Origin of the sequence: Bacillus sp. P14.5, from assembly GCF_003316765.1 — a bacterium.
In the GTDB taxonomy this organism is placed as follows: domain Bacteria; phylum Bacillota; class Bacilli; order Bacillales; family Bacillaceae_B; genus Rossellomorea.
Genome location: NZ_NIJF01000015.1, coordinates 1 through 93,100 on the forward strand (window position 1 = coordinate 1; position 93,100 = coordinate 93,100).

The following is a 93,100-nucleotide window of genomic DNA, read 5'->3' on the forward strand; positions in this document are numbered from 1 at the left end:
GGTTTTTTTCTCCTATAGTGGCACTCACTTCTCTCCCGAAGGACACTATATGGCTTTTTTCCTCCTTTTGTGGCACTCACGTCTCGCTTGAAGGACACTATATGGCTTTTTTTCTCCTTATAGTGGCACTCACGACTCTCTCGAAGGACACTATATGGTCTTTTTTCTCCTATAGTGGCACTCCCGACTCTCTCGAAGGACACTATATGTATTTTTTCCTCCTTTAGTGGCACTCACGTATCTCTCGAAGGACACTATATGGCTTTTTTTCTCTTTTTGTGGCACTCAGGATGATAAAATTCACTTGAGTCCTACTATCATTTAATTCTCATCACCGTTAAAAAATCCTAAATGAGCCACTATAGTAAAGTAATGCAAACAAAAACCGCTGCAAGTAGAAAACCTGCGGCGGTCGTTTTATATATATGATTCTGTCAAACTCGCAATTACTTGTTGATGACCCCTTTTAGAACAAATGCCACATTTGCCGGCCTCTCCGCAAGGCGGCGCATGAAGTAGCCGTACCAATCTGTGCCGTAGGGAACATAGACGCGCATTTTAAAGCCTTCCTTAGCGAGCTCCAGCTGACGTTCAACTCTGATTCCATAAAGCATTTGGAATTCAAATTGATCATGAGGGATGTTATACTCTTCAACGATTTTCTTAGTATATTCAATCATCGCATCATCGTGGGTCGCCACGGCCGTGTAGTTGCCGTTCAGCAAATGCATTTTGATGATTTTTTAAAATTGTCATCCACATCTTTTTTATCAGGAAAAGCAACTAAAGGGGATTCCTTATATGCTCCTTTAACGAGACGAAGATTTGGTGAGTATTCATTTAAAACTTCCATATCCTTCTCTGTTCTGAACAGGTAGGCCTGGATGACCGTACCGACATTGTCGTACTCAGATTTGAGCCTTTTGAAAATGTCGATCGTCTTGCCGCATCTGGAGTAATCCTCCATATCGATGGTAACAAATACTCCGAATTCCTGGGCCGCTTCAAGGATTCTTCTCATATTCTTCAGAACGATTTCCTCCGACAGGTCGAGCCCCATGGATGTCATTTTCAATGAAAGCTGTGAATCAATCCGCTCCCTGCCGATTGCCTTGATAGCCTCGATGCATTGATCAGCCATCTCATTTGCTTCCGCTTCATTATCGATGAACTCTCCAAGGTAATCGATCGTTACTGATAGTCCCTGGTTGTTCAGCCCTTTAATTGCTTCAACAGCGAGGTCAATGGATTCACCAGCAACAAATCGAGCTGCGCCAAAGCGCAAACCATATTTCTTCGCTACTTTCGTTAATGGTTTATTCTTGGATAAGAATAAAAAGAAGTTACGCATTACTTGTTCCATGTCATTTACCCCCTGTAACATTTGCTTCACTTTGAAAGCGGTTTCTTTTTTGGTTTGTCTGGATGGCCGCAATCAAGTGGCTGAGGTCGTCAACTAGGACTAATCGGCCCTTAAATCGGTTCCATTATATATATTTTTATATTATCACCTTTAACCGTTTTTGAATATAGTTCAAACATCTAATTGAAAAATTTTATCGTTTTTTGTCATTTGCTGTATATATGATCCTGTAAGAGGAACAATAATCTTGCTAAATCCAAAGGAGGGAACCCTTATGCAACAAGAGCAAGGCAATCAGCAGCAGGGCGTTATGCAGCAGCCCCCGCAAGTCTTAACGACCAAAGATTCTATGTACTTAAATGATATGCTTTCTTGGAACTTACTGGCTATGAAAAAAGCCCATTTTGCTGCAAGTCACTGTCAGGATGCAGAACTCAAAGCGGAAATTGATAAGTGCGGACAGATGCACCAGCGTCATTATGAGCAGATCCTGGCCCACTTGAATCCAGGCAATACAGGACAAGCTCCAACCACAATGTAAAAAGGAAGTGTCTATCATGAATCAAAACCAATCGCAGCAAAAAATCCAAAACCCTCAAACTCAAGTATCAGAAACACCCCAGATGAACGACAGGGATCTGGTAAATGATATGCTTAGCATGGAAAAGTATATGACCGACTCATACTGTACAGCACTGAATGAAGCAAGCCATGATGCCCTGTACAATGACCTGCTGACCATTTTCACTGAAACGCAAAACACCCAGCGCAGCCTGTATAACAGCATGTTCAAGAAAGGCTGGTACAAACTGGAGCAGGCAGATGCCCAAAAGCTTCAGCAGTCTTATCAGCAGCATCAGCAATACGCTTCACAGTTTCCTTATAATAATGTTCATTAATAGGGGAGGCTGGGACAAAACCTTATAAAAAGCTCTTTTCAAAAGAATGTGTCTGAGTATAAAGAAAGGATTTCCGCTCCAGGTGCACGACTCCGCGGGGCGGGCGCTGAGCCTCCTCGGCTTCATAAAAAGCGGAAGCGGCCGTTCAGCACCGTACGGATTGTAGGGCTCCTGCATGAGATAAAGGAATCACGAAGAGCGAAAGCGATTCGATGATGACTTATCGCAAGGAAGGAGACCGAAATCCGCTAGGTGCTGGCCGCTGGAGCTAGATTTGCCTGCGGGGTCTCACCTGTCCCGCTAGTCCCGCAGGAGGTCGCACACCTTCCGCTCCAATCCGCCTTCGATCAGGAACTGGCGGATAACCTAATCTAAAAAATAACATCTTTAAGGTAAGAGCCTAATAACAAAAACGAATCGCATGAGATCAAGTATATAACCTTGATCACATGCGGTTTTATTTTCGATGATTTCTACTTGCATCAATTAGTTTTCTACTTTTGTCCCAGCCTCTTTTTGTTTTCATAATTTTAATGAATTTGATTAGTAAGGTTGAAAATAGGATGTCTCGGTAGACCTCGCTAACTCGTTGTTAGAAACAAATTGCACCTATATAAAATTTTCCACAGCTTGAAATATTTTAAGCCCGCACCCTGCAAGTGCCGACAATCTTTAAGAGATTGCATTACAGACTCGTTGATAGCCCCGGGTAAGTCGTTGATAGATGTGAAAAAGTCGTCGATAGACCTGGCAATTTCGTTGATAGAACCTGAGAAATCGTCGATAGACTCACTAAACTCGGCGATAGATTCTGAACCTTCGTCAATAGCACCTGGTTACTCCATTTCCAGCTTCTTCTTCGCTGGAAATATTAAAAGACCGGCCGCAGCCGGGCAGCCAAACTATAAGAGGTTGAAATTTGGGACTCGTTGATAGATGTGAAAAAGTCGTCGATAGACCTGGCAATTTCGCTGATAAAACCTGAGAAATCGTCGATAGACTCACTAAACTCGTCGATAGATTCTGAACCTTCGTCGATAGACTCTCAAAACCCGTTGATAGAACCACCAAACCATCCAAAAAGCTCGTCTAAAACAAAAACAGCCAACTGATACCAGCCGGCTGCCCTCTATTGATCCTTGTTCGCTCGATGTTCCTCATTCATTTCTTTTATTTCCGCAATGATTCTCTTAATCTCTTCCTTGCCTTCCGGAAATTCGGAGTTCCAATGCTTGGCCAGCGGCGGCATGGATTTCGCGATGTACGTGTAGATGACCCATTTTGTGACCTTATCCTTTAGCTCCGGAGTAACTTCACCCAATAGCAGTTCAGTATATTTATCGATCAATGCGTCAAATTGTCCGTCAAACTTCTCCATTACCTCACTCCTTTTGGCTTTTTCACATTGCAGGTTTGCGGGCATGTGCTGCACCTGAGTGATTCCCCGCCTCTCAGCTTATAAGAGAAGCAGCATGTCTTCCTGACCCGCATCACACTGTTCTGTTCTGCGACATATTGTTTTTTTGAGTGGTACCTGGCCAGGGGATTTTGGTGATAAGAACCAAACAGAGCAGCATTGCTTTCCGCCAGCAGCCAGTGAAAGTCTTCTTCCATCCTTTCCCGGACATGGTCAAGCTCATTTTGTTCGATAAGCACTTCGTAGACCCAGAACAGATAAATGGCGACATTTTCCCAGGTGATCAGATTGGATATCCTGCCAACCTTCTTGGCCGTTTCAATCAGTGGATATAGGTGATCCCTGAAAACCTCTCTTGTCAGCTCTTCCCTCGCCGATTCTCTGTCTGTAAAAGGCTCTGCAGCTTGCTCCTGCAAATAAAATCCGGGCATCCACAGCCCATTTTTTTCGCCATCTACAAGAAATACGTTTTCTGGAGACACATTCAGCTTTTTATTAAAAACGGAAAAAGTATACAGGGAAATCACAGCTAAAAAAGCGTATCTCTTAAGCAGTAATGATGACAGGACTTTTTTATCTTCGCCGCCAATCCTGCCGGAGTACTCATGAAGAAACTTATTTAAACCTTCAGGATTTATCAGCTTTTTTGCAGAGATTAAATCGCTCTCATCCGGTCTTTCAGTCAAAAACCTGAAAGCACGCAGTCTTTCTTGCTCCCCGGCTTTCAGTTCCAATGAACTCATGTCATCTCAACTACTTCTTTAAGGATGCATCTGCCTTTCCCGTAAGGAATGCATAGCGGTGTACCGAACAATGGATCGCTCGTCACCTGGCAGTCCATATCAAATACGTTTTTCACAAGGTTGCAGCTGATGACTTCCTCAGGCTTTCCTTGAGCAAAAATCTTTTGATCGCGGATGGCCACAATATTATGGGCATAACGGCAGGCAAGATTAAGATCATGGAGGACCATGATGATCGTGCGCTCTTCTGTTTCATTCAGTTCAAACAATAAATCCAGAATTTCAATTTGATGAGTCATGTCAAGGTACGTTGTTGGCTCATCCAGCAATATGATGTCGGTGTCCTGGGCAAGTGTCAGGGCAATCCACGCCCGTTGGCGCTGCCCGCCGGAAAGCTCGTCGACTCTTCTATCCTGGAACTCTTCCATCTTGGTTGCTTTAAGTGCTTTAGATACGATTTCTTCATCCTTTTGGGACCATTGCTTCAGCCACGACTGGTGAGGGTATCTTCCCTGCTTGACCAGCTGCAGTACCGTCAATCCCTCTGGCGCAGTCGGTGACTGTGGAAGAATCGCCAGTTTTCTGGCAACGTCCTTAGTGGACAGCTTGGCGATCGCATCACCATCAATCAGCACGGATCCCGTTTGAGGCTTAAGGAGCCTCGCCATTGAACGCAGGAGGGTGGACTTTCCGCAGCCATTCCCTCCTATGAATACCGTGATTTCACCTTTAGGGATTTCAAGGTCCAGTTCATTTATGATAATTCTGTCTCCATAACTTAAAGTAAGCGATTCTGTTTGAAGAGATTGTGTCATCGTCGTGTCATCTCCTTTAGTGTGAACTGCTGGCGTTCCAAAAATCATTCTCATTTGATTCTAAAGTATTTTTATATTAAAAGGTTATGCATTTTTTGTCTTAAATAGTAAATAGATGAAATACGGGGCGCCGATAGCGGCTGTGAAAACACCAGCCGGGACTTCCAAGGGCAAAAATAAAGTCCGGCCAACAAGGTCGGCTATCATCACCAGAGTGCCGCCAAGCAAAGCTGCAACCGGCAGCAGTGCGCCAAAAGAAGATCCAACGAGGCGGCGTGCCATATGCGGCGCCATTAGTCCTACAAACCCTATGCCTCCCGCAAAAGCAACTGCTCCGCCGACTAAACCAGTCGCCAAGGTCAGCAGGATGATCCGCTGCCTCTGGATGTGGCTTCCCACACCGGTTGCAATTTCTTCGCCGAGTTCTTGGATATTAACGGTTCTTGCCAAAATAAAGGCAATCCCAATCAAGATCAGTGTCCATGGAAGCAGAAAATGAACATCCTTCCAGTTTGAAGCATTGACAGTACCTGTAATCCAGATATTCGCCTGGCTTGCCCTGAAAATAGGGCCTAAAATCATCATCATGGTGATGATGGCCTGCATGAGGGCTGAAATTCCGATACCGATCAGCACCAGCCTAACAGGAGATACCCCATTTTTCCAAGCAAGAAAATATACCAGGAAAGCTACAACCGCAGCTCCGGCAAAGGCTGCAAGCGGAAGCCACTGAATGCTCACCGTCAGGGCATTGTTTTCATCACTGAAAAAGGCTAAAAACCCAACTACTGCAGCACCCGCTCCACCGGTGATCCCGATAATATCCGGAGACGCCAGCGGATTGCGCACCATTCCTTGAAGCAATGCACCGGCAATGGCCAAGGACATTCCGGCAAGCAGTGCTACGATAATTCTTGGAAGCCTGAAGGATTGGACAACCAGCTGCTCCAGTTCTGTCCCTCCGCCGAAAAATACCATCAGAACCGTCCACGGCTCTATGGTCATATCCCCGAGACCTGTACTCAATATAAAAATGAGGGCAGTCACAGATAAGAGGAGGAAAACCTTCTTTACTGCAGACATATCTATTAAAAAAGATAACTTATCTTTCAAAAAACGTTTGGCAATATATCGTTTCATCCGTTAAAACCCCTTCCTTGCAATGTAAATGAAGAACGGGGCGCCAATAACGGCAGTCATCACACCTACTGGAACTTCCTGCGGCATAATGATATATCTCGCACCTATATCGGCAGCCAGGAGGAGGATTCCACCTGTAAGGCCTGCAAAAGGCAGGAGCCAGCGGTGGTCGACACCAATAATCCTTCTGGCAATATGAGGCACAACAATGCCGACGAAGCCAATCGGACCCGCGATTGCAACAGATCCACCAGCTAGAAGGACCACGATGACTAAGGAAATTAACTTGATCCAGCCGGTTTTTAGTCCCAGCCCTCTCGCTACATCCTCCCCCATTGCCAGGACATTGAGCTTATTCCCAATGACAATGGCAAGAAGCCAGCCAATAAGGAGATAAGGAAAGACACCATAAAGGATATCAAGACTTCTCCCCTGAACCGATCCTGCAAGCCAGAAAAGAACCTGCTCCAAAGCCGCTTCATTCAATACCAGAAATCCTTGTGTAAAGGAAGAAAATAAGGCTGTTATCGCCGCACCGGCAAGTGTCAGCTTCATTGGAGTCAAGCCCTCCCTCCCCGCAGAGCCGATGACATAGACCGCAATTGCAGCTATGCCTGCCCCCAGAAAGGAAAGCCAGGTGAAGCTTTGTAAGTTGGATACGTTAAAGAGCGTAACGGCAATCACGACCATGAATCCTGCCCCTGCGTTGATCCCGAATATACCGGGAGAAGCAAGCGGGTTCTTGGTCAACGTCTGCATCAGTACACCGGCGATGGCCAGCGACGCTCCTACCGCAGCCGCAATAAGGGCACGGGGCAGCCTGACAGTCTGGATGACAAGATGTTCTGTAGAGTCATCCCCGTTTGTCAGTGCCTGATAAGCCATTTTCCATGTTGTTTCTGTATAGCCATATACAATGCTCATTCCGATGAACAGCACAAATATCAATAATGCTGTCAATAATAGCAATGCCTGAATACCTGATCTTCTCATATATATAACCCTTCTGTTAAAACATTCATTTAGATTTTAAAAATCGTTTTCTCCACTTCCTATTTTAGAGAATAAAAGATTGTCAGTCAATGACTTTGAAAATCATTATCAATTGATGGTTGACTTTGTAATCGTTATCTTCTAATATAGTTTTTGGAGAAACGTAAATGAAAATCATTATCAATCATTCAGGAGGAATTACATATGCGTCCATTACGTCTTTTAATGTCTTTATTCATTCTTGCTTCTATCCTTGTACTGGCAGCTTGCGGAACAAATAACGGAAACGAAGAAGAATCTGCTGGTACCGGGGAAGATACAAATGAAGAGAATACAAGTTATACTGTGGAACACGCAATGGGAACAACTGAAGTTGAAGGAGACCCTGAACGTGTCATTATTTTGACAAATGAAGGTACTGAAGCCCTTCTGGCAATGGATGTGACACCAGTTGGAGCTGTTCAATCCTGGATCGGCGACCCTTGGTATGATCATATCGCTAATGAGATGGCTGATGTCGAGGTTGTCGGAACTGAAAGTGAATTAAATATGGAAGCTATCGCAAAATTGAAACCTGACTTAATCATTGGAAATAAAATGCGCCAAGAAGATCAATATGACAAGCTGAATGCAATTGCACCTACAATCTTCGCTGAAACATTGCGCGGCAACTGGAAAGAAAATTTCGAGCTTTACTCAAAAGCTCTTAATAAAGAAGAAAAAGGCCAGGAAGTCATTGCAGAGTATGATCAGCGCATCGAGGACCTGAAAACTGAACTTGGCGACAAATTGGAAATGGAAGTTTCAATGGTACGCTTCATGCCGACAGATGTCCGTATTTATCATAAAGATTCATTTTCAGGAGTCATCCTTGATCAAATAGGTTTTGCGCGTCCTGAAAGCCAGGATGTCAATGACTTTGCTGCAAAAGGTGTAACAAAAGAACAAATTCCTGCTATGGATGGAGATATCCTCTTTTATTTCGCTTATGAAACAGGTGACGGCGAAGGAAATAAAGTAGCTGAAGAGTGGGTGAACGACCCATTATTCCAAAAACTTAAAGTTGCGCAGGAAGGCAATGTCCACGAAGTAAGTGACCCAATCTGGAACACTGCCGGCGGAGTTATGGCTGCCAACCTCATGCTTGATGATATCGAGAAATACTTTTTAGAGCAATAATGAAAGGAAAGCCCGTCATCTGGCGGGCTTTTTTCTATGCTGTCTCCCTCCCCTGGTTACTATTCTGGCGGCTTCCAGGTCCTGTATAAAGCAGAACCTGTTCGACTGTATTCTCCTCCACACTTTTCCTCCACCATTTTTTTCATAATTCCCCGCAAACCGGAAACACTACCATAAGAGTCTTATAAAAGTGGTGAATGAGATGTTTTCTTTATTTAAACGAAAAAAGGAACCGATCAGACAAAAAAGAAGCGCACACAGGAATCCTTTGAAAAACTTGCTCGAAAATCAACCGATTACAAAGAGATTTTTTATTACAATCAGCATTCAGGTTTGCGTTTCGGATTGAATTTCTTATCCACCCTGGTGGATGAAGACATCCTGCAGAAGGACTTGCTTCCTTCATTATTAGGGAAAAACTTCACATCCTTAGATGATGTAAAGAAGCTTGCACCCATCATAGATATTCAATTGTCAGATGATGAAAGCAATATAGAGCAAAAGCTGATGAATGGATACGTCCTTCTTAAAACTGAAAATGAGAAAAATCGGTTTGCGTTCATCGCTGCCCAAAAGGAAGTTGTCCGCCAGGTGTCACAGCCTGAGGTGGAATTCAGCGTTGTAGGACCCAAGGAGGCGTTCGTAGAGTCAATCGATCAAAATTTGAATATGCTCCGAAAGCGGATTCCTATAAAAGAACTGATCATTGAAGACTTTAATATTGGGCGAATAACGCATACGAAAACAAGCTTGCTGTACATTGATGGGTTGGCAGACCAGGAAAATGTGCAGACGATGAGACAGCGGTTGAAGGCAATTGACTTCGATCAAATCAATGACAGCTCTTTTGTTGAACAGATGATCGCCGATAATTCCAATTCTCCTTTTCCCCAACTTCTTGATACTGAACGGCCGGACCGTGCAGCCTCTGTGCTGGTGGAAGGAAAAGTAGTTGTACTTGTGAACGGCTCGCCACATGCATTGATTGGTCCTACAACGCTTGTCGAATTTTTCAGTGCATATGAAGACTACTTTTTAAATTATATAGTAGCTTCATTTTTTCGGCTTGTCCGGGTATTTGCTGTTGGCTTTTCGATATTGATCACACCTATATATGTAGCAGCCCTTACCTATCACTATGAATTGATTCCAAAGGATCTGATGGCTACGCTGATTACTTCTCGCCAGGGAATTCCGCTTCCCCCCATACTGGAAGCGTTGTTCCTTGAATTAACCATAGAATTGCTCAGGGAGGCAGGAGCCCGTCTGCCGACCAAGGTTGGCCAGACAATCGGTATCGTGGGAGGAATCGTTATCGGGACGGCATCCGTAGAAGCAGGCCTGACCAGTAATGTATTGCTGATCCTTGTTGCCTTGGCAGCACTCGCATCGTTTACGACACCTGTTTATAAAATGGGCAATACCATCCGGATCCTGCGTTTTCCATTTATGTTATTTGCCCAAATCTGGGGACTGCTGGGTATCGTATTTTGTTTTTGCATTTTAATGACTCACCTCATTAAGCTGACTTCCTTGGGCCGCCCATTTCTTGAGCCGTTATATCCGCCTCGCTTATATGACCTTAAGGATGCGGTCATCCGGTTTCCATTTCACGGACAAAGTAAGCGTCCCGAATTCGTAAGGACAAAAAAATCAAAAAGGTTCAGACCGGAAGAAGGGCGGAAGAAACTCGATATTGATGAATAATTGACGGAGGTATTTATTATGCAGCCTGTTCCTGAAAATAGAAAATTATCTCCTTTTATCGTGTTCTTCCTTATCCATTCCATTCAGGTTGGGGTCGGCATCTTAGGTTATCAAAGGATTATTGCTAAAAGTGCTGGCTATGATGCTTGGATTGCTGTCATAATTGCTGGCCTGCTGACTAATTGTATTCTGTTCTTGATCTTCAAAATAGTTCAGATTGGCGGCGGGGATCTAATAGAAGCCAATAGAACAGCATTTGGAAAGTGGCTCGGAAAAACGATAGACTTAGTCTTCATTCTTTATTTCTGCCTAATTGCTGTAACAGTCTGCCGCACCTATTTGGAAGTTGTGCAGGTATGGATGTATCCGCGTTTAACTTCCTGGTCTTTTGCAATCCCTTTCTTCCTTCTCGTTATATATATTGTGAGTGGGGGACTAAGGACTGTAGCAGGGGTTGCTTTTTTCGGAACCGTACTTCCGGCTTACCTTATTTTAACGTTTGGTTTTACTTTTCCATTTGCGGATTTCAGAAATATGCTCCCTATATGGGACCACTCTTTGCTGGATTTGGCAAAGTCTACACGAGATATGACTTTGAGTTTCCTAGGATATGAAACACTTCTAATTTTTTATCCTTATCTTAAAGACGGCAGGAAGTCAAAAAAATGGGCACATCTTGGCCTCCTTTTCACCACAGGCGTTTTTACACTATTAACTATTATAAGCTTTGCCTTTTTCAGTGAGGGACAGCTCGAAAAAACAGTATGGGCCACTCTTTCTATGTGGAAAATTGTTGAAATGCCTTTTGTTGAACGTTTTGAATATATAGGGATTGCCAACTGGTGTCTAATAATTCTGCCGAATGTATGCATAGCTTTATGGTGCGGCAGCAGGATAGCCAAAAGGGCATTTAAGTTTAACCAAAGAAAAACCCTTATGATTCTTGCGCTTTTGTGTACTATTGCTGTCAGTCTTATACAAGATCGATCTCAAATAAACACTTTAAACAATATTACAAGCCAAGCGGGTTTTTATCTTAACTTTGTGTTCCTTCCATTTCTTCTTTTCATGTTATTCCTGATAAGGAAGGTGAAAAAAACAATGAATAAGTTGATATTGATATTATTATTGTTATTGGTGCCCCCTTTATCCGGGTGTGCCGAGCAGGAAATTCTGGACGACCTCAATATTGAAACCGCAAAGGCATACGATCTGGCTGATGATAATTTAATCAGAGCGACAGCACTTTATCCTAGATATTCTGCTGATAAACAAATTCAAAATGTTACCCTTACCGCGGAAGCTGAAACAACCGGAGAAGTACTTGATTTATTGGAGAAGAAGTCTGAGCTGCCTCTTGTAAGGGGGAGTTTGGAGAACGTAATAATCTCAGAAGAAATGGCAAGAAGAGGTATGCTGCATATAGCGGACTCTTTACAACGGTATGCCAGCGTGGGGTCCAGAGTGACAATACTAGTCAGTGATGGGCAAGCTGGAGATATATTAAAAGGTAATTATGGAAATAAAGGAACATCGGATTACATCAGTACCCTTGTTGAGCACAATATAAAGAGAGGAGATTTGGCCGAATCGAATTTACATTTATTTTTGTTTAACTATTATCAGAAAGGGCAAACCCCTTACTTACCAATGATTGAGGTAGAAGAAGATAACAGCTTGGACCTCAATGGAATAGCCATTTTCAAAAAAGATAAAATGATTGACAAAGTCAGCAAAGAAGATATGTTTTATTTTAAGCTTCTTGCAGACAGGCACAGCCAAGGGAACCAAGTGGTAAAACTCCCTGATGAGGACGGGGATCCCAAAAAAAGTACCGAGGCTTCAATAACGAGCCTGAAATCAACACAAAAGATTCGGATCGACCATCACTCCACCCCCGTGAGTATCAATGTATTGATAGAGATCAAGGGAATCATAAGGGAGTTTACTGGAGATAGACTTACACCAGCCAAAGTGAAAAAAGTTGAGACCCAGATAGAAAAAATATTGTGGACCACTGTCTAAGAATGCTTAGGAATTTCCAAGATAAGAACGTAGATCCAATTGGTTTTGGCCAGTTCCAAAAGCATGGAGTCCGCAAAATGGATTTTAAGAAGTGGGAAGAAGAGCAATATCCGATGGCGGAGATTAGTGTTACGGCAAATGTGGACATCCTTGAATCAGGCACAGTGGAATGAAAAATTCGTCCGCATATTTCAGGAAAGAGGTTGCTCTCTCATCCATTGAATCGCCTCACCAATGCATTTCCGATAAAAATCTGCCTTTTCAGCAGGGAGTTGTTTTACACTTTCCAACATGAAGGAAAGGCCTGTTTGGACAAAGCTGATATCGATTTTTCTGGCAGCCAGAACATTATGGAGCCATTTGACATGATCCGTAAACAGCTCAGGTGCTTGAAGCCGGTAAGCGGTCTGCAGATGATGAAAGTGTTTCTGCAGATCAGAGATAGTCTGCCTGCGTCCATTCTCCCCGTACTTATCGATTATTTCAGGATGCTTCAAAAAAACATTATGGGCTATCTCAGATACCAATTCATTGATGAGCTCCTGCTGGTCCAGAATACGGTTTTGATACATACACATCCTCCTTATTTGTTTTCTACATTTTATCACAAGGCAAAAGTCAAATGTTGATGTGCTGATCAGGGATTTAAATATTTTCGGACATCTATGTTTCTAACCGTCTAAGCGCTATAATGGCTTCTGGTTGTTCTAACCAAATATATTTCCGAAACCTTTTGTGCCTTTCCCTGCTCAATTAGAGCCATTCTTTCTATAAGCAGCAAATTTTACGAAAAGAGCTCTGCTGCAATACAATAAAGATAACTAGAGGAGGTCACATACATGCAATCGATTCAAAATAAAGAGACATTTCAAGAGCTTATCTCCGGGTCTCAACCAATTATCGTCAAGTTCTTCGCGGACTGGTGTCCCGACTGTACACGGTTGAATATGTTCATCGATGAAATTATTGAAGAAAACAGCCAATATAAATGGTATGAACTCAACAAGGATGAACTGCCTGAAATTGCGGACCGCTATGATGTAATGGGAATACCCAGCCTGCTGATCTTTAAAGACGGAGAGAAAACAGCACATCTTCACAGCGCCAACGCCAAAACACCAGATCAAGTAAGAGAATTTCTGCAAAACAATAAATAAGCCAACAGAGCAGCTTCTTAGGGAGGCTGCTCTTCGTTTTGTAAATAAATCCTGAAATATGAATGACATGCAGCTTACTGAAGACGGCTTCACACTAACCGGCATTTTCAATGAAATCGTTCCTCACCAGTACACATCGAGACATCTCTTACCAGCGAATAAACTAACCCTCAAAGAGCACACTATTCTTGAAGGAAAAAATATAAAAGAGGTGCTCACCATGACAAAGAAGTATAACAAGGGAAGCATGAATCAAAGCTCTCCTCGTGCAGGACATAACCAGGCTGAATTCTCCCGCGAAATAACTTCCGGGGATAATAGCAAAGGCAACAAACATAACAAAGACCAAAATGATAAAACGGATAGAGATTAATATGAAAAGAAATATCTATATCGACGAAGAATCAACCAGAGCCAATATGAAGATACAGGATGATTTCTACAAAGATAAAGACAGCATCCAGGAAGAAGTTGTTCCTTCCTATGCTTACAATAACGCGCCGGCCATCAGGATAAGCGGAGATGACGAATAAAGGCACTTCAATGTTTTAAAGCACAAAGAGGGACGGTCCCTGAAAGCACTTTAAAGCACTGAAAAATATGAAAAAGGAGTTTCTCCCCGCAGGGAGAAACTCCTTTAAACATTTATTAAAATGTACATTGAAAGTGTTTAGTAAACAAAAGCAGCTCCAACGATAATCAACAAAATAAATAAAACAACGATTAGCGCGAAACCACCGCCGTAACCGTAACCGCCACCATAGCCGTAGCCGCCGCATCCATATCCGTACATAATCAGACACCTCCAGAATGATTATTGAGCTTTCATCACTCACTAACATCCTATGAAGATTCCCCGAATATGTTTAGGCTGAACCAGCCCAACTTAAAAATTAGTTAACCTGTCAATACATCTTCTTTCGGATAACTGATTTTGTCTGTACCCGGTTTCGCCAATGAAAATGCAAGTGTCAGCGGTCCGAGTTTGCCGACAATCATGACAAAGATGATGATTCCTTTTCCGAACTCAGTCAATTCTCCTGTAAGGCCCATAGACAACCCGACCGTACCAAAGGCCGACACCACTTCAAAAAGGATTTGGATAAAAGGTGCCCCTTTTTCCGACATGGACAGAAGGAACATTGCCGTGAAGACAACTACGACACTGATCATTGATATGGCGAGAGATTTATAGATATATGTCTCTGCGATTCTCCGGCGGAAAATAAAAATTTCCTTCCTTTGCTTCAAGAAAGCTATGACAGCAAAAGTAATGACCAAGAACGTTGTTAGCTTGATGCCTCCTCCTGTTGAAGCACTCCCTGCCCCTATAAACATCAGGAGAATTGTGAAAATTATCGTTGAATCTTCCATGCTTCCGATATCCAGTGAATTAAATCCCGCCGTTCGAGGCGTCACAGCCTGAAAGTAGGCCCCCAGGATTTTGTCCATTGCCGGCAGGTTCGCAAGCGTTTTAGGATTATTGAATTCCAGAAAGAATATGACTAGTATGGCTGTTACGTTGATGGCCAAAGTACCCAAAAGCATTAACTTAGTATGCAGTGAAAGTTTCTGGAGCTTTTTGGAGTACCATAAATCCGTTAATACAGTGAACCCGATTCCTCCAAGGATAAACAAACCGGAGATGACAAAGTTCACCAAAGGATTTCCCACGTAACCCATGAGACTGTCTGACCATATTGAAAATCCAGCGTTATTAAAGGCTGAAATGGAATGAAATAAACTGAAATAAAGACCATCTTTCCAGCCGTATTCCGGAATCCATTCCGCAGCAAGGAGAATCATAGCGATTCCTTCCACAATAAAAGAAAACACGAATAAATGCTTCACAAGCCTGATGACTCCGCCCACTGAGGTTTGGTTGAGTGCCTGTTGAACAATCAACCGTTCCTTGAAACCGATTTTTTTTCCGAGCATCAGATAAATCAGCATGGCAAAGGACATGATCCCAAGCCCGCCAACTTGAATGAGAGCCATGATGACCACTTGACCAAACGTTGAATAAGCCGTACCTGTATCAACAACCGCCAGACCTGTGACAGTCATAGCTGAAGTGGAAGTGAATAATGCATCCAGCCATGTAATATTTTCCGTTGTCGATAAGGGCAGTTTCAACAACGCTGTCCCAAGCATGATAAAAAATATAAACACTAGTAAAAGCAGCTGCGGCGGACTGAGTTGAATCGATCTTCTCCTTAGTTCAAAGGCCCTTCTCACCACTATTAGATCCCCTCTTTTTCAAACCGGTTAAGGTCGCGATTATCTCCAATCACAATTAATAAATCATCTTTCTGGATCACTTCATCGGCAGCAGGGGATACGATGATATCTTCCCCTCGTTGAATCGCAATGATGTTGCATCCAAAGCGGGCACGAACATCCAAATCGATCAGGGTTTTATCGGATACCTTGTTCGACGCCACAAGTTCCACAATACTATGCTCTTTCGATAACTCGATGTAGTCTATAACTTTTTCCGAAGTAATATGATGGGCAATCCTTCTTGCCATGTCCCTCTCCGGATGAATGACTTTATCTGCCCCTATTTTATCAAGCACCTTCTGATGATATGTGCTGGATGCTTTTACCCATACTTCCTTTACTCCAAGGTCTTTAAGAAGGAGCGTCGTCAGGATGCTTGCCTCGATATTCTCTCCAAAAGAAACGATTACATGATCGAAATTCCTCAGTCCAAGCTCCCTTATGACATTTTCATCCATGGCATTTGCCCGGACAGCATGTTCCGCTACATCACGGTACTTTTCCACGACTTCTTCGTTAATATCAATCGCCAGCACATCCGCGCCCATCTCGCCCAATTCCCGGACAAGATTACCGCCAAATCGACCTAGACCGATTACCGCAAACTGTTTTTTCATGAATGATTCCTCCAATGACCTGATGTTAATTAGAATAACCTCTGCTGTACAATTTCATTAAGTTCTTTGTTTTTTCTTGTCGAAACTTTAAAAGATTCCACAACAAATAGACCACCAGGAAATAAGCCTGTGGTCAAAAACACAAGATATCTCCTTCACAACGCTTACGAGGTTAGCTGACGGATTCGGGTCATGAAAGTTAACCCTACCTTTTAAAACCTAAAAGGACTCACCCCAAAAGAATGGTTCCCCCGTTCAAAATGATTCAGCGATTATTCTATTACGAGAGATATCTTACTCCTCCCTTTTCAAAAAGTAAAGAGCTTTTTTGACATTCGTTTTTTCAGTATAAGCCTTGTCCTAAAAGGGGAGAAATAAGGCTGCAGCAGTCTGCAGATTAACGCAAAAAAACCTTGAGTCACCGACCCAAGGTTTTCGTCCTTCTATATAAAGAGCAGCAGGCTTAAGGCCATCACGGCCATACCGGCAATCAAACCGTATATCGGCAAATGTGTTTCATCATATTTCTTGGCCGCCGGAAGGAGTTCATCGAGAGATATGAATACCATGATTCCCGCTACAGCCGCGAAAATGACACCAAACATAACATCATTCAGGAATGGCATTAAAATCAAGAAAGCGACCACTGCCCCGACTGGTTCTGACAAGCCTGACAAGAAAGACAATTTGAATGCTTTCTTTCTATCCCCGGTGGCAAAGTAAATCGGTACAGCGACAGCAATCCCCTCGGGAATATTATGGATCGCAATCGCAACCGCTATGGCAATTCCTAGCCCTGGATCCTGTAAGGCTGATGTAAAGGTCGCAATCCCCTCTGGAAAGTTATGAATCGCAATCGCCAAAGCTGTAAAGGTTCCCATTTTTAAAAGAGCAGGATCACCGATTGCTTTTCTTGGTCCGCTCATCTCTTCTACTTTTTTCAGTTCATGTGGATTTCCCTGTTTTGGTATGAGTTTGTCAATTAAGGCGATCAAGAGCATACCGGCAAAAAAGCTGATGACGGTAATCCAGTTTCCGAGCTCCCAGCCAAGGGAACCTGTCAACGCATCCTTGGCTTTCACAAAGATCTCGACCATTGACACATATATCATAACCCCTGCCGAGAATCCTAAAGATACCGATAAAAATCGGGTATTAGTTGAAGAAGTAAAGAAAGCCAAAAGACTTCCAATTCCAGTTGCAAGTCCCGCCATCAACGTCAATCCAAAAGCAAGCAGCAGATTTCCATCCATTATCATTTTCCTCTTTTCTGTGTGAATTTCAATGTTGTCAGCTTCCCCATTCAATATAAATTGCTATATTATGTTATTCATTAAATTCTACCAGGTTGATTTCATGTGAAGGAATGCCTGTATGACCTTAAAAAGATACATTAACATGGTTTAAACAACAAAAGTTTCCCTTGGCAAACATATTACTCCACATACAACTTATTAGTCAAATATTTAATCACAGATCCAATAGAAAGTTTCCCTGTGCCAACATTATATAAATCTACTGGGTTGTTTGTTACACAGAAGTCTAAGAAAAAATAAAAAGACTGAACCATTCGATGAATGATTCAGTCTCCACATTAAAGGTTATTCCGTTTTTTTCTTTCTTGGCTTGAAACGATTAGGGTCACGTTCAGGCAGCGGTTCCTTCCGTATCATCTTCAGGAAAGCATACATAATCACGAAGATGATGACAGTGAATGGCAGAGCCGATATCAGCGAGGCTGTCTGCAAAGCATCTAAACCTCCTGCAAGCAGCAATACTGCCGCAATGGCAGCCATCAAAACACCCCAGATGATTTTAACCAGGGTAGAAGGAGTAAGGCTGCCTCCCGTTGTCATACTCGCCAGTATATAGGTGGCAGAGTCTGCTGAAGTGACGAGAAACGTAAAGATGAGCAGGATTGACAGAACCGACAGGATCTCAGTAAACGGCAAGTAGGTGTACGTTTCAAACAACGCCACAGTGACATCATTGTTCACTGCTTCAGCAATAGCTGTCCCATTGTTCAAGTCACTATATAGCGCCGTGCCGCCAAACACTGCAATCCATAGGCAGGCAATCAGAGGCGGGATAATTAATACACCCAGGATAAACTCGCGGATTGTCCTCCCTTTTGAAACACGTGCTACGAATGCACCCACGAAAGGTGACCAAGCAATCGCCCATGCCCAGTAGAAGATTGTCCAATCCCTGACCCAGGTTCCGCCTTTATAAGGTGTAAGCCTCAAACTGTATTCCACGAAATGGTTCAGGTAGTCCCCTAAACCAAGGGTGAACGTATTCAGTATGAATACCGTAGGACCTGCAAAGAAGACAAAGACCAATAGTACAAGGCACAGAGCAAGGTTCAGATTGCTCAGCCATTTGATTCCTTTATTCAGTCCCGTACTGGAAGACAATAGGTACAGCACAAGGAGGATCCCCATGATCAAAAGCTGGATACCGTCAGAGTTCGGCAGGCCGAATACACTCTTCAAGCCTCCGTTCATCTGCAGCACCCCTAAACCAAGGGAGGTCGCGATACCCATAACCGTCGCGATGACAGCAAAGGAATCAATTGTATTCTTGACTACTTTTCTTTTCGAAGTGACAGATTCGACAGCTGTGGAAATCAGGCCGTCCTTTCCTTTTCTAAATTGCAGGAAGCCGATCATAAGGCCGACCAGTGTGAAGACAGACCACTGGCTTATCCCCCAATGGAAGAAAGCATAGCCTGTTGCGACTCTGGCTGTATTTTCCGTCATTGGCTCCATCGATTGAAATGGGGGAGTAAAGAAATGACTCATTGGTTCTGCCACGCCCCAGAATACCAATCCGGCTCCAAAACCAGCAGAAAAAAGCATACCTATCCATGTGAAAAAGGGGTATTCAGGCCTTGAATCCTGAGGACCAAGACGGACCTTACCATATTTACTGATGGCAATGATAATAAGGAAAATTGAAAAAATGAATACGGCTAGGAGGTAGAACCACCCAAAATTAGTGGTGGTGGATAAAAAGAGTTTTTCTGCTGCTTCCCCAAACTTTACCGGGAGAATGGCGCCCAGGATAACCAGGGCAAAAACGGCTACTGAAGAAACGATAAAAACGGGGTTCTTAATAGGACTGAAATTCATAGTTTTAATTCCTTTCTGTGTTACGCTGACTTGATGAAATTGTTGCATTATTCTCACTTATATATAATTATAAACATAAAGCGACATGCATTTCTAACCATTTGCCTTTCTACTCCTTATGATTACCCATTTTCAAATGTGGTATAAAACAAATTGACTGCAATCTTAGGCAAAATCACTATGCTGGGAGGCTGAATCATGGGAACACAAACTAACCGTATCAATCGTAAAGAAGTGCCTGAGGAACAAACATGGGATTTAACCGATATCTTTCAGAGACGGGAAGACTGGGAAAAAGAATTGAAGGCAGTCCAAGATGATGTAGGAGATGTAACTAAGTACAAAGGCCGTCTTAAGGAGGGCAGTGACATCCTTTTGCATACCCTTGAAGCTAAAGAGGAACTTCTTAAGCGCTTTAACCTTGTCGCCGCTTATGCCTCTCTGAAACAAACAGTGGACCACACCGACACAACAAGCCAAAAAGACGCGGCCAGAGTAGAAGAAGCCGGTTCGCGCATCAATGCATCAACCGCTTTTGTGGAAACAGAAATCATCTCGCTTCCAAGAGAAGCATTGACTTCATTTATTGAAGAAGAAACCGGGCTGCAGTCCTTCAAGAAATACCTAAAGGACCTCCAGGATAAAAAGCCTCATACACTTGGAGAGGAAACCGAAGAGACATTAGCGGCCTTGGGATCCGTATTCGCCGCTCCTTACAATATCTATAACCGCGGAAAACTTTCCGACATGCAGTTTGATTCTTTCACTGATAACGAAGGAAACGAATTCCCGCTTTCGTTTGCCCTTTATGAAGGAAAATACAGTTCTTCCCCTTCTGCCACTGTGCGGAGAAACGCCTATGCATCGTTCGTCAAAACACTTCAGCAATATAAAAATGCATTCGCGGCTGCCTATGCCACGCAAGTCAATCAGGAGACCATCACGGCTCGCCTCCGCAAATATGATTCCGTGACCGATATGCTTCTGGCACCGCAGCAGGTTACAAAAGAAATGTACAATAACCAGCTGGATATCATCCAGGAGGAGCTTGCCCCGCATATGAGAAGGTATGCTCAATTGAAAAAGCGGGAACTGGGCCTGGATAAGCTTACATTCGCAGACTTACATGCGCCTCTTGACCCTGATTTCCAAATCGAAACAAGCTATGAAGAGGGGGCAGAAACGGTAAAAGAAGCACTCAAAGTCATGGGAGACGAGTACAACGAAATGATCGACAAGGCCCTGTCCGAAAGATGGATTGACTATGCTGACAATGTCGGAAAATCGACAGGCGCCTTCTGTTCCAGTCCATATGGAGCTCATCCCTATGTACTCATGACTTGGCCTGATACAATGAGGGGCACCTTCACTCTTGCCCACGAACTTGGGCATGCCGGCCACTTCTACTTGTCTGGAAAAAATCAGAGGATGACCAACACCCGTCCTTCCCGTTACTTTATCGAAGCACCATCTACCATGAATGAAATGCTGCTGGGCCATCACTTGTTGTCCAAAGACAACGACAAACGAACCAAGCGCTGGGTTGTCTTACAGCTGCTCGGCACCTATTTCCATAACTTCGTGACACACCTTTTGGAAGGTGAATTACAGCGGAGGGTCTACAACCTGGCCGAAGACGGTGAACCATTGACAGCCAGCGTCCTGTCCGAACAAAAAGCGGACATTCTGAAAAAATTCTGGGGAGAGACCGTCGAAATTGACGAAGGCGCAAGCCTGACATGGATGCGCCAGCCTCACTACTACATGGGATTGTATCCATACACGTATTCAGCAGGATTGACCGTATCCACTCTTGTTTCCAAAAAAATCATAGACGAAGGCCAGCCTGCCGTCGACCGCTGGCTGGACGTCCTGAAAGCCGGCGGAACACTGGAGCCGCTCGAACTCATCAAAAAAGCAGGCATCGACATGTCGGATCCGGACAATATTCGCGAAGCCGTCGCCTATGTCGGTTCGCTTATCGATGAACTGGAAGAGAGCTACGAATAAGTTCGTTAGTTTGCTGCCCCCAGGCCTTGGCCTGGGGGTTTATTTGGGGTGACCCGGGGCTATCAACTGGTTTTGCGGTTCTATCAACCAGTTTTGCCACTCTATCAACTACTTTGACCGTTCTATCAGCCACTTCCGCCGCTCTATCAACTACTTTGACCGTTCTATCAGCCACTTCCCTTTTCAACCCTTATAGTTAGTTTCCCCCGGCTGGGCCGGGGGTTTTAGCTTGTGTGCAGGAAACATGGGGCTTGAAATGGAGTAACCAGGGGCTATCAACTGGTTTTGCGGTTCTATCAACCAGTTTTGCCACTCTATCAACTACTTTGACCGTTCTATCAGCCACTTCCGCCGCTCTATCAACTACTTTGACCGTTCTATCAGCCACTCCTATAAATTAGGTTTCTTCAACCCCTTCAACGAGTAAGCTCGCCACCTCTTTTCACCTTTGAAAGGCAAATTCATTTTTGCTAGCAATTTATTCACCGTTGAACTGGAATCAATTTCTAAAAAGTTTCGAATATCTCCATTCGTAACTTCAGTCCCAAATAATAGTGCATATTCCCTTAAAGTTGCAATATGAGCTTCCTTTGATTCAGCACCGCAATTTCTGCAAATCCACTTACCATAAGCTCTTTTGCAAGGGAAACAACCACATGTTAGACACTTTACTCCCCTGATTAATTCTTTTGGTTTAATTCCATATTTCTTTAGAATATCAACTTCTAGTGGACAATGTTTACGGGCGATTTCATTAGCTAGCTTCAAAGCTTCTTCTTTTTGGAGGATCTTTCGTTTATATTTTTCTTGTAGTGCTGCAATCTGGAATGGAAGCTGCCCATTGTGGATAACTTTTTGGTGAACTGTAGTGGAAGACGATCGAATAATGGTACGGGGATTGCTGATGACGACAAGAGATTCAATTGGAAGATGTGTTGATGTTAAGGTGGACATCCACTTTGATATTTGAGCTTTGTGACGCTTGACTTGCAGTAAGGGGTCCGAAAAGGCGACTTCACCATTTTCATTTCTTCTAATCAGCTGATTGAATTCTGTATCAAAGTACAAAGTTCCAGTCATATTTTTAGTCTCAACTATAAGGATAAATTTGACGGTAATAATGAGGGTGTCTATCTGGAAATAGTGGGTGCCATCAAATAGGCGAACATGATGAAGAATAAGAAATTCTTCTGATGATAAAAAACTAAGCGGATAATTTAGGTTAATTTCTCCTTTATAGCCAGCCATCTGCCGGCCAAGGTCCGCTTTAACAAGTTCTTTCGCGATGTGAGTTTCTGCCAATCTTTCATTGAGAACTTCTAACTGCATAAGCTCTATAGGTACAGTCCGTTCCTTAATAATCATTCCATCACTCCTTCTGAAAACTAGATTCGACTAAAAGCAGCAATTCCCTTCAAAAATTCTACTAAAAAAGACACACAAGCTATGCTCATGTGCCTTGGAAATAGATCATATTTTACATGAGATTCCTACAACTTCACTCTCTGCAGCCTCAACGCATTCAAGACAACAGATACTGAACTGAAGGCCATCGCCGCTCCGGCCAGCCAAGGGGCAAGAAGTCCAATGGCTGCGATCGGAATGCCCAAAGTATTATAGGCAAATGCCCAAAATAGATTTTGTTTGATATTCCTTATCGTTTTTTACTCATGAAGATGGCATCCGCTATACTGTTCAGGTCCCCACGGATAAGGGTAATATCAGCGGCTTCCATAGCGACGTCTGTACCTGTTCCGATTGCCATCCCGATATCAGCAATCGCCAATGCGGGAGCATCGTTGATTCCATCCCCGACCATCGCGACTATCTTGCCTTCTTCCTGAAGCTTTTTCACTTCATCAGCTTTCCCTTCTGGCAGGACTTCAGCAATGACATTCTCGACGCCCGCTTCTTTTGCTATGGCTTCTGCAGTCCGTCGGTTATCCCCTGTCATCATGATGACCTCGAGTCCCATGCTTTTCAATCGTTCGACGGCTGCTTTTGATGTATCTTTGATTGTATCAGCGACGGCAATCAAACCGGCATATTGACCATCAATACTGACAAGCATGGCTGTTTTTCCGCTGCTTTCTAAATCTATTTTTTCCTGAAGAACCGCATCTCCCACTGCAACTGATTCACGGTCAATCAGTTTTTTGTTCCAATCAACACTTTGCGTCCATTGACCAGGGCTGAAACACCATAGCCGGGAATCGCTTCAAAGTCAGTCTTAGCATTAGTTTCTATTCCCTTCTTTTTGATGCCCTCCACGATCGAGACGGCCAAAGGATGCTCGGAAGGACGCTCGGCTGCTGCCGCCAGTTCCAGGAATTCTGTTTCATTTACCCCATCGATCACCTTCACATCCGTCAATACAGGTTTGCCGTTCGTGACGGTTCCTGTTTTGTCCAGTACTACAGTGGTAATCGTGTGCGTGGTTTCCAGATGTTCTCCGCCTTTAAAAAGAATACCGAACTCTGCTGACCGTCCGGACCCTGCCATGATGGAGGTTGGTGTTGCCAGCCCCAGTGCACATGGACAAGCGATAACCAGTACAGCAATCAACTTCTCCAGACTTTCACCAAAGTTGCCTGGCGTAATCCAGACGAACCAGACTAAAAATGTTATGACAGCCAGCCCCACAACTATTGGGACAAATATACCTGATATCCGGTCGGCCATCCTTTGAATCGGTGCCTTTGAGCCCTGAGCTTCTTCCACAACCTTGATGATCTGGGCGAGTGCGGTATCTCTTCCCACTTTTGTTGCTTTTACTTTTAAAAAGCCATTTTTATTGATGGTAGAGCCTATAACCTCATCTCCGGCTGTCTTGTCGACCGGCACGCTTTCTCCCGTAAGCATGGATTCATCGAGAGCGGAACGGCCCTCCAATACTTCTCCATCCACAGGCACCTTTTCACCCGGCTTTACAAGTACGATCTCCCCGGCTGCTACTTCCTCCAGAGGAATTTCAGTCTCTTCACCATTTCGCAGGACAGTGGCGGTCTTTGCCTGGAGTCCCATCAGCTTTTTGATTGCTTCCGATGACCTGCCTTTCGCCCGCGCTTCAAACAGCTTGCCCAGAATGATCAATGTGATTAAGATGGCACTTGTTTCAAAATAGAGTTCTGTCATTCCTTCATTCGTTCCTAGTGATTCAAGCGATAAATATACACTGTAAAAATAAGCAGCGGAAGTACCTAATGCCACCAGGACATCCATATTCGCACTTTTATTCTTCAATGCTTTATAAGCACCAACATAAAATTGCTTTCCGACATAAAATTGCACCGGGGTTGCCAATGCGAACTGAACCCATGGATTCATCAGAAACTCTGGGAGATAAATGAATGAGGTGAATTCAAAATGGCTGACCATTGCCCAGAGAAGCGGCAGGGAGAGAATTAAGGAAAGAATGAATTTCCGCTGCTGCTTCTGGATTTCTTTCTCCCTATAATCTGCTTTTCCTTCAGGGTTTTCATCAGCTGCTTCTCTCGCACCATACCCCAGCTTTTCAACTCTTTTCACCAGGTCGTCAGGTGACAGGAGAGTCGGATTATATTCAACCGTTGCTTTTTCCAGTGCCAGGTTTACATTTGCATTAGAGACACCTGCTGTTTTATTCAGCCCCTTTTCAATTCGTGCAGAACAGGCAGCGCAGGTCATTCCGGTAATGTCAAACTCAACTTTTTCTGTAATAACATCATACCCAAGGTCCTCTATCTTCCTTTGCAGGTCAGCCGGAGCAGTTGAGAAAGGATTGTATTTTACAGAAGCACGTTCTAAAGCAAAATTAACCGCTGCTTCCTCGACGCCCTCCATCTTATTCAATCCCTTTTCAATTCTGGAGGCACAGGCAGCACAGGTCATTCCAGTCACATTATAATTGATTTCCTTTGTGTTATTGCTCATGTTATTACCCCCTCATACCCATATGGGGTATATTATTTTCCAAAAGAAACGCGCCTTGATGGCACGTTCATCTTTTATTGAACATCATATCCTTGATCATCGATGGTCTCTTTAATTGTATCCAAGCTCACTTCATCGGAGTTATAAGTAACATCCACTTTTCCTGAGTCCAGATTTACTTGTACAGACTGGACCCCTTTCAATTCACCGACGTTGCCTTCAACCGCTTTAACACAGTGGCCGCATGACATTCCGCTTACATTCAGAGTGATTTGTTCCATTCTTCACATCTCCTTTATTTCTTCATTAGTTTTTGTATAGTGATTAACACTTCATCCAGGACTTCTGTGTCGCCTTCCTGGATTCTTTCCAGCACACATGTTTTCATATGTCCTTCTAGAAGAAGTTTCGCAACGCTGTTCATCGCAGATTGTATGGCTGATATCTGGGTAATGACATCATCGCAGTACGTGTCATTTTCAATCAATCTTTTTATACCGCGGATTTGCCCTTCAATGCGGTTCAACCTGGTAACCAGATTGCTTTTCACTTTATCTGAATGGTGACTTTTTCTTTCTTCATCTGATGAGCAACATGAATCGATTTCAATCATTTCTTCAGGGTTCGATGCCATTGCGTCACCTCCTTGTCGTCATATTACTATACCCCCCTATAGTATGTAAAGTACATGGATTTCGGCACATCTTATCACCATCTTCTGTAATTCTTTCACAAAATATCTTATATATGTACATGTAATTACCCTTCTGACAAATAATAACCCTAAATGTCAAAGCGTTCAGGAGGACGATATCCATGTCTGACCATTCAACAAAGCTTACATCAGGGGAATTAGCAACTTTATGGACCACGTTTCAAAATGATACTTCTTCCTTATGTATGACTGAATATTTCATAACGAAGTGTGAAGATCCTGAAATCAAGGAGCTTCTTCTACTTACCCAAAACGCATCTAGTGAGCATGTAGATTTTCTGCAAGATCTTTATGTAAAAGAGCAGATTCCAATACCTGCAGGCTTCTCTTTAGAGAATGATGTTAATCCTGACGCCCCAAGAATGTATGAAGACATCTTTTTTTTGATGTTTATGAGGCAGATGGCGAAAGTCGGGATGATAACCTACAGCGGCGCCATGTCTCTGGCCGTCCGGGAAGATATCATGAACTTTTACCAAGGCTGTTTAAGCTTCACTAGTGACTTGTATCAAAAAACAACTGCAACTGCTTTGAAAAAAGGAGTGTTGGTGAGACCGCCCTATATTCCTTATCCAAAAGGAATCGGATTTGTGGAAGAGAAGGATTACTTCAGCGGCAGCTTAAATCCATTCACCGAAAAACGGCCGTTGAATGCGATTGAAATTTCACACTTATTTATGAATACAGAAACCAATTTGCTGGGAAACATGCTGACAACGAGTTTTGCTCAAATGGCGGAAACACCAGAAGTGAAGGATTTCATGGTGAGGGCCCAGCAGATTGCCCAGAAGCATATTAAGATTCTCGGCAAAACCCTCGTTGACAGTGACATGCAGGCACCTATGTCATGGGATACCAATGTACAGGATTCTACCTCTTCTGTTTTCTCTGAAAAATTGATGATGTTCATTGTCTCCCTGGTCATGAGCGCCGGGATAGGCAATTACGGCATTGCCGCTTCTGCAAGCATGAGGCTTGATGTAGCTTCTAACTACCTCCGGATGGCAGTGGAGTCAGGACGGCTTGGAAAAAGCGGCGCCGATATTATGATAAAATACGGCTGGCTGGAGGAGCCGCCTCAATCTCCGGACCGTAAGAAGCTTGTTGAGGGATAGGTCCGGGGAAAGAATTATAATGCGGAATTGTATCTGATTTCATATTCGGGGTCACGGCGATTACTATGGAAACGTACCATTATAATTAATAAGCCGCTCAGTAATGATGCGAATAGACGCATCAATCAAAACCACCATTGTGATTTGATGATTTGCTCTGCGGCTGGATGCCACTTTTACTGGGATCGGTCTATAGGTCTCTAGCAATTTAATGAAAATAAGGGGAGAAATTCCGCTTATTTATGAAATAGCACCAAAAATAGCAAATTTAAGCGGAGAAATTTCCCTTATTTGCTTAAAAGATGTGAAAATGGTTCATTAAACTGCCCATAAGCGGAGAAATTCCGCTTATTTACCCCAAATCAATTTCTATTGGGCATCTTAACCGGAAAATTCCGCTTATTTCAAGCCAGGATTGTACGATTTCCTTCAAAGAGTATACCTCCAGCTAGAATGGCATGCTGTGATAGGGAAACCTGCAAGTTTTTTTATACCACGCTTAAAACTTTGAACCCCAGACCATAACCAGGGGCTTTCAAGCCATTCAATAAAAACATCGGCAGCCTCACAGGTCTGCCGATGCTTTGTGTCCACCCATTATTCAACTTTTATAAAAAACTCTTCTACATAAGGATTTTCAGGAGCCTCCACCACTTCATAAACAGGGTTTGTCAGCACGGGCATCATGTAACCGTTGAAATCCACCTTATCTACAATCCCGCTGACGTTTATCCACGTGTCCGGCTCAAGGGAAGCCAGCTCCTCATCCTCTGTCAGCAGTCCATAAACACCTGCATCAGCTACACAGCAGGTGACCGTGAAGCGGGAAATGACTGCTTGATCCTCTACAAAGCTTTCGTCTTTATAAATAAACCCTGTCAGCTGGATTTCCTTTCCGATATAAGCATCAATGTTTTCATCAATGATGCTCAATGTTTGAATGAATTGTTCGTCCCTAACGAAGATTTTATCTTTCTCTTGGACAATTGCCTTCAACTTTTCAAAATCCTTCTCCACTGGAAATTCCTCATAGTTACCGAGTTGTGATACAGCCGGCGGCGCTTCAGTGTCAGAAGAATCTCCTTCCTCTTCCGTTACAGCCTTTTCTCCAGTAGAAGGAGGAGCAGTATACACCCCGCTGCCAAGGTTCACCCCTCTTTTGGAGGCAATCGTGCTGTCCAGCAGATTATCCGGAAGCATGAATCCTAAAATTACCGGAACGATGAACAGACTGTAGATCAAGGTAGTTTTGAAAAAACCTCTTGGCAGCTCGTGTGCGTCACACCCACAGCTGCTGGTCTGGCTTGCCGAAGACGTACCCCTGATTATTTGGATAGCCCCGAGGAAAATGAACACACCTAAAGCGAAATACATATACCCGTGCATCTTCTCGGCTACAAAGTTCACCATATCAAATGTCAGGAACAGCTTCAGGATCAGCAGGGCATATCCGATTAAGATGATGCCCCGCAGATATGTGTGAAATTGGACCGTTCTCATTCAAAACACCTCCATTTAAAATAAAGTTTGAAACAGCAATGTGCAGACATAAACAACAACCGTCACGACTCCAATAAATAAGAGCACGAAACGTTTTTTGAAATAAGCCAGCATCAATAAGGTATTTTTAAAATCGATCATTGGGCCGTATACCAGGAATGCCAAGAGAGAACCTGAAGTAAAGATACTTCCGAATGAAGAGGCGACGAATGCATCCGCTTCTGAACAAAGCGATACAACGTAAGCAAATATCATCATGACTGCAGGTCCGAAAATATCATTCGAACCAACGGCATTTAATATCTCCCTATCCAGGAAGGTCTGAAATCCTGCCGCTATGAGGGCACCGATAATCAAATATTTTCCCATATCGAAAAATTCATCACTCGCATGGACAATCGTTTCCAAGATTTTATTGGATCCCTGTTGATGTTCGTGATGATGGTGATCATGTCCTTCTTTTTTCTCAACACGCAGAGGATCTCTTTTTCCAAAAAGCTTATAAAGCAGAGCTCCTATCAGCAGGGCCGCGACAGCAGCAATCCCCATACGCCCGAACACAATCGTGAGGTTATTCTGAAACGCATAGTATGTAGAAGCAAGTACTATAGGATTTAGAATGGGGGCGGTCACCATGATTACCATCGCCAAGTGTGCCGGAACTCCTTTTTTAATCAACCGCCTGGCGACTGGAACAATCGCACATTCACAGATCGGCAGCAACGCCCCTACAAAGACCGCCGGAAAGAGGGCAAGATATGGGAACCTCTTTGGGACAAGTTTTTGCAGCATATTTTCTGAAACAAACACCTGGATGATTGCTGAAGCAAAGACTCCGATCAAGATGAACGGTACAGCCTCAAGCAGGATACTTAAGAAAATGGTCACCATATTTGTAAAACTGGAGTTCAACATCACATCTGGTAAGAACGGTGTAAGTCTGTCTCCCGCCAAAAACAGTACAATAAAAAGAATAAAAAGCAAGATACCAAGGAGTTCCTGGCTCCATGTCCGCATAGTATTCATGTAAAATCTCCTTACAATCGTAATGATTTCGCTTTATATTATATACTATGCTTGTCCTCAAAATCTATGATAATTTCAATTTTTCTCTAATCACTTACTTTCAAAATGAAGCACACTAATTGACCTTTCTAATAAAATCCCTTATAATGAATTCCTGTGTCCCAGTAGCTCAGCAGGATAGAGCAACAGCCTCCTAAGCTGTAGGTCGCAAGTTCGACTCTTGCCTGGGACGTTAATGTAAAAGAGCGGAGATTCCTTACTTCAAGGATTCTCCGCTCTTTTCTTTTGTTCCTTCTCAATCGCTCCCATTCCTTCAAGAAGGATTTTGGCATCATTATTTAAAAATTCCAGGGTTTCTGTCTTGAGAAGCAATTCTTTTTTATTCTTCACTGTCATCTTCAATCCTTGAACATCAAACTTGAGAGCATAGGTATTGATGGCGTGAATGGTGGCCATTTCTGTTCGGGTGAGAGGCATTTCTCCATTATTCTTTCTATCTATCAAATAATCCAGCAAATCTCGTGAGTTTCTATTCAAAAGCTGCTTATTCTCATGTAAGAGATCGAGGTTGCTCTCGATATACTTCCTGGTACTGACTAAGTCCAACTTATCACTTTCCTCGTTAATCTTTAAGGCGAGTTCTCTTAGTTTCATTGTGGACCTCCTCATTGTCTTACCTTTTTTATCGGATTAACGAAATGATTATAGAGATGACATAAGCCCTATTTCTTATTAAAAGGCTGTTTTCGCAAAGGTTGTGGCTGGTTAAAAGGAATGGATTTCCGCTCCAGGCGCTGGGCGGGCGCCCGGCCTCCTCGGCTTCATAAGAAGCAGAAGCGGCCGTTCAGCGACGTACAGATTTTAAGGCTATCGCAGAAAGGAATTACTAAGAGCTTAAGTGATTCGATGATGACTTATCTATTTAAAGTGAAAAGGCCCCGCTCAGCGGCGTACCGACTGGATTGACTCCGCATGAGATAAAGGAAACACAACAAACACAGTGAGTTGGATTTGCCAGTTTAAAAAGTGGTAGATCTCCGTTTAATCCGGGCAGACAAACTTTCCCCTATATTGCTCTTTTGGCGTTTGAATTTGAGGGCTTGCTTTAGCTGGATAGCCGGCTAGTCCCGCAGCAGATGCGCATTCCGCTCCAACCCCCTATGTAGAGGTTGAGGAAAAAATAAGAAACTGCCCTTTAGAAAAAGCCATAAAAAAAAGCATGACATCCAGGTTTCCGGGATTGTCACACTCATTTTTCTCTTATGTGTTTTTGAAAAACCACTGCCATTTTCCTTCCGTGTCTAAGGTTTTATCTTCTAACTCGTCCGATTCTCTTCTTGACCGGAATACTGTAACAGTCGTCACAGATGCCCCCGTTGTCAATAAACTCGACTTCATCCCAAATATCCTTCCTGCACTTAGAGCAAATCCATTTTTTCTTAACCTGCTCCATCTCACCACCTCCATATTATGACATTTCGACATTTCTTTATGGATTCCTGCCAGTCTTCCCTTTAATTCGCCGATTCTGCCATACGTCCATTTCTTTTTCATATGAGTGAATTTCCAAAAGAAAAAGATACCTATGACCCTTCAGCTGTAGTATATTTAGAGAAACGAAATATACTACACACTGTGTGAGGTTCTATTATGTGGAAAAATAAAAATGTCTGGATTATTTTAATGGGCGAGTTTGTTGCCGGCTTGGGACTGTGGCTCGGAATCATTGGAAATCTTGAATTTATGCAGGACAAGGTGCCCTCCGACTTTTTGAAAGCCGTCATCTTGGCCATCGGTTTGCTGGCCGGGCTGCTTCTTGGTCCGCTTGCTGGCAGGATTACGGATCAGGTGGATAAAAAGAAAGTCATGCTTTTCTCCGGTTTCGGACGCGCAGTCAGCGTGCTGTTCATGTTTGCCGCCATCTATACCGGATCTGTTCTATGGATGGTTGTTTTCATGATTTTCATCCAGGTTTCAGCTGCTTTCTATTTTCCAGCCTTACAGGCAGCCATCCCTATGGTGGTAAAGGAAAAGGATCTGCTTCAGCTCAATGGAATCCATATGAATGTCGCTACCCTGTCAAGAATATTGGGAACAGCTCTCGCAGGAATCTTCCTTGTCATTATGTCTTTGTCTATGCTGTACTTCCTTTCCATGGTTGCTTATTTGCTTCTCTTCTTCCTAACATTTTTCTTAAAGCTGGAGGAACCGCATGCGGGCGTCATACAGAAAGGGAAAGCCAAAGCAGGCAGCTTCAAGGAAGTGTTTCCAATCATCAAGGGACTTCCGATTGTCATGATGACTTTAATTATGACACTCATTCCCCTGTTATTTATCGGCGGTTTCAATCTAATGGTCATCAATATCAGTGAGCTACAGAACAGTTCTGCCATTAAGGGCTGGATTTATACGGCCGAAGGGATTGCCTTCATGCTTGGCGCATTCTTTGTAAAACAGATCAGCGGCAAACGTTCCCCTTACTCGATATTGTTCCTGTTTTCATTCGTGATCGGTGCTGCGCAAATGCTGCTGTTTTTCGCTGACCAGCCCGTGATTTCCGTGATCGCTTTTGCGATTTTTGGATTTGCAGTCGGCTGCTTCTTTCCCACAGCCGCTACCATTTTCCAAACACGGATTCCGAAAGACTTTCATGGAAGATTCTTTTCATTCCGGAATATGCTGGACAGATTGATTTTCCAGGTGGTCCTCCTGATGACAGGGTTGTTCCTGGATATTATGGGCTTGCAGTATATGACGCTCATGTTTGGCATCCTTTCTCTTGCAGCCACGGCACTCTTTTACTCCAAGTACCGCCAGTTAAAAGAAACAGTTCTGGCTGAGAAGGCAGGCTGACAGCAAAAACCACACTGAAACCCAGTGTGGTTTTTGCTTATTTTACAGGAGTGAACTGCGGGCTGCATATTAGGTCAAAGTATGACACCGGCTTCATTTCTTTATCCAGCAGGTGATTGCACCAAGTTTTTTCGATATAGATCTCCGCTTTCGCCTGCTCCCGCTCACCGCCGGCCGCTGCTTCTTCTAAACTAATCCAGCTTTCATAAATTCTTGTCATAAGAGTACCGATTTTTTTTGCATGATAGGTCTGCACATCTTGGTCCGCGCCGGCTACATACTCTGTCAGTTCCGATAGCTCACTCAAGCCTTGTACTACAATACCTTTTAATCCATCCAAAGAAGCGGGCAGGCCCTTCAGATTATCCATCATTTCTTCTATAAACAATTCATGGGCATTATGCCTGTTCATTAACCGGAGAATTTCAAGCCCGAGGATATTCGCTGTTCCCTCCCAAACGGTCAAAACTTGCGCATCCCGCAGGAGACGGGGAAGAACGAAGTCTTCGATAAAACCGTTTCCCCCATGCATTTCAATTGCCTCGTGAGAAAAGTGGATGGCCTGTTCGGCTGTTTCTTTTTTCAAAAGAGCAATGAGCAGCCTGTTCAGAACCATCTCTTTTTCCGAAACAGGGTGTTCATGCGACATGACTTTCTCAAAGAGGTCGATAAGAGAAAATACAGCACTTGTTTCAATTTCCTGCTTCACTGCCAAATGCGTCAAGGTTTCCTTGATCATCGGATATTCTGCGAGTTTCTTTCCGAATGCCTCTCTATGGAAAGCATAGTTTCTCGCTTCCATATACGCACGCCTCATGATACCTATCGAAGCGATCGCATTGCAGACCCTGGAGAGGTTGAGCGCCTCCATCATATAGTGGATACCTTTAGAAGGCTCCCCGACCAGGTAGCCCTCTGCTTCTTCAAACTCGACCTCAGCGGAAGGAACAGCCCGGACACCCAATTTGTCTTTCAATCTTCTAATTTTGATACCGTTCAGTTTTCTGCTTTCCTTTCTCCATGGCACGGCAAACAGGCTTAACCCCTTTGTCCCAGGCTGTGCGCCTTCCATCCTGGCCAATACCATCGCTACTCCGCACATTCCCGAGTTGGAGGCAAAATATTTCTCTCCGGAAAGGTAGTAGCTATCACCCCTTTGGACTGCTGTTGTTTCGTTCGCGCCTACATCCGATCCTCCCTGCCGCTCAGTCAGGAAGGTCGCTCCTTCATATAACTCTGTTTCTCCGGTAGAAAGCACGTGAGGAAGAAAACGCTCTTTGATTTCATCACTCGCATAGTGTTCCAGGAGATAGGCTGTTGCCATCGTCAGGGTGACAGGACAATAGAAGCCCGGTTCGGACTGTGAAAGCAGATACCCTTGCGCATAGGAATAAACATAATTGCCTTTTCGGCCGAGCTCCGGGATCTGTTTATGGATATAGCCCACAATCCCTTTGTTATACGTATCTTTTACCGTTTTTTTATAGCCTTCATTGACCCAGACCTCCGAGATATCCTCGCCCATCCTGTCATATTTAATGAGCCTCGGCTGGCCTTCCCGGTCTGTGTGTACGGCACGTTCATCGATCTCGCCTGCACACATCCTGCCAAACTCTGTCAGCTCCCTATCCGCCCATTCTCCCATTTCTTTATCGAGGTATCGCTTCAGGACACTTATAAAATGGGGATCCTCTTTGTAAAAGTTTTCGATAGTCTTCATTGTGCAACACCACGCTTATTTTCATCTCTAAGGACCTGTTTCAGAATTTTGCCTGTCGCATTGCGGGGAAGTTCTGTTACTACCTCATATAGTTTCGGAATTTTATAGCCTGCGAGCTTCCCGGATAAAAAAGTCTGGCAGGTTTCTTTTACATCTTCCATTTTTTCCGATGAAACAACAACAGCTTTCACAGTTTCCCCCCATTCTGGATGAGGGACACCGATGACCGCAGCCTCTGATATCGATGGATGAGCCATCAAGGCTTCTTCCACCTCTTTAGGATAAATGTTGACCCCTCCGGAGATGATTAAATCCTTCTTCCGGTCGACAATCCAGACGTATCCTTCTTCATCCCTCCTGGCCAGGTCACCTGTCCGTAACCATTCATTGTGATAGGCTTCATTGGTTTTTTCAGAGTCTTTATAGTAACCTTTCATATTTCCTTCTCCATAGAGCAGTATTTCTCCCACTTCACCTGGAGGAAGTTCGTTTCCTGCGTCATCGGCAATCATGATTTCTGTCCCTAAAGCACCTCTTTTCCCGATACTGCCTTCATTTCCTCCATGCTCAGCAGGAAGCAGCAGCGTTCCGGAAGGTCCTGCTTCTGTCAGTCCATAGACACAGCATAACCGGTCTGTATTGAATTTCTCTTTGATAAGCGCCACTTCTGGCTTTGAGAGCGGTGCCCCGCCATACACCCAGAATTTCATAGAGGAAAGATCAAATGATTCGATCGTTGGCATTATAGCTGTAAAAAGATATGCAACAGGTGCGCCGAAGAAGTGAGTCACCTTTTCACCTTCCACTAATTTCAGGAGGGCTTCCGGAGTAAAAGTCGGTGACAGCACATGGGCCGCTCCCACATAAGTTCCCGCCACCAGAAATAAGTGAAGAGGAGCTGAATGGCTCAAAGGCATCATATGGAGAATCCGGCTCTCCGGTTTCATTTCCATTTCCACGCACATCATAGTCGCGGCACTCAATATATTGCGGTAAGTAAACAGGACACCCTTTGGCTTTCCAGTCGTTCCTGATGTATATAAGATTGTGGCCTCGTCATCCTCAGTGAGGGTGCAGGCGATTGATCCTGTCTCTCCTTCTTGAAGCAATTGCGAGAAGCTCTTCCATGAATCTTCTCCATCGCCAGTTTTAATCAACAGAAGGTTATCACCCTGCACTTCGGAAACGGCATCAAACAGAAGTTCATGGACTATGAATGCCGCCGCATCACTGTGTTCCAGGATATAGCGCACTTCTTCACCCGTCAGCTTGGCATTTATCGGGACAATGACCGCTCCCAGCCGAAGTACGGAAAAATAAGAAATAACAAATTCAAGGGTATTCGGCATGAAAAGGACAACTTTATCTCCAGCGGTTATCCCTTGCAGCCTTAAAGCAGAGGCAAACTTGTTCACTTGCTGATCCAGCTCAAAATAATTCACACGGTGTTCACCTGAGATGACGGCTTCTTGAAACGGGTACTTACGGGCATTTCTCTCCAGCAAATTTGATATATTCATCACTCATCGCTCCCCAATTGTTCAAGTCTTTTGACAAAATCATCACGCAGTTCCTCTAAATCGTGCTTCATATTCTCCAGTTCCCTGATCCGTCCGTTCACCTCCTCAATTCTTTGATTGCCATACTGAATCGTCCTTTCCAGCTGAGCCCTGCCGCTGCGGTCACGGTCAAACAGATGAATCATTTCTTTGATTTCATCTAATGAAAAGCCGAATCGCTTTCCGCGCAGAATCAGCTTCAGGCGGGCATATTCTTTTCTCGAATATACCCTCCTGCCGCCATTATTTCGTGAAGGCTGCAAAAGGTCCAATTCTTCATAGTATCTGATCGTCCTGGTGGTGAGGTTAAATTCTTCTGCTAGGTCAGAAATAGAATAGTTCATGGGGTCTCCTGTGTCTGATTTTTTTGATAATTGTATTTTACCATTGACGTTAACGTTAACTTCAACTTATTTTCAAAAAAAATCCACCAAGGGGCTAATCGCCTGAGGTGGATTCATTTTTGGACACTTTATTTTTCTTTATCTGTATCTTTATTTTTATCTCTATCATGATCAAGAATATGATATTGGCTTTCATCAAAATTCTTCAGGTCCTTTTTAGACTTTCTCATGAATAACAGTACGATGATCAAAGCTGGAATCGCCAATATAACATACCCAAAAACCAGGTTTAAGAACTCAGACATTTTCATCTTCCTTTCATAAGTACTTGTCTTCATTATACCGGTTCATAATCCAATTCAAAAAGAATTGAAACCTGATGATCAAATACTAAATCAGGACTGGCCTCAATGGTACCTGCCCGATCCAACTGTTGAAATTCAGAAACTTTGGGAAAGATCGCCGTTAAAAAGGCCAACTAATGGTACATGGACATTACTATGAAAAGAGGAGCGGCTTATATTCAGCCGCTCCTCTGGATGTTTATCTCTTTCTAAACCGATCCCCGGTATTTACATAAACCACGATATACAGTACAACCGCGAGAAACAACCCAAGCCCGAGTGCGAAAAGCCATTGAGCATCAAGCAGCTCGCTGACTGGCCAAAACAGCATACAAAATGACAATGCAAACATCATCTTCCCCATGAATCTGCATAGTGCCTGTTCATCATACTGTTCTTTTTCCTCTTTGGGCATTGTATTATATCCTGCGATTAAAAAAGCTCCTTTTCCATTCAGAAGGAATAGTCCGAGCACTATAAATAACGCAATGATAATGAATGTAACAATCATGGTCAGTCTCCTCCCTCATTTACCAGAATGATTTTGTAGCAAGGAAACCTGTCATTAGGACAGTGGAGGCACCAATTACCACCAGGATCATCCCTTTTGAATTTTGCTTGGACAGTTCTGCTCCTACGATTACCATCCCCATGCCAAGCAAGGCATATGCCAGCAGCCATGCTGAAGGAAAAGCCAGCGAAACATAAAGAAGCAGTAATCCAATGGTAATAAGAATCATTGGAAGGAGTACGAGAGGTTTCCTTAACTCCCCTTTGACTTGTGCTTTCTCTTCCTCTGAGGATTTCAAGTATTCTTTTCTTACCGATACAGCACCAGACACCAGGATTACTATAAGTCCAATTCCCCAGACAATATCCATTCCTGCTCCTCTATTCTTTTAGGTTTTGATTAATTTTAACATATTTAACCAAATAGTAAGTTAAAAGTTGAGTCCTAGAGAACAAAATTCCTACGCCATAATCACCTAATATTTTCCGGAGTTTTTCAAAACTAATCCTGCCTCTATGCCTTGCTGGAATCATTTTGAAAGGGCTTTTTATATAGAATGCTGATTTCGTAAAACTCCCAAGAGCCGTTTTTCTTGGATACTATGGTGTTTCTGCTCAAATGGGATACGAAGAGAAGAGCCTCTCTCTCTCTCTTTCTTACCAGGTTGCTTCAGTGAATTATGGTGTTCTTTTTCAAAATTCCTTTTTTCTTAGCTGCAAAGTTTACAAAAAGACCCATTAAAAAAAGGATTCCGTTTTTACGGAATCCTTTCTAAGTGTATCATTTCCTAACTTGCTTTCCTTGATCGGTTCTATTCCAAATGACGATTACCAATATGAGAAGGAGTATACACACCCCGGCGAATACAGCAATCAGAATGGAGAGGGAAGAAGAAGCTTGTTCAGCCTCTTCCATGGCGCCAAGCTTAACCGCTCTATCCGACTGGCTGAACAACTTTAAACCTTCAGCTTTGGCTTTAATGGTATTCGTTCCTTTTTCTTCCCCTTGAAATATATTCTGCTTCAATTCCCCTAATGCATTACTTGGTGCACCTTCAAATTGCAGCTTCTTCTGTTCTTCTGGAATCTCTATCTTTTGATTCTTCAAAGACTGATCATGTATCAAATCATTATTTTTTTGAATTTATTTTCTTTATAGTCGTTGGGGACCAAATCATCGATCCCCGTATTGGCTGATAGCGGGGCTGCTGAAATTCCCAACAACACCCCTATAAGAATCTGGATAACAAAGAGCTTAGCCCTCATATGCTTCCGTTTCCTCATCAGACTGTCTGCCAGCCTTTTTATTCAATAGCATCTGGACTGCAACAAGCCCTATTACGATTAACCCTAATACAATTGAAGCTTCACTGAATAAGGATTCCGTTCCGTATTGAATGGACATATAGACAGTGGACATAGGGTCTTTGAAATTGAAGTTAGGCGTCGTCAAAGCAAGCAATGGTGTCACAAACAGAACGATGAGACCTACCGAGACGAACCATCCTAATAGGCGATGAGCCGCGAACGCTACCCTTACCAGCCCTGAACCTGCCAATAAGAGAAGAATGGTAAAGATCGTCCACTCAACCGATCGGGATTCCACCAACGGATAGATATCCAGTCCATACAGGCTTATGATAAATCCTACTATTAAGTTCAGAAGCAGGAAAATCACTCCTTGAATCCAGAGCGGCGCATTATGGAAGTAATAACTTGTATATCCAATAAGCAAGCTCGATAACAGGACGATGAACAAGACAACAACCGGAGGAAGAACACTCGCTTTCTTCTCTTCCGGGACATCTCCCTTCACATTCAGCGGGTTCGTTAAGAAATCATAGACATACCCATTGGATTGTCCGTCTACGAAAGCGTTCCCCAGAACACTGAAGACATCATCATGGATCAATTGTGTAGAGGCTACATTCGCAGCCCACTTATTATTCAGTGTATCAGCATCACTTTGCACATTGGTGATATTCGAGCGAAGTTCTTCTGTATAAGAAACAATAGTATTCTGACTTTCGCTTACAGTATCCAGGAAGGAGTGGATGGTCTTAATTTCACTTCCGATCTGCTGCTGGTTTCCAACTAAGTCAGGACCTGTTAAACCAGAAGCCGGAGTCGGAGCCGCTTGCTCAGGCTGCTGAATCCGATTCAGTACATTCTCTGCCTCCTGATTGATGGCAGTCAGGCTCTCTGAAAGCTGTGTCTGCTGGTCATCAAGAGTTTGATTGTACTCTGCAGCAAAGACAGTGAAGGAATCTTGAAGGGTATTCAACGCATCCTCCGAATCAGGTAATGAGGTATTTAAGAGATCCCACTCAGTTTGCTCAGCCTGTGTCACCTTCAGGATTTCATTTACTTCATTTTTCAACTCTTCATCTTGCAGAACAGCAGCCTTGACGCCATTTTCAGTCAGCATCCCATTCAGGACTGACTCATATCGATCAAGATAAGAGTAATATTTTAGTAGATCCATAAGTTTATAATTATTGATTCCGCGGGCAAAATAACCAGATAAAGTGTTATATCTGTTTTGGGATAGAGCAGCTGAATTCAGGATCGCATTTTCTTTCTCCTCGATAGCCGCGCCAATGTTCCTGATGTTGTCAGAGAACATTTCCAATTCCTTCGTTAATGCCTCATTCGTTTCTTGCAGACTCTCACTATAATCTTCCAACTCCTGAATATAGGTGGTCAGCTTTTCTATATCTTCTGTCAATCCATCTATTGTATTGAGAAGTGTCTGTTTTTCCTCTTGAAGTGTCAGTGTTTTTTCTTCCAACACGGATATTTCTCTAAGCAACTCATCCACAACTGCCTGAAGAGGGTTTTCTCTTGTATCATTTTTTGCTTCCAGCTGCTCCCGGACTTTACTAATTCGTTCATTGATGCCTATAACATCCTTAACAGCTGTGGTTATGGCTTCAGGAGTCAGTTCGGTTAAATTAGTGAGTGTTTCTTTTATAATATTGATGTCCGCAGAAATAGCTTTTAGATCACTTATTTCCTGGTCCAAATTCACTGGTGCCGGCGGTGGATCACTTGGTTCTCCTGGTTCCTCCGTTTCACCGGGCTCGGTTTCAACTTCTTGTGCTGAGATGACGACCGGCTGAGCATCCGTTTCTTCTCCCTCTTCCGGCGGATTAGGAGGATCCGGAACTGGCGGAGGGTCAAAAATCTTTCCGTCTCCTTCAGCCAGCTTATTGTTGAGTTCAAAAATATTTCCTTGAAGATTATTTAACGCGGTGGTGTCCTGCAATTGCTGGTAGAAGGTCAGCACCCGTTCCTGGAAGGAATAAAAATCTTCAACTTGTCTATCAACCTCTTCGAATCTACGTTGCTGTAAATTCGTTAATAGCTCCTGATTACTCTCCATGCTGCTGTTTACCTGGGTCAGGCCTGCTGTTAAAGCCTCACTTTGATCAGTGAACAGTGACTTCGTTTTCAAGTAACGCGGCTGTTGGTTTTGTGTAGACTCGTTGATCATCTGTACAGATTGAGCTTGAATATCGGCCAGTAATGTTTTCTGGTTATCCTGATATTCCCTGTATTGATCGACATATTCAACAAAACTGGAAAGGCTTTGTTGAAAGGATTCCATTGTATTCTCTTGTTCCGGCGTGCGGCTGTCAGCCTGCTGTATCGAATTTTGCAGATTTGCCAGCATGGACGTTTGCTGTTCGATCTGGCCTGCTAGATCTTTTGAGCTTGGTTTGTAGAAAGACAGCATTGTCGTTTGAAAAGCCTGTTCCTTTTGTAAAATCTCATCAAATTCATCCCGGATATTTTCCATATCGGCTGAGACGTAATTCCAATAAAGAGAGGACATTTTCTGATTGACCCTTTTTGTAGCCCTTTCAATCTCCAGCAAAACTTTTTCTTTATTCACAGCATTGAGCTGTGCTTGAACCTTATAGTTTAGGTTGGTTTTTTCAGGTCTTTCTTCATTATAAGTCATTACTTTGCCTGAAAAATCAGAAGGGATGTAAACGACGGCATCGTATTTAGAACTTTGCAGGCCGTTTTCACCTGCACTTCGGCCTACAACCGACCATTCAAAGGAAGATCCATCCTCAAGCAGGGACGCTGCATCCCCTCCAAATGCCAGCTGCTGGCCGTCCACTTCAGTGCCTGCATCTTCATTCACAATGGCAATGGACTGGGTAGCGTTTTCTTTTACTTCCAAGGGGTTTTCCCCTACCGAACGAAAGAAGAGAAGAGGAGTTGCAAGAATCATCATGACGGCTAATAAAAGTTTAAACAGGCTTACTTTCTCTGTCATGCGTGTACTTTCCTTTCTGTTACCATAAGCGGTATTTGAATTTTTGCTTCTTTTCCGTTTTCTACATAATATCCAAAGCCCGGCTGAATTTCCGGCTCTCTTCGGTCATAGCTGAGTGTGAATAGGGTTTGTTCCGATTTTTTCATCAGTACAATAGCTTGACGGATTTGCTTCAACTCCACTGTTAAAGCATCATAACCCTTCGTCAGCTCACTGTTGCTGCCGGATACAACCACACAAAAACCTAGATGGCTGTAATTCTTCATGCACCTGACAATCCTGTCCTGCAATAATGGATCAAGGTTTTGCAGGAACCTGGCATAACCATCGACAAGCAGCATGACTGGTAAGAAAGATGGCAGAGGACTTCCCTTTTGAACAGATAAGTTATATTGTTCTTCCCGGGAACTGAACAGTTCATCCACCCTGTTAAGCCACATGGTTATGTGTTCTTTGTTTTCCATATAAACAACCTTCTCTTCCCTCATCAGATTCGATAATCCTCTGTCAATGGAATCAAAGATGGCTACATGCTCACTTTCCTGAAGGAGAGCTGTATTAGCCAAAACCTTTAAAACATTCGTCTTCCCTTTTTGCGCCTGCCCCAATACCAGGCAGTGCTTTGTCTTTCTGAAGTTTACATGTACAGGGCTGACAGATTCTTCATCCAATCCAATTGGCAGCAAACCTTCCTGTCTTCCCGCACCGGTGTATTGGGTGAAGTTAATCATCGTCAGCTCTGCAGGAAGCATAGGTACCGGCTTTGGTGATGCCGATCCTTTGTACTTATCATTCAGTAACTGAATATCCTCTTTTAATAGATTTAACTGTTCAAAGTCATCCTTTCCTTCTGATGGAAGGAAAACTTGGGAGAAATACGCCGTATCCTTCTTTACAATCGCCCTTCCCGGAATGGCTTCAGGAGTAAAAGGCAATCTTCCAAGCATCGTGTAGGCTTCTGAACTGTCCATTAAATAATGGACGACCTTGGTTTTGAGATTATTCATTAAAGACTGGCGGATAGAATTCACACGTGTTGCTGTAAAGAACATATAAATCCCCAGTGACTGTCCGTCCCGCGCAAACTGATTGATTTCAGTTTCAAGCTCCTGCATTTCCTCTTTGACCAGATCGAAATTATCAATGGTCACAAATAAGAGAGGAAGCTTCTTTTCACTAACAGTATTGTACATTTTGATGGAACTGACTTCCTGCTTTTGGAACAGCTGCTTTCTTCGTGCTATTTCATCATCCAATATTCCGACGAACTTCTCGATTTTCCTCTCCTCGTCAATCATGAAGTAATCAGCTGTATGCGGCAATTGCCTTAATGGCAATAAACCGCCGTTTCCAAAGTCGAGAAGGTAATAATGAATCTCTTCCGGAGTAAACTGCGCAGCCATTCCCATCAATATGGTGATGAGCGTTTGGGTCTTGCCGTAACCTGATGACCCAAAAACACCGACGTTTCCGTCTTCAACCACCTCATAGTGATAAGGGGTCTGGCTCTGCTTCTCCGGTTCATCAACCATGGCCAGCAGGATCTTATTCTCTTCCATCTGAGCATAGCCTTTACGGTATATTCGATTGGACAGAGGAGGCAGCCATGGACTGGACAACCTTTTCAAGTTCAGCTGCTTCTCCAGCGCTTCGATGCGATCAACAACCGCGTCGATTTCACTGACCAATTCTTTTTGACTGCCAGGCTTTGCCGCAACTTCGGATATTGGAATCAATCCCAAATCTGTGACAATCGCGACTTCATCTTCTGCTTCAAACGACTCCTCCTGGTATGGGGCACCGCTCCAGGCAGATTGGAACAAGTCATATACTTCATTGTTTCCAACCTGCAGGTATCCTCTGCCCGTCACTGTAAGAGATGCTGCATCGCCATTTTTGAGGATTTCGCGGCTGTCCTCTGTGTTTTGCACTTTCAATGCGACCCTGAACCTGGCATTACTCCATATTTGGTTATCAATAACGCCTCCAGGCTTCTGGGTTGCTAAAATGAGGTGGACACCCAAGCTTCGTCCTATACGAGCTGCACTGACCAATTCCTTGATGAAATCAGGCTCTTCACTTTTTAACTCCGCAAATTCATCAGAGATTAGGAAGAGGTGCGGAAGAGGCTCTTCTGTTTTCGCTTGTTTATAGAGCCGCGTGTAGTCATTAATATGACTGACTCCATAACGGTCAAACAAGCGCTGCCTCCTTTTCAATTCACTCTTTATGGAGGCAAGTGCCCGTGAACTGAAGTTCTTGCTTCCTTCAATATTGGTGATCGTCCCTAATAAGTGAGGCATATCCTTAAATGGCTGGGCCATTCCCCCGCCCTTGTAATCGATCAGCAGGAATGCTACTTCATGTGGGTGGAAATGGACAGCTAAGGAAAGAATATACGTTTGTAAAAATTCACTCTTACCTGAACCCGTGGTCCCCGCCAGAAGCCCATGGGGACCATGCGCCTTTTCATGCAAGTTCAGTTCGACAAGGTCTTCCTTCCCTTTCAGTCCTACGGGGACAGCCAGCGACTTAGCCGACTCTCTGGACATCCAGTTCTCTTCGATCGGAAGCTGGTCAACATCCTTGACCTTGAGCATTTCCAGAAAGGATACGCTTTCCGGGATAGAGTTCGTCATCCCGACTTGATGATTGAGTGTACGCAGTGTCCTGGCATACTTTTCATTCCCAGCGCTGCTGAACTCATCCATCCGGAAAGGGATCCTGACGGCTTTCTTGTCCTGGATCAGAATATCCCCTTCGCTGTCATTGATATAACGGACCAGGGTATGAACATTATCCGATAAACTTTCTTTTGCTTCTGCTGCAAAGATGACAGACATCCCCAGATGGGCATACTCTCCTTCAAGATACTGCAGGATCACATGTTCAGATATCAATTGATGGTTTGTGATGATAAAAACATAATGAGGAGCGAAACGCACCTTCTCCGAGTCCTCATCAATATCCCGTTCACGAAGGACTTCGTATATGGAAGAAAGGATTTGATCCCTTGTTTTTTCGTTATAGATAAACCCTTTAGCAAATGACTGCGGCAGTTGAAAGTGCGGAAGCCATTTCATCCATTCCCAGTCCTTGTATTCCTCCTCATGGAAAATGAAGATAAACCTTACATCATGATAACTGTGGAAAAAAGCCAATTGGCCGATTAACTGATGAATCTCATTTTTATAAACGGATTCCTTACCAATTAATCCGACAGCCCCTTTGTGGAGATCCGCCGTCACGGGCAGGTGATCGATTTCACGGTAGGCCCTTTCCAATCTCTGCGACTCTTCCATCAACTCATCCATTTCCCGGTTGGATAAGTCGGAAGAATTCACTGAGATACTGTAGCTGGCAGGCAGTGTCCCCCTGCCTAATCGGAACTGAAGGAAATCCGGACTTTCAATCGCTCTTTCCCAAAGCCTGCCGGACAGCTGCTCTGTAAGATACTTCATTCTTTCATAGGAAGGAAAATGAAAGTGCAGGACCTCTGACTGTTTCTCTGCAAGCTCATGAAGTTCATTTCTTTTGCTTTCTAAATATTGAGTATAGATGCGTGTTCTTCTTTCCTTCGATTGTTTTCTATTTCTTTTATCTTTAAAGAACTGCACGGTCGATGTAACCAGCGTCGTTGTAAACATCACCATTGAAATGATGATGAAGATTCCCCTTGGTATTACAAGGGCGACGATTCCCATGACGAGCAGCATCATCAGCGGAGGGAGGATTATCAGCCACAGGCTGCGATTGGAATCACTTGATTCCTGGCTTGGAAAGGACAGCTGGACCTTTTCCTCTGGCAGTTCGTAAACCATTCTGGGTGTCCGCCGGTAATTGGGATACTTTTTCTGCATTTCTGAGGTCGGCCGCACTGACTCCACTAATTCCGTTTGATAGTCTTCTAAGCTATGTATCTCGATTAGGTCGTTTTCTGTAAGGGTAATGGCTATGAAAGGGTAAAATAAGATATCCCCAACCGTAAGCTCCATTTTCCCTTTTGCCAGATGTCCGTTGTGATAGAGTGAAGAGGCACCTTTCGCATCCATCACCCATTTATCCCCATCATTTTTATACAATAAAAAAGAACTCTTCAAAGAATCATTGGTTTTAATATGAATGGCTGCCAGCGGGTCCCCGGAAGAAATACTGATCTCTTCTTTATGGCCGATGTAATAGGTTTTCGGTTCTGCCGGATATGAAGTGAGTATGATATGTAATTCTTTATCACCTGCCAGCAGTGACTGTCTTCGGCCTTGTTCAAGCTCAATCGCTTCTTTTCCATCTTGATACAGCAGGACAGCATCTCCTGCATCTTCTACAAGGATAGATGAGGGTATTGAGAAAATCGTAATGGAATCCTCCAGCCCCGGTCCTATAGTGATTTTTTCATTCTGATTCCCGATCATGATCGATTGATAGTAGTGATCGTGAAATATCCATAGGGCATACATAGGTTAACCCCCTGTTCATTTGTTAGTCCGTTTTCTTCTTATCATCTGCTTCAGGTTGGGAGGCTTCCTCATCTGCAGCTGCAGGTTCTGGCTGCGATGCTTCCTGCTCTTCCGTTTCTGTTTCTTCTATTGTTTCTTCAGGCAGTGATTCATCATCTTCAAGTGCTTCCATTTCTTCTTCATACTCTGCCAGCTCACTTTCAATTTCACCTATTGCCTGCTGGCGTTCTTCACTATCAAGATCACTGTCTGCCTTTACCTGCTCACGGTACTTAAGAAGGCCAAACATAATTAAATCCCGGTCCTCCAAGAACCTGGCGGCTTCCAATGCTTCCTTCGCCTTTCCTCTTCCGATATTGATCCAATATTCATAATAGAGGGGATCAGATTGAAGAGACACGGTGTTTCGTACATTCTCTTTTTGTTCCTCTGTCAAAGATTCATTAATGATATAGGATAATGCAAGCTGATATTGTGTGACTTTCGGGATTTCATCAATCTCGTAAGATTGAAGTTCCGTAACCACATCACTGTACTTATTGAGCAGGAAACTCTCCTGGGCCGCCACTACCCTTTCTTGCTTTGGAAACATGAAGAATAGAGAATAAATAGAATAAACAAGGGCTGGGATTAACAATAAAGATACTGCCAGCATGATATACCGGTTCAGTTTCCACTTTTTCTTGCTCACGGACATAAGAAGGGAATCCGATTGTTTCGCTTCTTTTATAAATTGATTGATTACTTCACCGAGACGGTCAAAGCTGTCAGCCTCCAAAATCTCTTTGGTGATGGCCGGTAATTTTAAAGTCGCATTGTAATTCTTGTATTCTTCAAATGTATACTGCCTATCCACGATAGCAGCCGCTGAAGCTTTGGTCTCCATTAACAAGAGATCAGCTTCTTTTTCATAAGGAGGCAGACTTTCCTTTACCCCATAATGGATAAAGTGGGGGGTCAACCCTTGATCGAATACAATGTTTTCCGGACAGACAATAAGGTGGAGGCGTGACAGCTTATGGCTCTGTACTTTTTGAACCAGTTGATAGGCGCATATTAACCGCTCCTTTTCGTTCACCTTTAATCGGGAAGGAAAAGAAAATGTATCTGGTATGGTATTTTCAATATGTAATTCATCATTTTTCATAAAAATTTCTTTTCGTATTGCCGGTTCTATATTTTTCAGGATGCTGATCTCGCTGATGTCATCCAGTCGTATCTTTTCTTTTTGAAAGATCAATGTCATCTTATCTTTTTCTTTATGAACTACCGCTTCCAGTTTCTCTTGCAGATATGATCCTTTTTTTTGTGACATTTGCCTGGTCTCCTTCATAAAATTTCAATACGGTCTCCAGAACGAATCCCTGCATCCATCAGCCGGATGCTCCCGGGAATCACTTTCCTTTTATTCACCACGCGGATCCAATTACCTTCCCTTGGCTCATATGCCACCTTTTGAGTCTGCCACACAAGGTCAACCATTTTTTTCACAGTATGGTAGTTTGATAACCTGAGATCAAAGCAGCTCCCATCGTAACGTTCAAGGTCAATCGTGAGTTCTATATACATTTCAAGGTTCACCTCATAAGGAAGGAGCGCCCAGAATAACGGGAAGCGCTCCTTCATGTTTAAAATGTGCCGGAATGATATTAACCCCGGATTTGGTTTGCAATTTGAGCATCTGCGTCTTCAAGAGACTTGGCTGTGCTGTTCAATTGCATTGAGATGTCTTCGAGCAGCTGCTGCATTTGCAGGAATGAAGGACGAAGTGTCTGGTATTGTTCAGCGAAAGCACGGCTGGATTCACCTTCCCACATGCCTTCAAGTTCGGATATCATATTATCCAAACGTGAAATCTGCTCTCCTACCTGGCTGCTCTCACTAGTGTAACGATTGGACATACTGATCAATTCTGCTGGGGTAACGCGAATAATTCCTGACATATTAAATCATCTCCCTTTTCACAAATGTTGGTGGTAATCATCTATTTCATATCAGAATACCCAGACAAGAAAAACAGATTCTTAAAACCTATGTAATCCGTTTTCTTCCAAAAATAAAGACAATTGTTTCCATACATTCATTAATATAGTATTACAAACACCTATCCAAACTCAATTTTTCCCTGAAAAAGGAAACTATATGACTACTGTATTTATTAACCGCAGGGTCATTTGGCATAATTACCCTAATAGGGTGATAGGTTGATAGTATGATAATGAACTTGAGGTTTTTTAATGAGGACACACCTTGTCTAAATGACCCATTAGTTACAAGTCCTTACTTTATATCCTTATTTTTACTTCTATAAACCTTTTTTATTGAAAATATAGACTTTTTTAGCAGAGAGGGGTATTGCTGCAACCGAAACTTGGCAGGAGCAGATATTCCATCCTAATGTACAAGCTGGTGATTCTTATTACTTGTTCGAAAGCTCTGGTGATTTCTTGTATTAATACTTCCCCCGCTGCCTGCCGGGCGTCGGTGATTTCACTGACCACACAAGACACCCCCCTGAATTTATCTTCCTAATTTTTATCAGCTTTTGCTCTTTCTTCAGCTTGAAGTCTGTCTATTGTGTATTCAACCGCCTGTATTTCATAATTCAAGCTTTGCATCTTGCTGTTCAACATTGAAAACACTTCACTAAACTGGGTCGTTTCAATATCTGTAAAGTAATGAAGCATTCCTTGAAGCCTTATTTCATCGAATTTATCGGCAAGACTGCCCCGCCAGGTAGAAGCTGAGAGCTCAGGGTTTGTAATTCTTTCCCTATAAACAGAAAATTCCTGCTGGTTTCCTTGCAATTTGCTGCTGCAATCCTGGAGCCTTTGAAGCTGATCACGCTTTTCCCTTAACAATCCATAATAATAAAATAATGACAAGAACCTTCACCTCACTTGATTTAATGATTTCTTGATAAAATTTCCAATCTTTTTAACTATAGCATGGTTGATATAGTGACAATATGATCAAAATTGTTTATTTTTTCCTGAAGCAAGTGGTTGTTTATTCCTATTAATTTGTTTTTTATCCTTAATGAATTTAATAATCTCATTCTTAAGTAGCACAACTTGATGGAAATTAAACCTAAATTAATGAACTTTTTCCATTGATAGGAACTTTTTAAGAGACCTCCCATTTTGCAAATAAATAGACACCCTCATTTTGAAGGTGTCCATTACGTTTTACTATTTTCAGGGGTCCATTGAAATCGTTCCAGATTGATTTTTCCATCTGGTCCGGTTTCGACTCCCTCCATCTCCAAATTCAACCGCTGTTCTTCAAAAGACTCCCCATCAAGGGCAATCCGGCCTTTGGCATTGATGACCCGGTGCCAGGGAAGCTGATGTTTTCTGCTCATGGAATGGAGAATCCTGACGACCTGGCGGGCAGCCCGCGGACTTCCAGCCAAACCCGCAATCTGCCCATAGGTCATGACTTTTCCTGCAGGGATGCTTTTGATGATTCTAATAACAGCTTCTGTAAAAGGTGTCACGAAAACATCCTTTCGCTCATTTTTTATCGGTGGCTCTTCGCTTGCTGGTTCTGATTGATCAGCAGAAGCAATTGAACGAATGCAATGGGAAGAGCAGTCTTTTTGTATGCCAGATACTTAGGCTCCCAATCTGTGGAGAACTTATCTTTAAACTCCCTTAGCCCTCTGAAGTTATAGAGGGAATTGCCATGAAGGTAAGCTAAATGTATAAGTTTTTCAGTCATGAAGGAATGGTGGCAGTTCCCCACATTTGAAAGCGGGGACATCCCTAAACTGCAAGCCTGATAACCATTACTCTTTGCCCAATTGAAGATATGGACAAACAAAGCATCCATCGTGCCATTGGGACTGTCAGCCACTTTTCTCATCAAGTCGATGCTGATGGTGCCTTTGTAGTTGGTCGGCAGCGTCGCAAATGCAATTAACTTACCTTGGGAATCCCTTATCATGGCAACAGGAAAGCGGGAAACGTATTCCTCGCTAAAGGCGGCCACCGAAAAGCCCTTTTCCTTTTGATCACCCAGCCACATGCTTGAAACGGCAGTGATTTCGGAAAGCACTCCCTCCGAAAAAGGGGGCTGGACTACATTAAAGAAATAACCATTCCTGCTTAACTTATTCAAACTTGTCCTTAGCTTGCCATTCTTTTTTCCCTCTGTGGTGAAAAGCCGGAGATTGACAATTCCCTCTTCTCCAAGCTTGACGAACCTGTACCCTGAATCATGGTAATGCTGCATATACTTCGGGCTGATCTGATAAAATACAGGCTTCAAACCTCTATCCCTGCCATGGTCAGAGAATTCTTTGATGGCTTGATGAATATGAGCCTCTTCTCCCACCGGATCACCCAGTACAATCAATTTATTGGCAAAACGTTTATATAAAATAAACACAGTTTGATCTTCGTTCCAAAATACTTCTTTATCTTTTAGGTAGGTTAAATGCGTCAAATGATTTCCGCCTTTTTCCTGCAAAAGGGAAGTCATTCTGGCAATATGACCTTCTAAGTTACATGAAGGGATTTCATTCCTCGTCCTTTTGGCGGTCGTCATTAAGGAATTAAAAAGTTTGATGTACATGTACCGGCCTCCTGATAACAATAATTAAATAATACCATACAGGGGACTGGTTGATTGAAGAATTTTTGGTGAATGTTTTTTAAAATTCAGCCAATAATTGTTGTAATCCTTGTTTGCGGGGCATTGAGGAAGAGTGAGTCACCGGATAGTGGACCGCAAATCCAATTTACGGGCCGTTGAGATCTAAGAAAACCACCGGATGTTGGACTACAAACCCAATTTACGGGCCGTTGAAATCTAGAAAACCACCGGATGTTGGACCGCAATTCCAGTTTACGGGCCATTGAGATCTAAAAACCACCGGATGTTGGACCGCAAATCCAGTTTACGGGCCGTTGAGATCTAAAAAACCATAGGATGTTGGACCGCAATTCCAGTTTACAGGCCGTTGAGATCTAGATAAACATCAGATGTTGGACCGAAAACCTAGTATACGGGCCGTTGGAATCTAGAGAACTAACGTATAATGGACTGCAACTCCAATTCACGGACTGTTGAGAACCGGGAAATCAACGCATGGGGTTCCTTAAATCGCAGGAGAGCGTCTTAGATTGCTTTTTGTCTTGTGCTAATAAAAAAACCATCAACTGCTTACTAAGCAGTTAATGGTTTTTAAAAGATTGATTTTATATGGTAAGTTGAAATTTTGAAAATAAAAACCACCAAATATGTATTTGGTGGAGACGGTGGGACGCGCTGTTCCATGCTTTCGTCATGGCACTGACTATATCTTGAACCTTATGGATAAGGTCCTTTGGCGTATTATGCGAACTGTAATTTTACCTGAACATCAGGCAGGAATCCGCATCCTAGTACTGCCGCTCGGGCAGCCTATGAGTCGATACACGGCTGTTGGATTGCTCCACATACCGCTCGGCATTGCCTTATCACCAAAGTGACTTAGGTTTCACCGATAAAGCCAAATTTTCACTTGTATGTTGCCATACAAGGCGACTAATAATTAATCGAACCCACGTCCAGACATATCGCCACTTAAGCGTCTACGAGCGTAGTCGATACATTCGCGAGTTCGCTGCAACATCTGCCTATCGACGGGCGTCCGTGCAGCTAGTCTGATTAATCTCTTCCTTCATCCTCAGACGGTGGAATCCGGCGTAGCCCACTGAAAGTGAGTCCCTTACCCTACCACATGGGCGATGGAGGGAGGAACCGCTAAGCTAGCTTACGCTGCTAAAGCGAAGTTGTTGTTAGATTTGCCAGTTATTATTGGCGTTGACGTTTTATCGTGGACGATCCCCACGGCTCGCAACTCAAGCTCGAACTATCCCTGTCGAATCCGTAACGTCCCCATGTTAGTTGGTTATTTTCGCGTTAACGAAAAAAACTAAGGGAAGAACGGGCAGAATAAGTTGTGCTCGGTTACTTATTCAGTTGTCCTTGCTGCCGCTTGATTACCTTGCGACAATTCTTATTATAACAAATCTGCGGTATTTTGCAATGAATAGGCTCATGGTAAATTACGTTAATCAGTAATTCCCTTTCTGCCTTTGAGCAAGCTCACGCTGGATGGTGCGATTCGCATCTTTCCTTTTCAGGTCTTCACGCTTATCAAATTTCTTTTTACCTTTAGCGAGACCGATCAAAAGCTTGGCGACTCCGTTCTTAATATAGAGCTTCAACGGTACCAGTGAATATCCCGCTTCTTTTGTTTGTCCGATCAGCTGGGATATCTGCTTTTTGTGAAGCAGCAGCTTTCTCGTCCTGAGCGGTTCGTGATTATAGCGGTTACCCTGCTCGTATGGGCTGATGTGCATATTATGGACAAACACTTCACCCTGCTGGATTCTGGCAAACGAATCTTTCAGGTTCACCCGTCCGGCCCTGATCGCCTTGATTTCAGTTCCTTGCAGGACAAGTCCTGCTTCATATGTTTCTTCAACGGCAAAATCATGTCGCGCTTTTTTATTCTGTGCGATTAACTTTCCTTCACCCTTTGGCATTGGAGCTTCCCCCTCTTTCTCTGGATCGGCCGGAGATTCTCTCTATGGTTACCGGCGTCATTTTACAATAGTATAGACCATTATACTAGCTGAAAGCAAAGGAGAAAAGAAATGCTCTTTTCTCCTCCAGACTGTTGGCAAACGCTCGCTTTCTCCGTGCTCATTACCTTCTAGGTAAATCCGCTCCTCGAAAGTCTCGCGCATTCAATGCGAACATTTTCAATCAGTCTGACACATAATGATGATAATTTAAGGAGAAAAGATAGACTCTTTTCTCCTTAATGACTTATTTGCGTTTCTTCGGCTTCCTTTTGCTTCTTGGTGCATTCTCAAATTTCTTACTGCCTTTTTTCTTCTTGTTCTGCGGAGGCCGCGTTGACCATTCTCCAGAATCCTTCTTCGGCTTTTCGCTGCCATTGCGGTCCTTCTGCCTGGTTCTGACAACGGTCGGACGCTCTTCACGAGGTCTCTGGTTGCTTATCATTCCGACGATTTCAAAATCGATGGCACGTTCATCTTTGTTGACATTCACGACACGGATGGTGATTTCGTCTCCGATACGGAATACATTTGCCGTTCTTTCCCCGATCATCGCCATGGATCTTTCATCAAAGCGATAATAGTCATCTGTCATGTAGCTCACATGGACAAGGCCTTCGATCGTATTGGAAAGCTCGACGAACATACCAAAGTTGGTGACAGAGGAGATAATTCCTTCATATTCTTCTCCAACCTTATCAAGCATGTACTCTGCTTTCTTCAGTTCATCCGTTTCACGTTCCGCGTCAACCGCGCGGCGTTCACGGCTTGAAGTATGATCAGCGATTTCATCCATCAGTGCTGCCCATTTCGCCCTTGTGCTTTCATCCACCTTGCCTTCTATCAGGTAAGTCCTGATCAGACGGTGAACGATTAAGTCCGGATAACGGCGGATCGGCGATGTGAAATGAGTGTAGTACTGTGTTGAAAGCCCAAAATGCCCAAGGCTCTCAGCATAATATTTCGCCTGCTGCATGGAACGAAGCATCATAGTGGACACTACCACTTCCTCCGGCTTCCCTTCCACTGCCTCGACGATTTCCTGAAGGGCACGCGGGTGGACGGAATTGGCTGTTCCTCTGACAAATAATCCAAAGTTCGTGATAAATTCAAAGAATTTTTGCAGCTTTTCTTCTTTTGGATCTTCATGGATACGGTAGATGAAAGGAACATCCATCCAATGGAAATGCTCAGCAACCGTTTCATTCGCCACAAGCATGAATTCCTCGATAAGACGCTCTGCCACCGAACGGGTCCTTAACACAACATCCGTTGGCTTGCCTTCATCATCCACCAGCACCTTTGATTCTTTAAAATCAAAATCGATGGCGCCGCGTGTCATCCGTTTTTCCCTCAGAATCTGTGCAAGGTCTTCCATTTGTTCGAACATCGGGACGATCGGCTCGTAACGTTCACGAACATTTTCATCTTTATCCACAAGGATCTTGTTTACATCGGAATAAGTCATACGCTCTGTCGTTTTGATGACGCTCTGGAAGATTTCGTGCTTGACCACTTCCCCCTGTGCGTTGATTTCCATTTCACAGCCTAGAGTCAAACGATCGACTTTAGGGTTCAAGGAACAGATTCCATTTGAAAGGCGGTGCGGGATCATAGGGATTACCCGGTCCACTAAGTACACACTTGTTCCTCTTTCAAAGGCTTCCTGGTCGATCGGGGAGCCTTCCGTCACATAGTAGCTGACATCCGCGATATATACGCCGAGCTTGTAATTCCCATTGTCCAGCTTTTTCACGGTTACCGCATCGTCAAGGTCCTTCGCATCAGCTCCATCGATGGTGACAATGGTTTCTTCACGAAGATCACGGCGGTTTTCCAGTTCGGATGGATCAATTTCGTCAGGTACATTATTGGCCTGCTCCATCACTTCATCTGGAAATTCAACCGTGATTCCGTGCTTGTGGATAACAGAAAGGATGTCCACACCAGGGTCATTTTTATGGCCCAGTATTTCCGTGACTTCTCCTTCCGCGCTTTTGCGGCCTTCAGGATAGGAAGTCAGTTTGACGACTACCTTATGTCCTTCAACAGCTCCCATGTTGGCTGATTTCGGAATAAAAATATCACTGGAGAACTTCTTGTCATCAGGGATTACAAAACCGAAATGCTTGCTTTCCGTGTAGGTTCCGACGACCTGTGACACGCCTCTTTCCAAAATACGGACAATCGAACCTTCTCGTCTGCTTCCTGAAGTTTCAGAGGATACCCTCGCCAGCACGATATCGCCATTCATGGCATTATTAGTTTCATTTGGCGGAATAAAAATGTCATCTAATCCCGGTTCGTCAGGAAGTACAAAAGCGAACCCTTTCGCATGACCCGATAATTTCCCACGGATAAGATTCATTTTCTCCGGCAAGCCGTAGCGGTTGCTGCGTGTGCGGACAACAAGTCCTTTTTCCTCCATGATGACAAGTGCTTTTACAAAATCTTTAAAATTGGAAGAGCCTTCAATCCCGAAAGCTTCTTCCAGCTCCTGCACCGTCAATGGCTTATAAGCTTCATCTTTCATATAAGAAAGAAGCTTATCTATCTTTCCGCGAATAGAATCATCCATTTTTTAACCCTCCTAAGTCGTCATTTATACAGTCCAGTCGAGCCCTTCGAGAAAAGCATACACATCTTCATGCAGCTGCTCTTTTTCTTTATCGAGCGTAATGACATGGCCGGACTCTTCGTACCATTTAATCTTTTTATTATGAGATTCGACCGCTTCATAAATAATATTTGCCGAATCTGTGTTTATCATGTGGTCATTCCGCGCCTGTATGACAAATGTCGGACTGTAGATCATATCTACATTGCCGCGGACATCCGCAATCAGTTCCTGGAGTGCCTTCAATGTATTCATAGGTGTTTTCTTGAACTCTGTTATTTCTTCTTCAATTTGCGCAGGGTCTTTTCCTTCAAATTTCTTAAATTCCCTTGCGTATTCAACCACACCGTCATACATGACGTCTTCACTCTTTATGTACATAGGCGCACACATTGGTACAATACCCTTTACAGGAACAGTGTAACCTAATTTCAGTGAAAATACCCCTCCAAGCGAGAGGCCGGCCACCGCGATTTCCTCATAGCCTTTGTTCTTCAAATGATTGTACCCGTCCATGACATCCTTCCACCAGTCTTCTGGACCTGTATGGACCAATTCCTCCGGCGGGACTCCATGCCCTTTATAATGCGGCGCATGGGATGAATAGCCTTTTTTCTCCAGAAAGCGGCCCAGCATGCGGACATCAGCTGAATTCCCGGTGAAGCCGTGCAAAAGCAGAACGGCACGCTTTCCTGCCTCAAATGTAAATGGTTTTGGCAAAACTGTTTTCATCGTTGAAACTCCTTTTCTAAAATTGGATCTGTTAAAGAGTAATGTTTTTTAAAAGGGTATGTCGACTTCCGTTCCAGGCGTACGACTCCGCGGGGCGGGCGGTGAGCCTCCTTAGCTTCGCCTGCGGGGTCTCACCTGTCCCGCTAGTCCCGCAGGAGGTCGCACACCTTCCACTCCAGTCAACATTTGCGGAGGGACTGAAAATCCATTATTACCTGGACTTATCAACTTTTCATAATTGAAATGACGCCTTCTCACTGGCACTTGAACCCAAAATATCTTACAAAAAACAATATTAACTAACAAAGCCTTAAAATTATAAATAAATCAATATGCATTACGCTGCTTCTATCTGCCACTCTCCCCTTTCCATTCAACTACGGAGGGGATTTAATGACACGGCATTTTATTAAACAAACGTTTGATTAACCATTAACCTACCCCTTATTTTAAGCAATCAGCGGCAAAACAATCCAGTAATGAAGTCTATATCGTGGAAAATCCTGCTTCAAGACAAATAAAAAAATCCGGCCGTCACGACCGGATTCTCTATGACTTAAAAACCAAAGTATGTTACTGCAAGCGTCAATACGAAAAATAGTACGGAAAGAACGATTGTAACGCGGTGCAGCACTAAATCGAGTCCGCGCGCTTTCTGTTTGCCGAATAGCTGCTCTGCACCACCTGAGATGGCACCTGATAGTCCTGCACTTTTACCAGATTGCAATAATACTACTACGATAAGAGCAATTGAAACAATGATTAGTAAAGTGATCAATAATGTATGCACGAGTCCCACCTCCTGAAACGAACATTAAGCAATATTTTTAATTTTATCACACCTGGCTTATAGTCACAATAAAGTTTTGAAATTATTGGAGGTTATCCGGACATTCCTTCTCCTGAGGCTGCCCAACAGCCGCTTGATCCTTTCAATCGAGAAGTTTCCCTGTTCCATCAGCTCCTGCCCCTACAAGGTTATTTTCCCTCGCCAAGACTGGAGTTTACGTTAAAGGGACAGGAGCATTAAAGGAGTAACTTCCCCCTATTGACTGATTATGTTGCAAACAGCAACCCAATACTTTCCTGAAAACAGGATTATTCTATAATAAATAGGGTAGGTCTTAAGAAGGGTATAAAGTTCACTAGGCGTTAGATCAATCCCATGTTTCCACCTCTTTCTCTTTTAAATGCTCTCCAGCACTCCATTCTGCTATTGGTTAAAAACCACTATTAGAAATAACACCCATACAAAAAACTGCGTGCTTCCCCCATCTTTTTTATCCCGCAGTCAGATGATTCAAGACACCCATGAAGTATTCACAGGTCAGATACTCTGTCCTTTTCCAAGTAGAAAGACTTATAACTTTCAAGTTTTGTATAATCATTGTATAATAATTGTATTGTTAAATAAAAAGAGGTGAGTTTGTGAAAAAGGTGATTGTAGTTGGCTCTGGGCCAGGTGGATTGACAGCCGGAATGCTTCTGGCGAGTCAGGGAATGAATGTAACAGTTGTAGAAAAGCAGCCTTTTATCGGCGGCCGTACTTCATCCATGCAGGTTGGGGAGTATGTGTTTGACAGAGGACCGACTTTTTTGAATATGCCTCATATACTAGAGGAAGCTTTCACTGCTTCGGGCAGGAACCTGAACGATTACATAAACTTAAAAGAAATTGACCCAATGTATGAGCTTCGTTTCGATGGTCTGGCGTTCAATCCGAGCAGGGATCAAGAAGAAACGAAGAAGCAGATTCAGAAGCTTTTTCCAGACGATGTACAAGGTTACGAACGGTTTATGAAGGAAGAAGATGCCAAACTCCAAGCCTTGCTGCCGATTTTGCGGAATAAGCACGACTCCCTCTTTGACTATACGAAATGGCGTTTCATTAAAGCCCTTCCGAAGTTAAGCGTCGGAAAATCACTTTACGAAAGACTTTCAGACTACTTTTCAGATGAACGGTTAAAGCTTGCCTTTACATTTCAGTCTAAATACCTTGGAATGTCGCCATGGGAATGTCCTGGAGCATTCACCATATTGTCCTATATGGAGCATGCCTATGGGGTTCATCATCCAATTGGCGGTGTAAACCAAATTACAAAGGCAATGGCAGCTGTAATAGAGGAATACGGCGGAAAGGTAATCACGAACTCCGGGGTTAAGAAGATCCTCACGGAAGAAAACCAGGCGAAAGGCGTGCTTCTCGAGAACGGTGAAACCCTTTACGGAGACGAAGTCGTCATGAACGCCGATTTCGGCTACGCGATGGAAAACCTGCTGGAAGAAGGAACCACAAAGAAATATACACCACAAAAGCTGGAGAAGAAGAAGTATTCCTGCTCGGCCTTTATGATGTATCTCGGCCTGGATAAGCGTTATGATCTTCCGCACCATACCATCGTCTTTTCAAAGGATTACAGAAAGAATGTAGAGGAAATCACCGGCACCAAGACGATGTCAGAGGATCCTTCCATTTATATTCACAACCCTTCAGTGACAGATGAAACACTGGCACCTCCTGGGAAATCCGCTGTCTACCTGCTGGCGCCTGTCCCCAACAATTTCAGTAAGATTGATTGGGAAAAAATAAAGACAGATTCAGGAAACTGATTTTTCAGCAGCTGGAGGAACGGACCGGCTTCAAAGGAATAGAAAACCACATTGAAGAAGAAGTCGTTTTCACACCTTACAACTGGGAACATGACCTGAATATTTATAAAGGAGCCACCTTCAGCCTTGCCCATAACCTGCCGCAGATGATGTATTTCAGGCCGCATAATAAAGTGAAGGAAATCGACAGGCTCTGGCTGGTCGGAGGCGGCACCCATCCCGGAAGCGGACTGCCGACGATTATTGAATCAGCGCGGATTACGAGCTCGATGATTTTAGAAAAACACGCTGTCCAGGGGGTGTCTGTATGAAGACCGCGATTATCGGCGGCGGAGTCGGCGGCCTGACAGCAGCCCTTCTGCTGAAAAAGAAAGGGCATGACGTCACGATTTATGAAAAAAGCAGCCGCCTCGGAGGCAGGCTTGGATTTATTGAACGGGACGGATTTAAAATCGATAAAGGACCAACCATCGTACTGCTGCCGGATATGCTAAAAGATGTCCTAAATGAAGCAGGAATTCCAGAGGAAGAACTAGAATTAATCCAGGTGGACCCTCTTTATAAACTTCATTATCCTGACGGCAGCCACTTTTATAAATACAGCAATTTAGATAAACAGCTCGAGGAGATACAACGTGTCTTTCCAGGGGAGCAGCAGAATTACCTAAACTATTTAAAAGAGATGAAAGACCGGTTTGAAAAAGGAAAAAAGGCGTTTCTTGATAAAGATTTTGTCAATAAAAGCGATTTCTTTTCCTATCAAAATATGAAAATTCTATTGAACCTCAAAGCATTCCACAGTGTGAGAAAAAGTGCAGAAGCATATTTTACCCATCCGAGGCTGCAGGAGGCATTCTCCTTTCAAACACTTTATATTGGAGGTTCACCGAACACCTCACCCGCTCTTTATTCACTGATTCCCTACAGTGAACATGAACATGGTATCTGGTATCTAAAGGGCGGCTATGGCAGGCTCGTCAGCATTCTAAGCAGGCATATTGAAAATCAGGGAATCTCTGTTCATTTACAATCAGAAGCAACCGGACTTCAGTTTACCGGGAAACGCTGCACCGGACTAGTTACAAATGGGAAAGCGGTGGATTATGATGCGGTGGTGTATAACGGCGACTTCCCAGGGATCCACCAGTTGGTCAACAATGAAAAGCCTCAGAAAAAACGTTACAAAGCGTCTTCAGGCTGTTTGCTTCTTTATTTTGGCTTAAACAAACAGTACAAAGAAGCAGATGTACATCAATTCTTTATGCCCGAACACTTTCAACATCATATGGATTCAGTCTTTACCCGCAGCGGTCTGCCGGAAAATCCTTCGATTTACACCTTTTACCCGTCTAGGATTGACGACACCCTCGCTCCCACGGGAAAAAGCGTGTTATACGCACTTATTCCGGTGCCTTCTGGAGATAAGATCAATTGGAGGGATCAAGAGGGCTTTGTGGAACGCATCCTGGATGAAATTGAATCAAGAGGCTTCCCCGGTCTCAGGGATGCGGTGGAATGGATGGAAATCCGGACACCCCAGGATGATCAGCAGGATGGTTTGTATCAAGGTGGAAGCTTCGGCATTGCTCCAACACTGGGCCAATCCGGAGTGTTCCGCCCGCAAGTAAAGCCGCTTGCCTATGACGGACTCTACAGTGTCGGCGCCTCTGTCCATCCAGGAGGAGGCATCCCAATCGTGATGCAAGGAGCAAAGCTGCTTTCAAATTATATGGAAAGGGTGATGACCAGATGAAGGAAGCTTACCAGGCATGTGAGGAAATAATTAGAAAGCATTCAAAAACGTTTTACAAGGCGTTCTCATTTCTCCCGGAGGAGAACCGGAATGCCGTTTGGGCAATTTATGCCTTTTGCAGAAGAGTCGATGACATTGTGGACGAAGGCGAAAACCCCGAAGTTGAAATAATACAATTCAAAGAAGAGTTTTCCCAGTTTGCCAAAGGTGAGCGTCTTCCAGAATCACCCTATTGGACAGCTTTGCATGACGTATTTCAGCGGTTTCAGATGGAGCTGGCCCCCTTCGAAGACATGATTGAAGGACAGGAAATGGACCTTTCAGGGCGCCGCTATCACTCTATCAATGAACTTGAATCTTACTGCTATCACGTTGCTGGAACAGTCGGTCTCATGCTGCTTCCTGTACTTGCGCCGGGAAAAGAAAGGATTTTAAGAGATGGAGCAATCTCGCTGGGCATCGCCATGCAGTACACCAATATCCTGCGGGATATCGGTGAGGATCTCACACGTAATAGATTGTATCTTCCGAAAGAAACGATGATGCAGCACGGATATTCAGCAGATCTGCTAGAAGAAAATGTAGTGAACAGCTCGTTTGTCTCCTTATGGGAAAGCCTGGCTGAACGAGCGGAAGCTTATTATGAGGAAGCAATGGAAACCATGTCCCACTATCCTTCCTATTCCCAGATCCCAGTGCAGTCAGCGGCCATTTTCTATCGCAGCATCCTGGACAGTGTCCGATCAAACGGTCATAATGTCTTCTCCAAAAGGGCCTATGTTTCCGATATACAAAAGGAGAAACTGCTCGCTGAAAGATTGGGATGATAAAAAAGTAAAGCACTTTTCTAATATATTATTATTTTTGAATAACACTGTCCCCTCCTCAGCCTTTTAAGCCATAATTTTAGCTTATAAGAGCGAAAGATAAAGACCCGGCTATCCTGGTAATACAACAGGACAGCCGGGTCTTTTTTTCATTCTTATCTCGAATTCAAAATGAAGATAACGGCGGATTTTGTGTGGTTACCCGCGCTAATTGCTCATTTATCGGCGGTAGCGGAGAGTTTATCGGCGCTTTCTTCCATTTTATCAGCGGAAAATACTAGATTATAGGAGAAACCCCTTTCCCACCACATACCACTGCGTTCTGTTATGTGTATTTAACTGCTCTTACCCTCCAAAATCTTCTTAGCAACATTTTTCCCGCTGATCACGACCATCGGAGACCCGCCGCCAGGATGTGTCGTTCCCCCGGCAAAGTAAAGATTCTCTATATCCTGAGAGCGGTTGAACGGTCTTAAAAAGGTGTCCTTCTTTGTATTGGAAGCCACACCGTACAACGCTCCGCGGTATGCTCCAAATTGCTTCTGGATATCAGGAGGGGTAACAACTTTCTCTTCTTTTAGATATGGCTTGATAACCACACCGTGATTCTCAAGTTTTTTATAGATTACTTCTTTATACTTATCTACATCGATTGTCATTTCACCGTTCTTTCCTAAAGGAGGAGCATTAACGAGGATGAATAAATTGCTCCCTTCCGGCGAAACATCCCGGTCCGTATAAGAAGAGTTGCTTATGTAAATAGTTGGATCATCCGGCCATTTCCCTTGAAACAGCTCGGAAAACTCTCTTTCATAGTTCTCAGAGAAATACGCTTGATGGTGTATCAATGCTTCATGATGATGATCAAGTGCTGCCATGATGACAAAGGCTGAGATGGAAGGCGACGTTTTAGCAATCTTTTTATCGGTCATTACCCTTCTGTCTTCCTTCCTTAGTAATTTAGGAAGTGCCTGCAGCAGATCACCGTTCAATATCACATCATCGGCAGCAACCACCTCTCCATTTTCAAGCCTCACTCCGGCAGCCCGCTGGTTTTTTGTGACAATCTCGGCCACTTCTGTTTCCCTATGTATTTCAGCTCCATGTTTTTCAGCAAGCTTTGCAAGACTCTCGGCAAGCTTCACAGTACCTCCTTTAACATAAAAAACCCCTTGAACCATTTCCAGATAGCCAATCATCGAAAATGTGGCCGGGCTGGTGTATGGAGAGGAACCGATATACGTTGCATACCGGTTGAACACCTGCAATAGAAATGGATCTTTGAAAAAACGGCGGTGAAAGCGGTCCATTGTTTCCAGTGGTTTCACCTTAGTAAAGGCTGAAAAAAGGCTTGGCGACAAATAATCTTTCCATGATGAAAAAGTCCGGTGAAAGAAAGCTTTCTCTGATAACTCGTAAAGCTTCTCAATTTCAGAAAGGTATGATTCATATTGCTGATAAGCATGGGGATCCAGCGATTGCAGCTGCCGCATTACCTTTTCTTTGCTTGTCGACATCAAGAAACGCTCACCCTCTGCACTCCAGTTAGCGGTATGATCCTCGAGCTTAATCCAGTCATAGTAATGACGAGGGTCTTCCCCAGCTTCGTAAAAGACAGAATCAAATACATGCGGCATCGTGATGGTATTAGGTCCAAAGTCAAACGTATGGCTTCCAAGAGCTTCCGGCTTAAGTTTACCGCCGAGATGCTTATTTTTTTCAAAGAGAACAACAGAACAGCCGCTGCTTGCGAGAGTAGCGGCTGCGGCAAGCCCTCCCAGGCCTCCCCCGATTATGGCGATTTTCTTCATGAATAAGTCCTTCCTTTCCAGCTGTATCCCTTATTTCTCAGTCCGTACAGCATTGAGTTAAAAATTAAAACGATAAATGCTGCACTCGCCACTGGCATCCAGAGTGAAAGGACCAGTCTTTGTTTTATAACGAAGTTCACCCACAGCTTCTGAAGCACAATCAGCAATAAGGGGAAGAAGAGCCATAGATTCCACTGACCAAGGAGGATTCCGCTATAGAGCCCATAAAGCCCCAGCGGAAGCGGGAAGACATAAAATGAAAGGTAAAACAGGCTGATCGCGAGTACAAATAGGACCGACCGATCTAATCCCGGGAAGAGATTTTTTGAAAATCCTTCCCAAACCTCTTTATTGGTGCTATACATTTTGCATGTTACATAATCGGTCACGTTGCATAGAACCACACGCTGTCCTGCCGCTTTCACCTTCCTGGTAAGATGGACATCATCAACGATTGAATCCCGTATGCCTTTATGCCCGCCGGAAGCTTCATAGGCCCCTCTTGAGAAAAATAAGAAAGCTCCGTGAGCAGCGGTAAACTCTTCTCTCGTTGTGTGGTTTGCCGGCCAAATCGGCAGGTGGAACACGACAAAAAACTGCTGCAGGGGCACAAACCATTGTTCCAGAAGCGGTTGAACAGGAAACTTTGGAAAGCCAGTGATCATGCCTGCCTTTTTCGTTTTCAAAAGGTCCAGTCCACGGTCAATGGTGTCAGGGTGCAGCTGGACATCGGCGTCTAAAAACAGAAAGTAATCACCTGCCGCTTTTTCGCTGAGCTGATAGCAGGCATGGACTTTCCCGCTCCACCCTGCCGGAAGGGGCTTGCCGTTGAGGATTCGAAACCGGCTGTCCTCTCCGATGGCCTCCTGAAGCAGTTTTTTTGTATCATCGGTCGAGTTATCATCAAGAAGCAGTACTTCCAACCTGGGATACGCCAATTTTTTCAGATTATGTACAAGTATGGATGCATTTCTTTCTTCGTTGCGCAGCGGAACAAGGATTGAAACTTTTTCATCATGCGTCAGACTTTCATCTTGCTTTCTTGGCAGTGAAGGGAGAAAAAAGCTGTTGATGACTGTCCAAACGAGAAATAAGACCAGTATGGAACTATATAAAATCAGCATCACTTAATCCCCCTTCTCAGCTGTACTTCCATAGTAGACAAAACCGGCTGCCAGGATAAAAACAAGCGCTAAAAAGCTTGCGAGCCATAGTCCGTTCAAAACGCCGAGCAACATGAACATGCCTGACACCAGAACGTAAAGCAGCACGATACGCCTGCTGCGATAACCGCTCATTTCCTCAGGCCATTTATTCTGCAGCCTCAGGACGATATAAATGATCAGGTGAAAGAACAAAGCAAGCAGAAACCAGCCGCTGAAGTTCTGCAGTGGAACGCCATAATAAAAGGAAAGTCCGTCATCCCAGATCCAATACTGCTTGACGTGAAAGGCCACAGGATCGATGATAAGATCCATTCCTACTGTGAATACCGCTCCTGTCAAAATATAAAAAATGCTGTGAACAAAGCGGTTCTTTTTGTAGAATGTCCCGGTCAACTGGACGGCAATCACATGGGAGGTCGAAATGACAAGCAGCCAAGCGAAGCCGATTGCTATCGGAACCCCGAACAGCTGCCAGCCGAAGTCTGATGTGTAATTATAGCTGCCGAACAGAAAGCCAAAATGAACCCCAAGGCCTTCCGCCAGCATGCTTATAATAAAAATGATCCCGGTAAATGCGGCGCCGGTGATCCTGCCGTAAGCCGACAGGAAATACAGGCTTCCAATAAGCCCCGCAAGCATCAAGAAGACCGCGTTCGCCCATTGAAGCGAGGCGGGCAGCAGGTTGAAGGAAAGAAGCACCACACCGCATGCATACCAGAATAAGAAGAAATAGTAGAGAATGTTTTCCCCGGTTAGAGACCTAGCCAATCTTCTGTCCCTTAGCCTCAAGATCTTCCTGAATCAAATCGGCTGTCAGCTGGCCGGATAGTGTCACCATCGGTACTCCGCCTCCAGGATGGGTAGAGCCTCCGGCAAAATACATATTTTCAAGCATTGTGCTTCGTGCCGGGATTTTAAAACCGCCATTTTTCTTCTTGTCCGTGTTCACGCCGTAAATCGATCCTCCATTTGCACCATACAACCCTTGAATGTCATCAGGGATAAACTCATAATCGAACTCAATATGGGAGCGGATATCCTCCATGCCCATTCGTTCAAGCTTATCCAGCACAAGATTGCGGTAATCTTTGCGGTAGGTTTCCCAGCTCTCCCCTTCTTTTAAAGGCGGAACATGAGTCAAAATGAACAGATTTTCTTTTCCTGCAGGTGCCTGGCCGGGATCATTCTTCGCTGATACACCGATATAAACAGTCGGATCATCGGCAGGGCGCCCTTCATCAAAAATCTGCTTGAACTCTTTTTCGGGATCTTTTGAAAAGAAAAATTATGATGCTGAAGCTGATCGTACTGCTTATCCACACCCAAAAGCATCACAAGTCCGGATACAGTCGGTTCAAACTTTTCCAGAGATTCTGTTGTCTTCTTGGTCTGACCATGCTTTTGCAAAAGTTTCTTATAAGCTGGCAGCGCTTCAAGATTTGAGACGACAATATCCGCCTCAGCAATCGTGCCGTCTTCAAGCTGTACGCCCTTTGCTGTGCTGCCTTCCGTCAGGATTTCCACGACCGGGCTGTTCGTTCTGACCTCGACGCCCAGTTCCTCACAAAGCTTCAGCATCGCTTCGGCAATCTTATACATTCCGCCTTGTACATAAAAGATCCCGAGCCCAAGCTGAACATGGATCAATTGTGAGAGCACAGCCGGCGCATGGTAAGGGGAGGAACCGATGTACATGATGAAGAAGTTAAATAACTGTTGGATTCTTTTGTCTTTGAAATGCTTTTTTGTCGCCTGGTCCATGGTTTTAAGGGGATCCATCGACATCAGCTCTTTAAAATTATGTAAGGAGCGGAGATCACCCAGCCCGCTAAGGCTCTTCTTATAAAAGCTCTTTAAATTTAAATCATACATTTTGCCGCAGTAATCAAGGTATTCATAAAAAGCCGATGCATCTTCCGGTGAGAGTGCCCTGATTTGGTCCAGCATCGTCGGAATATCACTCGTCACATCGAGTGCAGTGCCGTCTTCAAAGAATGTTCTCCATTGCGGTTCAACCCGCTGGATGTCAAGATAATCATGGACGTCCCTTCCTGCACGCTCAAACAGGTTTTCAAGCACCCAAGGCATGGTCAAGATTGAAGGTCCCGTATCAAAGGAATAACCTTTTCCTTTTCGGATATTGAGTTTACCTCCTGCACGTTCATTCTTTTCAAAGACTGTCACCTTATGCCCTTTTGATGCCAAAGAAATGGCGGTTGACAGCCCTCCAAGACCGCCGCCGATAACAACTGCGCTTTTACTCATGAAATCTCCTCCTAAAGTTAGTTGTAGAGATGGTGAAAAATCATTCTTTTTAATAAGCAGCTGCTGCTTGGATGCTAATTAATCTCCCTCTCCTTTTACTAAGATGGGAGCGAAAATCCAATTTTAAACAGCCGAGTGTGAAAAGAGCTAAAATAACAGAATAAGACTCTTGCTGAAGGATATGTTTCGACTTTTGCTTAGCCTCATTGTATAGTTGAAATATAACATTTGTAAAGGAATTATACAGTTATGTAGAAAGGAAGGATAGTTTGACTTTCCGCCGTACAGACTTGGAAGATATAGAACTAAAGATGAGCACAGCCCGCAATGCGTCCTTACAATGGCGAAATACCCCTATCTCCACAAGATTAAACCATATGAAGGCACTTCGTAAGCTGATTGTGTCAGAAATGGATGAATGGACAGAACTTCTGGTACACTTTGGCAGCAAGACAAAGAGCGATGCACTGAGCGGGGACCTGTTTCCTGTTCTTGATGCCATTGCGTATTATGAAAAACATGCCGAAAAGATGCTGAAAAAAAGAAGAAGGAAAACTCCTCTCCACCTTTTAGGAAGTAAATCCTTTGTCAGCTATGAACCTCTTGGAGTGATCATGGTCTTTGTGCCTTGGAACTTTCCTCTTCAGCTGGGACTCATTCCGATCATATCGGCACTCATTTCCGGGAACTCTGTCATTATGAAAGGATCGGAGAAACTGGACCCGATCAATGAGAAACTGGAAAGCGCCCTTTCAAAAGCAGGTATGCCTGAAGGTGTTTTCCAGGTGATATACGGAGCCAAGGAAGAAGCACAGCACTCGATTGATCAAAAACCCGATATGATTTTTTTCACAGGAAGTTCTGCAGTTGGGAAAGCCGTCCTGAAGCAGGCGGCACAATACGTGATACCTTGTGATATGGAACTGAGCGGGAAAGACCCGATGATCGTTTTCGAAGACGCGAATCTTCAACGGGCGGCAAGCGCCGCTGTCTGGGGAGGATTCATGAACAGCGGACAGGTTTGTGTCTCTGTTGAAAGATTATATGTCCAGCGGTCGGTGTATGATGACTTTCTAAAGCAAGTCGTCGCGTTCACCAAGGAACTGCAGCAGGGACAGGACAGGGATTTTAATGGAATGGCCACCAGGGAAGGATGGCAGACAGCCCGGAAGCATTTGGAGGATGCGCTGCAAAAAGGAGCAGTGATGCATACAGGCCATCTTCCCGATCAAGGCGATTCTCTTCATTTCCCTCCAGTCGTGCTAACGGAAGTCACAGATAAAATGAAACTGATGCAGGAAGAAACGTTCTGCCCTCTGCTGCCGATTATTCCGTTTGATTCAGAAGATGAAGCGGTCAGACTGGCGAATGACTCCAGCTATGGCTTAAACGCGAGTGTTTTTACCAAAGACTTGAATAAGGCGGAAAGAATAGCGGCACAGCTTCAGACGGGAAATTGCACGATTAATGATGTCATCCGTAACATCAGCAACATGCATCTTCCTTTCGGGGGTGTAAAAGAGAGCGGTTTTGGCCGATATCATGGAAAAGAAGGCTTGCACGCTTTCTGCAATATCAAATCAACCATGATACATAAAGGCAAGCGAAACAAAGAAGTGAACTGGTTTCCTTATAAACAGAACACCGCTGACTGGCTTAAAAAGGGCCTGACTTGGAAATACAAGTAACGAGTAATGAGGTGTCCTAATGAATCTTGAATGGATCTATCTGTTAATCGGCAGCTTGATACTTTGGAAGATTGCGATACCAATGAAACAGAAATCGCATCAGGAAGCCGCGAGACTTTCAATCATCATCCCGGCACGAAATGAAGAGCAGAACCTGCCTGTCCTTTTGTCTTCGCTGCAATCGGAATCAGCCTATGTCCATGAAGTAATCGTCGTGGATGATCATTCTGAAGATGAGACAGCGAGTATTGCGAAAACCTATGGCGCGAATGTCATCGGGACGCCTCCCCTCCCTCCCGGCTGGTTCGGGAAATCGTGGGCCTGCTGGAACGGTGCCAAAGAAGCTTCAGGTGAGCTTTTCATGTTCCTGGATGCCGATACGGCAATTGAACCGGGCGGGTTGCAGAAAATCATTTCCTCACAGCAGGATAAAGGCGGAGCTATGACCATCCAGCCCTATCACAAAATCACCCGCTTGTATGAAAATCTTTCAGGTATGTTTAACTTGATTGCGGTCATGGGCATGGGCAGTTTTCATATTCTATCAAGGTGGATTCCGCCCGCGGGAGCTTTCGGACAATGTTTTATCTGCACGAAACAAGATTATAAGAAAGTCGGCGGCCACAGTGCAATTGCCAATGAAATCCTTGAACATATGAAACTGGGCGAAAGCTTCCTCCGGCATGGAATTCCCTTGCATAATTACATTGGAAAACATGCTGTATCCATGAGGATGTACCCCGAGGGTGTGAAGGAATTAACTCAAGGCTGGAGCAAAAGCTTTGCTTCAGGAGCAGGAGCAACGAACCCTCTGATGCTCATCCTGATTATTCTCTGGATTTCCGGAGGTATATCTGCCTCATTTTCACTGCTGGGGCTGGGCGGATCTTCTGGAATCGAGACGGTGAATATACTCGTTCTCTATGGGCTGTATTGCATCCAAATCTTTTTTATGTTAAAAACAATCGGGAGTTTCAGCTGGGCAGCAGCCCTCTTTTTCCCCTTATTAAGTTTATTTTTCATCACCATATTTGCCCACTCCGTCGTGAGGACGTTTTTCACAAAAAGAGTCGCCTGGAAAGGGCGCAGTATCTCTTTAGAAAAAAGAAAGGACGTTAAAATTATGCTGGTGACACTTCCGTTCTGGTGGACCTTACTTCTAAATATTGTGTTATGGCCAGTGATCCACCTGTCCTTTTCTTACATATGCCTGCACCTGGATTATCGCTATTTCACAAAAGATTCATGGCTTTACCGTGAAAAACGCTGGGAGTCAGCCGGGAAGTTTTATGAAAAAATCGGAATCAAACGCTGGAAAACGATTCTTCCTGACGGCGGCGGTGTCTTTGCCGGCGGCTTTCGAAAGAAAAAACTCGCGGACCGAAACAGCGATTATTTTGAAACATTTATCGTTGAAACAAGACGGGCGGAATTTACCCATCTGATTTTGATTCCTCCCGCACTCCTATTTTTCATTTGGAATACCGCGTTTGTTGGCTGGATCATGGTTGCCTATGCAGTGGTAGCCAACATCCCTTTTGTTATCATTCAGCGGTATAACCGTTTCAGGTTTCAACGGATCCTGCAACAACGCAAACAGAGGAGGAATTTGCTTGATCGACAAGAAAAAGCGCAGTATCACAGAAAAGAGAAAAACAGAGCATATTGATATCTGTTTAACACAAGAAGTGGAATCACATGAGATGACGACCGGCCTTGAAGCATTTCGTTTTCAGCATAACGCTTTGCCTGAAATCGATTTTAGCAACATAGATCTCAGCACCTCTCTATTCAACAAGCGATTGAAATCACCGTTTCTGATCAGTTCCATGACAGGAGGAACGGAAACCGCAGCCAGAATTAACGAGACGCTTGCGAAGATAGCGGAAAAGCGCGGCTGGGCAATGGGTGTCGGCTCGATGAGGACCGCCATCGAAAAGGAACAGACCTCCTATTCTTACGATGTACGCAAACATGCACCGACGATTCCAGTGCTGGCAAACATAGGTGCAGTGCAGTTCAATTACGGATATGGTGTGGAGCAATGCCAGCGTGCTGTCGATCTGATTGAAGCAGATGCCCTTATCCTCCATCTCAACAGCCTCCAGGAAGTTTTTCAGCCTGAAGGAGACACAAACTTTAAAGACTTGCTGCCCAAGATCGAGAAAGTCGCCAAGTCACTTTCCGTTCCTGTCGGTGTAAAAGAAGTCGGGATGGGAATCAGCGGTGAGGCTGCACGCCGTTTGTATGAAGCAGGCGTCTCTTTCATCGACGCAGCAGGTGCTGGTGGAACTTCATGGATCAGGGTTGAAGCCTATCGCTCAAAAGACCCTCTAAGAGCCGAAGCCGCGGCAGCTTTCCAGGACTGGGGAATCCCTACGGCTCAAAGCTTGATGGAGATTACAAGAGAGCTTCCAGAGGTGTCTCTGTATGCGAGCGGCGGGTTAAAAAATGGTGTGGATGCAGCAAAAGCAATCGCATTAGGCGCAGACATTGCCGGTTTCGGCAGAGCGCTCCTTCCCAATGCAGCTGCGTCAGATGAAGAAGCACTGGATGGACAGTTCAAGCGCATCGAATTCGAACTGCGTACAGCCATGTTCGGAATTGGTGCTGCTTCAATCGAGCAGTTGAAGAATACTGATGCATTAAAAAGGATATAAGACGAATTAAGTATGGAGGCTCACTTTACTCTTAAAAACTGTTTTTGAAATGAATGGAGACCGGGATCGGATGATGATTTCGGTCTTTTTTGGTGGAAACAAGGAATGGAGGTAACAGGGGGACTACCTCTGGTGCACGCTTTGTAAGCAAACGGGGGGGGATCGCTTTTTATCATCTTTTAAATAGCGTAACTACGCTCTATCAACCAGTTTGGAGGTTCTATCAACCAAATGTGCCACTCTATCAACGAGATTGACGGTTCTATCAACCACTTTTGCCATTCTATCGACCAGTTGACATTTTCCGACAACCCATCTCCTTTAATTCACTACCAATACAACAAAAAAATCCGCCCACAAGGTGTGGACGGATCCTTCATCAAAATTACTTCTTGATGTTATAGAACGTTTTCGCTCCAAGGTATTGTGCAGTGTGAGCCAATTGGTCTTCGATGCGAAGCAATTGGTTGTATTTCGCTACACGGTCTGTACGTGATGGAGCTCCTGTTTTGATTTGTCCTGCATTTGTCGCTACTGCGATGTCAGCGATTGTGCTGTCTTCTGTTTCACCAGAACGGTGGGAGATAACAGCTGTATAGCCTGCGCGCTTAGCCATTTCGATTGCATCGAATGTTTCAGTCAATGTACCGATTTGGTTTACTTTAATCAGGATGGAGTTACCGATTCCCTGCTCGATTCCTTGAGCAAGCTTAGTTGTGTTTGTAACGAAAAGGTCGTCTCCGACAAGCTGAACTTTGTTTCCGATTCGATCAGTAAGAAGTTTGAAACCATCCCAGTCGTTTTCATCCAAGCCGTCTTCGATAGAAACGATTGGATATTTGTTGCACATTTCTTCGTACCAATCAACCATTTCAGCAGAAGTACGGACAACACCTTCTCCAGAAAGATGGTATTTTCCATCTTCTTTGTTGTAGATTTCAGAAGCGGCAACGTCCATAGCAAGTAGAACTTCTTCGCCAGGCTTGTAGCCAGCTTTTTCGATTGCTTCGATAATAGTAGAAAGTGCCTCTTCATTGGATTTAAGGTTAGGAGCGAATCCGCCTTCGTCACCAACTGCTGTATTGTATCCTTTAGATTTAAGAACGCTCTTCAGGCTGTGGAAGATTTCTGTCCCCATGCGAAGGCCTTCTTTGAATGTTGGAGCACCAACAGGCATTACCATGAATTCCTGGATGTCCACGTTGTTATCAGCATGCTCACCGCCATTGACGATGTTCATCATTGGTACTGGAAGCTGCTTAGCATTGAAGCCTCCAAGGTATTGATAAAGTTCTACGCCGAAGAAGTCAGCTGCAGCGCGGGCAACGGCCATGGATACACCAAGGATTGCGTTAGCGCCCAATTTACCTTTGTTTTCTGTACCGTCAAGCTCCATCATAGCTCTATCAATGGCAACTTGCTCTGTTACATCCATTCCGATAATTTCTTCAGCGATTTCGTTATTTACGTTTTCGACTGCTTTTTGAACACCTTTTCCAAGGTAACGGTCTTTGTCGCCGTCACGAAGTTCTACTGCTTCATATTCACCTGTAGAAGCTCCGCTTGGTACCAATGCGCGTCCGAAAGCACCTGATTGTGTGTAAACTTCTACTTCAATTGTAGGATTTCCGCGGGAATCCAATACTTCGCGTGCATATACGTCTGTAATAAATGGCATATAAATTCTCTCCTTTAAAATTAGGTTTTTTAGACTCTGCAATTAAGATTGTTGACTTCCACTCCAGGCACACGCTTTCCTGGGGGCGAGGGGTGAGCCTCCTCTAAAGGAAGGTTCCGTTCCAGTGGGTACGGAACCCGGGTCTCACCTGTCCCGCTAATTCCCCAGGAGTCGGCGCCTTCCGTTCCAATCAACATACGAGGAAACAACCTCAACATAAGTTATTTCCACTATGAAGGCAACACTTTAATTCAAATCAGCAAGTGAAATGAGCATATTTGGCTGCCTGCTAATTTTGCAAACAATCTTATTTCTTTTTTAATAAAGTTGTGCCTGTCATTTCAACCGGCTTGTTTAGATTTAAAAGGTCAAGCATCGTTGGAGCAAGATCTCCAAGGATTCCGTCTTCACGAAGAGACATCCCCTCTTTTGTCACAATGACTGGTACCGGATTTGTTGTATGGGCTGTCATTGGATTACCTTCCAATGTGACCACTTCATCAGCGTTACCATGGTCGGCAGTGATTATAGCTGTACCGCCTTTTTCTAAAATAAGATCGACAATTTTCCCAAGACATTCGTCAACCGTTTCAATCGCCTGGATGGTCGGCTGCATCATTCCGGAGTGTCCGACCATATCCGGATTGGCAAAGTTAAGAATGATGGCATCCTGCCGGTCATTTTGAACTTCATTCAATAGAGCCTCTGTCACTTCGTAGGCGCTCATTTCAGGTTTAAGGTCATATGTCGCTACTTTTGGAGAATCGATCAGGATTCTCGTTTCACCTGGAAACTCCTCTTCACGGCCGCCGCTCATAAAGAACGTGACGTGAGGATATTTTTCCGTCTCGGCGATACGCAGCTGCTTCAATCCGTTTTGGGAAAGGACTTCACCTACCGTGTTGTCCAGGTTCGTCGGTTTGAATGCGACATAGCCGTCAACTGTTTCACTGAAGTGTGTCAGGCACACAAAGTGAAGGTTTTTCGGATGTTTCGGCCCTCTTTCAAAGGCGCGGAAATCATCATTGGTAAATGTATTCGAAATCTGGATGGCGCGGTCAGGCCTGAAGTTATAGAAAATGACTGCATCTTCTTCTTCAATGGTAGCAACCGGCTCACCATTTTCTCTCTTAATGACTGATGGTAGTACGAACTCATCGAAGATTCCATTGTCGTAGGAATCGACAACCACTTCCAATGGGTTAGAGTATTCAGGGCCTTCGCCATATACCATTGCACGATACGCTTTCTCTACACGGTCCCAGCGCTTGTCGCGGTCCATGGAGTAGTAGCGGCCTGAAATGGTTGCGAATTCCCCTACACCAAGCTCACGCATAACTTCCTCGGTCTGCAGGATGTATGTCTCCGCAGATTTCGGAGCAACGTCACGGCCGTCAAGGAAGCCATGAACATACACCTTTTTCAAACCTTCGGCAGCAGCCATTCTCAACAGAGCAAACAAATGCTCAATATGGCTGTGGACACCCCCGTCAGACAGCAGGCCGAAAATATGAAGTGCTTTGTTTTTGCTCTTTGCGTGTTCGATTGCATCCACGAAAGTTTGATTCTTCTCAAACTCCCCTTCACGGATGGAAACATTCACTCTAGTCAGGCTTTGATACACCACGCGGCCCGCACCGATATTCAGGTGGCCGACTTCCGAGTTGCCCATTTGACCCTGGGGCAGGCCGACAGCTTCACCGCTTGCCTGCAGTGTGCTGTGCGGGAACTTGTTCCAGTAACGGTCGAAATTGGGTTTGTTTGCTTGTGTGACAGCATTTCCTTTGTCCTCTTCACGCAGTGCAAATCCATCTAAGATGATAAGAGCAACAGGAGACTTACTCATTGGAACCTGCCTCCAATAGCTGCAAGAAAGATTGCGGCTCAAGGCTCGCTCCTCCTACAAGCGCTCCATCGATATCTGATTGTGCCATATATTCACCGATGTTGTTCGGCTTAACGCTTCCGCCGTATTGAATACGAAGGGCGTCTGCTGCTTCTTGTGAGAATTGCTGGGCTACCGTCTGGCGGATATGGGAACATACTTCATTGGCATCTTCTGCAGTAGAAGATTTACCTGTTCCGATTGCCCAGATAGGTTCGTATGCAATGACAGTTGTTTTCACTTGATCTTCTGTCAGGCCTTGAAGTGCTTTATTCACTTGGCTTCCGACGATTTGTTTTGTTTCGTTGCCTTCACGCTGCTCTAATGTTTCCCCGACACATACGATTGGAGTCAGGTTGTAGTTGAAAGCAGCCAGCGTTTTTTTATTCACGGACTCATCCGTTTCGCTGAACAATTCACGGCGTTCGGAATGTCCAAGAATTACGTACTTTACACCTAAGTCTTGTAACGCTTTCGGGCTGGTTTCCCCTGTGAATGCACCGCTTTCTTCAAAGTGCATATTTTGGGCGCCGACTTCCACTCCATAGTCAGCTGTGCTTTCTACTAAACGGTCCAGGAACAATGCCGGTGCACAGATCACTGATTCCACTTTATCGGAGGAAGGTACAAGACCATTTACCTCTTCAGCAAAGGCCTTTGCCTCTGACATCGTTTTATTCATTTTCCAGTTTCCTGCAATAATCGGTTTACGCATATTTATCATCCTTTCCTTACTTATCGTTTAGTGCTGATACTCCTGGAAGCTCTTTGCCTTCCATGAATTCAAGAGAAGCACCGCCGCCAGTGGAAATATGGCTCATTTTATCGGCTAGGTCGAATTTTTCAACCGCTGCGGCTGAATCTCCTCCGCCAATGACAGAATATGTATCTGCAGCATCGGCTAAAGCTTGGGCAACGGCCTTCGTGCCATTCGCAAACTTTTCAAGTTCAAATACACCCATTGGTCCATTCCAGATGACTAAGCGGGAATCTTTGATGACACTTGCGTACTGCTCTTGTGTCTTAGGACCGATGTCCAGCGCTTCCCAGTCAGAAGGAATCTCATCAATCGCAACGACTTTCGTGTTCGCGTCGTTAGAGAAATCGTCAGCGACGACGACATCAAGCGGCATATAGAATTTGACGCCTTTTTCTTCTGCTTTTTTCATGAATTGTTTTGCTAAATCAATTTTATCTTCTTCAAGCAGGGACTTTCCAACCTCATGGCCTTGTGCTTTCACGAATGTGTAAGCAAGCCCTCCGCCGATGATCAAGTTGTCCACTTTCTCCAGGAGGTTATCGATAACACCAATTTTATCTTTTACCTTTGCTCCTCCAATAATTGCGGTGAAAGGTCTTTCCGGAGTTGTCAGTGCCTTGCCGAGTACCTCCAGCTCTTTTTCAAGAAGGTATCCAGCTGCTGCCGGAAGATGTTCCGCCACTCCCGCAGTGGAAGCATGTGCTCTGTGAGCCGCTCCGAATGCGTCATTAACATAAACATCCGCAAGTGCTGCGAATTCTTTGGCAAGCTCTGGATCATTTTTCGTTTCGCCTGGATAGAAACGGACGTTTTCAAGAAGCAGGACATCGCCTTCACTCATCTTTTCGATTTGGGCTTTAACGGAATCACCGTAAGCTTCATCGGTTTTTGCCACGTCTTTTCCAAGCAGTTCTGAAAGGCGTTTCGCAACAGGAGTCAATCTTAACTCTTCAACAACCTGGCCTTTTGGACGTCCAAGATGGCTGGCAAGAATCACTTTTGCCCCCTGCTCGGACAAGTATTGGATTGTTGGAAGCGCGGCTTTGATGCGCGTTTCATCCGTCACTTTCCCTTCACTCATCGGTACATTGAAGTCTACACGGCAAAATACACGTTTACCCTTCAAGTCGAGATCCTTGATTGTTTGTTTGTTCATTTCAAAAGGCCTCCTTCTGGATAATCGGGACATTGATCCCGTTTTTATGAAAAAAGAAGAGCGGGGAATCCTCCCCGCTCCCCTTCATCCCATTTCATTATAGATGCTGGGACATAATTTATCCAACAATAGCACAATAAACTATGTCACATTGCATCATTTAGGATATCACATTTATCTTAACTCGTTTTCCTACCAGTTTAAAAGGAGTTAGGTTTTCGCTCCAGTTGCGCGACTCCGCGGGGCGGGCGGTGAGCCTCCTCTAAAGGAAGGTTCCGTTCCAGTGGGTACGGAACCCGGGTCTCACCTGTCCCGCTAGTCCCGCAGGAGGTCGCACAACTTCCGCTACAACCATCCTGATAACTCAGAAATCAGGAAAACAGCCTTTTATTATATCTTACAGACCTTGAGCAGCGATGTAATCAACAAGGTCTACAACACGGTTGGAATATCCGCTTTCGTTGTCATACCAAGAGATAACTTTAACCATGTTGCCTTCCATTACCATTGTAGAAAGGGCATCGATAGTGGAAGAATCAGGGTTGCCATTGTAGTCAGTGGATACAAGCGGCTCTTCGCTGTAACCAAGGATTCCTTTAAGCTTGCCTTCAGAAGCTTCTTTAAGAGCGCTGTTTACTTCGTCAACTGTTACATCCTTGTCTAGTTCAGCAACAAGGTCAACAAGAGAAACGTTTGGAGTCGGTACACGCATTGCTCCACCATTCAGCTTGCCTTCAAGTTCAGGAAGAACAAGAGAAACTGCTTTTGCAGCACCAGTTGTTGTAGGGATGATGTTTTCAGCAGCTGCACGCGCACGACGGTAGTCTTTGTGCGGAAGGTCAAGGATCTGCTGGTCATTTGTGTAAGAGTGAATTGTTGTCATCATACCGCGTTTGATACCGAATTTGTCATTCAATACTTTCGCGAAAGGAGCAAGACAGTTTGTTGTACAAGAAGCGTTTGAGATTACATGGTGGCTTCCAGCATCGTATTTGTCTTCGTTAACACCCATAACGACTGTGATGTCTTCATCTTTAGCCGGAGCAGAGATGATGACTTTTTTAGCGCCTGCATCAAGATGCTTCGCAGCGTCTGCGCGGTTAGTGAAACGTCCGGTAGATTCGATAACGACATCTACACCAAGGTCTCCCCATCCAAGTTGAGCAGGATCGCGCTCAGCCAATACTTTTACTTTCTTGCCGCCGACTACCAGGTAGTCACCGTCTACAGATACTTCTTGATCAAGCTTTCCGTGTACAGTGTCATATTGTAAAAGGTGTGCAAGCATGTTAGCGTCTGTTAAGTCGTTAACTGCTACAACCTCGATGTTGTCATTCTTTAATGCTGCGCGGAATACTACGCGTCCGATACGTCCAAATCCGTTAATTCCAACTTTTACTGTCATGAATAATGTCCTCCTTTAAAATGGTTAAGGAAATTTTTGAATATATATTTCAAAAGGTATTACCCTTTTAAAAGCTCTTTTGCCGCGCCTTCATCCGTGATCAGAATGGTCGAATGAGGGACGCTTTTGAAGTAGGCTCTGATGGCTTTGGCCTTTGAACGGCCGCCGGCCACCGCAATGACATTCTCTTTGTCCTTCAGGTCTTCGAGCTGCAAGCCCACAGTCGTTACTTTATGTACGACTTCGCCCTCTTCGTCGAAGTAATAGCCAAAGGCTTCCCCGACAGCTTTACCTGAAAGAATCTTCTCCAAGACTTCTTCACTGGTTTTTCTACGTTCCGCCATCGTGACGGCATCGCCAATTCCGTGGAGTACGATATGAGCCGACTTAATCAGGCTTAAAACATCCTTAATATCCGGTTCTTTGATAAAAGACTTGTACACTTCTGTACTCACCTGATCAGGGACATAAAGCACCTTATGTTTGGCGCCGGTCCTCTCAGCCATTTTGGCACAGATCGTATTGGCCTGATTTTTGACATCCTCGCCAATCCCGCCTCGTGCCGGCACGAAAAGCACCTGGTCCTTAGAGAATTCAGGCGTCAGCTTTTCAGCCACAGCCGCCATCGTCGACCCTCCGGTAACCGCGATGATATTATCTCCATCCAGAAGATTTTTCATACGCGTTTCAGCAGATCTGCCTAATTCTTCTTTTACCCAAGGGGACTCATCACTATTCCCAGGAACGATAAAAACTTCATGAAGATTGAGTAAAGACTTCAATTTCGTTTCCATAGAATCGATGCCTGTTATCTCTCTCATCATGTCAGCTGTCTTCATTAAAAGCAGCTCACCCTCGGCCGTGATGATCATCCCCGATGACTTAATCTCAATGAGATCCTGGTCTTTGAGGAACTCCACTTCACTTCTCAGGACTCTTTCAGTCATGCCGAGCGAATGAGCAAGGCTCCTTCTTCCAACCGGCTGCATCAATCGCACCGATTTGAGGATCAGATGTCTTTTTTGCATAACCTGGAGCAGGTCTGGTAATAATCGTTTTTGTATATCAATGATTGATTCCATCGAAAAGCTCCCTCTAGTTATTTAGCTGGACCAAATACGTCCATCATAGACATATTATGTCCCGCCTCCTGCAAAAAAAATTCATCCCTGCTTTCAAAGCTAAGTTTAGCAAGGGATGAACGAAATTTCAACTATAAAAACTCAAGATTTCTCATGTAACCGTTTACTAATTGTAAAATAGTCAATTTGCCCATATTGGATGATTTCCCCGTCCATTTCCACCACGGGAATCATCAATCCAAAACGTTCTGTCAGCTCATCACTTTTATCAATGTCATACTCCTTTAAAAAGAAAGGAATATCATCTTTTATGAGATTGAGCATAAGTTTGGCATCCTCACATAAAGGACACTGATTTCTCGTATAAAAAACAACCCGCGGCAAATTCTCTTCATTCATATCTCTTTCTCCTTGTCGATGAGGGGATATTCAACTGGTCCCTGTACTTCGCAACTGTTCTTCTCGAAACGCTCATCCCTTGTTCTTTCAGCTTCACAGCGATCGCCTGGTCTGATAAAGGCTTCTGTTTATCTTCCTTATTGACCAAACTCATGATTTCCGCTTTGATTCCTTGGGATGAAGCGGATTCTTCATCTTTACCTACACCGCTCACAAACAAAGCTTTCATTTCGCAGGTGCCAAAAGGAGTACCGATATACTTGCCTCTGACCGCCCTGCTGATGGTAGATTCATGAACTCCTATTGTCTCTGCAACTTCTCTCAGAGTCAAAGGTTTCAACTTCTTCGGTCCATGCCTGAAAAAATCCTCCTGCCTTTCCACCAGGCATCGCCCTACTTTCAGGAGAGTCGTCCTGCGCTGATCCAGCATTCTCAGGATCCACTGAAATTCCTGCCGTTTTTCCCGAAGGAATTTCATGCCCTCTTCATCCTCTGAAGCAGAAATCAACGAATCATATCCTTTATTATATAGAACTTTCATTACATTTCCATGGAGCAAAGCAATATCCAGGCCATCCCGATTTCGAGTCACAACCATCTCCGGGCGGATATAATGAGGAGTTTCAACCGCAAATCCTGCCCCCGGACGCGGATTGAGAGTCTTTACGTAATCGGCCGCCGCTTGGATGTCAGCCAGGGAAACTCCCAGTTCTATCGCAATGGTCTTCCACGTCTTTTCGCAAAAATCCACAAAATGATGTTCAATAATGGATTGGACATGCTTGGGCACTTCGGTATCCCTCCCGATTTGCAGCAGAAGGCATTCTTTCAGATTCCTCGCACCGATTCCTGCTGGCTCAAGCCCCTGAATCATCTCTATGTATCTTGATAAATCATCAACTTCAAAAATACTTTCCACATTTGAAGGTAAATATCCGTTGTCATCCAAGCTGTCAAACAAAAGAGACAGGATATTTCGGTCTTCATTAGTAAGCGTTTTCAAATCAAGCTGCGAATTTAAATGTTCCCACAGTGTAGACTGCGTCACAGCCACCTCTTCAATCCAATCGATACTCATGCCGCTGCTTTCACGGCTTCTATTCCGTTCCTCAAAAGGAACAGGTTCAAGCTGAAGAAGCGGGTTCTCCAGGGCTTTGCTTTCCAAATAAGCATTCAATTCCTGAGAGGAATACTGCAGCAATTCAATCGCCTGTGTCAGCTGGTGGGTCATATTTAATTTCATAGACTGCCCCTGCCATAATCCGGTATTGAGCTTCATTCCGCATCCCTCCTCCCCTTATTCTACAACAGAAAGCGGGATCAGTGTATGGAAAAAAGTAGGCAGCTGTGCGGCCATTATGGATTCGTTTCATAACGGGGCAGAAAGAGAGCGTAAGAGTTCGATAAACCTTTCGTCCACTGCCTTGGCAGGTTATGAGAGAAATCGGCTGTTACTGTTAAAATGAAAGGCAGAAGACATAAGACACATCTTCCAGCCTTACTTACTGATTTGCATTTCTGCAGCGTTTTAACACCTTATTAAACTTTAATAATCACGCCAGGATATAGGTTCTCCAATAGGGTTCTCTAGCACTTGTCACATAAAGAAGAATGATAAAAAATACACTAGAACACTGGGGATTACTACATTAAGGATGGATTTTTTTATAGAGGTGTCACTTTTAGAAAAGTACCTTCTTATTAACTCAACCACGGTAAAAACTGAAACAATAAAAATTATCCCTTCTCTGAAAATTTGAGTTCACTCCCAACTATTTATTGCTTTACTGTCGGCGTGCTGATATATGGTGAATTTTCAATAAATAAAGTCTATCATACGATTTATCATATTTCGATAACTAAAAATTTTGTGATTCCTTCTATATAATATACGAAAAGCAAGCCTCAATTGGCTTGCTTTTCGCAGGTTTGTTATCTAATTCAGTTGTTTTTCTTTTATGAGTTAAAAGGATATTATTTTTTCGGAATCTCGCAGCCATTTTCATCACAGACAACTCCGTCACTGCTGTCGCTGTTCAATACCGTTATTTGATTTTCTGATATCACCTTTTGCAGCGCTTGAACAAATACCTCAGTTGGCTGGGCACCTGTTAAGGCATATTTTTTATCGATAAGGTAGAAAGGTACACCTGTCACGCCAATTTGCTGAGCAGTCCGCTCATCAGCACGCACTTCATCCGCCATTTCATCGCTGGCAAGCATTTCAGCCACCGCATCACGGTCCAACCCTACTTCTGCCGCCAGTTCTATTAATGTTTCGTGATCCCCGATATGCTTGGATTCAGTAAATAATGCATGTAATATCCGCTCGGTCATCTCTATCATCAGGCCTTTGGTTTTGGCATACATCGTCAAACGGTGAGCATCAAACGTATTGGTCAGTACCATCGTATCCATGTGATAGTCTAAGCCAGCTTCTTTTGCCATATTCACCATGTTTTGAGTATTGGCTTTGGCTGCCTCTATACTCATGCCATACTTTTTAGCCAGTTTTTCATATATATTATCATTTATATCCCGCTCTGCTGTCGGATCCAATTCAAAGCACCTGTAAGTCACTTCAACCGGATGGTCAATCTGCTTAATGGCGTCCTCCAGACGCCTTTTGCCAATATAGCAGAATGGTCAAGCAAAGTCAGTCCACATTTCGATGTGCAACATGTTAATCCCTCCATATCATTATTCTTCTATAGTATAGAATGCAACGTGGATTTTTACACGTGATTTGCTTTTTGAATAGACAGTAAAATGGCCCCCGCGCAAATGCGCAGGAGCCTTGGCAGCGTCCTCGGAGGGAATCCAAACAGGAATTTTACGTGCTATCCGTTCCACCACTTTCGGTTAATTAAGTAGTTGGGCATTAAGAAATCAATGATTATACTTATTTGAGTAGATTTCCATGCGTGTTATACCTATATTTATGATACAAAAAGTTAGTGATAATAATAGATTCCATATATAACCTTATTGTAAAATATATTTAAGCTCTAATAACATCTTTTGAAAGGAGAAACCATGAATATTTTCTTGGATTCAAATGCAATTTATAAAGACCCTTTTATTATAAAAGGATACAATAAAATTTTAAATAAATTAGCCAAGCATGAAGACGTCAAAATATATGTTAGTAAAGTTGTATATGAAGAAGTATATAGAGGTCATAAGGTTTTATTGGAAAACGAAATTGAGGAAGTAAAAAAATCTCAAACTAGGATAAGTCAATATTTAGACGATAAAAAACAAAAGTTCATTTTTGTGGTTGAACTAGAAGAGTTATTGATAAAATTTGAGGATAGTTTTGTTAGTTTAGAAGCAGATGATAAATTAAAAATTGTTGATCATGATAAAGACGTTTTAGATTATATAGTGGAAATAGATATGTATGAAAAAGAGCCATTTGTACAACAAGATAAAAAAGAAATAAGAGATGCAATCATTTGGTATTCTTATGAAATTTTCATTCAAAAAAATAAGTTGACAGATTGCTTCTTCATATCAAATAATACAAAAGAATTTGGTGATGAGGGTGCTAATAAAACTCCAAAAAACAGCCCCTATAACCTACACCCTCAGTTATGTCCAAGCAGTATGCTTGCATATAGAACTGTTCAAGAGTTCCTTTATGACAATGACACTCAAGTAAAAGAGTATTTTAAAGAAATCAACAAGCAGATATTATCTGAGGAGCTTTCTGATAAGGTTTATGAAGAGTTAGAAGAAGGTCTAGCAGAGGAACTAACAACCAAGTATTTTAGAGAACAAATTTCAACAAGCGCTTACGACTATCTTTCAAACATGCAGCCTGAAGATATACACAGGGATTATTTTATGGGTGGATTTGTCATGCCAACTGGCGAAAATGATATCAGCGAAATCAGATTTGTTGAGGTAGATATATACGGTGATGATGTAACAGTTTCTGTAGATGTTGATATAGACCTACCTGTTGAAATACATTTGTATAACCCAGTCTATGACGATAGGGATGACAAATTTCAATATAACTCAACTGATACTGTTAGAGTTGTTCAAAATGTAATACTTAATATACCTGTAAATTTTGAAAAGGACGTAGACGAAGAGCAATTCTCTTTTAAAGAGTATATTGAAGGTCAAGAACCTGAGAATGTTGAAATCAGCATAATTGATTATTCTAATATTGACCATGTTGATATGTTTGATGAAGAAGAGTACGAAGAAGTATTCTAATTCTTATTGAGGGTTAAGGTTTATTACTTTAACCCTCTTTAGCCTATATCATATTCTTTTACCGATCTATATTGTTGCTCTGCTAATCTTAGTTATCTCTTCAATCTCTTTAACAGTCATTTTGTTATCCTCTCGCTTCCGAAACAACTCAAGAGGGATTGAGGAAGCGGAGCAAAGAGGTGTCTACAAAGGAACACCTAAGAAATATACTGAAAAGACATAAGAAATATACTAAAAAAACAAAGGATTAAATTTTAATTTTCTTAGATCATGTCGGCTTCAAATTCAGCAATTCCAGATAAAACAGTAATCATTAACTTCCCATTGCGCGGTATAAACAATTGAAAAGCACCCAAACAAAAAAGACCCTATGCCTGTTGATAAACTCAACAAACATAGAGTCTTCAGTAACGCCCTCGGAGGGAATCGAACCCCCATCTCAAGAACCGGAATCTTACGTGCTATCCGTTGCACCACGAGGGCAAGCTGTACGACAAGCGTACGAAATCTTATTATAGTCCAGAAGCAGTGGAAATGCAATAGGTTTTGAGGTTTGGAAAATTAGATAATATAAAAACTTTCAATTAAGGTTACCTGCACCTGAACTCCAATTATCGCTCAATGAATCCTTATGATGATTAAGGAATTAATCATTTTATATTATATTGTTAGTTCGTGGTCTGCAAGACGAGACTATACTTTGGTGAAGTACGGAATGCAAGCTGGTCGCGGCGCAAATATGATTTTCTCATCACTGCTTATTGTCTTCCTTTAAACAACGGAGATATTAGTATGATTGTAGCGGAAGGTGCACGACCTCCTGCGGGACTAGCGGTCGTCTAGTTCCAGCACCTAGCCCCTCGGGGTCAAATAATCCCAAGAGAATAAAAGGAAAACCGCTTTTTTCTCTTGAGAACATTCGCCTGTCGGGGCTGACCAAGGCGCTTCCACTTTTGATGACAGGTGAGACCAAGGTTACGTACCCACTGGAACGTAACCCCGCCGGCAAAGCCGAGGAGGCTCAACGCCCGCCCCGCGGAGTCGGGTACCTGTAGCGGAAATCATATCGAAAATTATTTGTTAACTGAAACAAACAATAATTTTTTTATAATAATAAGCATAGTTTAAAAAAGGAATGGATGGGTATCATGTAGAAAGGATTGTCGAAGGATTTTATGCCATGAGAGGTTGAATCGTTTGACCTTTATTGACCAACTGGTGTATTATATCAGTACATAAAGTATTTGTATGTTTCAAACATAACATTAATTGATCGAAGGAGGAAATAAGATGAACTTAATTCCGACAGTTATTGAACAAACAAACCGCGGCGAGCGTGCGTATGACATTTATTCCCGCCTGTTGAAAGACCGCGTTATCATGCTGGGAAGCGGCATTGATGATAATGTTGCCAACTCCATCGTTGCACAATTGCTTTTCCTTGAATCAGAAAACCCTGAGAAAGATATCTCCATCTACATCAACAGCCCTGGCGGCAGCATCACTGCTGGTATGGCTATCTACGATACAATCCAATACATCAAGCCTGATGTACAAACAATCTGTATCGGTATGGCTGCTTCCATGGGTGCATTCCTACTTGCTGCAGGTGCAAAAGGCAAGCGTCTTGCCCTTCCAAATGCTGAGGTAATGATCCATCAGCCGCTTGGTGGAGCACAAGGACAGGCGACAGAAATTGAAATCGCTGCAAAACGCATCTTGTTCTTGCGCGAGAAATTAAATCAAATCCTTGCTGACCGCACTGGCCAGTCTATTGAAGTCGTTTCCAGGGATACAGACCGCGACAACTTCATGACAGCTGAAAGAGCGCTTGAGTACGGTTTGATCGACCGCATTATTACAAACAACGATATGAACGAAAATAAGTAATTTAGTTTCAAAGGAGCATCCGTTAACTCGGATGCTCTTTTTTTGTTCATTTGATTCCTATTAGGCTGCGGTTCGTTGATAGAATGTGGTTTTTCGTCGATAGGAGTGCGAATTTCGTTGATAGAACCAAAATTTGGGCGATAGAACAAGCTAGTTCGTTGAAAGGCTATCTATTATCGTCGATAGCCCAATCGGCAAGACTTGCACAACCAGCAATCTTCCCGTAAAAAAAGCACCTCTGCTTTTACATAAAAAGAACCCAGCCTATTAAATGGCCGGGTTCTTCAAATCAGCTTTCTTTCTGCACAAATTGAGTAAGGTGTTTAACCGCTTCTTCTTCGTCTGAACCTTCCGCGATCAAGGTGATTTCAGTCCCGGAACTTACGGCAAGGCTCATCAGGCCCATGATGCTTTTGGCGTTTACTTTCTTGCCATTTCTTTCAAGGAAAACCTCAGATGAAAAGCGGTTGGCTTCCTGCACGAATAAAGCTGCCGGGCGGGCTTGCAAGCCAGTTTTTAATTTCACTTCTACTTTTTGTTCAAACATGCTCCTTCTCCCCTTTGTTTGTAGATATTTAATGTTTTACAATATCACCGGCACGCAGTTTTTCTGCGATATCATCTATTTTGCGGAGTCTATGGTTGATGCCTGACTTGCTGATAGTCCCCCCTGAAACCATTACCCCGAGCTCTTTCAAGGTGACGTCTTGATAGGTGACCCTCAGCTCAGCGATTTCCCTGAGCTTGTCTGGCAGTATCCCCAGTCCCGCTGACTGTTCGATATACCGGATGTTTTCGACCTGCCTGAGTGCTGCACCTATCGTTTTGTTGAGGTTGGCTGTTTCACAGTTTACAAGCCTGTTGACTGAATTCCTCATATCCCTGACAATCCTTACATCCTCAAACCTCAGCAAGGCTCCATGCGCACCTACCACGTTAAGGAATTCGGTGATTTTTTCCGCCTCTTTAAGATATGTGATGAATCCCTTTTTCCGTTCCAAAGTTTTGCTGTTCAATCCAAAACTGTTCATCAGTTGTGAAAGTGCCTCGTTATGCTCCTGGTACATTGAGAAGATTTCCAGGTGATAGGAAGAGGTTTCGGGATTGTTCACCGATCCTCCAGCCAGGAAAGCTCCGCGCAAATAGGAGCGGCGGCAGCATTTTTTATGGACGAGCTTTGCAGAAATATCATGGATGATGGTGAATCCTTCTCCGAGAATATGAAGGTCTTCAAGGATTTCCTTCGTGTCCTCATTGAGGCGCACGATATAAACATTATTCTTTTTCAAACGCATTTTCTTGCGGACCAGAAGTTCAACTGGTGTGTCAAAATTCTTCTTGATCAAAGAGTAAATCCGTCTCGCGATTGCCGCGTTTTCCGTTTGGATGTTGACGATCAAGGACCTGTTGGCAAAGGATAGCGAACCGTTCATCCTGATAAGAGCGGATAATTCTGCCTTCGAGCAGCAATCTTTCAAGTCGAGATTGGTTAATTCTTTTTTTGTCACTGAAGCAAACGACATCTCTTCACCTCCCTATTACAAAAGCGTAAGCGCCCTGCTCAGCCCCGACAGGCAAATGTTCCGAAGAGAAACCTTTTATCCTCTATGGTTATTTGAAACTGAGGGGGTGGGCGTGGGCACAAGTTAAAATATCCACAGAGTTGGAGCTTATATTTTCCTGTACGAGGACAAACGCTTGCACTCTACGCGTAAGCTATGCCGTTCGTTCCCCTTTTAGGTACAGCGGTTATTATTCATTTTATTCGATGAGGCTTGTCGATGAGTGAAAAAATGATTTCTGCCACTTTTCCGGTATCGTGACGAATGACGCCCTCAAAGTAGGAAATGATTTCATCCTCGATGACTTTTAATCCCATTGAAGATAATTTTTCAAAATCAAAGATGACCGGTTTCGCCATTTCTTCTTCGTAACGGGCTTCAATTTCCTGAGGCACCTGTTCATTGTTTACAATGATGGTATCAATGACACCATCGTGAAGATGATCATAGATAGCCTTCACATGGTCGCTGGCCGTAAAGTCGAGCGTTTCTCCTGCTTGTGTCATCAGGTTGCATATATATACTTTTTGAGCCTTTGCCTTGCTGACTTCCTTGCCGATTTCGGGTACAAGCAAGTTAGGAAGGATACTCGTGTATAAGCTCCCCGGACCGATGACAATCAAGTCGGCTTCCCTAATGGCGCGGATGGTTTCCGAAACCGGAATGATTGTTCCCGGCGTCAGGAAGACTCGTTTGATTTTTTTACCGGAGAATGGGATCTTTGATTCTCCTGAAACAATGGTTCCGTCTTCCATTTCCGCATGAAGTACGACGCTCTGGTTGGCGGATGGCAGCACTTTTCCTTTCACGTTCAGGACCCTGCTCATCTCTTGAATGGCATGGACAAAGTCGCCTGTTATGGATGTGAAAGCTGCCAGGATCAGGTTTCCGAGTGAATGGCCGGATAGTTCATTGGACGTTTCAAACCTGTGCTGAAACATCTGCTCGATAAGCGGCTCCACTTCCGATAAAGCTGCAATGACGTTGCGGATGTCGCCTGGTGGAGGAACATTCAGGTCATCGCGCAGGCGCCCTGAACTTCCTCCATCATCGGCAACCGTTACAATGGCCGTTATATCCAAAGGATATGACTTAAGTCCCCTGAGAAGAACAGGCAGTCCTGTTCCGCCGCCGATGATTACTACCTTGGGATCTATGTTTTTTTTCATGCCAAAGGTTCCCGTTTCTTCTGGATGTCCCTGTGCGTGATTTTGGTCGTATACTCATTCTCGAAGTGGTGGCCGAGATATTCAGCCAGCGCGACGGAACGATGCTGGCCGCCCGTACAGCCGATGGCAATGACAAGCTGGCTCTTTCCTTCCCGTTTGTAGTGCGGCAGCATGAAGGTTAGAAGATCAGTCACTTTTTCAAGGAACTTCTGTGTTTCGCTCCACTTCAGGACATATTTGGAAACATCCTCTTCCAAACCTGTTCTCGGACGCATATGCTCAATGTAATGTGGATTCGGCAGGAACCTTACATCGAATACCAAGTCGGCATCAATCGGGATGCCGTGTTTGAAGCCGAAGGAAATGACATTTACGGTAAAAATGGATCGTTTATTCACCGAGAATTCCTTAAGGATCTTTTCCCGCAGTTCTCTTGGCTTCATAGATGAAGTATTGTAAATGTTTTGGGCACGGCCTTTCAATTCTTCCAGAAGCAGCCTTTCCTGCTTGATCCCTTCCATTGGCAAGCCCGATGGAGCCAGTGGATGGGAACGCCGTGTTTCTTTGTAACGTCTGACCAGGGAAGAATCGTCAGCATCCAGATAGAGGATTTGCGCGCTGACCCAGGAGGATTCCGCCAGGTCATCGAGCCCTTGGATTAAATGGTCGAAGAATTCCCGGCCCCTCAAATCCATTCCCAAAGCGACTTTATTCATCTTGGTCCCTGATTCTTTCATTAATTCAAGGAATTTTGGAAGGAGAGTGGGCGGCAGGTTGTCTACACAGAAAAACCCCAAATCTTCAAAGCTTTGAATGGCAACGGTTTTTCCCGCTCCGGACATTCCGGTTATGATCACCAATTGACCATCGTTAGTTGCACCTGTACTCATGTTCTCTTCCTCCTTGGTTAACTTGGATCCAGTTTATAGGCGAGCAATTTGAAATCCGGTGTATATGTAAAGGTTCCATATATCGTCCCTTTGCCATGCACCATATATTCCAATATATGGCGGTCGCCTTCTGCCATTGGCAGGTTTTTAATTTCTTCCAGGTCGTGCCACTCCAGAATGCCTTCTTCACATTCTGTAAGGTTGACTCCATCGGCCTCAGTAGCGAAAAAGGAAAACATCATCCACTCTGAAACAATTTTGTCGCCTTCTTTTATAATAAAAGTGAAAATCCCTTTAACATCAGCGTTGCGCAGGTAAATACCTGTTTCTTCGCGATACTCCCGAATGACAGCATCACGGATCGATTCGCCTTGCTCCATCTTCCCGCCAGGCGCTACCCACCAGTTTCTCCGCGGTTTCTGAAGCAGAAGCACTTTATCTTCTTTCAAATATAAACAATTCGTCACTCGCTGCATTAACTTCACCTCAAGCTTTACTTCTGTTCGGATTACCGTATTTTTGGTTTTGTCATGCTCCTTATTATACTATGATTGTACCTCCCCCACAATGTTCGAACATTTCACATGTGTGACTAAAAAGTGGAAGCGGCCCTTTCAGCTCCGACAGGCAAATGTTCCTCAGCGAAAAAAGGCGCTCTTCCTTTTATTCTCTTGAGGTTATTTGACCCCGAGGAGCTGAGTCCGTTCCAGTGGGTACGGACCCTCGGCCGCTGCAACTGGATCGATAAAAAGTGGAATCGCCCCGAACAGCCCCGACAGGCAAATGTTCCGAAGAGTAAAAAGACACCCTTCTTTTTATTCTCCTAAGGGTATTAATCCAGAGTAACTAAGTTCGTTTCAGAAGGCATGAAACCTCTGCCATTGAATTTCGTTAAATTATAAATCCTTTTGTACATTAAAGCGCGAAAAGGGACTGCCCTTTTTAATACGTTAGTGTGGTAAAGTAAATGAACAAAAAAAGGGGACACAGGCGGTTCCTGTGTCCTAAAGGGATTTATTTCTTAAAAGGGGGTCAATTTCTTATTATCTATATTACCCGGATTGTGTTGCACTAGTGTTACAGTACGTTTAAGACACGATTACGGATTGTTAATTATTTCTAAACAAAGTTCCGTAATTTTAGACAAAGGTTGTCGAATGGGCAGGAGCCTTGTATTTCTAAGGCTCACTTCCTTTTTCTGTATGTCGGTGCGCAGATTATTCGACAAATTTTTCCGGCAGGATTTATTTACTTGCCTTCTAATTTTTCCTGGAGTTCTTCAACATAATGCTGTGCTGCCTGGGCAGCAATGCTTCCGTCACCAGTCGCTGTTACGATTTGGCGAAGCATTTTTTCACGAACGTCTCCGGCAGCGAAAATTCCAGGAATTTTCGTTTCCATTCTGTCGTTGGTTTCAATGTAGCCCATGTCGTTTGTGATTCCTAGATTCCTGAACGGCTTGGTCAATGGCAGCATGCCGATGTAAATGAACACACCATCTGCATCGAATGGTTTTTCTTCACCGTTTTCAGTGGAAACCAATGTTACGCTTCCCACTTTTCCGTCCTTTTCATTGATTTCTTTTACCGTATGGTTCCAGATGAAATCAACTTTATCGTTGTTGAAGGCACGGTCCTGAAGGATTTTCTGGGCACGGAGCTCTTCACGGCGGTGAACGATTGTCACCTTGTTTGCGAAGCGTGTAAGGTATACTCCTTCTTCGACGGCAGAGTCTCCTCCGCCGACAACCACAAGGTCTTTACCTTTGAAAAATGCACCATCACAAACCGCACAGTAGGATACCCCGCGGCCTCCAAGTTCATTTTCGCCCGGCACGCCAATTTTTTTCCACTCAGCACCAGTCGAAATGATTACGGCACGTGCTTTGTACTCCTTGGATCCCGCTTTAATCGTCTTGTATTCTTCACCGTCAACGATTTCTTTGATATCGCCATAAGCATATTCAGCACCGAATGCTTTGGCATGCTCGAACATCTTGTTAGAAAGGTCCGGCCCCAAAATGTGGTCGAATCCAGGGTAGTTTTCCACTTCTTCCGTGTTGGCCATTTGGCCGCCGGGGATACCGCGTTCCAGCATTAAAGTGGAAAGCGCCGCACGGGACGTATATACAGCAGCTGTCATACCGGCCGGACCTGCGCCGACGATTATGACATCATAAATTTTTTCTTCTGACATAATGAACACTCCTTTGATCGAGGTCTTATTTACAGAAGGCCAGCTTGATTTTTTTCCTAAAAAAAAGGCAGAGCAATCTGTCACTCTATCCCAAACCTGCGCTCTTCTCTGTAAACCCTGCTATTCTGTAGTATTTCCTATCTACTCATATCCTATAAAAAGAAGAGCATATTCGTCCACGAATATGCTCATTTCATCATTTTAAGGCAGATAGACTTCTACTGTCTCAAGATATTTATTCAGAGTGGCCGCCGTTATGCCATATTTCCCCGAAATCAGGGTTTTGGTTTTCTTTTCCCCTCTTAATCTGTGCCAGATATATTCCGTTGCCGCTGCACACCCTTTGGCGTTCTTCAACGACTTCTCAGCCTCAAGCAGTTTGCAGGCTATGCTGAACCAAGTCAGGAATAAGCCGGAATCCACGGCGCTGATTGGGTGGTGCAGCTGATAAAGTTCCATTGCGGTTTCATGGATATGCTTGATTTCTTTACTGCTTTTGATTGCCTTCCTGGAATCTGCATTCAGAATTTCACCAAGATACAGTTTTTCAGAAAGAGTAAAGTCATCAACTGCGCCGAAGTCAGTATGAGTCAGGATTTCTTTTTGGTGCCGCGACACCGAAATCAGGAACAGACCGAACATTCTCTCTTCCGCGTAATCGCTTTTCAGCTTTTTCAGGATGGATGAGACATGGTTTTCAAACCCCTCACTTTGGGGATTTTCTTCATTCCATGGTTCCATTCCGGCTTTCTCCGGATTTTCTTCCAGGACCCTTTTCCAAGCCTGCTGCGCAGTCTGCTCATGTCCTGTTTGATAAGCCGAATGTGACAGCCAATAGTAGAAGCTGGCGTCTCCTTGGAAGCCCAGCTTCTGGAGCGACTTCAGCCATTCGTAGGCTTTTTCATTGCGGCCGATCAGTGCGAAGGTCGCGCCAAGCTTATAACGCTGCTCATAATGGATTGGACGGATTTTTTCCAGCCCTTCGACAAGCTCCTGCAGTTCTTCATGTCTCCGCTGGTAAAAATAAAATACAGCCGTGTTGCAGAGAGCATGAAGGTTGCCTGGATTTTTCTCCATTACTTCTTCAAGCGTTGCAGCTGCTTTTTCAGTATCTCCGAGATAAAAATAGGCGAGCGCCAGGTTATTGTAAGCGGACCAGTATTCTGGGAAGTCTGTGATGACTTCCTGCAGCAGGTCGACCGCCTTCTGGAAGTTTCCCGATTCCAGCAGGTTTCTCGCTTTATCCTGATTGGCAATCAGCTCGTCATGTTCATAGAGCGTATCCAAGGCTTCATCTGAATCCAGTTCAAGAATTTCCAGCAATTCTTCAGCATCCTCGCTGAACTCACCGTATTCCTCTTTCTCCAGGTAGTTCGTCACGTGGGTATAAGCTTCTTTGAACAAGCCAAGGTGCGCATAGTTATTTGCCAGGAAGTAGTGGCATTCTGTCATATGCGGGTCCAGGCTGTCGACGATAAGGTGAAGCAGCTGGTTGGATTGCGTATATTCGCCCATCTCCGTGTGTACAATCGAAAGCTGGCAGGCGATCATCGGCTCCAGCGGTTCAAGCTGAAGAGCACGGTTAAGATATTTTTTTGATTTATTTAATTCCCGGCGGTGGTAAGCCTTGATTCCTTTATTGAAATAGTACTCACCAGTAGGGACAAATGATAAAATTTTGCTTTTATCGTTTCTTGCATTTGAACCTTTTCTCATGAAAGTCCTCCGAAACGTATAGATTAACTACAGTAGTATAACACACATATTTCAGTTGCTAAACCACTGCTGAAGGATATTTGCTGGAAATGAATCCTTTAGCCCGTTAAAAGGGACAGTCCCCTATTGCGCATTAACGCGCGAAAGGGGACTGTCCCTCACTAGCCTTGCACGTGTTACAAAATATGGAAGTCTGTGGATAAAAAATAAAAATGCTTCCCTAAACGCAAAAAAAGCCCTAATGTAGAAGATGCAGGACCATACTTGTTCCCAAATCTTCTACAAAAGGAGCTCATCACAATGAGTAAAAGTATAGGTCATGAGACGTTAATTTGTCAATGTTTAAAGTTATTGCCAACCGAGCACCTTAGATGTCCGCTGCTCGACTACAGAAAGAAGCTTAAAACAGAGTCCTTAATCAAAGTTTTTATCGCTGGCCAGTTAGATCAGTGGAATTCCTACAATCGTATGGAAGAGAAGCTATTCGCCCACCCATCTTTACGCGAGGAATTGGATCTCGATATGATCAGCGGCTCGCAATTAAGTC

78 protein-coding genes, 2 tRNA genes, 1 other RNA gene, 5 pseudogenes and 1 riboswitch are annotated in these 93,100 nt (G+C 43.9%); of the genes and pseudogenes, 23 read left to right on the top strand and 63 right to left on the bottom strand.

Annotated features, from left to right (window positions below):
* On the bottom strand, positions 1–233 hold a 233-nt coding region (locus B9Z54_RS25125), incomplete at its 3' end, for a hypothetical protein (protein WP_205207648.1).
* Positions 234–446: 213 nt separating this feature from the next.
* Positions 447–1,363 (bottom strand): annotated as a pseudogene (locus tag B9Z54_RS01640) (proline dehydrogenase family protein).
* A gap of 274 nt (positions 1,364–1,637) precedes the next feature.
* On the opposite strand from B9Z54_RS01640, the gene B9Z54_RS01645 reads away from it, so the two are divergent.
* From B9Z54_RS01645 to B9Z54_RS24575, 3 genes are all read left to right on the top strand, one after another.
* Positions 1,638–1,904, top strand: a complete 267-nt coding sequence (locus B9Z54_RS01645; RefSeq protein WP_113926800.1) for a hypothetical protein — start codon at positions 1,638–1,640, stop codon at positions 1,902–1,904.
* Positions 1,905–1,920: 16 nt separating this feature from the next.
* Entirely contained in the window at positions 1,921–2,262 is a 342-nt protein-coding gene (locus B9Z54_RS01650; protein WP_113926801.1) for a spore coat protein, read from the top strand.
* Positions 2,263–2,958: 696 nt separating this feature from the next.
* Positions 2,959–3,195 (top strand): hypothetical protein, encoded by a 237-nt coding sequence (locus tag B9Z54_RS24575; protein ID WP_162785046.1) that lies wholly within the window; start codon positions 2,959–2,961, stop codon positions 3,193–3,195.
* A 196-nt stretch (positions 3,196–3,391) separates the two neighbouring features.
* Here B9Z54_RS24575 and B9Z54_RS01655 read toward each other — a convergent pair whose 3' ends face one another.
* The 5 genes from B9Z54_RS01655 to B9Z54_RS01675 form a co-directional block, all read right to left on the bottom strand.
* Complete coding sequence (locus tag B9Z54_RS01655; RefSeq protein WP_113926802.1) at positions 3,392–3,640, bottom strand: DUF2573 family protein; 249 nt, start codon at positions 3,638–3,640, stop codon at positions 3,392–3,394.
* Complete coding sequence (gene fhuF / locus B9Z54_RS01660; protein WP_113926803.1) at positions 3,640–4,422, bottom strand: siderophore-iron reductase FhuF; 783 nt, start codon at positions 4,420–4,422, stop codon at positions 3,640–3,642. Before fhuF ends, B9Z54_RS01655 begins: the two co-directional genes overlap by 1 nt.
* Entirely contained in the window at positions 4,419–5,237 is an 819-nt protein-coding gene (locus tag B9Z54_RS01665) for an ABC transporter ATP-binding protein (RefSeq protein WP_113926804.1), read from the bottom strand. The genes fhuF and B9Z54_RS01665 overlap by 4 nt, the downstream gene beginning before the upstream one ends.
* A gap of 84 nt (positions 5,238–5,321) precedes the next feature.
* On the bottom strand, positions 5,322–6,377 hold the full coding sequence (locus B9Z54_RS01670; RefSeq protein ID WP_113926805.1) for a FecCD family ABC transporter permease: 1,056 nt from the start codon (positions 6,375–6,377) through the stop codon (positions 5,322–5,324).
* Between the two features lie 3 nt (positions 6,378–6,380).
* Positions 6,381–7,370 (bottom strand): FecCD family ABC transporter permease, encoded by a 990-nt coding sequence (locus B9Z54_RS01675; protein ID WP_113926806.1) that lies wholly within the window; start codon positions 7,368–7,370, stop codon positions 6,381–6,383.
* A 204-nt stretch (positions 7,371–7,574) separates the two neighbouring features.
* On the opposite strand from B9Z54_RS01675, the gene B9Z54_RS01680 reads away from it, so the two are divergent.
* The 3 genes and pseudogenes from B9Z54_RS01680 to B9Z54_RS26345 all read left to right on the top strand — a co-directional run bounded on the left by B9Z54_RS01680 (position 7,575) and on the right by B9Z54_RS26345 (position 12,454).
* Positions 7,575–8,549 carry an ABC transporter substrate-binding protein gene (locus tag B9Z54_RS01680; RefSeq protein WP_113926807.1) on the top strand — a complete coding sequence of 325 codons (975 nt, stop codon included), beginning with the start codon at positions 7,575–7,577 and terminating at the stop codon, positions 8,547–8,549.
* 333 nt (positions 8,550–8,882) lie between these two features.
* A complete protein-coding gene (locus B9Z54_RS01685) occupies positions 8,883–10,256 on the top strand; it encodes a spore germination protein (RefSeq protein ID WP_240189759.1) in 1,374 nt (457 codons plus the stop codon).
* Between the two features lie 18 nt (positions 10,257–10,274).
* Positions 10,275–12,454, top strand: a pseudogene (locus B9Z54_RS26345) (GerAB/ArcD/ProY family transporter).
* A gap of 18 nt (positions 12,455–12,472) precedes the next feature.
* Here B9Z54_RS26345 and B9Z54_RS01700 read toward each other — a convergent pair.
* Entirely contained in the window at positions 12,473–12,853 is a 381-nt protein-coding gene (locus tag B9Z54_RS01700; protein ID WP_113926811.1) for a hypothetical protein, read from the bottom strand.
* 267 nt (positions 12,854–13,120) lie between these two features.
* On the opposite strand from B9Z54_RS01700, the gene B9Z54_RS01705 reads away from it, so the two are divergent.
* Genes B9Z54_RS01705 through B9Z54_RS24580 form a run of 3 tightly spaced genes read left to right on the top strand, consistent with a single transcriptional unit; the run spans position 13,121 to position 13,971 of the window.
* Positions 13,121–13,438, top strand: a complete 318-nt coding sequence (locus B9Z54_RS01705) for a thioredoxin family protein (RefSeq protein ID WP_113926812.1) — start codon at positions 13,121–13,123, stop codon at positions 13,436–13,438.
* A gap of 58 nt (positions 13,439–13,496) precedes the next feature.
* Positions 13,497–13,811: a hypothetical protein gene (locus B9Z54_RS01710; RefSeq protein ID WP_113926813.1), complete on the top strand. Its 315-nt coding sequence runs from the start codon at positions 13,497–13,499 to the stop codon at positions 13,809–13,811.
* A gap of 1 nt (position 13,812) precedes the next feature.
* Positions 13,813–13,971 carry a hypothetical protein gene (locus tag B9Z54_RS24580; protein WP_162785048.1) on the top strand — a complete coding sequence of 53 codons (159 nt, stop codon included), beginning with the start codon at positions 13,813–13,815 and terminating at the stop codon, positions 13,969–13,971.
* 137 nt (positions 13,972–14,108) lie between these two features.
* Here B9Z54_RS24580 and B9Z54_RS01715 read toward each other — a convergent pair whose 3' ends face one another.
* The 5 genes from B9Z54_RS01715 to B9Z54_RS01735 form a co-directional block, all read right to left on the bottom strand.
* Positions 14,109–14,231, bottom strand: a complete 123-nt coding sequence (locus tag B9Z54_RS01715; RefSeq protein ID WP_113926814.1) for a YjcZ family sporulation protein — start codon at positions 14,229–14,231, stop codon at positions 14,109–14,111.
* A gap of 104 nt (positions 14,232–14,335) precedes the next feature.
* Positions 14,336–15,679 (bottom strand): TrkH family potassium uptake protein, encoded by a 1,344-nt coding sequence (locus tag B9Z54_RS01720; RefSeq protein WP_275887768.1) that lies wholly within the window; start codon positions 15,677–15,679, stop codon positions 14,336–14,338.
* 2 nt (positions 15,680–15,681) lie between these two features.
* Complete coding sequence (locus B9Z54_RS01725; RefSeq protein WP_113926815.1) at positions 15,682–16,338, bottom strand: potassium channel family protein; 657 nt, start codon at positions 16,336–16,338, stop codon at positions 15,682–15,684.
* Positions 16,339–16,484: 146 nt separating this feature from the next.
* A riboswitch (cyclic di-AMP (ydaO/yuaA leader) is annotated at positions 16,485–16,619 on the bottom strand.
* Positions 16,620–16,781: 162 nt separating this feature from the next.
* Positions 16,782–17,591: a zinc transporter ZupT gene (gene zupT / locus B9Z54_RS01730; RefSeq protein ID WP_113926816.1), complete on the bottom strand. Its 810-nt coding sequence runs from the start codon at positions 17,589–17,591 to the stop codon at positions 16,782–16,784.
* Between the two features lie 348 nt (positions 17,592–17,939).
* A complete protein-coding gene (locus tag B9Z54_RS01735) occupies positions 17,940–19,472 on the bottom strand; it encodes a BCCT family transporter (protein ID WP_113926871.1) in 1,533 nt (510 codons plus the stop codon).
* Positions 19,473–19,670: 198 nt separating this feature from the next.
* Here B9Z54_RS01735 and pepF point away from each other — a divergent pair, with 198 nt between their 5' ends.
* Positions 19,671–21,482 (top strand): oligoendopeptidase F, encoded by a 1,812-nt coding sequence (gene pepF, locus B9Z54_RS01740; RefSeq protein ID WP_113926817.1) that lies wholly within the window; start codon positions 19,671–19,673, stop codon positions 21,480–21,482.
* A 390-nt stretch (positions 21,483–21,872) separates the two neighbouring features.
* On the opposite strand, the gene B9Z54_RS01755 is transcribed toward pepF, so the two are convergent.
* The 4 genes and pseudogenes from B9Z54_RS01755 to B9Z54_RS01770 form a co-directional block, all read right to left on the bottom strand.
* The gene (locus tag B9Z54_RS01755) at positions 21,873–22,847 is read right to left on the bottom strand and encodes a nuclease-related domain-containing protein (protein WP_113926820.1); all 975 of its coding nucleotides are present in this window, start codon (positions 22,845–22,847) and stop codon (positions 21,873–21,875) included.
* A gap of 125 nt (positions 22,848–22,972) precedes the next feature.
* Positions 22,973–25,394: pseudogene (locus tag B9Z54_RS01760) on the bottom strand (heavy metal translocating P-type ATPase).
* 74 nt (positions 25,395–25,468) lie between these two features.
* Entirely contained in the window at positions 25,469–25,675 is a 207-nt protein-coding gene (gene copZ / locus B9Z54_RS01765; RefSeq protein WP_113926821.1) for a copper chaperone CopZ, read from the bottom strand.
* A 14-nt stretch (positions 25,676–25,689) separates the two neighbouring features.
* Positions 25,690–26,028, bottom strand: coding sequence for a metal-sensitive transcriptional regulator (locus B9Z54_RS01770; protein ID WP_113926822.1), 339 nt, complete (start codon positions 26,026–26,028; stop codon positions 25,690–25,692).
* Positions 26,029–26,210: 182 nt separating this feature from the next.
* Here B9Z54_RS01770 and B9Z54_RS01775 point away from each other — a divergent pair, with 182 nt between their 5' ends.
* Positions 26,211–27,224 carry a DUF3231 family protein gene (locus B9Z54_RS01775; RefSeq protein WP_113926823.1) on the top strand — a complete coding sequence of 338 codons (1,014 nt, stop codon included), beginning with the start codon at positions 26,211–26,213 and terminating at the stop codon, positions 27,222–27,224.
* A gap of 597 nt (positions 27,225–27,821) precedes the next feature.
* Here B9Z54_RS01775 and B9Z54_RS01780 read toward each other — a convergent pair.
* Positions 27,822–28,724, bottom strand: coding sequence for a TIGR03943 family putative permease subunit (locus B9Z54_RS01780; protein WP_113926824.1), 903 nt, complete (start codon positions 28,722–28,724; stop codon positions 27,822–27,824).
* A 15-nt stretch (positions 28,725–28,739) separates the two neighbouring features.
* Positions 28,740–29,750, bottom strand: coding sequence for a permease (locus tag B9Z54_RS01785; RefSeq protein ID WP_113926825.1), 1,011 nt, complete (start codon positions 29,748–29,750; stop codon positions 28,740–28,742).
* 158 nt (positions 29,751–29,908) lie between these two features.
* Between B9Z54_RS01785 and B9Z54_RS01790 the strand changes: the two genes are divergently transcribed.
* Positions 29,909–29,982, top strand: a tRNA-Arg gene (locus B9Z54_RS01790).
* A 29-nt stretch (positions 29,983–30,011) separates the two neighbouring features.
* On the opposite strand, the gene B9Z54_RS01795 is transcribed toward B9Z54_RS01790, so the two are convergent.
* Both B9Z54_RS01795 and B9Z54_RS01800 read right to left on the bottom strand, forming a co-directional pair.
* Positions 30,012–30,404, bottom strand: a complete 393-nt coding sequence (locus B9Z54_RS01795; RefSeq protein ID WP_113926826.1) for a hypothetical protein — start codon at positions 30,402–30,404, stop codon at positions 30,012–30,014.
* 606 nt (positions 30,405–31,010) lie between these two features.
* Positions 31,011–31,304, bottom strand: coding sequence for a hypothetical protein (locus tag B9Z54_RS01800; protein ID WP_113926827.1), 294 nt, complete (start codon positions 31,302–31,304; stop codon positions 31,011–31,013).
* 96 nt (positions 31,305–31,400) lie between these two features.
* Between B9Z54_RS01800 and B9Z54_RS01805 the strand changes: the two genes are divergently transcribed.
* The gene (locus B9Z54_RS01805) at positions 31,401–32,603 is read left to right on the top strand and encodes an MFS transporter (protein WP_113926828.1); all 1,203 of its coding nucleotides are present in this window, start codon (positions 31,401–31,403) and stop codon (positions 32,601–32,603) included.
* A gap of 37 nt (positions 32,604–32,640) precedes the next feature.
* On the opposite strand, the gene B9Z54_RS01810 is transcribed toward B9Z54_RS01805, so the two are convergent.
* The 15 genes from B9Z54_RS01810 to B9Z54_RS01875 form a co-directional block, all read right to left on the bottom strand.
* Positions 32,641–34,323 (bottom strand): acyl-CoA dehydrogenase family protein, encoded by a 1,683-nt coding sequence (locus B9Z54_RS01810; RefSeq protein ID WP_113926829.1) that lies wholly within the window; start codon positions 34,321–34,323, stop codon positions 32,641–32,643.
* The gene (locus B9Z54_RS01815; protein WP_113926830.1) at positions 34,320–35,843 is read right to left on the bottom strand and encodes a class I adenylate-forming enzyme family protein; all 1,524 of its coding nucleotides are present in this window, start codon (positions 35,841–35,843) and stop codon (positions 34,320–34,322) included. Before B9Z54_RS01815 ends, B9Z54_RS01810 begins: the two co-directional genes overlap by 4 nt.
* Entirely contained in the window at positions 35,843–36,226 is a 384-nt protein-coding gene (locus B9Z54_RS01820; RefSeq protein WP_113926831.1) for a MerR family transcriptional regulator, read from the bottom strand. The genes B9Z54_RS01815 and B9Z54_RS01820 overlap by 1 nt, the downstream gene beginning before the upstream one ends.
* A gap of 128 nt (positions 36,227–36,354) precedes the next feature.
* Entirely contained in the window at positions 36,355–36,531 is a 177-nt protein-coding gene (locus B9Z54_RS24585) for a hypothetical protein (protein ID WP_162785049.1), read from the bottom strand.
* Positions 36,532–36,769: 238 nt separating this feature from the next.
* Positions 36,770–37,081, bottom strand: coding sequence for a DUF3784 domain-containing protein (locus B9Z54_RS01825; protein ID WP_113926832.1), 312 nt, complete (start codon positions 37,079–37,081; stop codon positions 36,770–36,772).
* Positions 37,082–37,100: 19 nt separating this feature from the next.
* Entirely contained in the window at positions 37,101–37,451 is a 351-nt protein-coding gene (locus B9Z54_RS01830) for a hypothetical protein (protein WP_113926833.1), read from the bottom strand.
* Positions 37,452–37,861: 410 nt separating this feature from the next.
* Positions 37,862–38,224: a type VII secretion protein EssA gene (gene essA, locus B9Z54_RS01835; RefSeq protein ID WP_113926834.1), complete on the bottom strand. Its 363-nt coding sequence runs from the start codon at positions 38,222–38,224 to the stop codon at positions 37,862–37,864.
* A 111-nt stretch (positions 38,225–38,335) separates the two neighbouring features.
* Positions 38,336–41,371 carry a type VII secretion protein EsaA gene (gene esaA / locus B9Z54_RS01840; RefSeq protein ID WP_113926835.1) on the bottom strand — a complete coding sequence of 1,012 codons (3,036 nt, stop codon included), beginning with the start codon at positions 41,369–41,371 and terminating at the stop codon, positions 38,336–38,338.
* Complete coding sequence (gene essC, locus B9Z54_RS01845; RefSeq protein WP_113926836.1) at positions 41,368–45,828, bottom strand: type VII secretion protein EssC; 4,461 nt, start codon at positions 45,826–45,828, stop codon at positions 41,368–41,370. The genes esaA and essC overlap by 4 nt, the downstream gene beginning before the upstream one ends.
* 22 nt (positions 45,829–45,850) lie before the next feature.
* Positions 45,851–47,143: a type VII secretion protein EssB gene (gene essB, locus B9Z54_RS01850; RefSeq protein WP_162785051.1), complete on the bottom strand. Its 1,293-nt coding sequence runs from the start codon at positions 47,141–47,143 to the stop codon at positions 45,851–45,853.
* 14 nt (positions 47,144–47,157) lie between these two features.
* Positions 47,158–47,397 (bottom strand): ESX secretion system protein YukD, encoded by a 240-nt coding sequence (yukD, locus tag B9Z54_RS01855; protein ID WP_113926872.1) that lies wholly within the window; start codon positions 47,395–47,397, stop codon positions 47,158–47,160.
* 80 nt (positions 47,398–47,477) lie between these two features.
* Positions 47,478–47,771 (bottom strand): WXG100 family type VII secretion target, encoded by a 294-nt coding sequence (locus B9Z54_RS01860; RefSeq protein WP_113926838.1) that lies wholly within the window; start codon positions 47,769–47,771, stop codon positions 47,478–47,480.
* 585 nt (positions 47,772–48,356) lie between these two features.
* Positions 48,357–48,713: a YwqH-like family protein gene (locus B9Z54_RS01865; RefSeq protein WP_113926839.1), complete on the bottom strand. Its 357-nt coding sequence runs from the start codon at positions 48,711–48,713 to the stop codon at positions 48,357–48,359.
* A 296-nt stretch (positions 48,714–49,009) separates the two neighbouring features.
* On the bottom strand, positions 49,010–49,327 hold the full coding sequence (locus tag B9Z54_RS01870) for an MGMT family protein (RefSeq protein WP_113926840.1): 318 nt from the start codon (positions 49,325–49,327) through the stop codon (positions 49,010–49,012).
* 23 nt (positions 49,328–49,350) lie between these two features.
* A complete protein-coding gene (locus B9Z54_RS01875; protein ID WP_113926841.1) occupies positions 49,351–50,406 on the bottom strand; it encodes a phosphatidylglycerol lysyltransferase domain-containing protein in 1,056 nt (351 codons plus the stop codon).
* Between the two features lie 764 nt (positions 50,407–51,170).
* Here B9Z54_RS01875 and B9Z54_RS26040 point away from each other — a divergent pair.
* A complete protein-coding gene (locus tag B9Z54_RS26040) occupies positions 51,171–51,305 on the top strand; it encodes a hypothetical protein (protein ID WP_275887770.1) in 135 nt (44 codons plus the stop codon).
* A 63-nt stretch (positions 51,306–51,368) separates the two neighbouring features.
* Here B9Z54_RS26040 and ssrA read toward each other — a convergent pair.
* The 5 genes from ssrA to secG all read right to left on the bottom strand — a co-directional run bounded on the left by ssrA (position 51,369) and on the right by secG (position 56,545).
* Positions 51,369–51,708, bottom strand: a transfer-messenger RNA (tmRNA) gene (ssrA, locus tag B9Z54_RS01880).
* Positions 51,709–51,893: 185 nt separating this feature from the next.
* Complete coding sequence (gene smpB, locus B9Z54_RS01885) at positions 51,894–52,367, bottom strand: SsrA-binding protein SmpB (RefSeq protein WP_113926842.1); 474 nt, start codon at positions 52,365–52,367, stop codon at positions 51,894–51,896.
* Positions 52,368–52,653: 286 nt separating this feature from the next.
* Complete coding sequence (gene rnr, locus B9Z54_RS01890; RefSeq protein WP_113926843.1) at positions 52,654–54,984, bottom strand: ribonuclease R; 2,331 nt, start codon at positions 54,982–54,984, stop codon at positions 52,654–52,656.
* A 24-nt stretch (positions 54,985–55,008) separates the two neighbouring features.
* Positions 55,009–55,755, bottom strand: coding sequence for an alpha/beta hydrolase (locus B9Z54_RS01895; RefSeq protein WP_113926844.1), 747 nt, complete (start codon positions 55,753–55,755; stop codon positions 55,009–55,011).
* Between the two features lie 556 nt (positions 55,756–56,311).
* Complete coding sequence (gene secG / locus B9Z54_RS01900; RefSeq protein ID WP_113926845.1) at positions 56,312–56,545, bottom strand: preprotein translocase subunit SecG; 234 nt, start codon at positions 56,543–56,545, stop codon at positions 56,312–56,314.
* A 638-nt stretch (positions 56,546–57,183) separates the two neighbouring features.
* Here secG and B9Z54_RS01905 point away from each other — a divergent pair.
* The 3 genes and pseudogenes from B9Z54_RS01905 to B9Z54_RS01915 all read left to right on the top strand — a co-directional run bounded on the left by B9Z54_RS01905 (position 57,184) and on the right by B9Z54_RS01915 (position 60,945).
* Positions 57,184–58,676 (top strand): annotated as a pseudogene (locus B9Z54_RS01905) (phytoene desaturase family protein).
* Positions 58,673–60,118, top strand: a complete 1,446-nt coding sequence (locus tag B9Z54_RS01910) for a phytoene desaturase family protein (RefSeq protein WP_113926846.1) — start codon at positions 58,673–58,675, stop codon at positions 60,116–60,118. The pseudogene B9Z54_RS01905 and the gene B9Z54_RS01910 overlap by 4 nt, the downstream one beginning before the upstream one ends.
* Entirely contained in the window at positions 60,115–60,945 is an 831-nt protein-coding gene (locus tag B9Z54_RS01915; protein WP_113926847.1) for a phytoene/squalene synthase family protein, read from the top strand. Before B9Z54_RS01910 ends, B9Z54_RS01915 begins: the two co-directional genes overlap by 4 nt.
* Before the next feature lie 335 nt (positions 60,946–61,280).
* Here B9Z54_RS01915 and B9Z54_RS01920 read toward each other — a convergent pair whose 3' ends face one another.
* From B9Z54_RS01920 to B9Z54_RS01935, 5 genes are read right to left on the bottom strand one after another with little or no spacing between them, the layout of a single operon-like run.
* Positions 61,281–62,756: a phytoene desaturase family protein gene (locus tag B9Z54_RS01920; protein WP_113926848.1), complete on the bottom strand. Its 1,476-nt coding sequence runs from the start codon at positions 62,754–62,756 to the stop codon at positions 61,281–61,283.
* The gene (locus tag B9Z54_RS01925; RefSeq protein ID WP_113926849.1) at positions 62,753–63,880 is read right to left on the bottom strand and encodes a glycosyltransferase family 2 protein; all 1,128 of its coding nucleotides are present in this window, start codon (positions 63,878–63,880) and stop codon (positions 62,753–62,755) included. The genes B9Z54_RS01920 and B9Z54_RS01925 overlap by 4 nt, the downstream gene beginning before the upstream one ends.
* Before the next feature lie 3 nt (positions 63,881–63,883).
* On the bottom strand, positions 63,884–64,690 hold the full coding sequence (locus B9Z54_RS01930) for a carotenoid biosynthesis protein (protein WP_113926850.1): 807 nt from the start codon (positions 64,688–64,690) through the stop codon (positions 63,884–63,886).
* Positions 64,683–65,063: a phytoene desaturase family protein gene (locus B9Z54_RS26350; RefSeq protein ID WP_345840677.1), complete on the bottom strand. Its 381-nt coding sequence runs from the start codon at positions 65,061–65,063 to the stop codon at positions 64,683–64,685. Before B9Z54_RS26350 ends, B9Z54_RS01930 begins: the two co-directional genes overlap by 8 nt.
* Entirely contained in the window at positions 65,060–66,187 is a 1,128-nt protein-coding gene (locus tag B9Z54_RS01935; RefSeq protein WP_345840678.1) for a phytoene desaturase family protein, read from the bottom strand. The genes B9Z54_RS26350 and B9Z54_RS01935 overlap by 4 nt, the downstream gene beginning before the upstream one ends.
* A 269-nt stretch (positions 66,188–66,456) precedes the next feature.
* Between B9Z54_RS01935 and B9Z54_RS01940 the strand changes: the two genes are divergently transcribed.
* The 3 genes from B9Z54_RS01940 to fni are packed head-to-tail and all read left to right on the top strand — an operon-like array spanning position 66,457 to position 70,535.
* The gene (locus B9Z54_RS01940; protein WP_162785052.1) at positions 66,457–67,875 is read left to right on the top strand and encodes an aldehyde dehydrogenase family protein; all 1,419 of its coding nucleotides are present in this window, start codon (positions 66,457–66,459) and stop codon (positions 67,873–67,875) included.
* Positions 67,876–67,894: 19 nt separating this feature from the next.
* Entirely contained in the window at positions 67,895–69,544 is a 1,650-nt protein-coding gene (locus tag B9Z54_RS01945) for a glycosyl-4,4'-diaponeurosporenoate acyltransferase CrtO family protein (protein WP_113926852.1), read from the top strand.
* Positions 69,489–70,535 carry a type 2 isopentenyl-diphosphate Delta-isomerase gene (gene fni, locus B9Z54_RS01950; protein ID WP_481747768.1) on the top strand — a complete coding sequence of 349 codons (1,047 nt, stop codon included), beginning with the start codon at positions 69,489–69,491 and terminating at the stop codon, positions 70,533–70,535. Before B9Z54_RS01945 ends, fni begins: the two co-directional genes overlap by 56 nt.
* Positions 70,536–70,920: 385 nt before the next feature.
* On the opposite strand, the gene eno is transcribed toward fni, so the two are convergent.
* From eno to B9Z54_RS01995, 9 genes are all read right to left on the bottom strand, one after another.
* A complete protein-coding gene (gene eno / locus B9Z54_RS01955) occupies positions 70,921–72,213 on the bottom strand; it encodes a phosphopyruvate hydratase (protein WP_113926853.1) in 1,293 nt (430 codons plus the stop codon).
* 307 nt (positions 72,214–72,520) lie between these two features.
* Positions 72,521–74,059 carry a 2,3-bisphosphoglycerate-independent phosphoglycerate mutase gene (gene gpmI, locus B9Z54_RS01960; RefSeq protein ID WP_113926854.1) on the bottom strand — a complete coding sequence of 513 codons (1,539 nt, stop codon included), beginning with the start codon at positions 74,057–74,059 and terminating at the stop codon, positions 72,521–72,523.
* Positions 74,052–74,813, bottom strand: coding sequence for a triose-phosphate isomerase (gene tpiA, locus B9Z54_RS01965; protein WP_113926855.1), 762 nt, complete (start codon positions 74,811–74,813; stop codon positions 74,052–74,054). Before tpiA ends, gpmI begins: the two co-directional genes overlap by 8 nt.
* A 16-nt stretch (positions 74,814–74,829) precedes the next feature.
* The gene (locus tag B9Z54_RS01970; RefSeq protein WP_113926856.1) at positions 74,830–76,014 is read right to left on the bottom strand and encodes a phosphoglycerate kinase; all 1,185 of its coding nucleotides are present in this window, start codon (positions 76,012–76,014) and stop codon (positions 74,830–74,832) included.
* A gap of 397 nt (positions 76,015–76,411) precedes the next feature.
* Positions 76,412–77,419: a type I glyceraldehyde-3-phosphate dehydrogenase gene (gene gap, locus B9Z54_RS01975; protein ID WP_113926857.1), complete on the bottom strand. Its 1,008-nt coding sequence runs from the start codon at positions 77,417–77,419 to the stop codon at positions 76,412–76,414.
* A 59-nt stretch (positions 77,420–77,478) separates the two neighbouring features.
* Positions 77,479–78,501, bottom strand: a complete 1,023-nt coding sequence (locus B9Z54_RS01980; protein WP_113926858.1) for a sugar-binding transcriptional regulator — start codon at positions 78,499–78,501, stop codon at positions 77,479–77,481.
* Between the two features lie 141 nt (positions 78,502–78,642).
* Positions 78,643–78,900 (bottom strand): glutaredoxin family protein, encoded by a 258-nt coding sequence (locus B9Z54_RS01985; RefSeq protein WP_113926859.1) that lies wholly within the window; start codon positions 78,898–78,900, stop codon positions 78,643–78,645.
* Positions 78,893–80,179 (bottom strand): RNA polymerase factor sigma-54, encoded by a 1,287-nt coding sequence (gene rpoN, locus B9Z54_RS01990; protein WP_113926860.1) that lies wholly within the window; start codon positions 80,177–80,179, stop codon positions 78,893–78,895. Before rpoN ends, B9Z54_RS01985 begins: the two co-directional genes overlap by 8 nt.
* Positions 80,180–80,874: 695 nt before the next feature.
* A complete protein-coding gene (locus tag B9Z54_RS01995; RefSeq protein WP_275887771.1) occupies positions 80,875–81,534 on the bottom strand; it encodes a DsbA family oxidoreductase in 660 nt (219 codons plus the stop codon).
* A gap of 414 nt (positions 81,535–81,948) precedes the next feature.
* On the opposite strand from B9Z54_RS01995, the gene B9Z54_RS02000 reads away from it, so the two are divergent.
* The gene (locus B9Z54_RS02000) at positions 81,949–83,130 is read left to right on the top strand and encodes a PIN domain-containing protein (protein ID WP_162785053.1); all 1,182 of its coding nucleotides are present in this window, start codon (positions 81,949–81,951) and stop codon (positions 83,128–83,130) included.
* A gap of 411 nt (positions 83,131–83,541) precedes the next feature.
* Here B9Z54_RS02000 and B9Z54_RS02010 read toward each other — a convergent pair.
* A tRNA-Arg gene (locus tag B9Z54_RS02010) sits at positions 83,542–83,613 on the bottom strand.
* Between the two features lie 807 nt (positions 83,614–84,420).
* Here B9Z54_RS02010 and clpP point away from each other — a divergent pair.
* Entirely contained in the window at positions 84,421–85,020 is a 600-nt protein-coding gene (gene clpP, locus B9Z54_RS02020) for an ATP-dependent Clp endopeptidase proteolytic subunit ClpP (RefSeq protein WP_113926862.1), read from the top strand.
* Positions 85,021–85,309: 289 nt separating this feature from the next.
* Here the strand turns inward: clpP and B9Z54_RS02025 are convergent, their stop codons facing one another.
* The 7 genes from B9Z54_RS02025 to B9Z54_RS02055 form a co-directional block, all read right to left on the bottom strand.
* Positions 85,310–85,567: an HPr family phosphocarrier protein gene (locus B9Z54_RS02025; protein WP_113926863.1), complete on the bottom strand. Its 258-nt coding sequence runs from the start codon at positions 85,565–85,567 to the stop codon at positions 85,310–85,312.
* Between the two features lie 28 nt (positions 85,568–85,595).
* Positions 85,596–86,543, bottom strand: coding sequence for a DNA-binding protein WhiA (gene whiA / locus B9Z54_RS02030; protein ID WP_113926864.1), 948 nt, complete (start codon positions 86,541–86,543; stop codon positions 85,596–85,598).
* Between the two features lie 233 nt (positions 86,544–86,776).
* Positions 86,777–87,751, bottom strand: coding sequence for a gluconeogenesis factor YvcK family protein (locus tag B9Z54_RS02035; RefSeq protein ID WP_113926865.1), 975 nt, complete (start codon positions 87,749–87,751; stop codon positions 86,777–86,779).
* A complete protein-coding gene (gene rapZ, locus B9Z54_RS02040; protein ID WP_113926866.1) occupies positions 87,748–88,641 on the bottom strand; it encodes an RNase adapter RapZ in 894 nt (297 codons plus the stop codon). Before rapZ ends, B9Z54_RS02035 begins: the two co-directional genes overlap by 4 nt.
* A gap of 17 nt (positions 88,642–88,658) precedes the next feature.
* Positions 88,659–89,117 carry an NUDIX hydrolase gene (locus B9Z54_RS02045; protein WP_113926867.1) on the bottom strand — a complete coding sequence of 153 codons (459 nt, stop codon included), beginning with the start codon at positions 89,115–89,117 and terminating at the stop codon, positions 88,659–88,661.
* A gap of 772 nt (positions 89,118–89,889) precedes the next feature.
* Positions 89,890–90,837, bottom strand: a complete 948-nt coding sequence (gene trxB / locus B9Z54_RS02050) for a thioredoxin-disulfide reductase (protein WP_113926868.1) — start codon at positions 90,835–90,837, stop codon at positions 89,890–89,892.
* Positions 90,838–91,038: 201 nt separating this feature from the next.
* A complete protein-coding gene (locus B9Z54_RS02055; RefSeq protein WP_113926869.1) occupies positions 91,039–92,553 on the bottom strand; it encodes a tetratricopeptide repeat protein in 1,515 nt (504 codons plus the stop codon).
* Positions 92,554–92,853: 300 nt separating this feature from the next.
* Here B9Z54_RS02055 and B9Z54_RS02060 point away from each other — a divergent pair.
* Positions 92,854–93,100, top strand: a pseudogene (locus tag B9Z54_RS02060) (IS4 family transposase); the annotation flags it as partial.

What these genes read in the sequence shown, in the direction of transcription:
- B9Z54_RS02055 (WP_113926869.1), bottom strand. Translation starts at nt 92,553, where the DNA reads ATGAGAAAAGGTTCAAATGCAAGAAACGATAAAAGCAAAATTTTATCA.
- B9Z54_RS01725 (WP_113926815.1), bottom strand. Translation starts at nt 16,338, where the DNA reads ATGAAAAAACAGTTTGCGGTAATCGGTCTAGGTCGATTTGGCGGTAAT.
- essC (WP_113926836.1), bottom strand. Translation starts at nt 45,828, where the DNA reads ATGTATGCCCTATGGATATTTCACGATCACTACTATCAATCGATCATG.
- B9Z54_RS01925 (WP_113926849.1), bottom strand. Translation starts at nt 63,880, where the DNA reads ATGCTGATTTTATATAGTTCCATACTGGTCTTATTTCTCGTTTGGACA.
- yukD (WP_113926872.1), bottom strand. Translation starts at nt 47,397, where the DNA reads ATGTATATAGAACTCACGATTGACCTTGAACGTTACGATGGGAGCTGC.
- B9Z54_RS01810 (WP_113926829.1), bottom strand. Translation starts at nt 34,323, where the DNA reads ATGAAGACTATCGAAAACTTTTACAAAGAGGATCCCCATTTTATAAGT.
- B9Z54_RS01985 (WP_113926859.1), bottom strand. Translation starts at nt 78,900, where the DNA reads ATGAATGAAGAGAATTTGCCGCGGGTTGTTTTTTATACGAGAAATCAG.
- B9Z54_RS01700 (WP_113926811.1), bottom strand. Translation starts at nt 12,853, where the DNA reads ATGTATCAAAACCGTATTCTGGACCAGCAGGAGCTCATCAATGAATTG.
- whiA (WP_113926864.1), bottom strand. Translation starts at nt 86,543, where the DNA reads ATGTCGTTTGCTTCAGTGACAAAAAAAGAATTAACCAATCTCGACTTG.
- rnr (WP_113926843.1), bottom strand. Translation starts at nt 54,984, where the DNA reads ATGGATGATTCTATTCGCGGAAAGATAGATAAGCTTCTTTCTTATATG.
- clpP (WP_113926862.1), top strand. Translation starts at nt 84,421, where the DNA reads ATGAACTTAATTCCGACAGTTATTGAACAAACAAACCGCGGCGAGCGT.
- B9Z54_RS01785 (WP_113926825.1), bottom strand. Translation starts at nt 29,750, where the DNA reads ATGAATACTATGCGGACATGGAGCCAGGAACTCCTTGGTATCTTGCTT.
- B9Z54_RS01665 (WP_113926804.1), bottom strand. Translation starts at nt 5,237, where the DNA reads ATGACACAATCTCTTCAAACAGAATCGCTTACTTTAAGTTATGGAGAC.
- B9Z54_RS01915 (WP_113926847.1), top strand. Translation starts at nt 60,115, where the DNA reads ATGAAGGAAGCTTACCAGGCATGTGAGGAAATAATTAGAAAGCATTCA.
- eno (WP_113926853.1), bottom strand. Translation starts at nt 72,213, where the DNA reads ATGCCATTTATTACAGACGTATATGCACGCGAAGTATTGGATTCCCGC.
- B9Z54_RS02025 (WP_113926863.1), bottom strand. Translation starts at nt 85,567, where the DNA reads ATGTTTGAACAAAAAGTAGAAGTGAAATTAAAAACTGGCTTGCAAGCC.
- B9Z54_RS01655 (WP_113926802.1), bottom strand. Translation starts at nt 3,640, where the DNA reads ATGGAGAAGTTTGACGGACAATTTGACGCATTGATCGATAAATATACT.
- smpB (WP_113926842.1), bottom strand. Translation starts at nt 52,367, where the DNA reads ATGCCAAAGGGTGAAGGAAAGTTAATCGCACAGAATAAAAAAGCGCGA.
- B9Z54_RS01945 (WP_113926852.1), top strand. Translation starts at nt 67,895, where the DNA reads ATGAATCTTGAATGGATCTATCTGTTAATCGGCAGCTTGATACTTTGG.
- B9Z54_RS01670 (WP_113926805.1), bottom strand. Translation starts at nt 6,377, where the DNA reads ATGAAACGATATATTGCCAAACGTTTTTTGAAAGATAAGTTATCTTTT.
- B9Z54_RS01780 (WP_113926824.1), bottom strand. Translation starts at nt 28,724, where the DNA reads ATGAGAACGGTCCAATTTCACACATATCTGCGGGGCATCATCTTAATC.
- B9Z54_RS26040 (WP_275887770.1), top strand. Translation starts at nt 51,171, where the DNA reads ATGCGAACTGTAATTTTACCTGAACATCAGGCAGGAATCCGCATCCTA.
- B9Z54_RS02045 (WP_113926867.1), bottom strand. Translation starts at nt 89,117, where the DNA reads ATGCAGCGAGTGACGAATTGTTTATATTTGAAAGAAGATAAAGTGCTT.
- B9Z54_RS01680 (WP_113926807.1), top strand. Translation starts at nt 7,575, where the DNA reads ATGCGTCCATTACGTCTTTTAATGTCTTTATTCATTCTTGCTTCTATC.
- B9Z54_RS01970 (WP_113926856.1), bottom strand. Translation starts at nt 76,014, where the DNA reads ATGAACAAACAAACAATCAAGGATCTCGACTTGAAGGGTAAACGTGTA.
- copZ (WP_113926821.1), bottom strand. Translation starts at nt 25,675, where the DNA reads ATGGAACAAATCACTCTGAATGTAAGCGGAATGTCATGCGGCCACTGT.
- B9Z54_RS02035 (WP_113926865.1), bottom strand. Translation starts at nt 87,751, where the DNA reads ATGAAAAAAAACATAGATCCCAAGGTAGTAATCATCGGCGGCGGAACA.
- B9Z54_RS01650 (WP_113926801.1), top strand. Translation starts at nt 1,921, where the DNA reads ATGAATCAAAACCAATCGCAGCAAAAAATCCAAAACCCTCAAACTCAA.
- B9Z54_RS01675 (WP_113926806.1), bottom strand. Translation starts at nt 7,370, where the DNA reads ATGAGAAGATCAGGTATTCAGGCATTGCTATTATTGACAGCATTATTG.
- B9Z54_RS01775 (WP_113926823.1), top strand. Translation starts at nt 26,211, where the DNA reads ATGTCTGACCATTCAACAAAGCTTACATCAGGGGAATTAGCAACTTTA.
- B9Z54_RS01825 (WP_113926832.1), bottom strand. Translation starts at nt 37,081, where the DNA reads ATGATTGTTACATTCATTATCATTGCGTTATTTATAGTGCTCGGACTA.
- B9Z54_RS01980 (WP_113926858.1), bottom strand. Translation starts at nt 78,501, where the DNA reads ATGGAATCAATCATTGATATACAAAAACGATTATTACCAGACCTGCTC.
- B9Z54_RS01860 (WP_113926838.1), bottom strand. Translation starts at nt 47,771, where the DNA reads ATGTCAGGAATTATTCGCGTTACCCCAGCAGAATTGATCAGTATGTCC.
- B9Z54_RS01735 (WP_113926871.1), bottom strand. Translation starts at nt 19,472, where the DNA reads ATGAATTTCAGTCCTATTAAGAACCCCGTTTTTATCGTTTCTTCAGTA.
- B9Z54_RS01895 (WP_113926844.1), bottom strand. Translation starts at nt 55,755, where the DNA reads ATGAAAACAGTTTTGCCAAAACCATTTACATTTGAGGCAGGAAAGCGT.
- B9Z54_RS01820 (WP_113926831.1), bottom strand. Translation starts at nt 36,226, where the DNA reads ATGAACTATTCTATTTCTGACCTAGCAGAAGAATTTAACCTCACCACC.
- B9Z54_RS01830 (WP_113926833.1), bottom strand. Translation starts at nt 37,451, where the DNA reads ATGGATATTGTCTGGGGAATTGGACTTATAGTAATCCTGGTGTCTGGT.
- B9Z54_RS01815 (WP_113926830.1), bottom strand. Translation starts at nt 35,843, where the DNA reads ATGAATATATCAAATTTGCTGGAGAGAAATGCCCGTAAGTACCCGTTT.
- gpmI (WP_113926854.1), bottom strand. Translation starts at nt 74,059, where the DNA reads ATGAGTAAGTCTCCTGTTGCTCTTATCATCTTAGATGGATTTGCACTG.
- B9Z54_RS01910 (WP_113926846.1), top strand. Translation starts at nt 58,673, where the DNA reads ATGAAGACCGCGATTATCGGCGGCGGAGTCGGCGGCCTGACAGCAGCC.
- zupT (WP_113926816.1), bottom strand. Translation starts at nt 17,591, where the DNA reads ATGGATGGAAATCTGCTGCTTGCTTTTGGATTGACGTTGATGGCGGGA.
- B9Z54_RS24580 (WP_162785048.1), top strand. Translation starts at nt 13,813, where the DNA reads ATGAAAAGAAATATCTATATCGACGAAGAATCAACCAGAGCCAATATG.
- gap (WP_113926857.1), bottom strand. Translation starts at nt 77,419, where the DNA reads ATGACAGTAAAAGTTGGAATTAACGGATTTGGACGTATCGGACGCGTA.
- B9Z54_RS01645 (WP_113926800.1), top strand. Translation starts at nt 1,638, where the DNA reads ATGCAACAAGAGCAAGGCAATCAGCAGCAGGGCGTTATGCAGCAGCCC.
- rpoN (WP_113926860.1), bottom strand. Translation starts at nt 80,179, where the DNA reads ATGAAGCTCAATACCGGATTATGGCAGGGGCAGTCTATGAAATTAAAT.
- B9Z54_RS01805 (WP_113926828.1), top strand. Translation starts at nt 31,401, where the DNA reads ATGTGGAAAAATAAAAATGTCTGGATTATTTTAATGGGCGAGTTTGTT.
- B9Z54_RS01715 (WP_113926814.1), bottom strand. Translation starts at nt 14,231, where the DNA reads ATGTACGGATATGGATGCGGCGGCTACGGCTATGGTGGCGGTTACGGT.
- B9Z54_RS01705 (WP_113926812.1), top strand. Translation starts at nt 13,121, where the DNA reads ATGCAATCGATTCAAAATAAAGAGACATTTCAAGAGCTTATCTCCGGG.
- rapZ (WP_113926866.1), bottom strand. Translation starts at nt 88,641, where the DNA reads ATGAGTACAGGTGCAACTAACGATGGTCAATTGGTGATCATAACCGGA.
- B9Z54_RS01800 (WP_113926827.1), bottom strand. Translation starts at nt 31,304, where the DNA reads ATGAAAAAGAAATGGACGTATGGCAGAATCGGCGAATTAAAGGGAAGA.
- B9Z54_RS24585 (WP_162785049.1), bottom strand. Translation starts at nt 36,531, where the DNA reads ATGTCTGAGTTCTTAAACCTGGTTTTTGGGTATGTTATATTGGCGATT.
- B9Z54_RS01755 (WP_113926820.1), bottom strand. Translation starts at nt 22,847, where the DNA reads ATGATTATTAAGGAACGGACTGTACCTATAGAGCTTATGCAGTTAGAA.
- essB (WP_162785051.1), bottom strand. Translation starts at nt 47,143, where the DNA reads ATGTCACAAAAAAAAGGATCATATCTGCAAGAGAAACTGGAAGCGGTA.
- B9Z54_RS01935 (WP_345840678.1), bottom strand. Translation starts at nt 66,187, where the DNA reads ATGAGTAAAAGCGCAGTTGTTATCGGCGGCGGTCTTGGAGGGCTGTCA.
- B9Z54_RS01770 (WP_113926822.1), bottom strand. Translation starts at nt 26,028, where the DNA reads ATGGCATCGAACCCTGAAGAAATGATTGAAATCGATTCATGTTGCTCA.
- pepF (WP_113926817.1), top strand. Translation starts at nt 19,671, where the DNA reads ATGGGAACACAAACTAACCGTATCAATCGTAAAGAAGTGCCTGAGGAA.
- esaA (WP_113926835.1), bottom strand. Translation starts at nt 41,371, where the DNA reads ATGACAGAGAAAGTAAGCCTGTTTAAACTTTTATTAGCCGTCATGATG.
- trxB (WP_113926868.1), bottom strand. Translation starts at nt 90,837, where the DNA reads ATGTCAGAAGAAAAAATTTATGATGTCATAATCGTCGGCGCAGGTCCG.
- B9Z54_RS01710 (WP_113926813.1), top strand. Translation starts at nt 13,497, where the DNA reads ATGAATGACATGCAGCTTACTGAAGACGGCTTCACACTAACCGGCATT.
- B9Z54_RS01875 (WP_113926841.1), bottom strand. Translation starts at nt 50,406, where the DNA reads ATGTACATCAAACTTTTTAATTCCTTAATGACGACCGCCAAAAGGACG.
- B9Z54_RS01795 (WP_113926826.1), bottom strand. Translation starts at nt 30,404, where the DNA reads ATGAAACTAAGAGAACTCGCCTTAAAGATTAACGAGGAAAGTGATAAG.
- B9Z54_RS01920 (WP_113926848.1), bottom strand. Translation starts at nt 62,756, where the DNA reads ATGAAGAAAATCGCCATAATCGGGGGAGGCCTGGGAGGGCTTGCCGCA.
- fhuF (WP_113926803.1), bottom strand. Translation starts at nt 4,422, where the DNA reads ATGAGTTCATTGGAACTGAAAGCCGGGGAGCAAGAAAGACTGCGTGCT.
- tpiA (WP_113926855.1), bottom strand. Translation starts at nt 74,813, where the DNA reads ATGCGTAAACCGATTATTGCAGGAAACTGGAAAATGAATAAAACGATG.